At 52.9% G+C, this 112378-nt stretch carries 98 protein-coding genes and 3 pseudogenes (1 of these 101 running past the window's edge); 47 read left to right on the top strand and 54 right to left on the bottom strand.

All coding sequences use genetic code 11. The features are described 5' to 3' along the window. The 3 genes and pseudogenes from AC23NW_RS06020 to AC23NW_RS06010 all read right to left on the bottom strand — a co-directional run. A pseudogene (locus tag AC23NW_RS06020) lies at positions 1-343 on the bottom strand (transposase); the annotation flags it as partial. 112 nt (positions 344-455) lie between these two features. Then, positions 456-1661 carry a PepSY-associated TM helix domain-containing protein gene (locus AC23NW_RS06015; RefSeq protein WP_487448330.1) on the bottom strand — a complete coding sequence of 402 codons (1206 nt, stop codon included), beginning with the start codon at positions 1659-1661 and terminating at the stop codon, positions 456-458. Further along, positions 1661-3976, bottom strand: coding sequence for a TonB-dependent siderophore receptor (locus tag AC23NW_RS06010; protein WP_487448328.1), 2316 nt, complete (start codon positions 3974-3976; stop codon positions 1661-1663). The genes AC23NW_RS06015 and AC23NW_RS06010 overlap by 1 nt, the downstream gene beginning before the upstream one ends. 305 nt (positions 3977-4281) lie before the next feature. Here AC23NW_RS06010 and AC23NW_RS06005 point away from each other — a divergent pair, with 305 nt between their 5' ends. Next, positions 4282-7707: a DUF7133 domain-containing protein gene (locus AC23NW_RS06005; RefSeq protein ID WP_487448326.1), complete on the top strand. Its 3426-nt coding sequence runs from the start codon at positions 4282-4284 to the stop codon at positions 7705-7707. Between the two features lie 78 nt (positions 7708-7785). On the opposite strand, the gene deoC is transcribed toward AC23NW_RS06005, so the two are convergent. The 4 genes from deoC to AC23NW_RS05985 all read right to left on the bottom strand — a co-directional run bounded on the left by deoC (position 7786) and on the right by AC23NW_RS05985 (position 13067). Continuing rightward, entirely contained in the window at positions 7786-8499 is a 714-nt protein-coding gene (deoC, locus tag AC23NW_RS06000) for a deoxyribose-phosphate aldolase (RefSeq protein WP_487448324.1), read from the bottom strand. Continuing rightward, a complete protein-coding gene (locus tag AC23NW_RS05995) occupies positions 8496-9335 on the bottom strand; it encodes a TatD family hydrolase (RefSeq protein ID WP_487448323.1) in 840 nt (279 codons plus the stop codon). The genes deoC and AC23NW_RS05995 overlap by 4 nt, the downstream gene beginning before the upstream one ends. Before the next feature lie 33 nt (positions 9336-9368). Then, positions 9369-10427 (bottom strand): SMP-30/gluconolactonase/LRE family protein, encoded by a 1059-nt coding sequence (locus AC23NW_RS05990; protein ID WP_487448322.1) that lies wholly within the window; start codon positions 10425-10427, stop codon positions 9369-9371. A gap of 69 nt (positions 10428-10496) precedes the next feature. Beyond that, complete coding sequence (locus tag AC23NW_RS05985) at positions 10497-13067, bottom strand: M1 family metallopeptidase (RefSeq protein ID WP_487448320.1); 2571 nt, start codon at positions 13065-13067, stop codon at positions 10497-10499. 64 nt (positions 13068-13131) lie between these two features. Between AC23NW_RS05985 and AC23NW_RS05980 the strand changes: the two genes are divergently transcribed. The 3 genes from AC23NW_RS05980 (at position 13132) to AC23NW_RS05970 (ending at position 15719) form a co-directional block, all read left to right on the top strand. After that, positions 13132-14052, top strand: coding sequence for a hypothetical protein (locus tag AC23NW_RS05980; RefSeq protein WP_487448319.1), 921 nt, complete (start codon positions 13132-13134; stop codon positions 14050-14052). Between the two features lie 3 nt (positions 14053-14055). Continuing rightward, positions 14056-14985 carry a tRNA (adenosine(37)-N6)-dimethylallyltransferase MiaA gene (gene miaA, locus AC23NW_RS05975; RefSeq protein WP_487448317.1) on the top strand — a complete coding sequence of 310 codons (930 nt, stop codon included), beginning with the start codon at positions 14056-14058 and terminating at the stop codon, positions 14983-14985. A gap of 164 nt (positions 14986-15149) precedes the next feature. Then, positions 15150-15719, top strand: a complete 570-nt coding sequence (locus AC23NW_RS05970; protein ID WP_487448316.1) for a heme oxygenase-like domain-containing protein — start codon at positions 15150-15152, stop codon at positions 15717-15719. Positions 15720-15780: 61 nt separating this feature from the next. On the opposite strand, the gene AC23NW_RS05965 is transcribed toward AC23NW_RS05970, so the two are convergent. The 11 genes and pseudogenes from AC23NW_RS05965 to AC23NW_RS05915 form a co-directional block, all read right to left on the bottom strand. Continuing rightward, positions 15781-16509, bottom strand: coding sequence for a TlpA family protein disulfide reductase (locus AC23NW_RS05965; protein ID WP_487448314.1), 729 nt, complete (start codon positions 16507-16509; stop codon positions 15781-15783). A 143-nt stretch (positions 16510-16652) separates the two neighbouring features. Next, complete coding sequence (locus tag AC23NW_RS05960; RefSeq protein WP_293844913.1) at positions 16653-16928, bottom strand: type II toxin-antitoxin system RelE/ParE family toxin; 276 nt, start codon at positions 16926-16928, stop codon at positions 16653-16655. Next, positions 16928-17155 (bottom strand): hypothetical protein, encoded by a 228-nt coding sequence (locus AC23NW_RS05955; RefSeq protein ID WP_293844911.1) that lies wholly within the window; start codon positions 17153-17155, stop codon positions 16928-16930. Before AC23NW_RS05955 ends, AC23NW_RS05960 begins: the two co-directional genes overlap by 1 nt. A 65-nt stretch (positions 17156-17220) precedes the next feature. Continuing rightward, positions 17221-17964 (bottom strand): glycosyltransferase family 2 protein, encoded by a 744-nt coding sequence (locus AC23NW_RS05950; RefSeq protein ID WP_487448312.1) that lies wholly within the window; start codon positions 17962-17964, stop codon positions 17221-17223. A 50-nt stretch (positions 17965-18014) separates the two neighbouring features. Next, positions 18015-19124: a DegT/DnrJ/EryC1/StrS family aminotransferase gene (locus AC23NW_RS05945; RefSeq protein WP_293844906.1), complete on the bottom strand. Its 1110-nt coding sequence runs from the start codon at positions 19122-19124 to the stop codon at positions 18015-18017. Between the two features lie 106 nt (positions 19125-19230). Beyond that, positions 19231-19395: pseudogene (locus AC23NW_RS05940) on the bottom strand (N-acetyltransferase); the annotation flags it as partial. 78 nt (positions 19396-19473) lie between these two features. Continuing rightward, positions 19474-19710 (bottom strand): annotated as a pseudogene (locus AC23NW_RS05935) (LbetaH domain-containing protein); the annotation flags it as partial. A gap of 3 nt (positions 19711-19713) precedes the next feature. Continuing rightward, positions 19714-20721 carry a Gfo/Idh/MocA family protein gene (locus tag AC23NW_RS05930; protein WP_293846031.1) on the bottom strand — a complete coding sequence of 336 codons (1008 nt, stop codon included), beginning with the start codon at positions 20719-20721 and terminating at the stop codon, positions 19714-19716. Positions 20722-20728: 7 nt separating this feature from the next. After that, a complete protein-coding gene (locus tag AC23NW_RS05925) occupies positions 20729-21997 on the bottom strand; it encodes a hypothetical protein (protein WP_293846028.1) in 1269 nt (422 codons plus the stop codon). 186 nt (positions 21998-22183) lie between these two features. Further along, positions 22184-22900: a LytR/AlgR family response regulator transcription factor gene (locus AC23NW_RS05920; protein ID WP_487448310.1), complete on the bottom strand. Its 717-nt coding sequence runs from the start codon at positions 22898-22900 to the stop codon at positions 22184-22186. 1 nt (position 22901) lies between these two features. Beyond that, the gene (locus AC23NW_RS05915; protein WP_487448308.1) at positions 22902-24068 is read right to left on the bottom strand and encodes a sensor histidine kinase; all 1167 of its coding nucleotides are present in this window, start codon (positions 24066-24068) and stop codon (positions 22902-22904) included. Positions 24069-24318: 250 nt separating this feature from the next. On the opposite strand from AC23NW_RS05915, the gene AC23NW_RS05910 reads away from it, so the two are divergent. After that, on the top strand, positions 24319-24651 hold the full coding sequence (locus AC23NW_RS05910; RefSeq protein ID WP_487448307.1) for a hypothetical protein: 333 nt from the start codon (positions 24319-24321) through the stop codon (positions 24649-24651). A 42-nt stretch (positions 24652-24693) separates the two neighbouring features. Here AC23NW_RS05910 and AC23NW_RS05905 read toward each other — a convergent pair whose 3' ends face one another. The 4 genes from AC23NW_RS05905 to AC23NW_RS05890 all read right to left on the bottom strand — a co-directional run bounded on the left by AC23NW_RS05905 (position 24694) and on the right by AC23NW_RS05890 (position 28820). Further along, on the bottom strand, positions 24694-26052 hold the full coding sequence (locus AC23NW_RS05905) for an NAD-dependent succinate-semialdehyde dehydrogenase (protein ID WP_487448306.1): 1359 nt from the start codon (positions 26050-26052) through the stop codon (positions 24694-24696). A 69-nt stretch (positions 26053-26121) separates the two neighbouring features. Continuing rightward, entirely contained in the window at positions 26122-26535 is a 414-nt protein-coding gene (locus tag AC23NW_RS05900) for a PIN domain-containing protein (protein WP_487448305.1), read from the bottom strand. Next, entirely contained in the window at positions 26532-26768 is a 237-nt protein-coding gene (locus AC23NW_RS05895) for a hypothetical protein (RefSeq protein WP_487448304.1), read from the bottom strand. The genes AC23NW_RS05900 and AC23NW_RS05895 overlap by 4 nt, the downstream gene beginning before the upstream one ends. A gap of 99 nt (positions 26769-26867) precedes the next feature. Next, positions 26868-28820, bottom strand: coding sequence for an alpha/beta hydrolase domain-containing protein (locus AC23NW_RS05890; RefSeq protein WP_487448303.1), 1953 nt, complete (start codon positions 28818-28820; stop codon positions 26868-26870). A 247-nt stretch (positions 28821-29067) separates the two neighbouring features. Between AC23NW_RS05890 and AC23NW_RS05885 the strand changes: the two genes are divergently transcribed. Continuing rightward, the gene (locus AC23NW_RS05885; RefSeq protein ID WP_487448302.1) at positions 29068-30621 is read left to right on the top strand and encodes a sensor histidine kinase; all 1554 of its coding nucleotides are present in this window, start codon (positions 29068-29070) and stop codon (positions 30619-30621) included. Between the two features lie 187 nt (positions 30622-30808). Continuing rightward, positions 30809-30967, top strand: coding sequence for a hypothetical protein (locus AC23NW_RS05880; protein ID WP_487448301.1), 159 nt, complete (start codon positions 30809-30811; stop codon positions 30965-30967). Between the two features lie 91 nt (positions 30968-31058). Here the strand turns inward: AC23NW_RS05880 and AC23NW_RS05875 are convergent, their stop codons facing one another. After that, positions 31059-32066: an aminodeoxychorismate synthase component I gene (locus AC23NW_RS05875; RefSeq protein WP_487448300.1), complete on the bottom strand. Its 1008-nt coding sequence runs from the start codon at positions 32064-32066 to the stop codon at positions 31059-31061. A 366-nt stretch (positions 32067-32432) separates the two neighbouring features. Between AC23NW_RS05875 and AC23NW_RS05870 the strand changes: the two genes are divergently transcribed. Next, positions 32433-33143, top strand: coding sequence for a SprB repeat-containing protein (locus AC23NW_RS05870; RefSeq protein WP_487448299.1), 711 nt, complete (start codon positions 32433-32435; stop codon positions 33141-33143). Here AC23NW_RS05870 and xrtN read toward each other — a convergent pair. The 8 genes from xrtN to AC23NW_RS05830 all read right to left on the bottom strand — a co-directional run bounded on the left by xrtN (position 33124) and on the right by AC23NW_RS05830 (position 40410). Next, positions 33124-34314 (bottom strand): exosortase N, encoded by a 1191-nt coding sequence (gene xrtN, locus AC23NW_RS05865; protein ID WP_487448298.1) that lies wholly within the window; start codon positions 34312-34314, stop codon positions 33124-33126. The two genes, AC23NW_RS05870 and xrtN, sit on opposite strands and share 20 nt — an antisense overlap. Then, on the bottom strand, positions 34247-36874 hold the full coding sequence (locus tag AC23NW_RS05860; RefSeq protein WP_487448297.1) for an XrtN system VIT domain-containing protein: 2628 nt from the start codon (positions 36872-36874) through the stop codon (positions 34247-34249). Before AC23NW_RS05860 ends, xrtN begins: the two co-directional genes overlap by 68 nt. Before the next feature lie 131 nt (positions 36875-37005). Next, on the bottom strand, positions 37006-37305 hold the full coding sequence (locus AC23NW_RS05855) for a winged helix-turn-helix domain-containing protein (RefSeq protein WP_293840825.1): 300 nt from the start codon (positions 37303-37305) through the stop codon (positions 37006-37008). A 32-nt stretch (positions 37306-37337) separates the two neighbouring features. Then, complete coding sequence (locus AC23NW_RS05850) at positions 37338-38003, bottom strand: hypothetical protein (protein WP_487448296.1); 666 nt, start codon at positions 38001-38003, stop codon at positions 37338-37340. A gap of 3 nt (positions 38004-38006) precedes the next feature. After that, entirely contained in the window at positions 38007-38387 is a 381-nt protein-coding gene (locus AC23NW_RS05845; RefSeq protein ID WP_487448294.1) for a diacylglycerol kinase family protein, read from the bottom strand. A 19-nt stretch (positions 38388-38406) separates the two neighbouring features. Next, entirely contained in the window at positions 38407-39120 is a 714-nt protein-coding gene (locus tag AC23NW_RS05840) for a DUF1361 domain-containing protein (RefSeq protein ID WP_293840816.1), read from the bottom strand. 90 nt (positions 39121-39210) lie between these two features. Further along, positions 39211-39798, bottom strand: coding sequence for a hypothetical protein (locus AC23NW_RS05835; RefSeq protein ID WP_487448292.1), 588 nt, complete (start codon positions 39796-39798; stop codon positions 39211-39213). Positions 39799-39987: 189 nt separating this feature from the next. Continuing rightward, positions 39988-40410 carry a DUF2141 domain-containing protein gene (locus tag AC23NW_RS05830; RefSeq protein WP_487448290.1) on the bottom strand — a complete coding sequence of 141 codons (423 nt, stop codon included), beginning with the start codon at positions 40408-40410 and terminating at the stop codon, positions 39988-39990. Between the two features lie 227 nt (positions 40411-40637). Here AC23NW_RS05830 and recJ point away from each other — a divergent pair, with 227 nt between their 5' ends. From recJ to guaB, 7 genes are all read left to right on the top strand, one after another. Next, entirely contained in the window at positions 40638-42380 is a 1743-nt protein-coding gene (gene recJ / locus AC23NW_RS05825) for a single-stranded-DNA-specific exonuclease RecJ (protein WP_487448288.1), read from the top strand. 203 nt (positions 42381-42583) lie between these two features. After that, complete coding sequence (gene lptB, locus AC23NW_RS05820) at positions 42584-43315, top strand: LPS export ABC transporter ATP-binding protein (protein WP_293845801.1); 732 nt, start codon at positions 42584-42586, stop codon at positions 43313-43315. Between the two features lie 101 nt (positions 43316-43416). Further along, positions 43417-44097, top strand: a complete 681-nt coding sequence (locus AC23NW_RS05815) for a response regulator transcription factor (protein WP_487448286.1) — start codon at positions 43417-43419, stop codon at positions 44095-44097. Between the two features lie 2 nt (positions 44098-44099). Beyond that, on the top strand, positions 44100-45470 hold the full coding sequence (locus AC23NW_RS05810) for a sensor histidine kinase (protein ID WP_487448284.1): 1371 nt from the start codon (positions 44100-44102) through the stop codon (positions 45468-45470). Between the two features lie 88 nt (positions 45471-45558). Continuing rightward, the gene (locus AC23NW_RS05805) at positions 45559-46503 is read left to right on the top strand and encodes a hypothetical protein (RefSeq protein WP_487448283.1); all 945 of its coding nucleotides are present in this window, start codon (positions 45559-45561) and stop codon (positions 46501-46503) included. Positions 46504-46515: 12 nt separating this feature from the next. Continuing rightward, positions 46516-47676 carry an endonuclease/exonuclease/phosphatase family protein gene (locus AC23NW_RS05800; protein WP_487448282.1) on the top strand — a complete coding sequence of 387 codons (1161 nt, stop codon included), beginning with the start codon at positions 46516-46518 and terminating at the stop codon, positions 47674-47676. A 138-nt stretch (positions 47677-47814) separates the two neighbouring features. Next, the gene (gene guaB, locus AC23NW_RS05795) at positions 47815-49287 is read left to right on the top strand and encodes an IMP dehydrogenase (RefSeq protein WP_487448280.1); all 1473 of its coding nucleotides are present in this window, start codon (positions 47815-47817) and stop codon (positions 49285-49287) included. A 70-nt stretch (positions 49288-49357) separates the two neighbouring features. Here the strand turns inward: guaB and AC23NW_RS05790 are convergent, their stop codons facing one another. The 3 genes from AC23NW_RS05790 to recO all read right to left on the bottom strand — a co-directional run bounded on the left by AC23NW_RS05790 (position 49358) and on the right by recO (position 51740). Next, the gene (locus tag AC23NW_RS05790) at positions 49358-50110 is read right to left on the bottom strand and encodes a metallophosphoesterase family protein (RefSeq protein ID WP_487448278.1); all 753 of its coding nucleotides are present in this window, start codon (positions 50108-50110) and stop codon (positions 49358-49360) included. 31 nt (positions 50111-50141) lie between these two features. Further along, on the bottom strand, positions 50142-50954 hold the full coding sequence (mazG, locus tag AC23NW_RS05785; protein WP_487448276.1) for a nucleoside triphosphate pyrophosphohydrolase: 813 nt from the start codon (positions 50952-50954) through the stop codon (positions 50142-50144). A 93-nt stretch (positions 50955-51047) separates the two neighbouring features. Beyond that, entirely contained in the window at positions 51048-51740 is a 693-nt protein-coding gene (recO, locus tag AC23NW_RS05780) for a DNA repair protein RecO (protein ID WP_487448275.1), read from the bottom strand. A gap of 132 nt (positions 51741-51872) precedes the next feature. On the opposite strand from recO, the gene AC23NW_RS05775 reads away from it, so the two are divergent. After that, positions 51873-55373: a putative Ig domain-containing protein gene (locus tag AC23NW_RS05775; protein ID WP_487448274.1), complete on the top strand. Its 3501-nt coding sequence runs from the start codon at positions 51873-51875 to the stop codon at positions 55371-55373. A 55-nt stretch (positions 55374-55428) separates the two neighbouring features. Here AC23NW_RS05775 and AC23NW_RS05770 read toward each other — a convergent pair whose 3' ends face one another. The 4 genes from AC23NW_RS05770 to AC23NW_RS05755 form a co-directional block, all read right to left on the bottom strand. Continuing rightward, positions 55429-56010: an O-methyltransferase gene (locus AC23NW_RS05770; protein ID WP_487448272.1), complete on the bottom strand. Its 582-nt coding sequence runs from the start codon at positions 56008-56010 to the stop codon at positions 55429-55431. Positions 56011-56107: 97 nt separating this feature from the next. Then, on the bottom strand, positions 56108-56641 hold the full coding sequence (locus AC23NW_RS05765) for a GNAT family N-acetyltransferase (RefSeq protein ID WP_293834403.1): 534 nt from the start codon (positions 56639-56641) through the stop codon (positions 56108-56110). Positions 56642-56727: 86 nt separating this feature from the next. Then, on the bottom strand, positions 56728-58527 hold the full coding sequence (gene aspS, locus AC23NW_RS05760; RefSeq protein WP_487448271.1) for an aspartate--tRNA ligase: 1800 nt from the start codon (positions 58525-58527) through the stop codon (positions 56728-56730). 309 nt (positions 58528-58836) lie between these two features. Continuing rightward, the gene (locus AC23NW_RS05755) at positions 58837-59469 is read right to left on the bottom strand and encodes a ribonuclease H1 domain-containing protein (RefSeq protein WP_293834405.1); all 633 of its coding nucleotides are present in this window, start codon (positions 59467-59469) and stop codon (positions 58837-58839) included. 248 nt (positions 59470-59717) lie between these two features. Between AC23NW_RS05755 and AC23NW_RS05750 the strand changes: the two genes are divergently transcribed. From AC23NW_RS05750 to AC23NW_RS05740, 3 genes are all read left to right on the top strand, one after another. Next, positions 59718-60287: a DUF4136 domain-containing protein gene (locus AC23NW_RS05750; RefSeq protein ID WP_293834406.1), complete on the top strand. Its 570-nt coding sequence runs from the start codon at positions 59718-59720 to the stop codon at positions 60285-60287. Between the two features lie 102 nt (positions 60288-60389). After that, positions 60390-60668: a hypothetical protein gene (locus tag AC23NW_RS05745; RefSeq protein ID WP_487448270.1), complete on the top strand. Its 279-nt coding sequence runs from the start codon at positions 60390-60392 to the stop codon at positions 60666-60668. A 52-nt stretch (positions 60669-60720) separates the two neighbouring features. Beyond that, positions 60721-61482, top strand: coding sequence for a PP2C family protein-serine/threonine phosphatase (locus AC23NW_RS05740; RefSeq protein ID WP_487448268.1), 762 nt, complete (start codon positions 60721-60723; stop codon positions 61480-61482). Here AC23NW_RS05740 and AC23NW_RS05735 read toward each other — a convergent pair whose 3' ends face one another. Together AC23NW_RS05735 and AC23NW_RS05730 are read right to left on the bottom strand one after the other, a co-directional pair. Next, complete coding sequence (locus tag AC23NW_RS05735; protein WP_487448267.1) at positions 61483-62844, bottom strand: peptidoglycan DD-metalloendopeptidase family protein; 1362 nt, start codon at positions 62842-62844, stop codon at positions 61483-61485. It abuts the gene before it with no gap. 652 nt (positions 62845-63496) lie between these two features. Next, the gene (locus tag AC23NW_RS05730; protein WP_487448265.1) at positions 63497-64948 is read right to left on the bottom strand and encodes an APC family permease; all 1452 of its coding nucleotides are present in this window, start codon (positions 64946-64948) and stop codon (positions 63497-63499) included. A 156-nt stretch (positions 64949-65104) separates the two neighbouring features. On the opposite strand from AC23NW_RS05730, the gene AC23NW_RS05725 reads away from it, so the two are divergent. Together AC23NW_RS05725 and AC23NW_RS05720 are read left to right on the top strand one after the other, a co-directional pair. Further along, positions 65105-66262 carry a pyridoxal phosphate-dependent aminotransferase gene (locus tag AC23NW_RS05725; RefSeq protein WP_487448263.1) on the top strand — a complete coding sequence of 386 codons (1158 nt, stop codon included), beginning with the start codon at positions 65105-65107 and terminating at the stop codon, positions 66260-66262. After that, a complete protein-coding gene (locus tag AC23NW_RS05720) occupies positions 66259-67116 on the top strand; it encodes a prephenate dehydrogenase (protein WP_487448262.1) in 858 nt (285 codons plus the stop codon). The genes AC23NW_RS05725 and AC23NW_RS05720 overlap by 4 nt, the downstream gene beginning before the upstream one ends. Before the next feature lie 17 nt (positions 67117-67133). Here the strand turns inward: AC23NW_RS05720 and AC23NW_RS05715 are convergent, their stop codons facing one another. After that, entirely contained in the window at positions 67134-67661 is a 528-nt protein-coding gene (locus AC23NW_RS05715) for a helix-turn-helix domain-containing protein (RefSeq protein ID WP_487448260.1), read from the bottom strand. A 245-nt stretch (positions 67662-67906) separates the two neighbouring features. Here AC23NW_RS05715 and AC23NW_RS05710 point away from each other — a divergent pair, with 245 nt between their 5' ends. The 4 genes from AC23NW_RS05710 to AC23NW_RS05695 all read left to right on the top strand — a co-directional run bounded on the left by AC23NW_RS05710 (position 67907) and on the right by AC23NW_RS05695 (position 71971). After that, positions 67907-68380 (top strand): Dps family protein, encoded by a 474-nt coding sequence (locus AC23NW_RS05710; RefSeq protein WP_293834414.1) that lies wholly within the window; start codon positions 67907-67909, stop codon positions 68378-68380. A 218-nt stretch (positions 68381-68598) separates the two neighbouring features. Continuing rightward, positions 68599-69723 carry a 5-(carboxyamino)imidazole ribonucleotide synthase gene (locus AC23NW_RS05705; RefSeq protein WP_293834415.1) on the top strand — a complete coding sequence of 375 codons (1125 nt, stop codon included), beginning with the start codon at positions 68599-68601 and terminating at the stop codon, positions 69721-69723. Between the two features lie 90 nt (positions 69724-69813). Next, a complete protein-coding gene (locus AC23NW_RS05700) occupies positions 69814-71352 on the top strand; it encodes a DUF2271 domain-containing protein (protein ID WP_487448258.1) in 1539 nt (512 codons plus the stop codon). Then, positions 71297-71971, top strand: coding sequence for a PepSY-associated TM helix domain-containing protein (locus AC23NW_RS05695; RefSeq protein ID WP_487448256.1), 675 nt, complete (start codon positions 71297-71299; stop codon positions 71969-71971). The genes AC23NW_RS05700 and AC23NW_RS05695 overlap by 56 nt, the downstream gene beginning before the upstream one ends. Before the next feature lie 106 nt (positions 71972-72077). Here the strand turns inward: AC23NW_RS05695 and AC23NW_RS05690 are convergent, their stop codons facing one another. Continuing rightward, a complete protein-coding gene (locus tag AC23NW_RS05690) occupies positions 72078-72914 on the bottom strand; it encodes a fumarylacetoacetate hydrolase family protein (protein WP_487448255.1) in 837 nt (278 codons plus the stop codon). A 96-nt stretch (positions 72915-73010) separates the two neighbouring features. Between AC23NW_RS05690 and AC23NW_RS05685 the strand changes: the two genes are divergently transcribed. From AC23NW_RS05685 to AC23NW_RS05640, 10 genes are all read left to right on the top strand, one after another. After that, the gene (locus tag AC23NW_RS05685; protein ID WP_487448253.1) at positions 73011-73337 is read left to right on the top strand and encodes an ArsR/SmtB family transcription factor; all 327 of its coding nucleotides are present in this window, start codon (positions 73011-73013) and stop codon (positions 73335-73337) included. Between the two features lie 49 nt (positions 73338-73386). Beyond that, positions 73387-74250: an arsenite methyltransferase gene (locus AC23NW_RS05680; RefSeq protein ID WP_487448252.1), complete on the top strand. Its 864-nt coding sequence runs from the start codon at positions 73387-73389 to the stop codon at positions 74248-74250. Between the two features lie 11 nt (positions 74251-74261). Beyond that, positions 74262-74678 carry an arsenate reductase ArsC gene (locus tag AC23NW_RS05675; RefSeq protein WP_487448250.1) on the top strand — a complete coding sequence of 139 codons (417 nt, stop codon included), beginning with the start codon at positions 74262-74264 and terminating at the stop codon, positions 74676-74678. A gap of 18 nt (positions 74679-74696) precedes the next feature. Next, positions 74697-75125 (top strand): arsenic resistance N-acetyltransferase ArsN2, encoded by a 429-nt coding sequence (arsN2, locus tag AC23NW_RS05670; protein WP_487448249.1) that lies wholly within the window; start codon positions 74697-74699, stop codon positions 75123-75125. Between the two features lie 106 nt (positions 75126-75231). Next, entirely contained in the window at positions 75232-75813 is a 582-nt protein-coding gene (locus AC23NW_RS05665) for an RNA polymerase sigma factor (RefSeq protein ID WP_487448247.1), read from the top strand. A 92-nt stretch (positions 75814-75905) separates the two neighbouring features. Beyond that, entirely contained in the window at positions 75906-76922 is a 1017-nt protein-coding gene (locus tag AC23NW_RS05660; RefSeq protein ID WP_487448245.1) for a FecR family protein, read from the top strand. 43 nt (positions 76923-76965) lie between these two features. Continuing rightward, positions 76966-80532, top strand: a complete 3567-nt coding sequence (locus tag AC23NW_RS05655) for a SusC/RagA family TonB-linked outer membrane protein (RefSeq protein ID WP_487448244.1) — start codon at positions 76966-76968, stop codon at positions 80530-80532. A 21-nt stretch (positions 80533-80553) separates the two neighbouring features. Further along, on the top strand, positions 80554-82284 hold the full coding sequence (locus tag AC23NW_RS05650) for a RagB/SusD family nutrient uptake outer membrane protein (RefSeq protein ID WP_487448243.1): 1731 nt from the start codon (positions 80554-80556) through the stop codon (positions 82282-82284). 57 nt (positions 82285-82341) lie between these two features. Continuing rightward, positions 82342-83562: a purple acid phosphatase family protein gene (locus AC23NW_RS05645; RefSeq protein ID WP_487448241.1), complete on the top strand. Its 1221-nt coding sequence runs from the start codon at positions 82342-82344 to the stop codon at positions 83560-83562. 21 nt (positions 83563-83583) lie between these two features. Beyond that, the gene (locus tag AC23NW_RS05640) at positions 83584-84387 is read left to right on the top strand and encodes an endonuclease/exonuclease/phosphatase family protein (RefSeq protein ID WP_487448239.1); all 804 of its coding nucleotides are present in this window, start codon (positions 83584-83586) and stop codon (positions 84385-84387) included. Positions 84388-84445: 58 nt separating this feature from the next. Here the strand turns inward: AC23NW_RS05640 and AC23NW_RS05635 are convergent, their stop codons facing one another. Together AC23NW_RS05635 and AC23NW_RS05630 are read right to left on the bottom strand one after the other, a co-directional pair. Next, complete coding sequence (locus AC23NW_RS05635) at positions 84446-85039, bottom strand: gluconate 2-dehydrogenase subunit 3 family protein (RefSeq protein ID WP_487448238.1); 594 nt, start codon at positions 85037-85039, stop codon at positions 84446-84448. Between the two features lie 130 nt (positions 85040-85169). Continuing rightward, positions 85170-86891, bottom strand: coding sequence for a GMC oxidoreductase (locus tag AC23NW_RS05630; RefSeq protein ID WP_487448236.1), 1722 nt, complete (start codon positions 86889-86891; stop codon positions 85170-85172). A 144-nt stretch (positions 86892-87035) separates the two neighbouring features. Here AC23NW_RS05630 and AC23NW_RS05625 point away from each other — a divergent pair, with 144 nt between their 5' ends. The 5 genes from AC23NW_RS05625 (at position 87036) to AC23NW_RS05605 (ending at position 94095) form a co-directional block, all read left to right on the top strand. Continuing rightward, the gene (locus AC23NW_RS05625) at positions 87036-88685 is read left to right on the top strand and encodes a pyruvate dehydrogenase complex dihydrolipoamide acetyltransferase (protein ID WP_487448234.1); all 1650 of its coding nucleotides are present in this window, start codon (positions 87036-87038) and stop codon (positions 88683-88685) included. Positions 88686-88856: 171 nt separating this feature from the next. Further along, on the top strand, positions 88857-91409 hold the full coding sequence (locus AC23NW_RS05620; protein ID WP_487448232.1) for a TonB-dependent receptor: 2553 nt from the start codon (positions 88857-88859) through the stop codon (positions 91407-91409). Between the two features lie 142 nt (positions 91410-91551). Beyond that, on the top strand, positions 91552-92091 hold the full coding sequence (hslV, locus tag AC23NW_RS05615; RefSeq protein WP_071503650.1) for an ATP-dependent protease subunit HslV: 540 nt from the start codon (positions 91552-91554) through the stop codon (positions 92089-92091). A 92-nt stretch (positions 92092-92183) separates the two neighbouring features. Next, positions 92184-93677 (top strand): sensor histidine kinase, encoded by a 1494-nt coding sequence (locus AC23NW_RS05610; RefSeq protein WP_487448230.1) that lies wholly within the window; start codon positions 92184-92186, stop codon positions 93675-93677. Next, on the top strand, positions 93631-94095 hold the full coding sequence (locus AC23NW_RS05605; protein ID WP_487448229.1) for a response regulator: 465 nt from the start codon (positions 93631-93633) through the stop codon (positions 94093-94095). Before AC23NW_RS05610 ends, AC23NW_RS05605 begins: the two co-directional genes overlap by 47 nt. Positions 94096-94182: 87 nt before the next feature. Here the strand turns inward: AC23NW_RS05605 and AC23NW_RS05600 are convergent, their stop codons facing one another. Both AC23NW_RS05600 and rbfA read right to left on the bottom strand, forming a co-directional pair. Continuing rightward, positions 94183-95406: an ABC transporter permease gene (locus tag AC23NW_RS05600; RefSeq protein ID WP_487448228.1), complete on the bottom strand. Its 1224-nt coding sequence runs from the start codon at positions 95404-95406 to the stop codon at positions 94183-94185. Positions 95407-95474: 68 nt separating this feature from the next. Continuing rightward, complete coding sequence (gene rbfA, locus AC23NW_RS05595) at positions 95475-95858, bottom strand: 30S ribosome-binding factor RbfA (protein ID WP_487448226.1); 384 nt, start codon at positions 95856-95858, stop codon at positions 95475-95477. A gap of 228 nt (positions 95859-96086) precedes the next feature. Between rbfA and AC23NW_RS05590 the strand changes: the two genes are divergently transcribed. Continuing rightward, complete coding sequence (locus tag AC23NW_RS05590; protein WP_487448225.1) at positions 96087-97496, top strand: hypothetical protein; 1410 nt, start codon at positions 96087-96089, stop codon at positions 97494-97496. A 31-nt stretch (positions 97497-97527) separates the two neighbouring features. On the opposite strand, the gene rpiB is transcribed toward AC23NW_RS05590, so the two are convergent. Beyond that, positions 97528-97962: a ribose 5-phosphate isomerase B gene (gene rpiB, locus AC23NW_RS05585; RefSeq protein ID WP_487448224.1), complete on the bottom strand. Its 435-nt coding sequence runs from the start codon at positions 97960-97962 to the stop codon at positions 97528-97530. 163 nt (positions 97963-98125) lie between these two features. Between rpiB and AC23NW_RS05580 the strand changes: the two genes are divergently transcribed. Next, on the top strand, positions 98126-98923 hold the full coding sequence (locus tag AC23NW_RS05580; RefSeq protein WP_487448222.1) for an LOG family protein: 798 nt from the start codon (positions 98126-98128) through the stop codon (positions 98921-98923). 46 nt (positions 98924-98969) lie between these two features. On the opposite strand, the gene AC23NW_RS05575 is transcribed toward AC23NW_RS05580, so the two are convergent. The 4 genes from AC23NW_RS05575 to AC23NW_RS05560 all read right to left on the bottom strand — a co-directional run bounded on the left by AC23NW_RS05575 (position 98970) and on the right by AC23NW_RS05560 (position 104043). Further along, positions 98970-99947 (bottom strand): ComEA family DNA-binding protein, encoded by a 978-nt coding sequence (locus AC23NW_RS05575; protein ID WP_487448221.1) that lies wholly within the window; start codon positions 99945-99947, stop codon positions 98970-98972. Positions 99948-100071: 124 nt separating this feature from the next. Continuing rightward, on the bottom strand, positions 100072-102282 hold the full coding sequence (locus AC23NW_RS05570) for a transglycosylase domain-containing protein (RefSeq protein WP_487448219.1): 2211 nt from the start codon (positions 102280-102282) through the stop codon (positions 100072-100074). A 189-nt stretch (positions 102283-102471) separates the two neighbouring features. Next, positions 102472-102924, bottom strand: a complete 453-nt coding sequence (locus AC23NW_RS05565) for a GNAT family N-acetyltransferase (RefSeq protein WP_071503641.1) — start codon at positions 102922-102924, stop codon at positions 102472-102474. Between the two features lie 78 nt (positions 102925-103002). Continuing rightward, positions 103003-104043: an RluA family pseudouridine synthase gene (locus tag AC23NW_RS05560; RefSeq protein ID WP_487448218.1), complete on the bottom strand. Its 1041-nt coding sequence runs from the start codon at positions 104041-104043 to the stop codon at positions 103003-103005. Positions 104044-104132: 89 nt separating this feature from the next. Here AC23NW_RS05560 and AC23NW_RS05555 point away from each other — a divergent pair, with 89 nt between their 5' ends. Continuing rightward, positions 104133-105023, top strand: coding sequence for a 1-aminocyclopropane-1-carboxylate deaminase/D-cysteine desulfhydrase (locus AC23NW_RS05555; protein WP_487448216.1), 891 nt, complete (start codon positions 104133-104135; stop codon positions 105021-105023). A gap of 228 nt (positions 105024-105251) precedes the next feature. Further along, positions 105252-105641, top strand: coding sequence for a four helix bundle protein (locus AC23NW_RS05550; protein ID WP_487448215.1), 390 nt, complete (start codon positions 105252-105254; stop codon positions 105639-105641). A gap of 109 nt (positions 105642-105750) precedes the next feature. On the opposite strand, the gene AC23NW_RS05545 is transcribed toward AC23NW_RS05550, so the two are convergent. The 3 genes from AC23NW_RS05545 to AC23NW_RS05535 all read right to left on the bottom strand — a co-directional run bounded on the left by AC23NW_RS05545 (position 105751) and on the right by AC23NW_RS05535 (position 108838). Next, positions 105751-106722 carry an L-threonylcarbamoyladenylate synthase gene (locus AC23NW_RS05545; protein WP_487448213.1) on the bottom strand — a complete coding sequence of 324 codons (972 nt, stop codon included), beginning with the start codon at positions 106720-106722 and terminating at the stop codon, positions 105751-105753. Between the two features lie 79 nt (positions 106723-106801). Beyond that, positions 106802-107167 (bottom strand): DUF1304 domain-containing protein, encoded by a 366-nt coding sequence (locus AC23NW_RS05540; RefSeq protein ID WP_487448212.1) that lies wholly within the window; start codon positions 107165-107167, stop codon positions 106802-106804. 60 nt (positions 107168-107227) lie between these two features. Then, a complete protein-coding gene (locus tag AC23NW_RS05535; protein WP_487448210.1) occupies positions 107228-108838 on the bottom strand; it encodes a flavin monoamine oxidase family protein in 1611 nt (536 codons plus the stop codon). Between the two features lie 313 nt (positions 108839-109151). Between AC23NW_RS05535 and AC23NW_RS05530 the strand changes: the two genes are divergently transcribed. From AC23NW_RS05530 to AC23NW_RS05520, 3 genes are all read left to right on the top strand, one after another. Next, a complete protein-coding gene (locus AC23NW_RS05530) occupies positions 109152-110903 on the top strand; it encodes a GMC oxidoreductase (protein ID WP_293840916.1) in 1752 nt (583 codons plus the stop codon). 5 nt (positions 110904-110908) lie between these two features. Then, complete coding sequence (locus AC23NW_RS05525; RefSeq protein WP_487448208.1) at positions 110909-111517, top strand: gluconate 2-dehydrogenase subunit 3 family protein; 609 nt, start codon at positions 110909-110911, stop codon at positions 111515-111517. Positions 111518-111725: 208 nt separating this feature from the next. Further along, positions 111726-112378 carry the 5' portion of a YfhO family protein gene (locus tag AC23NW_RS05520; RefSeq protein ID WP_487448206.1) on the top strand. It continues 1843 nt past the right edge of the window, so 653 of the gene's 2496 nt are visible here — the first part of the coding sequence; its start codon is at positions 111726-111728; its stop codon lies off the right edge, out of view.

The raw sequence follows: 112378 nt of genomic DNA, 5'->3' as shown, positions 1-112378 counted from the left end.
CATAAAAGGCCTGTGCCTTGGCTCGAATACCTGTCTGAATAACCGTATGCTGCCAATGAGGGCATCTTAGCAGATTGAAAATTCGTTTGGTACCCGCCGGAGCTTGACGGGCAGAAAGCAGATGTTCCCCTAATTCACTCAACAGCAACCCGTTATTCCGGTGCCGGAAGCGTAATAGGGTGACCATCAGCTGGCTGAAGGTGCGCACTAGCCGCACATCGATCAAGGTAGTTAACTGATCAATAATAGGTTGTGTAAACCGGGTTAGTCGCTGTTGATAAAAAAGACCCACTGACAGGGGCCATTCTTGCTCAGGATTGGTTTGTTTTGCAGTAGTATTCATAAGAAAACCTCCTGTCTTGTAGTTTGGCGACCACAAAGTTCAGGAGGTTTTCACTTTTTTGTCAAACCCAAAATTCGGGATGACTCATGTTCCGTAATCTGTTCAGTAGTGTTTACGCCGTTACCATTCGGGCACGTGCAGGGGTTTTCGATTCTTTTTTACGACGGCCCCGCCACACCAGAAAACCGGTTACCGGCAGGCTGGCGCAAATCAGACTTACGAGAAAGGCCAGGCATTTGGTCCAGATCCCGAAAATTGATCCCACGTGGATGTCGTAATTGGCCGAAACAACTTTCTCACCAAAGTTTTTGTCGGCATGCGGCCGGTTGTGCAGGAGTTCCCCCGAGTTTTCGTCGAAAATCAGGTTATGGCTGACGTGGTACGAATAGCTCAGTTCCTTTACATACACCGAAAAATTAGGGTGTTCATGGTCGTCAATGTGCGGATGCCCAAGGTCGATGCTGTAGTGCCAGGCAGTCGGATAAAGCTCCTCTACCTTGGCCGCTACTTTGTCCAGCGTACCGGCCGAACGCACCGATGCCGGTGCTTTGGTGGTGATGTGCGAAAAGTCCGGATAGGTCGTCTCTCCGCCGGAAAACACAAAATATACCAGCGACTGCACTGTAAAAAAAGCGTAGAACAAGCCGGTAATGGCCACGATTAAGGCCACAAACGAGGCATAAAAGCCCAGAATGTTATGCAGGTCATAGTTTTTGCGCTTCCAGTTTTTCACGTTTTTCCAGTTGAACCAGAAGCGTTGCTTACGGGCACTTTTGTTTTTGGGCCACCACAGAATGATGCCGGTAATGAGCATCACCACAAAAATAAGCGTCGGAATACCAGTGAGATAAGTACCCCACTCGCTTTTGAGCAGAAAGCTCCAGTGAATGAATTTAACAATGTTGAAAAAGCCGTTTTTCTCATCAAAGACCGCCAGCACCTTCCCCGTGTACGGGTTGACATACACCGTTTTATACATCACCAGCTCATTAAAGTAATGCCAGCCTTTCGGATCACTTTCGTAATAATAGAACTGGTAGCTGCGGGTTTTGTCGAGCGGGGCATCTACCCAGTGCAGCGGGTATTTTTCGCCGGTCTGCTGATTGATGCGCTTTTCCAGTTCCCGAAGCGGCAGTATCTGTTTCTGACTGATGTCGGTTTCGCCGTGGTGCAGGTATTCCTTGCGGAGCAGAGTCTGGACCTCGTCCTTGAAGACGTACAGCGCTCCGGTGATGCTGACGATAAACACCACCAGCCCGGTACTGAGTCCGAGCCAGAGGTGTAGTTTGCCGATGAATTTTTTAACGTTCCCTTTCATTAAAATTTATACGAAATAGCCAGGCGGGCGTTGCGGTATGCCTCAGCCTGCCAATAGTAAAACTTCGTCCAGGTGTAGTACGATCCCGAATACAGGTAGTTATTGGTCAGGTTGTTGATGTTCAGAGCCACGGCAAACTTGTCGAACCGGTACGAGATGGCAGCATCCAGACGGGTGTAGTCCGGCATGTGGTAGTCAGCTTCGGTATCGTAGGCACCGTACCAGTTTGTACGGCCGTTCTGGTACTGTACGCCAACCGCTACACCCAGGCCACGCAGGGCTCCTTTCGTCAGGCGGTAGTTCAGCCACGCGTTGGCGATGTTTTTCGCCGTACCCGGAATCTGCTTGCCAACTATTTTCTCGTCGGTATCCTTCGTTACTTTCGCATCGTTCCAGGCATAGTTTGCCGTTACGTCGAGGCCGTCCAGGATTTCGCCGCGCAGGTCAAATTCAACGCCCGACGCTTTTGTCTGTCCCAGCTGAACCGAGAAGAACTGGTGCTGCGGATCGCCGGTCAGGACATTATTTTTCGTAATCTGGTATGCCGCCAGTGTAGCCATCCAGCGACCATTCAGCCATTCTTTTTTCACCCCGATTTCCTTGTTGCTGCCCGTAATCGGGTCAAACGCCTTACCGTCGAAGCTTGCACCGGCCTGCGGCACAAACGCCTGATCCAGTACGGCATAGGCGCTGGTGCTGTTGTTAAGCGAATAGCTTAGCCCAACGCGGGGGGTGAATTTCTTCGCATCGGTGCCGCCGCTGTACGGATTCTGATCACGAACGGTGGTATACCGGCCGGCCAGCGTCAGCCGTAGTTTTTCGTTCAGCAACCGGATTTCGTCCTGTACATAGACCGCGCTGTAGTTGTTGTTGTAATAAACACCGCGCTCGCGGATATCCAGCGTCCGGTCATATACCGGATAGCCTGACGCCGGCACCTGACCATAAACGGGGTGGTATACGTTAAAGCCCGCACGGCCGGTAATGGCTCCTGTCTGGCTCCAGTCATGGTAAAAATCCTTATCACCCATATCGACACCGATCAGCAGGCGGTGGCCGATTTTACCCGTTTTCACGTCGCCGTTCAGGAAAAACTGACCTACTTTCATCACGCCCAGGGCATCCCAGATCGACGCACCACGCAGCAGGGTATCGCCTTTGAAGCCGGTCGGCCACAGCGACTGACCCACCTGATTGAAGGTTACGTACGCAATCTGGCCGGTAAATTTCCAGTTGCTGTTGATCGTGTGTGCCAGCGTCAGGAAGAGGCTGTGATCGTTGATGTTCGTTGGTTTCATGTTCACCTCCGCCGTCGTAAATTCGACCGGCATATCGCCCAGGCGATTCGGCGAGAAGGCATAATTAGACCCGATGGCCGACATCTGGTTGAACTGGTAGTTGTATTCGGCCGTCAGCGAGGTCCGTGGAGTAAACTGGAATTTCAGTACCGGTGCCACCGACACACGGTTATTAAATTCAAAGTCACGGTGTGAGCCTTTCATCTGGCCCATCAGGTTCAGCCGGAACAGGACCTTTTTATCCTTGCTCAGCGCGCCGTCAAAATCCAGCGTAGTGCGGTAGGTATCAAAGCTGCCGATGGTCATTGATGCCTCGCCTTTGGTGATCCCCGTCGGTTTTTTGGTTACGATATTATAAAAACCGCTTGGTTCGCCGTTGGCCAGCATGAACCCCGCCGGACCTTTCACAAACTCAATGCTTTCGACCATGCTCATGTCTTCGGCAACCGGTCCGAAATCCGATTGCACGTTCATCCCGTTGCGGAAACCCGGAATCCGTGAGCCACGCATAAAGATGTTGGCATAAATGTCCCAGTGCTCCATTTTAGCGGCCCCGCTGACGTTGCGGGTTACGCCTTCCAGAATGTCAAATATCTGCTGGTCTTTCAGCGTCTGGGCCGTTACGACCTGAATATTCTGCGGAATTTCAATCAGCGGCGTCTTTAACCGCAGCGATACCGACGGATAATCCGTCAGGTATTTACTCGGGTTGGCCGTTACCAGTACTTCCTGTAACTGCCTGGCATTTTCCTGAAGGACAAAATCTACCGTTGCCGTTTCGTTGGCAGAAACCATAACTTTTTTTGCCGTTGCCTGAAGACCGACAAAGCTCGCTTCAATCGTATGCTCCCCTGCTTTAATGCCTTTAATCTCGTAGTTGCCGCTTGAGTCAGCCACCGTTCCCTTGCCGAGACCCTTTAGAAAAATGGTAACGTATTGAGCCGGTTTCCCGTCTGAGGTAGTTACCGAACCCTTAATCGTACCTTGCTGGGCAAACACGCTTCCACTCAGAAGCATGAACAGTAAAAGCAATCGCATCTTCTATATTTCTTTAGATCAATTCCAAACAATGGCACAAAAGTAGAACTGAAATCGATTCCTGCAAAATTTATTTAGAATTAATCAAAACAAAAATCACCGGTTTCCCAAAAAGAGGTTACTAACAAGTCTGTATGTGGCATACTATGGTGAGGCTATGCAGGCAGGTCCGATTCGTTATTTTAACGGTGTGATCGTCAGTATAAAATCAGTGGCTAATAAGTAACTTACCGGGCTTTTTTGATTTTACTACAGAGCCCATTTCCAACCTGTTTTAGTTAACAATGCTGTTTAACAAACCCTTTCGAAAACCCATACTGGGAACTGCCCTGCTGGCTATGGCGGTGGTATCCTGTATGAAAATGAACACCGGCCGATCGTCGAAAATGGACACGAAGCCGCTGGTGGTCAGAGAAGACGCGGCAACGGCCCGTGCCCGCGCGAAGGAAATCCGCGAGAAAACCGCTATCAAACTGGCCGATGGCCTTAAGCTCGACCTGTGGGCCACCGACTCACTGGCACCGGACCCGGTAGCAATGGACATTGACGTGCAGGGGCGCGTGTACATTAACCGCACCAACCGGCAGAAAAACTCGGAATTCGACATCCGCGGCCACCGCGACTGGATGACGCCGTCGATTGCGCTCCAGACGGTTGAAGACCGCCGCGCGTTTCTGCACAGCACCTTCGACCCGAAGAAAAGTAAGGAAAACGAGTGGGTTAAAGACCTGAACGAAGACGGCTCCCATGACCGGAAGGATCTGGCCGTGGAAAAGGATGAGGTCTGGCGCCTCGAAGACACCGACGGCGACGGACTGGCCGACATCTCTACGCGGATCATCAATGATTTCTTTGATGAAATCACCGACGTGGCCGGCGGGATTCTGGTTCGGGCGAAAGACATGTTCATCACCATTGCGCCGGACATCTGGCGGCTGCGTGATACCAACAACGACGGCATTCCGGATCAGAAAACGTCGATCAGCCACGGCTATGCCGTACACATCGGTTTCGGCGGTCACGGCATGTCGAACCCGATTGAAGGCCCGGACGGCAAAATTTACTGGAATATCGGCGACATCGGGGCCAACATCACCGCACCCGACGGTAAAAAGCACAACCGGTCGAACGAAGGCATCATCGCCCGCGCCAATCCGGACGGCAGTGATTTTGAAGTCTTTGCCGGTGGGCTGCGGAACACCCACGAATTTGTGTTCGACGAATACGGTAACCTGATCAGCTCGGACAACGACGGTGACCACCCGGGCGAAAGCGAACGGCTGGTACACGTGGTCGAAGGCTCCGACGCGGGCTGGCGTTCCAACTGGCAGTATGGTAAATATACCGACCCGAAAAACAACAGCTACAAGGTCTGGATGGACGAAAAGCTGTTTAAACCCCGCTGGGACGGTCAGGCGGCCTACATCATACCACCGATCATGAATTTCCATAACGGTCCAACGGGTATGGTCTACAACCCGGGCACTGCTCTGGGATCGGCCTGGAAAAACAAGTTCTTCCTCGTTGAATTTGTCGGCAACCCGGCCCGTTCGCCGATCTGGTCGTTTGGCCTGAAACCGAAAGGCGCTTCGTTTGTCCTCGACGGCGAACAAAACATCCTGAACGGTATTCTGCCGACGGGCATCCGTTTCGGTCCCGACGGTGCGCTGTACGTGGCCGACTGGATCAACGGCTGGGATACCAAAAACTACGGCCGCGTCTGGAAACTGGACGTAACCGACGACAAGAATGACCTGAAGGCGCTGCGGGCTGAAACCAAACGCCTGATGCAGCTCGACTACATGGCCCAGACCGAGGACATGCTGTATTCGCTGCTGTTTAATCCCGATATGCGCATCCGTCAGAAAGCCCAGTTCGAACTGGTTGACCGCGGAGCCAAAGGGGCGGCTACCCTGAACAAGGCCATTGCTCAGACTCAGAACCAGCTGGCCCGTATTCACGCCATCTGGGGCGTAGGCCAACTGACCCGTCAGGACAAGGTGAATGCCTCATCGCTCTTGCCGCTGCTCAAAGACAGCGATCCGGAGATTGTCGCGCAGGCGGCCAAAATGCTCGGCGATGCGGCCATTCCGGAGGCCGGCCCGCAACTGGTTCCGTTACTGGCCAGTAAAAACCCGCGTGTGCAGTTCTACGGGGCACAGGCCATCGGCCGAATCAAGTACCAGCCCGCCATCAACCCGCTGCTGGACATGGTCAAGGCTAACCATGATGAAGACGTTTACCTGCGCCATGCGGCCGTACTGGCCCTATCACGGATTGGTCAGGCAGAGCCAATGGTCGCCCTTGCCAGCAATCCGGATAAGTCGCTCCGGCTGGCGGCGGTGCTGGTGCTGCGCCGGTTAGCCAGCGACCAGATCAACATTTTCCTGCAGGATAAAGACGAATACATTGTGGCTGAAGCGGCGCGTGCGATCAACGATGACCTGTCAATTCCGGCATCGCTGCCGGCGCTGGCAGCCACGCTGAAAGAAACGCGGTTTACGTCGGAGCCGTTGCTGCGCCGCGCCATCAACGCCGCACTGCGGGTTGGCGGTGATCAGGAACTGGAAACGCTGATCGCCTTTGCCAAACGCAAAGACGTTGATAAGGCAATCCGGGCCGAAGCCCTGGCCACCCTCGGATCATGGGCCAGCCCGTCGGTACTTGACCGTGTCGATGGTCGCTACCGAGGTCCGGTTCAGCGGAATCTGGCAGCGGTGAAAGCAAAAATTCAGCCCCATGCGCTGGCGCTGTTGCAGCAATCGGAGCCGGAAACACAAATCGCGGCGGCACAGATGTTCAGTCAGCTGGGTATGAGCGAAAATAACGCGGCCCTCGCCAAACTGCTGGACGGCAACGCCGCGCCGGAAGTTCGTTCGGCTGTTCTGACCGCACTCGGCAAACTGAATTACAACGGCATGGAAGCTGCTATCCGCAAGAGCATGACCGACGAAAACGCCGATGTACGGGCAACAGCCCTCGGGCTGATGTCGGGTCAGACGTTGTCGCAGGACGCCCTGGCCGATGTATCGAAAGTGGTATTCGATAAGGGAAGCATTAAGGAGCAGCAGCAGATGTTACGCGTACTGAGCGCGCAGCCGGCCGACAAAACCGAACGGATCCTGTCGGGACTGATTGACCAGCTGGCGGCGAAAAAGCTGTCGCCCAGCCTTACGCTCGAACTGAATGAAGCGGTAGAAGCGTCCAAATCATCGGCACTGGCCGCAAAACTGGCCCCGCTGAAATCCAGCGGTGACGGGGTGGCAGCGTTTAAGGACGCGCTGTATGGTGGTGATGCCCTCTCGGGTCGCCGGATTTTCAACACCAGCACGGCGGCCGAGTGTGTACGCTGCCACGCGATTCGCGGGCAGGGCGGTGAAGTCGGCCCGTCGCTGACGTTCATCGGCGACGTACTGACCCGTGAGCAGATTCTACAGGCGCTGATTGAGCCGAGTGCCCGCATCGCGCCGGGTTTCGGTACGGTTTCGTTAACGCTGAAAGACGGTCAGAACGTTACCGGTATTCTGTCGCAGGAAAATGAGCACGAGCTTGTTCTGAAAACATCGGAGGCCGAACCGCTGAAAATACCGGTAGCCCGGATTGCGAAGCGTGAAAACTACCCGTCGAGCATGCCACCGATGGGTCTGCTGCTCTCGAAACGCGAAGTCCGGGACGTAGTTGAGTTTCTGTCGAATCTGAAGAAAAAGTAAAAAAGCGGAGAGCAGGGGGCTTGGAGCGTAGGGCTAAGAGCCCTATGCCCTATGCTCCAAGCCCTACGCCCTATGCCCCTACATTCGCCGGTAGGCTTCGTCCAGAATGGCGGCGGTTGAACTGGTGCCGATGCGCTTAACGCCCATTTGCTGAATGCGCAGCGCTTCGTCCAGTGTCCGGATACCACCCGACGCCTTTACCTCGACGTTTGGCCCGATGTTGGCCAGCATCAGCCACAGATCGTGTTCGGTAGCCCCTTTATAGTCATAACAGCCGTCAGCGCCCTTCACAAACCCGAAACCGGTTGACGTTTTTACAAACGCGACACCAATTTCCGTGCAAAGCCGGCAGAGCCTGATTTTACAGGCATCGTCAGGCAGGTAATCATTTTCGAAGATCACTTTTACGGTAGCATTCCCCCGCTGACAAGCCAGATGCACCAACCGGATTTCATAGGCGATATATTCCCAGTCGCCGCTCAGCACCTTACCAATATTAATCACCATGTCAATTTCGGTAGCTCCGTCCTGACAGGCCTGCAAGGATTCCGCCACTTTGAGATGTGCAGGCTGACTGCCGTGCGGAAACCCGACTACAGTACAGACCTTGACATCGCTGCCAGCCAGCAGTTCGGCCGCCATCGGCACCGCATAAGGCTTGATGCATACTGATGCCACATTGTATTTGAGTGCCAGTTGACACCCGGCTTTCAGCTCCGCATCCGTCAGGGTCGGGTGCAACAGCGCGTGGTCGATCATTTTCGCCACGGATTCGAGTTGCTTCAGTGTCATGCCTGCGGTAAAAGGTTAGTGTACAGCGCCGGCAGCAACGACAGTGCATTGGCCGTGGTATGGCGGGCAACATCTTCGATTGAAATACCTTTCAGGTCGGCGATGCGTTGCGCAATCTGTTGCAAATAGGCCGGTTCGTTGCGTTTGCCGCGATACGGGACCGGTGCCAGATACGGACTGTCGGTCTCCAGAACAAGGTGTTCCAGGCTAATATGGGGCAGCACCTGATCCAGCCCGCCGTTTTTAAACGTCACGACCCCGCCGATCCCCAGCTTAAAGCCCATATCCACCGCGCGGCGCGCCTCGTCGAGCGTCCCGACAAAGCAGTGAAAAATGCCGGTCAGGTTGGGTAAGGCCAGTTGTTCAATCACGTCAGCGGCTTCGGCAAGGGCATTGCGGTCGTTTCCCGAGCGCGTATGCAGCGACACAAACAGATTCTGCTGCGCCGCCCACTGCAACTGGGTACGGAACGCCTCAAACTGCCGGTCAACGTGGGTCAGGTCCCAGTAAAAATCCAGCCCGATTTCACCGACGGCAATAAACGGGTGTTTGCTCAGCTCGGCCTCGACAACCGCCAGTTCCTGCTCCACGGTTTCGTTGACATAGGTCGGGTGCAGGCCCATCATCGGCAGGCAGCGTTCGGGGTATTGGTCGGCCAGTGCCATCATGCCGGCAATGGTTTCCTGTGCACAGTTGGGCATCCAGATCTGGCTTACGGGCAACGACCAGGCCCGCGCCAGCATATCATCACGTGTACCTTCGGGCTGGCCGTTCAGGATGCGGTCGGCCTCGAATTTTTCGTCGTAAATATGCGCGTGTGTATCAATCAGATTCATGCCGCAAAGGTACGGAATTACGGGGGAAGCTGTCTACAACTTAATCCGGTACAGCCAGTATGGGTAAACCACCCGGTCGGTGCCGTCGTGGTAGCGGGGCGCGCGGTCGAGCTGCGCCATCGTAACATACAGGTAGCCGTCGGGCCCGATGGCGTAGGAGTCGGGCCAATGAATACGTTTGTCCTGCACGAGCGTTTCCAGCCTGCCCGCCGGTGTGCGCCGGCGAATGACCTGCTCCTGTGAATCGCCCATGTAGACGTTTCCGGCGGCATCGGCAATCATGCCGTGGCTGAAACCGGCTTCTCCGAGGTCTTCAACGGCCGCAGATACCTGTGCTGCGGTATAGCCCGGATCATACAGGAATTTGGTCTGAATGCGGTACAGACGCTTTTTGGTAATGGGCCGGAAGTAAAAATACTGCCCGTCGTGGGTCAGGGCAATGCCGTTTACGTTGCTTGAGAACGGCCGGCCAGCCTGATCCCGCACGTCTTTCCCGTCGATGCTCAGGACCGTATTCGGGTCAGCTTTGGTGGATACGTCGCCTTGCAGCAAAGTACGGCTTTTGCCCGTTTTCAGGTCAAGCACCACCACTGCCGACCGGCCGGGATCCGACAGGTACGCCACCTGACGGCCGGCATCGACCTGTACATCGTTCAAACCGGCACCAGGCAAGTCGTCGAACCGATAGACACGCTCAACCGTACCGTCCAGTGTTAGTTTTACCAGCTTAATGCCTGCCCGAATCGGTTTCATGCCGGTCGGGTTTGCCAGATCAAGCGCCCATACGGCATCACTCCGGTCGATAAACAGCGCCTGCACACTCAGGAAATGGTCCTGCGGCCGTGCCGTGTCCCATCTGTTCCATTCCGGATTCGGAAACGGTATCAGCTTACCGTTGGGCAATACTTCAACGACAGCATGCGCATAGTTGTCCGTCCATTTCGGGAAACTGACGAACAACCGGCCTTTTTTTGACATCGCTACCCCCACGGGCTGTAGCTTTCCGAATGATCGCACCTCCTCCAGTACCTGCGCCTTTACCGGCAACAGGGCAATGAGTGTGCAGAGCAGGAGCAAACTATAGTTTTTCATAGTTTTTTTTAGAATCGCTGTCTGGGATGTATACCACGCATGGATTGCAAATAACTGCGCACTTACCTGTCAAAACTTTTCGTACAACGATTTTAACTGCGGGTCTTCTTCTTTGTTGCGGATATCCTGCCGCAGGCCCTCCACACCATCGACATCCAGCAGCAGACCGAGCGCCTGATAGGCCCCGAACCGGACAAACCACGGCTTTTCAAAACGGGCCACATTTTCCAGCAGCGGCAGGGCTTTCCGTTGCAGATCAATGGATGAACGGAGCAGGTATTTGCCGAACACCTGGATAAAATTGTACGCCTCCTGTGGTTTCAGCTGCTTCAGATTCGTCACAAACCAATCGTAACGGGCCGGATCTGCTTTGGTTGCGTAATACTCCGCCACCGCCGTCAGAATATCTCCGTTGGCGGACTGCTCAAAGCGAGCGGCCACTTTCGCGGCATCGGCCGGTTGTTGTTGCAGGTAATTTTCGAGCGCTACCGAGGCAACCAGATACGAGCTGTCGGCTAAAGCGGCCTTCAGCAGCGGCAGGTTGGCTTTGCCGTCGATGGAATTGAGCGTCAGCAACGCTTCTGCCCGGACAGCCGGCTTTTTGTCGTGTTGTGCTTTGTCGCGCAGCAGCCGGACAACCTCCTCCCGCAGCGGCCCTTTATAGTCGGCAAACTGGTTAATGGCCGATTGCCGGACCCGCCAGAAAGGATCGTTCAGGGCTTCGACCAGCTTGCGCTGGGCCGCTATGTCGCCGAAGAACCCTTTGTCCTTATCCCCCAGCCGGAGTACCGCGTCCTGGCGTTCCTGATAAGCCAGCCGCCGGTCATACTGAAACAGCGTCATGCGCAGGTCCCGCTCCTGCTCTATCGTCCCGACCATGCGGTGATCGGCGTCAAATACCACCAGATCAGGCTCCTGTTCGGCCGGAAACGTAAATGACTGCCGCACCTGCGTCATCACAATGTCGTGCGTGGTCAGCTTGCCTTTTACCCAGACATCGACTTTCAGCGGCAACCGGTAGACCGGTGTGTACGGCCCGCTCGCCTGCTGACTGGCCACCAGCGTTACGTAACCGGGCACGTAGCTTTGTTCTACCTTGATCGTCGCGTGTCCCGGCGCCAGAAACCACTGATTGAAAAACCAGTTCAGGTCCTGACCGGTCACCTCTTCAAACGTTTCCCGCAGATCGGCCAGCTCGGCTGTTTTATACTGATAGCGGGTCAGGTATTGCTTCAGCGCGGTAAAAAAGGCCTCATCCCCTACCATCCGGCGCAGGTAATGGAGCACACGGCCGCCTTTCTGGTATGAGTGACTGTCGAACATATCCTCCCGGTCGGCGTACCCGTACCGGATCAGGGGTTCCTGTTTCTGCTCGGCTTCGTTGAGGTATTGATTCAGGTCGGCCAGCAGGTGTAGCTCGGCTTCGTCGTGGCCACGGGCGTTTTCGTACCACAAATACTCGGCATAGGTTGCAAACGCCTCATTCAGCGGCAGGTTGGCCCACGACTCGCAGGTAACGAGATCGCCGAACCAGTGGTGGGCCAGTTCGTGGGCAATCACGTCGTCCGAATCACCGTCCAGCAACTGACGCCGGTCCATGTGTACGCCTTCCTGATGCACAGTAGCCGTTGTATTTTCCATGGCCCCGCTCACAAAATCCCGTACCACAATCTGGCTGTATTTATCCCACGGAAACGGCACCCCGAAGAGTTTTTCGAATAAGCCGATCATAGCCGGTGTCCGGCCAAAAATGGCCCTTGCCTCTTTTTCGTAGGCCGGTTCCACGTAATAACTCACTTCCATGTTGCGGGGGCCGGTATCCCGCACATACGCGAAATCCCCGACGGCAATCATGGACAGGTAAGGGGCATGCGGCAGGGTCTGCTGCCAGTGATCGGTACGGCTGCCGTCGGTGTTCGGCGTTGACGATACCAGACGACCATTCGAGAGAGTCCGCTGACATTTTTCGACGGTCAGGTAAATATCCTGCGACATTTTTTCGTTGGGCGAATCAATTGTCGGAAACCAGCACGAATTGGCCTCCGTTTCGCCCTGAGTCCAGAGCTGACGCGGCTTATGCGGTTCTTTGCCATCGGGGTTGATGAAATACAGTCCCTTATCATCGGTGATGGCACCGGTAGTACGCGTGAAAATACCAGGTAGTTCATTTGGTTTGGCCGTATACACAATCCGGATGTTAAATGTATCCTTGCGGGTGTAGGTACGCGGCAGTTTCAGCTGGATGGTTTTCTGTCCCAAATACGTGTACGTCAGCGAATCGCGCACGGGACGCCGGACTGTTTTCCGGCTCAGCGAGTCATAGGCTGTCAGGGTATCCAGCAGCACAATGCTATGAATCTGAAAGCCTTTGGCGTCAATAGCAAGGGTATTCTGCGGGTAAAAATAAGGCTTGAACCGAAGCGTGGCGACACCGTTAACGTACTGCTTCGCCCAGTCGAACCGCAGGTCCAGGCGTGTATGCAGCAGATCACAGGCCAGTGTCCGGCTGGGGTTATACTGCCGGTTCCGGGTGTCAAAAAACGTCTTCCCGGTCGTATCCGATGGCGTAGGCTGTGCCACGGCTATAGTTGCTGTCGCTACCGCAATGGCTACCAGTATTTGCGTCAATCCAATCTTCATATTCAAAATTTGCCTTAATTTTACCCAAATACAATCTATTTTTCATTTGCCTGCATCAACACATATGCCCCACCCGCCTGATTGGGCATCCGGTCTGCCGGTGACTCCTTTTCCGCACCCGTCGCCGTTTCCGGTCAGCCAGCTTGCCGACACCCGAACGCTCGTTCATGCCGTTGATCTGGCCACGTATCGGGCTCTTTATCAACAAAACAGCGCTATCGCCGACGGCAGCTTTTTTCAGGACCTGTCCGTACAGTTGGCGAAGGATGGCTGGCAAACAGTTCACCTGTGGGAAGATGTCCGGCGCACAAAACCGACCATTGTCCGCTCCCGGCTACAGGCACTTACCGGCCAGTCGGAACGCATCCCGGCTCGGCTTACCAACGTGCAGCGCATTGACCGCCCGACCCTCGATCAGTTTCTGACAACCCATCACCTGCAGGTGCCAACCCAGTCGAAATACAAATACGGGCTGTTTCTGCCGAAGCGGTATTTCCGCGTGTTATCGCCGGATTTCCGCGCCCGGTATACCCGCGACACCGACGACGAGCTGTTGGTAGCGGTAGCCACGTTCAGTTTTCCGCGTTCGGTTACCCGCCATGAACAGCCCTTCCGGTCGTACGAAATGGTCCGGTTTGCCAACCATGTCTTTACAACTGTTGTCGGGGGCCTCGATAAGCTCCTGAAAGCCTTTGTCACCGACCAGTACAGCCTCCATCCGCCCGCCGAAGGCCACCCGTTCATCGATGTCATGACCTACGCCGACCGCGACTGGTCAGACGGCCGCAGTTATGAGCGCCTTAGCTTCGAAAGGGTTGGAATAACCGCCCCGCAAACCTTCTGGCTCGATCCGGCCAGCTATGTGCGCTACTATCCGCACCGGTTGCCGGAGGGTCTTTCCGAAACAGACCTCCCCGCGCGCGGTTTCCTTCCTGTAGTCAACGCCGGAAGTATCAAGTTTATTAAACCGTTTTACCCGAACTAACGCATGGCCCATACCGGTCTTCTTGTAATTCTGGGACCAACGGCCAGCGGTAAAACCAGACTGGCAGTACAGGTAGCCCGGCAGCTTCAGGGCGAAATCATCAGTGTCGACTCGCGGCAGGTGTATCGCGGCATGGACATCGGCACGGGCAAAGACCTCGCCGACTATAGCGATGGCGGGCAGCCGGTACCCTACCACCTCATCAACATCGCCGATGCCGGAGACGACTACCACATTTACCGGTTTCAGCAGGATGTACAGCAAGCACTCGACGACATCCGGCAACGCGGCAAACGCCCTATCCTGTGCGGCGGCACCGGCCTTTATCTGGAAGCCATCCTGAAAGGCCACGCCTTTACGGCCATCCCGATTGATCAGACCCTGCGCGATAGCCTGAGCCTGCTTTCTGATGATGCATTACTCGCCCGTTTTCACCAAACGCCTTCGGTTTATTCGGCCGTGGCCGACACCTCGACCCGTAAACGGCTGATCCGTGCCATCGAAATTAACCAGTATCTGGCCAGCCACCCCGACACGCCATTGCTGGCCCAAACGCCTGAGCCGGCCGAAACACCTGCCGTTTTCGGCATCGATCTACCCGTTGACGTCCGCCGCGCGCGGATTACCCGACGCCTGCACGAGCGCCTGCAAAGCGGCATGATTGACGAAGTTGAGCAGTTACTTGCCGCCGGCATTCCGGCCGAGAAGCTGATTTTTTACGGTCTGGAATACAAATTTATTACGCAATACCTGCAGGGCGAACTCAGTTACGAGGCCATGACGCTCCGGCTCGAAACAGCCATTCATCAGTTTGCCAAACGGCAGATGACCTTCTTCAGGAAGATGGAACGGGACAGCTTACCCATCCACTGGCTGAACGGTCTATTACCCGTCAACGAGCTTACGGACACGGTTACGGCGCTGGCCGGGTAGTTTTGTTTTTTTATGTACCGTACACTCATTTTACCTAATGGTATATGGTGAAAAGTTTGTAAAATAGAATGAAAAACAGAACTTTGGTATACTGAGTTGGTAGTGTTAGTGGTAAGTACACGAAGCAGCGCTAACCCGGTTATACTCAATTAATTCTTTTCGTTATGGATCTCATGGCACTTCTCAATCAGAAGCTGCAGCCGCTTTACGATCAGGTAAAAACGCTGCTCTTCCGGAACCGTGTCGACGCTGATGTGCTGACCTTAAATCAGTATCAGCAGCTACTGTACGTCAATCTGGCGTATCACCGTGCGCTGGAAGCTGCCCTTGCCCAACAAGCTTCCTATTTACCCAATTATGATCGTTTGCGTCACTGCAAAACGCCATATCTGGTCGCTGATTTACTGGCAACAGGGGCACCGCTCCCGCTTGCCTACCCGACTTTTTTTGCACATTGGAATGCCTGGCAACTTCTCGGAGCTGCCTATGTAGGGGAAGAAATTGCGTTTGATGGGCAGACCATCACCAGAGACTTACAACGCAGTCCGGTATTACCGGCCATGGCCCGCATTTCCCGTTTTTTTAATGGTCCCAAGAATGAAAACTGGGCCATTGCCTGTCAGGACAAACATGCTAAAGGCCACGAGGCCGATATTACAGAGGGAGCCGTCCGGGCGCTTGGCATTTACGAACGCCTCGCCGGTGAAAATACGCTGCCTTCGCTGGCCGCCTGAAAAGTGGTGGCCTTATAAAAAGTGGTGGCACGACCAGGCGTGCCACCACTTTCTTTTTATACTACAGTAGTTTTCTCAGCTTCTCTTCAAATTCTTTCCCATCGCCCATCCGCAACACCTTATCTTTTCCTAAAATGTAGGGAATACCGCCTTCAACACTCACCACTCTCCCGTCTTTATCCAGAAAAACAGTCGTTGGAAAATGTATCATTTTTAAGCTGTCAATCAGCTTCTTCGCCCCTGTAACATGGGTAAATCCGAATGTTTTCTGCTGTAGAAACGGCTTTACTTTTTTGGTACTTTCGTACGTTACCGCAATAAAATTAACTGAATCCGCAAAACGGCTTTGAAGCTCATTCAGGACCGGCATTTCTTCTATACAGGGTTTGCAGGCAGTAAACCAGAAGTTAATCAAGGTAGGCTTTCCTTTCAGTTTTTCCATGTCAACCGGCTCACCGTCAATGGTGCGTAGACCGTTTAACGGAAACTCACGGCCGATGTATGTCTCTGCCTGAAACCCTTTTGGCCCTTTATCATCAGCTAATTTTATAGTTAGCTTGTACGCATAAATGATACTGTCGTTGTTTTTATAAACTTCGGTGAGGTCCTCATTAATAACTGCTTCAGGAAATTTCGACTTTATTCTGGCAACGCGCTCTGCCTTTTCTTTTTTGTGACTTGAAGCATCTGCTATTTTGCCATTCTGATCTTTAAAGTACGTAGCCTGTGCGAATGCATTAGCGGTGAGGAAAAGAGTTCCAAGAAGCAATAATGTGGCTTTACAGGTCATGGTTCAAATCTGATTAACATGTGAATAATGTCATAAATATGAGCAATTATTCAGTCCAGGCAACCAGCTATATACAAAAAAGTGTTGGCACGACCGGCAGCCGTTGCTGTTTAAGTCGTGCCAACACTTTCTTTCAATTAGACTTAATTTCCTTTTCGCGTCGATGAAACTGAGACAACCTCAATTTCGTCATTCTTGATGCGATAAAATAAGACAGTATATTTGTTAATTACACACTCCCGCAAACCTTCACGTTTTAAGGACTTCCTGTATAACTCAGGCATCTGCTCGATATACCTTAATTTGTCAGACAAAGCAGCTAGAAAATCTGTTTTTACTTTAGCAGGCCAGTTCTCAGACAAAAACGTAACGATTTTATCAAGCTCTTCTTCAGCTTCAGCAGAGAAGTAAATTTCCATTATTGGTACTTTTTAAGTACTTCGGCAAAGGATGTCTTCCTACCGGCATTTAAATCGGCGATTCCTTTATCTATAGATTCTTTTTGTTCTACAGTCAGTTCATCCCAAAAATCGCTCCGCTGATTCATCTCACGGGATAACAGGATACGAATTGCCTGCAAGACCTCATTATCATCAATCTGATCAATCAATACGTGCAATGATGACCTTAATTCAAGCGTGCTCATATCATATTTTTGGTGAATTATCAGGTGAAATTAAGCATTTCACTGGCAAAACTCAATCCCCTTCTTTACCGCACTGCAACGGCCTGTTCCCGGCGTTTGCGCTTCAGCTCGACACGGAAGCGGCGAAGGACGGCCCCGAGGGTCAGCGTATCCCGCAGCGCCTGCCGGACAATGTACCACGAAGCTCCTTTGCTGACACCGGCCTCACGCGGATGGTAGCGCGATTCGACCTGCACCACCTTACGCCCCGACACCAGCAGCTTGGCACAGATCTCACTTTCGATCAGCGAGCTTTCGATCTCCAGATTCAGCGCGTGCAGGTCGGCGGTTTTATAAATCTTTACCCAGTTAACGTCTTTCAGGTCAAAGCCAAGATATAACTTATTGACCATGCGGTTGGCATACGACAACGCATTCCGCGCCATGGTGTACGTCGTATTTTCGAGCCGGAAGTACGACACAAAGGAGTTTGCCGGTATATCCAGATACGGAATCAGCTCGTCGGTGTTGAACTGCCCGTCGGCCGGTACAGCGGTCAGGTTTTCGTTCCGGGCGTTGACGTAGCCCGTGCGCAGAGCGTGACCAATGCCCCGGTTTGTTTTATGAAACACCGGCCGGACCACGTCGAAACGGGCGTCCAGCTGACGGATCACGGCATCAGAACCATCGGAGCTGCCGTCGTCGACAATGACGATTTCGTACTGTCCGGGCCGGTGCTGCTCAAACGTATTGACCAGCTTTGTAACGACCTTCTCGACCGTTCCTACTTCGTTATAACAAAAAACGACAACACTCCAGGTTTGATTCATGCTCTTGGCTGACAGCGCGGCCGCCCAGTTGAGCGGGCCGCGCTGTTCGGTTAATACTTATTGATTACGTTGATCACATGCTGCACTTCCTCATCGGTCAGCTCAGCGAACATCGGCAAGGACAGGCAATGATCGGCCAGGTATTCCGAATGCGGGAAATCGCCGCGGTGATAGCTCAGATTATGGTACGCCTTCTGCAGGTGGCACGGAACCGGATAGTGAAGCCCCGGGAAAACGTTGTTTTCGTTCAGGTACGTCATAAAATCGTCCCGGTTTTCGACCGTCACCACAAACAGGTGATAGACCGATTCCGCCCAGTCCGGCTGCTTCTGCATCTTCACCGCCGGATTAGTAATACCCTGCTGATACGCTTTGGCAATGTCCTGACGGCGGCCGTTCCATGCGTCCAGATACCGCAGTTTAATGTCCAGAATCGCACCCTGCAACCCGTCCATACGCATGTTGTAGCCTACCTCATCGTGGTAGTACCGGACCTGACAACCGTGGTTCCGCAGACTCCGCACATGGTCGTAATAGGCTTTGTCGTTGGTGGTCATGCCACCGGCCTCGCCATACGCGCCGAGGTTCTTGCCCGGGTAGAAGCTGAAACAGGCCATTTCGCCAAAACCACCGACGCGGGTTCCGTTGTACCGGGCACCATGCGCCTGAGCGGCATCTTCGATCATTTTCAGGCCGAACCTGTCGGCTATTCCTTTAACTGCCTGCACGTCGAAAGGTTGGCCGTAAAGGTGTACACCGGCAATAACTTTTGTCCGTTCGGTAATGCGGCACTCAATCTGAGCAGGGTCGATTTCCCAGGTATCGGGGTCGCAATCGACAAAAACCGGCGTTGCGCCTACGTGAGAAGCTCCCCACGCCGTGGCAATAAACGTATTGGCAGGAATGATTACCTCATCGCCCGGACCAACGCCGAGCGCCAGCATGGCCAGCTGCAGCGCCGTGGTACCGTTGTTAACGCCCATGGCATACTGTGTGCCGCAATAGTCCGCAAAATGCTGCTCGAAGGCATCGACATACGGGCCACCCGAAAACGCATTCGACTCGAACACTTCTTCGGTTACTTTCAACACCTCGTCCTTGATTTGCGCATACTGCTTTTTCAGATCGAGGCAGGGAATTTTAGCTATGGTTGATAACATGTTTCGTTTGACGTTTGCGCTTCCGGAGGCGTCCCCCGTCAGCATCGTTATATACCGGACAAACTGCGTTTGGCAGGCGGCTGCTCCGGTTTTACTTAGTTACTTCTTTTAAAAACTTAGCGGGATTACCGGCCACAATCGTGTAAGGCGCGACATTTTTGGTAACGACTGAACCGGCTCCGACAATAGCGCCTTCGCCAATGGTCACGCCACACAGAATGGTTACGCTTGAGCCAATCGACGCTCCTGTTTTTACCCACGTTTCTTCCATGGTCCAGTCGGCATCAGTCTGAACCGACCCGTCCGGATTGGTCGCACGCGGAAACCGGTCATTGATAAAGGTGACGTTGTGTCCCAGAAAGACATTGTCTTCGATATGAACGCCTTCGCAGATAAAGCTGTGGCTCGAAATTTTGCAGTTTTTACCGATTGTCGCCCCTTTCTGGATTTCGACAAACGTACCTACCTTCGACCCGTCGTCGATGGAGCAGTGGTAGGCATTCACAAAGTCATATATTTTCACCCCTTCGCCAACCTGCACATTGTTCAGCGAGCGCTTCGGGGAGTTTTCGGTTAATGTCTGCATGGGTTATAAAAAGATTTCCTTCCCGTTTTGTTTAATCGATGCCTCAGCCGCTTCCAGCACACGCACGACTTCAAGGCCTTTCCGGCCATCGACCAGCGGTTGCTTGCCATCCAGAATCGACGCCACGAAATCGGCAGCCATTTCAGCAAGCGCCTCTTTCTGAGCTACTTTCGGAATAAAGATATCACCGGTGCGGTAGTCGATCAGCATTTTGTGCTTCTCCTGCTCCGACTGGTTTACCTCGTAGCTCGTGCTGTACATTTTTACCTTTTCAGTCGGCTCAACATCATCGTATAGGACCATCCGCTTATCGCCGCCGATCAGAATCCGGCGCACTTTCAGCGGCGAAATCCACGAGCAGGTAAAGTGAGCGATAAAGTCCGATTCGTAATGCAGCGTCAGGTAAGCAATGTTCTCGATTTTGTTCAGCGCGTGGGCCTTACCGGTCGCACTCAGGCTGACCGGCCGCTCAGGATACAGGTGGAACAGGATCGAAATATCGTGCGGGGCAAGGTCCCAGATCACGTTTACGTCGGACTGGAAAAGCCCGAGGTTGATCCGCGTCGAGTCGAAATATTGTAATTTTCCGATTTCACCGGCATCGCACAAGGATTTGATTTTCTGGACCGACCCCGTGTAGAGGAAGGTATGATCGACCATGATCACCTTGTTCTGCTGTGCGGCCAGCTCAATCAGCTCTTCGGCATGGGCCACACTGGCCGTAAACGGTTTTTCAACCAGCACATGCTTACCGGCCAGCAGGGCCTGTTTTGCCAGCGGATAATGCGAGAAAACGGGCGTTGCCAGGATAACGGCGTCAATAGCCGGATCGTTGAGCAGATCGCTAAAATCGGCCGTTACACCAACCGATGGAAAATTACGCTGAGCAATTGCCTGACGCTCCGGACGTGGGTCGCAAACGGTTTTGACAGTGCAACGGGGGGTACTCATGAAGTTACGCAGCAGGTTGATGCCCCAATACCCGTAACCAACTAAACCGATTTGTAGCATTATAAATTTATTTCGTTAATACAGCTCTGAACGATCGTATCTGCGTGACAATCACCCAGATCAGGCACCCGATAATGGCAATTTCGAGCAGATACTCGGTCAGCGCCCACGGGTTCGATAAATCAGCAAAGCTTTTGAATAGTGGCATGTTCATCCCCCACCAGATGGGTGGCTGAACAACAACCGTAAAATTAAACAAAAGCAAGACAAGCAAATGGTATTTTTTATCGAACGATAAGGTGGCAAACAGCATCGGAAGGATGAAAATGTACGCGTAATTCGCCAGTGAACTTTGCTGTACAATCATCATGAAGGCATAGGTCACAATCCAGAGCGCCACGAAGCCATCGGCAAACCGGTTGCGCTGCCGATAGTAAAATCCTAAGAAACCGGCAAATCCGAGTGTCAGTACCAGGCCTACCCAGTTCAGGATTTTGGCCCCCAGCGGTACCATAGGCCCGATAGCCGTCCGGAGAATGGTCCAGATGTTCGGCGTCCTGGGGTCATTAGCCTGCTGAATCGGCTCCAGAAACTCCATCCCGACCAGCCAGTACATGATTGCCAGCGAGGGAATGCCGACGATTAACAGACCCAGAACGTACCGGATCTGGTTACGAACCAGAAAAAAGACCGGTATCAGCGTCAGGATCAGAATGGCCTTGGTAACCACCATCCCGATGCCGAGCACAATGCCCACCCACAGATCGTCTCTGCGTTCGCGCCAGACCAGCAGGCAGATAACGCCGAACAGCCACATCAGCAAATCCTCCTGACCGCTCAATACCGACAAGACAAACGGAATCGGTAAGAACAAATAAATCAGGGCCTTATGAAACGGGCTGTCACCACGGAAATGCACGCCGCCCCCGTCGCGGTACAGCCGGAACGTGAGTTGCAGCGTAATACCTTCTATCAGAATCAGCAATAGTATGATCGCTTTCGGGCTATTCCAGAAAATAAGGGGCAGAGCTGTCAGGTAGGCAAATACCGGCGAATAGGCCGAATCAAAGTCTTTATAAACCAGCTTCAGCTTGTAGGCATCCAGTGCCGAGACATAAAACATGTGGACATCCGAGCGGGCATCGTAATCAAATACCAGGTAAACAGCAATGAACGGCAGGATGCGTAACGCGATAAAGGCCAGCCAGATAACCATTGGCTGCTGTTGCGGAGCGACATTAATCCGGTCTCTGAATGCCCAGAGCGCCCAGACAAACAGCGACAATACGGCCGTAATCGCTGCTTTTTGATAAACTATTTGCGTGAAATCAGGCATTTTGCGCCAGTTAGTACCGCGCAAAATTATAGATAAAACCAATAATCCCTAGAACATATAATAAGCTTCTGTACCGGAAAAAGGGATGCTTTTTTTGTGTAAACCGACTTAAATCAGGCAATTCAGCCGTTTGCCGGCCTGTCGGAACGTTTAATAACTTTTTGTCTGTAACCAGGACACTTCCTTTTATAACTTCAGCACACGGCTGACATCCTTCTGATACAGCCGCCCGATCGGTAATTCAACGCCGGCAATATCAACATGTGCCGGCGTAAAGGCTGTAATTCTGTTCACGGCAATAATATACGACCGGTGAATGCGCAGAAAACCGGTCTCCGGCAGCATTTCCTCCACAGATGTGATGGTCTGTTTTACAAGTAACGGTTTCTGGCTTATGGTCACGATTTTGATGTAATCCTTCAGGCTTTCCACATACAGGATGTCGTGCAGGTAAATTTTAACCATCTTCCGGTCGGCGCGGAAATACAGGAATGCATCATTGACGGGCGGGACGGCTTCCCGCTCAGCCGGTATGGACGGGGCTGCTGCTTCGGTTTTCATGACCTTGGCAATCGCCCGTAAAAAGCGGTCAAACGGAATGGGCTTCAGGAGGTAATCGACAACATCGAGGTCGTAGCCGTCAAGTGCATAATCGCGGTACGCGGTAGTAAAGATCGTTTTGGGCGGGTTGCGCAGGCTGCGGAGAAAATCCGTGCCCAGCAGTTTCGGCATGTTGATATCCAGAAACAGCAGATCAACCGGCCGCTCCTGCAACACACCGAAGGCCTGTACCGCGTTCTGGCACGTCCCGACAATTTCCAGCCCGTCGACCAGCTCAACATACGACGTCAGTACCGCCAACGCCGGTGGTTCGTCGTCCACCAATAAGCAACGTGTTACCATGTTATGCAACCTCCTGTTCTCCGCTCACCACAACCAGCGGCGACGATGCCCGCAGCCGGTCGGTTAGTTCAAGCGTTAAAATGACCATAAACGTTTCTTCCTCAACGACCGTCCGCAGCTCATGCCGGCCGGGATAGAGCAGACTCAGCCGTTTCTGCACATTCTGAAGCCCGATACCACCCACTTCGGCCGGGCGTTGCTGATCCGTATCATAGCTGTTAATCAGCTTGAATTTAAGCGTACTGCCCTGCACATTCAGATCGAGGTGCATCCAGGCTTGTTCCAGTTGCTGACTCGTTCCGTGTTTGAATGCATTTTCCAGAAACGGAATCAGCAAAAGCGGGGCAATCTGTTTGCGGGGCCAGTCGCCGGTAATCGACACCGACATATCGAGACGGCTGCCGTAGCGCAGCTGCTCCAGGGCAATGTAGTTTTTCAGAAACGTAATTTCCTTGCTCAGCGGTACCTCTACCGCATTGCACTCATAGAGCATATAGCGCAGCAGTTCCGAGAGTTTCAGCACCACAGCCGGCGACTGATCGGAACGCTGGAGGGTCAGCGAATAGAGGTTATTCAGTGTGTTGAACAGAAAATGCGGATGTACCTGCGATTTCAGCAGCTGTAGCTCCGCATGAAGCTTTTCGCGTTCGATTTCCTGATAGGCTTCCTGCTTCATGTACCAGATTTTGGCAAGTTTAATGGCCGTTGCAAAACCGGCAAAGGTGGTTGCTCCCCGCAGCCCCGCCATCATGGAGTAAAAGAAAATTCCCTGCGTGCGGCCCGTTCCCATGATCAGCCGCAGCGGAGCCACAATCCACTGTACCGTGACTGTCGACAGCACCGATGTGAGCACCATCAGGATCAGGATACCAAAGACCAGATGCAGGTAACGGCTGGGATTGAGGTAACGCGGGAAAAGCACATAGATGATACCGTAGGCCAGAAACATGTGGGACGGTAAAAACAGAAAGGCTTCAATGCCCGACACTACGTAACTGCGGACCAAAGCCCGCCCGACCGGAACCCCTTTTTCCAGCCAGATACTCATGGGCAGAAACCCATACAGCACCGTACAGTATAACCACGCCATGCTCCAGAACAAGCCATGCCGTTGCAGCCGGTAACGCGGCTGGCCGGAGAAGACAAAATTGTGGTTGAAAAGTTGCATGGCGGAGTGATTTAATGCCTTAAAGGTAGCCAAACACCGACAGTTTAGCCATTAACTCAACGGATTGTAGACAAACAGCAGTTGTTCGTCGCCGAACAGCACGTACGGGCGATCAGCTGCGTTCAGCGACCATTTCCGGTTGTCGGTCGGCAGGTACCGGCAGGCGGGCGAAATTCGTGGTTTCGTAGCACAGACGTGCTGATTTTTGACCCGACAAACAACAGATACTCCTTCTTAAACAGTAAACAACATGACAACACACAATTGCTTCCGCCTGCTCTTATCCGCTCTTTGCTGCCTGACACTGGTTTCAGTATCCATAGCCCGGCCGGCCAAACCACGGGTCTATCCGGTATCCGGTTTCTGGGTGGTCGAAACATCGCCGGCCAACCGGCAGAGTCAGGTCAAATTTTATAACGATCAGACACAGCTTGTCTATCAGGAAACGCTTCCCCGCCGCCTGAATATCCGTCGAGAGCAAACGCAGGAACGGCTAAATGTCGTACTGGAGAAAGTGATGGAACAGGCCAAAGCCGGTCCGTTCAATGAGCCGAAGCTGGTGACTCTGGAATTAAAGAAGTAAGGAAAGGGGCCGGTGCTGCACAAAACACACCGGCCCCTTTTATCAGGCAATATAAATCGTTTTGGTGACGCAGAAATCCTTGATGCCGGCCTCCGACAGTTCGCGGCCGTAACCCGATTTTTTCACCCCGCCAATCGGCAGCCGCGAGTCGGATTTTACGACGGCGTTGACAAACACGCTGCCCACCTGCAAACGGCGGCTCAGTTGTTCGGCCTTCGCCAGATCGGCGGTCCAGATGGCCGCGCTGAGGCCGTACCGCGACTGGTTGGCCAGCCGGACAGCCTCCTCTACATCGGCGACCTCCGTAATGGCCGCCAGCGGCCCGAACGTTTCTTCGCGGAACACGGTCGAATCAGGGCTTACGTTGTCGAGCAGGGTCGGTTGAAAATTACACTGATCGCGTTTTCCGCCAACCAGCAGGGTGGCTCCTTCAGTCAGGGCCGCCTGAAGTTGTTTTTCCAGTGTTTCGGCCAGATCCAGCCGCGCAATGGGGCCGATCGCCGTTTCCGGCGCCATCGGATCACCTTGTACCAGTCTGGCAATGCGGGTTTTCACCAACGCCGTGAAGGCTTCCTTCACCGGCTTTTCGACCAGAAAGCGTTTAGCGGCAATACAGACCTGTCCCGCGTTGCTCATCCGCGACTGCACAGCCGCATCGGCCGCTTTTTCCAGATCGGCATCCTGCAATACAATCAGCGGGTCGCTCCCGCCCAGCTCCATCACCGACTTTTTAATGTTTTTCCCCGCCAGAGCCGCCACTGCCGAACCGGCCCGTTCGCTGCCTGTCAGGGTGACCATGCCTACACGGTCATCGGCCAGCAGGTGTTCAATAGCGTTTGTATCCGCAATTACGGACTGGAAAATACCGTCGGGAAAACCGGCAGCACGGTACGCTTCTTCAATCGCCACGGCACAGCCAAAGACATTCGGGGCGTGTTTCAGGATTGTGACATTGCCTGCCATCAGCGCCGGCACCGAATACCGGAACACCTGCCAGTACGGAAAATTCCACGGCATAATGGACAATACGACACCTACGGGCTCATACACCACCATACTTTTCTGCGCTTCCGTAGCAATCAGGTCGGGCGTCAGCAGTTGCCCGGCGTGTTCGGCATAATGGTCACACTGACCGGCGCACTTCTCAACTTCCGCCGCCGATTCACGCAGGATTTTACCCATTTCGGCCGTCATGAGTGCAGCCAGCCGATCTTTGTGGGTACGCAGGTAAACGGCGAGCGCCCGAAAGCAACGGGCGCGCTCCGAAAAGGTCAGGGCCGCCCAGGCCGGCTGCGCCGCCGCAGCTATATCGAGCCGGCGGATTACCTGTTCCGGCGTTTCTTCTGTGTATTCGTGAAGGGTTTCGAGGGTATATGGATTAATGGTCTGAAACGTTTTCATACAGTAGTGCATCAGCCTTATAGCCGACAAACTGGTAACGGCAGGCCATGCGGGTTTGTTCGATACCAGTCAGGGTGTATCAATCCAGTTTTCCAAAACGATTCCCTGCAAGTTGCTGAAATCACGGGTATTCCTGGTCACTAACGTCAGGCCATGTGCAATAGCTGTTGCACCGATCAACAAATCAAAGTCGCCGACCGGCCTGCCCATACGCTTAAGGGCAGTTTTTTGTCTCGCGTATTCGTAGAAACAAGCACCTATTAATAATGTACGATCCGAAAAAGCTCTTCTTAGCCAATTGACATTGCTGAGATTTTCGTGACGTCGGGAAAGAGAACTGTTCTCTACTCCAAATAGTAACTCCACAACCGTTATTTCAGATAGATAACAATTGTGGAGCCCTACCGAGTTGACCTTATCTGCTAATTTCTGGTCGCCTTTAAACAGGTGAATGCAGATGTTGGTATCGAGTAAATAGATCATAGTTCAATGTCCCGTCCCTTATCATTCCGGGCGCTATAAATCATGTCAACCAGTTCGTCACCGGTTTCTTCACCCTGCCAGCTGCCAATGAATTTCTCAAAAGCAACCTTCTGATCAATTTCATCTACGGCAGAACCCCTTACCTGCGTATGTAAACCCATGCGTTCGGCAAGTCCCTTTACCAGATCAAAATCCTGATCGTTTTGTGTTTCAATGGTGATAATACGTGTCATATGCCCTCCTTTCTTATGATAACGCCCGAAATCAAACCAGCGTTCTAATTTACCATTATTCTGACGGGCAAACAATGAGGTAGTCACCCGTCAGAATCCCTACTCCATATGCCATTTCCAGAAGGCTTCGCCCCGCTGGCGGATGGCCGGCAGGTCCTGCGGCAACAGGTAACCTCCCTTCACCAGGTCATTGGCGGCTTTCGTCAGTTTGTTCAGATAGTCGGCCTCATTTTTATAGCGTTCGGCAATGGATTTACGCGGATCACCGGCAACCTTCGTCGCTTTCGTTTTCGCAAACGGGAAGTAGGATCCGTAAAAATCTGTCAGCTGCCCGGGCGACCCCGTAGCCGGATTACGTTGGTTCCAGCCGGTGTATGTCCCCAGCGGAACCATGCCCTCCGGCATCCGGAGCCCGTCGAGTTCGTTGCCGTCAGCATCTACCTGCGGCACCTTCACGCCGTAGGCTTTCCCTACTTTCGGTGGCTGATTCGTGATAATCTTTCTGGCAGCATAGTCAGGACCATAGTCGACGCGGTAGGTGTACCGGATCGTTTCCGGATGCACTACATTCGGGATGGCCGGAAACCGGACAGCGCCGACCGGCACCAGTGACCCTTTATCAATTCGCGGATAACGGCTGACCGGTGGTTCGGTTCCGTCGGCTATCCAGCGCTGCATGGCCATCAGCAAGGCCCGCATGCCATAACGCAGGTCGTTAGGTGTTGCCTGATGCGTAACGGAGTTGTTGGGCAGCAAGGCCTTTTTATCCGGTAAAACCGGCGTCGGGAAATGCTGGCTTCCGGCAAAGAAATAGATCCGGACATCAGCCGGTAAGGCAGCATCCGCACTCCCGTCGGCAGTGGTGTGCAGCAGGGACGCCACACGCCCGTAGTACTCATAAGACGAGTAGGTATGAAACAGCTTCGGTACGACGTTTTCCGCCGTCGCCCGTTTCAGGAGTCCGTCGGTCTGACCGGTTTCGGCATCGGTCTGGTCAGCATCGGTAAACGGAAAAATGTCTACCGAGAAAAACAGTGAGTAAAACGGCGTACCATCCCGCGACGGCTCCGCAAACCGGTGGTTGAACGTGCCCATCCCCGCCCCGCCAACGTGGTTATTAACCCCGTCGAATACTTTCCGGCCCTGTTCATCGGCATTGAATCCTTCGTAGATAAAGTGACGCAGGTAGCGCCCCGACTGTGAAATACCGAAGCCAATGGCCTTCGCTACCGGCGCAATGGACGTGGCTTCGTTTTTGAGATACGAGACAAAATCCCGGACAGCCGCCAGCCCAAGGCCAGCCACCGCCGGATTGGCCACCGGCCAGACCACCTCGTAAATTTTGCCCGGCTCAAAACCGCTCTTCAGATAGACAGAGGTCGGATCGGGCTTAACAGTTCCGTTTTCCAGCTGCCCGAAGCCCCACTCCGACCCTGGAATGACCGTGCGCTCACCCAGCACCGTCGACCGGACGGTCAATGTCGCGTCAGGGGTGTTGCTGTCAAGAACAGGCTGTGCCAGCTGACCGCGATGGCCCAGCGTGGTGTGATAGGCTTTGGCAGACAGGACAATGTCGGTCCGGGCCAGGCCGGTGATGGTACGGCCCGCTTCGGTCGCAACGGGCGCAATCAGCTTCAGGGCATAGTCGGCATCCGGCGTGTCGTACTGCCAGCCGATCCAGACGACCGTAAACCCCTGATTCATCAGAAAGCCGTCGCCGAACTGTTCTTCCGTTTCGGGATTCCGGGAGCCCCCGCCCATGTTAAAAAAGGAAAGGGCCCCTTTGCCGCCCCGGTTTGAGATGTCAACCAGGGCAGTCCCGTTGCCTTTTGCGGGTAGCTGCGGGCGCAATACGTAAAAATTAGCCGAGAATTCAACCTCGCCGGCCGCGTTACGGGGTGCGTTGGCCAGATCAGCGATGATTTTGTTATGCGGATTACCCGGCGACACGGTAAACCAGACTTTGCCCGACAAACGCTCGTACGCTCCGGCGGTTCCGAAGGCCTTTCCGCCGAGCACCAGCGACCGGTTCTGAATATCGACTCTGGACACACGCGCCCAGGCAGTTAACGTAAAAAATAAGCACGTACAAAAGGTAACGATCCGGAAAAACATGAGGTAAGTTTTTTGGCGCAACTTACTCAATATCGCCCAATTCCGCTTACGGAAGCACTTATCAGGGTTCTATTTATAAACAAAATCAACTTTCCCGCACACTAAGATTTAGCTCATTTACGCACACAGACGAAAGCTTATCCATTAATTTTATGAATTAGCCGTACACTGATTACTAGTTCTGATGGTACATAATGACCTCTTTCAAGCCAGACCGGACGCCTTAACCGATCCTTTTCAACAAGCTATCTATGGCACAGCAACCGGAATTACGCTTTATCAGACAATCTGGCATGACAATGGTGATGTAGATGATTTCCGCATTATTCTCTGCAATCCGGCCGCTGCCCGCACGATCAACCTCACACCTGACGACATCATCGGCCAGCGCCTGCTGTCGATGCCCCTCGTAGAACGAACCGGCCAGCTTTTTATCCTTCTGAGTGAATTAGCCAAAAACCAGCAACAATCTGCTCATTTTGAATTTGTCGATCCGGGCCGGCAAAAATACTATGATGTCCGGCTCACAACGCAGGGCCCTTATATTGTCCAGACTACCACCGACATAACTGTAACACAGGCCCTGCTGCACCAGCTGGAGACCCAGAAAGCCATGCTCGACAGTGTCTTTCATTCGGCCAGAAACGGGTTGGTCATCTACGAAGCCATCAGGAACGAAGCCGGTCAGATTATTGACTTTAAGCCTGTCTTCTGGAACCGCGCCGCTGTCAGCCAGACCGAGACTGAACAGCTTCTGGACCGGACCTATACGCTGATGGAAATTAACCCGGCCATTCAGCAGACACCCATTTTCGGCAGACTCATTAATGTGGTCGAGAACAACATTACCTTTGACCTGGAATACGAATTTAACAATCATTATTTCGACATCTCCGTATCAAAACTCGGTGACGGCCTGCTTGCCTGGCTCTTAAACATTGATGATTTTAAGCAGGTGCAGCATCAGCAAACGTATCTGCTGAAGCAGTTGATGAAATCAAACGAAAACCTGCAGCAGTTTGCCTACATCGCCTCCCACGACATGCAGGAGCCGTTGCGGAAAATTCAGTCGTTCGGGGATTTACTGGTTTCGCAGTATGGTGATCAGCTCGAACCTCAGGCGCAGGATCTGCTGCAGCGCATGCAGGGAGCTGCCGGCCGGATGCAGGTATTTATCCGTGACCTGCTGGCCTATTCCCGCCTGACGACAAAACGGGAAACGGCCCAGAGCATTGATCTGATGAGCCTGCTCAATGATGTCCTGAGCGATTTTGAGACGGTTATTACCGAGAAAAAGGCAGATATCCGGATTGAGCCGCTGCCTGTCATTCAGGGCGAACGGCTGCAATGGCAGCAGCTTTTCCATAACCTGCTGTCGAATGCGCTGAAATTTACCCGCGAAACCCGTGACAGCAAGCCGGTTCCTCCGCAGATTACCATCACCTGCGGGCTGCTTACCGGCGATCAGCTTACGCATATACCGGAGCTGGCACGCGACCAGGCCTATTACGTCATTACCATTACAGACAACGGAATCGGGTTTGATGAAAAATACGGCGACCGTATTTTTGAACTCTTTCAGCGCCTCCACGGCAAGAGCCAGTATGCCGGAACAGGTATTGGCCTGGCCATTGTGAAAAAGGTTGCTGATAACCACAACGCCGTTATCACCGCCAGCGGAAAACCGGGCGAAGGCGCTACGTTCACGTTATACCTCCCGCAGACACCGGTAAATTAAGCCGGTTATATTTTTATAACTGATCGCTATGAAGCCATAACAGCTGGTTATCAGGTCCTACGGATTTTTCTGCCAACTTTGTATCAACCAAACGGCAGAAAGCGCTCCTTCGGAAACTGCTCTCACGGATGGGGCGCGGCAGCCGAAAAGCGTATCGAGTAGGCAATTAACTCAACCATTTATTGTTATGAAAACGCTGAATCTGGATCAACTCGAAGTACAGGAAATGAATAATCAGGAAATGATTAATGCACAAGGTGGCAGCTTCCTGAACCTGGCAAATGTGACTGAAATTTTTGATTTTGCCCTGATTGGCACAAGCCTGTCAATCGGCGGAAATGATTAATACCGTCGGTCCGTCAGACAGCTGGCGGATTGATTAATAAACGTGTCGGTGCCGGTGACTTTTTACAGGTTCACAGGGCACCGATTCGTGTTTAAAGGATTACCGGTTCGCGCTGCGGAATCGGCAGGTAAACCTTATCGATAAGCTCCTGGTACTCGGCATGCAGATCGCTTTGGGCCGTAATGCCCCCGCCGCTTTTAAACACCAGCCCGTTATGCTGCTGTTCGATAAACCGGATCAGGACACCGCTATCGAGGTTGCAGCCATCGAAATAACCCGCCACGCCGGTATAATAGCCCCGGTCATACCACTCGGCCGTCCGGATAATATCCAGCGTTTTCGGCTTGGGCGCGCCGCTGATTGAACCCGCCGGCAGCAGTTTCAGAAACAGATCGCCGAGCTGATCGGGCCAGTTATCGGGCAGCAGGCCGGCAATTTCCGAGCTGACCTGTAACAGACTCCCCCGCTGTGTTTTCACTTCTTCCAGATACCGGTACCGCTCCACCCATACCTTATCGGCAATCTGGCTAATGTCGTTCCGGATCAGATCCACGATGGTAGCATGTTCGGCAGCCTCTTTCGGATCGGCCAGAATACGGGTTGCGGCATCCGGCAGCGAGGCATCAATGGTGCCTTTCATCGGAAACGACGCAATCCGGTTTCCCTGAATCTGTACGAAGATTTCGGGCGAGAAACAGACAAACTCATCGCGAAACCGTAGCTTATAGCGCGCATTGCTCAGCCGGAAAATATCGTCGAGCGAGGCATTGGTTTCAATCGGGGTCGGCGCCGACAGGTTTACCAGAAATGAATTGCCCAGCCGGATCTGTCCGACGACGTACCTGAAGGCTGCTGCGTACTGCTCAAATCCGGCCGGCGAACGGCTGAAGGTAATCTCACGGCTGCTTACAGGCACGGCAGAACCGGCATTGCCGCGGCCATTGAATATAAATAAAATCTTACTTTCATTTATTTGTTCAGCCGGTACAACCAACGGTTTTTCCAACAAAAAGTCGAACAGGAAAAAGAATGGTTTCCGTTGGCTGCCATACTCATTCATCTGCGCGATGGCCTGATCAAGCAAGGTCATAAACTGCATTTCTTAGCGTATTCCTATAAGTTGTCAGGACAGCTGTTAGTTCCCCTTTTTCTCTATCCGCTTAGGTTACTAATTAATTATTTATATCATAAAAAGGTGACCGTTACACACTTATGACGTCTCTATATAGACATAGTCAATTTAATTTTTTCCAAAAGTTAACTTCTTAGGAGAGACTTTATTCTATTTTTTGGAAAAAATGTAGGCTCTGTCATTTTTGCAAGTAATTGATTTTAAGAAACTTAATAAAACACCAGTACTGTAGCACAGATTTTGGTCTACACCATCCATCAGCTCAACGATTTAAAACGAGTTAGCGGCTGTCAGGTTTGTGTTGTGTGTTTTATCTAACCCATAAAAATTAAAATGACGTTGCTCAAAACAAAAGTACCCGAAAGGTATTTTTGTCTTCTGGTATATTGGTTTTTTCCAATTACGTTACTGGCTCAGACGGAGCCGGCAGGAGGCCAGACCAACAATGACTCTTTATTTTTACTACCGGCCGAGCAGTTCGAGATTCTCTATTCATCGCAGAACATCCGGTGCAAAAATGACTCGACAGGAGCCATTTCACTATACATTCTGGGCGGTTACGAACCTTATCAATATAACTGGAATGATGGGGTTGATACACAAAACCGCACCGCCCTGCCCGCCGGTACATACAGTGTTACGGTGACGGATGCGGTAAATACCAGCCAGACATTAAGCGTAAACATTGCATCGGGGAGCAGTCCTGAACCGGCATTCCGGAGCATTGCAGCCACCTGCTCCGGCGGAACGGCCAATCAGGACGGGCAGCTGGTAGTGGCTAATTTCAGTGCCACCGACCGGTACGATTTTTCGCAGGGCACGACCTATACCGGCAGCGCTACAGAACCGGGTACCTTACCTATAATACCCGCCGATGGGGTTATTAACCGCCGGCAGCCGAATCCGGTCAGTGCTTTAGCCTATACTATTCGTGTGTTTAACGAACAGGGTTGTTTTACCGACGTTACCACCACGTTGCCGGTGACCAGTTGCCAGTGCCAGACCTCAGTCTGTGTACCCATCACTATTCGCCGGCTCCGGTAACCTGTCCGGCCAGCGCTACCTGCCGGCCCGATTCATCCATCGTCACATTGACCAGGACGTAATCAGGCCCTCCTAAAAGCATTTTCCACCGGAAGGCCAGCTGACTAACTGTCTGTTCGCGGCCATCGGAAAACCACCAGTAGGTATACAGCGGGCTGTCTGCCGATGACTGCATACCGGTACCGGATTTCCGCAGCTCTGCCCGGTAACATGGCTGCCCACGCCACCGGGTTTCTTCAATATGCTGTAAGACATAACCGCTCCCCCGCCAGCAAACCGCCGGACTATGCTCAGCACTCCACCAGTTCGACACGGGTTTGAGGTAGACTAAATAGCCCGGTTTCTCTAGTTTCACGAACTGATTTGGTAAGTTAACGCCGGTAAATCCCTGCCGCTGCCATTCTTCCGCTACCCGTTTCAGCTGCCCTTGATCTACGGTTTCCGGCAAGCCGGTCAGCCATTTGATGCCAATACCCAGCACTAACAAAGCAATCGCCCATCCGGGTCGGGTAGCCTGCGCCTGTTTCGCGTCATGGCCAAACCGATGGACAGCCCGGTAGGCCAGCCACCAAGCAGGCAACCATGTATAGGCCATAATACACAGCAGGCCAACCAGATCATGCAGCCACGTATCAGGGCCAAGGCCGAACAGTACCAGCACCAGAATACGCAGCAGGTTACTCACCAGCGTCAATCCTAATATAGCAATACCCAGAACGACGGTCCACAGGCTGCTTAAACGGCGGCGAAGGCGTGTTTCGTAGTGCATCAGCCACCAGGCACCCGCCAGTACCGACACACCGGTCATGTGCAGGCCCGCACAGGCCGGATCAACCGACATTTCTACGGGATGCCCCGACCCTGCCCCGCGGATCAGTACATTGCCCGCCACCTGCACATCAAACCCGCCCCATTGCAGTAAGCCGCCTGCCCAATGGCTCAACTGCAACCGGATTGCGAATCCGAAAACCGTCAGTACATACAGCAACGCGGGCGATAACAATAAGAGCGTCAGCAACCTCGGCCACCAGTGCGTCCGTAACCCCAAAACGAACAGCACCAGGGCGAGGATAGTCGTCAGATCAACGTGTATCATAGCTGCATCAGGAAACGGACCAGCGACGGATAATAAACACAAACAGAAGAGCGGCAACCAGCAAGGCCCATTCATGCGGCTCGGGCACAGCTCCTTCGTTTTTCAGGGTAGCATTTTCCAGCCCTTTCTGATCCCGTTTGATGCCAAACCGGTTATAGTCCTGCTCCGTTTCCAGCACAATCAGACTGGATACCGGCGACAGGATATTAGCCCGCTCTGCCTCACCCACCAGTACGTTATCGGATCGAAATGACTGATCGAAAAAGCGGGGCCCAACCCGCCGCATAATGTCGTTATAAATAAAGAGCCGCGCCAGATGGTCAGGGACCAATGCTGCCTGCTGCACACGTACAGGGTGTTGCTGAATGGTTACGCCCGCTATCGGCAAAGCCACTTCATCCGGTTTTATCACCGGTTCCAGGCGGGTTGGCCGGAAGCGGATCATTTCTTCCAGCGCATCCATTCCCCCGGACTGTACCTGAATCAGTTGCAGCTCAGACAGACCTTTGAGGTAAGCCGACAGCGGGGCGTCCGGCAGAGTGAATACCGCAACCGGCGTTTTCCGGGTCGCCAGTGATTGCGTTCCGGCCGCAAACGGGCTGCCATCCAGCTCTTTCAGTACCGGCCCAATACCGGTACTTTTGGTCACCAGCAATGCCGTCTCGGGGTGCGCAATCCGGTAGATAGGGAACAGCGAAAAAGACTGCCCCGACAGCTTATCGAAATACGCACCGGCAGATGCATCAGTTACCGTTTTCAGGCCATCGTCGAATACCCACAGTGTCCGGTTCGCCTGCCGCGCCCAGTCAACCACCTTATCGAATTCAATACGTGTCCAGGCAGCGTTAATATCCAGATAGACATCTGTCAGGGCGAAGGCTTCTTTTTCGGGAACATACGGCGCGAGCGTCCATGCCTTGCCATCCATCACAAAGGGGGCTGTTGAAAGTGCCGGTGCTTTAAACGAAAAAGTCCAGTCGGCATGGTAGTCTCCTTCGTAGGTAATCGTCCGGTTCAGATCCATAGCCAGCCAGGACGGGATTTCGGCCGCTTCGGGCGCCTGCATACACTCAATCCGCACCTGCTCGCGGGTATTGCGCGTATCCGGCCCCTCGAAAAACGGATTTTCATACACCAGCCGGTGTGCCGTTGTGAGCCGCAGCGGCGAGGTGATGCCGATCCGGAATTGCCGGTCCTCGCTGGCCGGGCAAGGAAACACCCGCACTGTCACCTGATTTCCCTCCTGCCACAAAGCCACCGCCGGATCACGCGGCATGGGTCGTGACTCCACATTGACTACCTGCCGGTACGCTGAATCAGCTTTGGCCAAGGTAGTCAGCCGGGCCTTTTCTTCCCTTCCGTTGATCCAGAACGACAACGACGATACAACCGAACCTTCCGGCAGGTGGAAGGTATACAATGCCTCGCGGGTTGTCTGCTGCGCCGTATTACGGATCTGTATTGTTTTCTCGGTATACGCCAGCCGGAACTGCGGCCAGATGCGCGCCAGTGTCACAACGTGCTGCGTAATCAGGTTGCGGCCAAGCCAGAACTTCTCCGAACTTCCATGCCGGTTGCCCTCCACAAGGCGCAACAGCTTAAGCCGGTCGGCTTCCGGAACAACCCTTTGTGATGCATACCGGCTGGCCATCAGTACCAGCGGATCATGCTCCCGGCGGTCATCAATGGCTGTCAGTTTATCAAGCCGGCTTTCACCGGTAAACGGTCCCTGGTCATAGAAACTCCCGACGCGCAGCATCCGGCTTACCAGCCAGTCCGGCTGCAGTTGCTGCGCCAGCAAAATCCATTCCGGCAAATCGTCGGTCTGCCGCATAACCGCTGCCGTTTTCGCCCTTTCAAGCCGGTCAATTTGTTTGCCCCACAGGGTTAAAAAGCCCCATACGACCAGAACCGGCACGACCAGCCCGATCAGGATGGCCGGCCGTAAATGCTCCTGTGTGCTATAGTCAACCCACAACCGCTTCCCGATTACCCAGGCAAGCAGTAACGGGACAAACGTGTGAAAGGTCAGCCCGAAAACCAGCAAGCCGGGGAGGCTTACCAGATACAATTCGATCAGGTAAAAGGCGGCATAGAGAAACAGCCACCAGCAGACGGCTAGCAGCAGATACACCCCTTGCTGCATCCGGACAGACATCTGCGCCAGCCACGTATGGGCCAGCATGGCCGCACCGGATACCACAAGCAGTATCTGTAGCCAAAGCGTAGAATCCTGAAATACGGCCATCAGCCGGTTCAGGGCAAAGGCGCTGACCAGCCAGAGCAAGAGGCCAATCCAGCGGACAGACCGGCTTTCGGCCGGAAGCTCCCGCAGGTTAACGTGCCGTTGCCAAAGCAGGTGCAGGCTGAATATGAGCGTCAACGCATACTGTACCATAAAGGCGATTTGCCTGAAACTCTGGTCGGCCCGCTCTTCCTGCCCGTTCATCACCAATGTAATCAGCAACGAGGTGATCAGCAGGGTTATCCCACCGCTGAATGACGGTTGTTCAAACGGACGCAGCCAGGCAGCCCGTTTCCCGAAAATAGCCGGTTGTGGAGCATCCGGAAGAATTTGTCCGCTATCGCCCGGACGAATGTCCTGCTCATCGGTTTGCGCAATACTTAATTTCATAAAGTACTTTGTTTTTCAAAGTTAAATGAGAAAAAATTTTGCCGCAACGGTGCTGTTACCCCAAGCGGCATCCTGTATAAGCATTGATCCATTGGCAATCAAAAGGCTACGGTTTCTCCGGCGATCAACCGCTACCCCAATCCTTTAATAAATGACTCCAGGCTGGTAAGGTGATCAGCAAACGCCTGGCGGCCGGCTTCTGTAGCGGTATAGGTTGTATTCGGCTTCCGGCCGACAAACTGCTTGGAAATCAGAAGATAGCCTGCTTCCTCGAGCGCCCGCAAATGGGTAGCAAGGTTGCCGTCTGTCAGTTGCAGCAGTTCCTTGAGCGCATTGAAACTCAGCGACTCATTCACCAGCAACACCGACATGATACTCAACCGTGCTTTGCTCTCAAAGGCTTTGTTGAACTGTGCAAGCAAATCTTTCATCTGTCAAAAGTACAAAAAACCGGCGTTCTGAATCAAATTGAGCCGGTTCCTTTCGCTGGTTTAGCATCGTATTTAAAGTACATAACCATTCCGTAAACAATATGCAGAACCCCGAATCCGAAGGCCCAGGTCAGCAGGCTATACCCCGTCAAAAATAAACTCAGTAAGCCCAGTACGATTTCGCAAATCCCGAGATAATGCAAATCCCGTACGGTGTTGCGGGCTACATTTAATAACGCAAGCCCGTAGAACACCAGCGTAGCCGGAAATACCAGCCAGATCAGGTGATGATGAATCAGACCCAGGCAGAAAATACCTCCTGCCAGCAGCGGTGTAAACAACGCCTGTAACAACCGTTTCGAGGTTGTGTTCCAGATGCTCAACCCTTGTTTACGTGCCTTCCGGATCGTAAATAACGAGCCGCCCACGAGTGCAACCAGTAGTACGGCAATACCGTCCAGCATCAGAAAACCGACAATATCCTGTTTCGCATCGGAAAACAGAACCTGCGTCCCGTCGTAGGATGTATAGGCCGTATAATGCAAATCCAGCCGCCAATACACGGCAGCCGCACCGATCAGGGCGACTACGCCGGCAAAAACACCGGATAAACCACTCAGCGACAGGAATTTCGATGAGCGCTCCATCAGGCTGCGGATTTCAGTTAATGTCTGTAGATGTTCGCGGGTCTCGTACATGATTTAAGAAAAAAATAGCAGGAAACGGGTATAGAGTTTTGTACCGATCAGTAAGCTGCCCACCACCACAGCCACCAGTACCACCAGCAGCACGGCTCCGGCAGACAGATCCTTAATGGCCTTAACCTGAGGGTGATAACCGGGCGACACCAGATCACATAGCTTTTCGATGGCGGTATTGAATCCTTCGGCCGCCCAGACCAGTCCGATCTGCGTCAGGACGATTGCCCATTCCGTTTGATTCAGGTTCAGCCAGAAACATACGCCGATCACCCCGATTGCTGCCAGCAGGTGTACCCTGGCATTGTTCTCGTAGCGGAACAGGTCAGCAATGCCCTGTCCGGCAAACCGGAAACTACGTACTACTTTCAGGGGGTTGATCATAGGGCAGGTTTGGGCAGCGTCAGGTAAGCTTAAATTTTTTGGCGGTATCGTCTTCGCTGAACACATAAAACGCCACATATAGACCAGCCAGTACCAGCCCGTATGTAATTGTCAGCTTCAGGCTCAGTGTGTTATGCAAGGCATCGTAAACCGCACGGGCCAGCACACCGGGCGTGGTCAGCAGATCCCAGCTGTTCAGCCGGATCCAGCGCCCCAGATAAATTCCGAAGCCCGACAAAACCTGACAACCCAGCATACAAACCCACGTCAGCAGTGTGCCTGCACGCTGCACGACCAGCCGGTGTACCAGCAAGGTCGAATACAATCCCGTCAGCAGGCCCGTCAACGCAAACAGAAAAATGGTCATGGTATCGAACCAGAGCAGCGGCGACTGAATATGCTGAATATGAAACAAATCGGTGATGATATACGGAGCATTCGGCAGAAAGACCAGCCACAGCAGCAGAAACGGAACCGCTGTCCCCGGGCGCAGTGCTCTGGATAACAGCAAGTCGCGCATTACCAGCACTACCCCCAGCGGAAACCATGCCAGCGCACCGTTCCAGCACAGCATGTAGAAAAACCACCAGTTCTGCGTTAACAGGCCCCGCATGGTCACCATACAAAGCCCGATAACGGTCAGGATCAGGAGCGCGCGCAGGCCCCTGCCCGATACAGGCGTAATAACGATTGGTCTCAGGATGCGCGGGGGAAGTAGTGTGAGTATCTGCATAAACGCAAAAGTACTTTGATATGCAAAGTAAGCTATAGTTTGGTAATCCTGTCAAGTAAATACCGGAAAAAATAGTCAGCGGAGGCTGTATTATTCTGAAATACGGATGCGCATATCGTGCGGGGCGACTTCCTGTCCCCCGAAATAGACGCCGGTCCGCATCACGATTGACTTGTCGTGCTCATACGGAATTTCTTCAATGTCCATTACAGTATAGACCTTCCGCTTGTAATCGACTTTGATACTCACATCGATCGGCTCGTTGATTTTGACGTCTTTCAGCATTTTGGCTTGCAGCACGCCGGCTTTATACACATACGAGCCAAGCTCAATCCGTTGCGAGGCCGGATTCCAGCGCCAGCCAATCCGCACGCCGTCGACGCGGTGAGGCGGTGTATAAATATTCTGGTTTTTCGACCCGACAAAGCCAAACCCGATCAGTTTGTTCCAGTCCTGCTGGTTGCCGCCATCTAGGGTGTAAATGCAGGAGCTATCGAAGGTGACCGTGGCAAACAGCAACCGCGGTTTGATCAGCGTTCCCTCTTTGCGGCGCGGGAAAGGCTCATGAGCACCTTGTTTGAGTACCACCCAGTCAGGATCACGAAAAATAAAATCAGGCACGCAGGCTGCCGCTATCCCCGTTAACACCAATCCCAATAGCCAACGTTTCGTTTTCATGTACTGCTGAATTTATACGCTCACAAGCCTGTTTTTTCCCGTAACCGGCTGGCAAGGTAGCTAATTCCTGACGGATTTGCGGGACAACAGCCGGTCAACTTAGGCAATGGAAGTAATCTGTCCCCGCTATAAAGGCATGCCTGCCACGGGTCAGCCGCCGCGGTCTGCCGTATGCCGGACAAAAATAGTTTACAGCAATTTGATCGAAACCGAGGTCTCGCCCGTCCCAACCGAAACCCGGCAGTCTTTAAAGGAAGGCGCCGACACCACCGGCCGGTAATTATTACTGAAGCCGTACGGTTCTTTAGGAATACCGAACAGTTTTTTGTCTAACTTCCCATTGTCGTTAACATCATGATAGACAGCAACGGCATACTCGCCGGGATCAACATCAAATGAAACCTGTATGCGATTTTTTTTAACGTCAATGCGTTTTCCTTCTACAGGCTTACAGTCGGGGAATTTTTCACAGGGCTTAAAAATGGCAACACTGATATTGCCGGTGAGTTCCCTGATGTTGTGAACATCAACGGTTAAGCTACTTTTAACAGGTGCCTGAGCCGGTGTTCCGGAAAGACTGACACAACATACTAGCAAATGAAGAAAAAACATACAAGTAAAAATTTGTTCCGTAGAGACGCAACATCTTGCGTCTCATACCATTAAATACCCGAAACGCAACATCTTGCGTCTCATACCATTAAATATCCGAAATGTTCATTATACATCTCAGATCATCATAAATCCGGGATGCACAATGTTCCATCGTACAACAAGTTAAGCAGTTACAGAGACGCAAAATATTGCGTCTGTACAAGAAACGATATTAATTTACATTTATGATTGCACAGCCGGAACCTAAGCGTAAACGTTGGATAAAACGTCAGCTCCCTGACACGCCGGAACAACAGGCGTTTATTCAGCACCTTGTGCAGACGCTCGGTATCAGTCCGGTTCTGGCCGGACTGCTGGTACAGCGCGGCGTTTATTCGTTCGACGAAGCCCGGCTATTTTTCAGGCCCGACATCAGCCACCTCCACGATCCGTTTCTGATGAAAGACATGGACCGCGCGGTGCAGCGGCTGACCATGGCCATTGTGCGGCAGGAAAAAATCCTCGTCTACGGTGACTACGACGTTGACGGCACCACCTCCGTGGCCCTGTTTTACGGTTTTCTCCGCACGTTTTACGCCAATACCGACTTCTACATTCCGGACCGCTACAAAGAAGGCTACGGCATCTCACAGGCCGGTGTACAATGGGCGGCCGAAAACGACTTTTCCCTGATTGTTGCCCTTGACTGCGGCATCAAGTCGGTCGATCGGGTGGCCGAAGCCAAAGCCCTTGGCATCGACTTTATTATTTGCGACCACCACCGGCCCGGCAATGAGTTGCCGGATGCGGCAGCAGTGCTTGACCCCAAACGTGAGGATTGCTCCTATCCGTACAGCGAACTGACCGGCTGCGGCGTAGGCTTTAAACTCTTACAAGCTTACTGCATTTTTAAAGATATTCCGGCGGAGAAGTTATATAATTTTTTGGACCTGCTGGCGGTCAGCATCGCCGCTGATATTGTACCGATTACGGGTGAAAACCGCGTGCTGGCTTATTACGGGCTTAAAGTGCTGAATAAAACCAGCCGACCTGGTCTGAAGGCGCTGATCAAAATTGCCGGTCTGAGCCGCGAACTCGACATCAACAGTGTGGTCTTTGGTATCGGTCCGCGGATTAATGCGGCCGGACGGATTAAACACGCCAAAGCCGCCGTGCAATTGCTACTGGCCGAAACCGACGAAGCAGCTGAACAGGCCGCTTTTGAGATTAACGAAAACAACAACAGCCGCCGGCAATACGATAGCAGCATGACCGAACAGGCCCTGGCCATGATCCGCGGTAATGAACAGCTGGTCCATGCCAAAAGTACAGTCCTGTATGATGCTACCTGGCACAAAGGCGTTATCGGTATCGTAGCCTCACGGTGTATTGAGCATTTCCACCGCCCGACCGTTATCCTTACGCAGTCGCACAACAAGCTGGCGGGATCGGCGCGGTCGGTGCCGGGTTTTGATGTGTACGAAGCCATTGAAGAGTGTGCGGATTTACTCGAACAGTTTGGCGGCCACACCTTTGCGGCCGGCCTGACGCTGTCGGAAGAAAACCTGCCTGCTTTTCAGAAGCGGTTTGAAGAAGTGGTATCCCAACGCATTGACGAGGAGATGCTGACGCCGATGATCAACATTGATCTGACCATTGATCTGGACCAGATTGACGGCAAGTTCTACCGGATTCTGAAGCAGATGGCTCCCTTCGGGCCGCAGAACCTGCAACCGGTTTTTACGACCGAAACGGTGTATCTGGCCCAACAGCCGATTATCATGAAGGAAAAGCACCTGAAACTGATGCTGCGTCAGCAGGGTTCTGACAATACTTACACGGCAGTAGGATTCGGGATGGCCCATTACGCGCCGCAGCTGTCCTCACAGCAACCGTTTTCAATCTGTTATCAGCTCGATGAGAACACTTACAACGGCAATACCACGTTGCAACTGATGCTGAAAGACATACGGGTCGCGGAGTCGTAATGACATTCATTCCGGACAGTAATACGGTAATTTGGCAATAAAATGTCTGCCTGACTCCGTGAAAGAGTGCATCTTTGCAGGAATAAAACGTTTATCGTTAAAAAAGATTAAGAAACGATTGTGTACGAGGTCTGTATCAATTGATATGGTAATTTGCCCAACCCAATGAATACGATAAGCTTCGTGATAACAACAAAAGCTGAATGATACTACGAACCGAAAATCTGATCAAAAAATACGGCGCCCGCCTCGTCAATAACAACGTTTCCTACCAGGTCGGACAGGGCGAAATCGTCGGGCTGTTAGGCCCGAACGGAGCCGGCAAAACCACATCATTTTACATGGCCACGGGCCTGATCAAACCCAATAGCGGCAAAGTTTACATTGATGATCAGGATATTACCTCCCTGCCCATGTATAAGCGCGCCCGGCTGGGTGTCGGCTATCTGGCGCAGGAAGCGTCTGTTTTCCGGGATTTATCGGTAGAGGAAAACATCCTTGCCGTACTCGAAATGACTAACTCGCCCAAAGCAGAACGCAAGGTCAAAGTGCAGGAACTGCTCGATGAATTCAGCCTGAATCACGTCCGGAAAAGCAAAGGAAAAGTACTGTCAGGCGGGGAACGCCGGCGGACGGAAATTGCGCGCGCGCTGGCCGTTGATCCGAAATTTATCCTGCTCGATGAGCCGTTTGCCGGGGTTGACCCGATTGCGGTTGAAGATATACAGAGTATTGTGGCGAAGCTGAAACACCGGAACATCGGTATCCTGATCACCGACCACAACGTAAACGAAACCCTGTCGATTACCGACCGTGCCTACCTCCTGTTTGAGGGCCGGATTCTGAAACAGGGCTCCGCCGAAGAACTGGCAAGCGACCCCGAAGTACGCCGCCTGTATCTGGGCCAGCACTTTGAGTTGAAACGTAAAATTTAAGCGCTTAATCCCCGACGATTAAGCCGGACCTGCACTGCCCAACCCACCGGCCTCATTCTGGTACAGTTAACCGGTTGGCAGTGCATAAATTGCCGTTGCAGATGAAAATACTGGTCATTGAGGATGAAGTGCGCATGGTGCAGCTTATCCGGCAGGGTCTGGAAGAGCATCAGTGGGAGGTCGACATTGCGTATGACGGCACTATGGGTTTTCAACTGGCCACCCGATCGCCCTACGCCCTGATTATCTCCGACATCATCCTGCCGGGCATCAACGGGCTGGAGCTCTGCCGCAAACTCCGCGAAGCCAACCTTGATACACCTATCCTGCTGCTGACGGCCCTGGGTACTACCGACGACAAAATCACCGGGCTGGATGCAGGAGCCGACGATTACCTGGTCAAACCTTTTGAGTTCAGGGAACTCATGGCCCGCGTCCGCGCGCTGACGCGGCGAACCGGCGGACTCGTTCAACAGGCCAATACGCTTCGTTTTGCCGATCTGGAACTGAATTTAGACACCAAAACCGTTGTGCGGGCCGGCAAGGACATTACCCTGACGGCCAAGGAGTTTTCGCTGCTGGAGTATTTCATGCGCCATCAGGGCCGCGTTATCTCAAAAGTCGAGCTGGCCGAAAAACTCTGGGATCTGACCTTTGACACAGGCACCAACGTGATTGAGGTATACATCAATTTCCTGCGTAAAAAAATCGACAAAGACTTCGACACCAAACTTCTACACACCCAGATTGGCATGGGGTACGTCTTAAAACTTAACGCATAGCCATGATTAATATCCGCGCTCGTCTCACTTATCAGTTCGTGGTTCTGGTAACGGGTATACTGCTGTTTTTCTCACTGGGGGTCTATTTTTTCAGTAAGCTTTACCTGCAGAAACGCTTTTTTAAACGGTTGCAGGACCGTGCCATTACCACCACCACCCTCCTGTTTGACCTGCAGACGGCCGACTCCACGGTCATGCGCCTCGTTGACCTGTCGAACAAGGAGCCGCTCATCAACGAAAACATTTCGGTCTACAGCGAGCAGCTGAATAAAGTGGTCTTTACGACAAATCCGGCCAATGCCACGTTTCACGAACAGTTTATGCCGCAACTCCGGAAAGCCGCCCAAACCGCTTACATCCACTTCGGTGATTATCAGGTTCTGGGCCTTTACCTGACCAATGACAAAGGCAATAACTGGGTAATTGTCAGCGGTATTGACCAGAACGGACGCGAGGCGCTCGAAGATCTGCGGAAAATTCTGATCGTTATGGTACTGGCCGGTATCCTGCTATTGAGCGTATCCGGTTGGTTTTTCGCTGACCGTGCGCTGGCTCCTATGTCAGGCATTGTGCAGCAGGTGAAGACCATTTTTCCGGCGAATGTCGAGAAGCGCGTCGAACATCCCAACAAATCCGACGAAATCGGGGTACTGGTCGCTACCTTTAACCAGTTGCTCGACCGCATCGAACAGGCACTGCTGACCCAGAAAATGTTTATCGCCAATGTGTCGCACGAACTGAAAAACCCGCTGGCAAGATTGTATGCGCAGATCGACGTGACACTAATGCAGCCACGCACAGCAGACGTCTACGAAAACAGCCTGCGCCTGCTACAGGACGACACACGTTCCCTGACCGAGCTGACTAATACCCTGCTGGCGCTGGCCAATACCGTGGCCGACGGCAAACAACTGCCCTTCGCCCCGATCCGGCTCGATGAGCTGCTGTGGGAGGCTAAGGCACAGGTTCAGAAATGGCGCAGTGAGTATCAGATTGCCTTACATTTTGATGAATTCCCTGAGGATGAAGATGACCTGCTGATCAACGGCAACGAGGCGGCACTTAAGGTTCTTTTCATGAACCTGCTGGATAATGCCTGTAAGTTTTCAACCGATAAAACGGCCAGCATGCACTTCTCGGCCAATGCCGGCGGGCTCACGGTTTCTGTGTTCAACCACGGCAATCCGATTCCGCAAACAGACCTGCCTCACATATTCCAGCCCTTTTACCGGAGCGATGCAACCGCCAGAGCCGCCAAAGGGCATGGTGTCGGACTGGCTATCGTCGCTCAGATTGTTGACCTCCATAATGGCACAATTTCGGTAACGTCTACCGAAGAAGGGACCCGTTTTTCACTTGTTTTCCGCCATTAAGGGCCATTTTAAGGTAAATTTAAAGTCAGTTTAAGTCGTGCTTAAGTTTCTGCCTGTTCATTTGTAACCCAATAGGCGAAACAAAAACATGCAGGCGACAACTAACCACCAGATTATCTTTAAAATAACCATCGGCGTGCTGATCGGCATATTTACACTGATGGGTTATCTGTATCTGGGTGCTCAGAATGAAACACTTGAGCTCCAGAAGTCGCTCACGAACAAAGTAGAGCAGCTCGCCGAAACCGAAGCCAAACTCGATTCGATTGCCCGGCAGCTGGACACGCAGATTACGCAGATCCGGCAGCTGGGAGGCAATGTCTCTGAACTGCGTAAAATTCGCCAGCAGCTCGAAAACGACAAGAAGAAATTAAAATACGATTTCAGTTTTTCCGCTCAGAAGTATCAGTTCAAAATCAGGGAATACGAAAACTACCTGACGACCAAAGACGATGATATCCGACAGCTCCGGGCCGAAAACGGAACGCTGTTGAGCCGCGCGAAAGAATTAGAAGCCGAAAAGCAAAGCGTCATTAACGAGAACGCCGGCCTTAAGACAGAGAAGGAAGCACTGAGCCAGACCGTTGCAAGCTACTCGGCCCAAAACGATGACCTGAAGCGTAAGGTTAATCTGGGTTCAGCTCTGAAAGCGGTTGATGTACAGGTGGCTGCGGTTTCGTCCGGTGGCCGCGAACGAAGCGGTGGCAGCTACAAAGCCTCCCGCATCGACCGGCTTAAAATTGCCTTCACCCTACCCGCCAACCCCCTGACAGCCCAGAATACCAAAGATATTTTTGTCCGGATCATGGACAGTAACGGCGCGGTGCTGAGTGAAAACGGCGTCGGTGGTATGCTCTATTACGAAGGCCGGGAGATTGGCTACAGCATCCGTCAGGCCGTATTCTACGAAAACAACGACCAGAAGATTGACATTCTGTACCGGAAGGATACGAACTATAAATCAGGCAGATACACTATCGAACTGTATGCCGAGGGCTTCAGAATCGGCAACGGTAGTTTCGAGGTTAAATAAATATCCACGGCTATGAACGTATTCTCAATATATCGTACCGCAATCAGGAAAGCATATCCGGAAACGGTCAGCTACGCCAGCCGGGCGGCCCGGCTCCTGATGGCGCAATACCGGCAATTTCCGAAAGCCTACGCCATGCTGGGGTATCTGTTTCTGACAATGGCCTTCTGCTACTACCCCATTTTCGGGCACTGGTTAACGGGCTTTATCATGATGACGCTGCCCGTGGCCATTGTTTCGGGGTTTATTACCTGCATTTATTTATGGCGCAAAGGCCAGCACATCATCGCCACGGCAGGTTTGTGCTGGGTTTTGTTCAGCCTGCCGGTGGTCAAACGCCTGACCGGTGGACTGGGGACACCGGCGCAGGAACTGAGGTCGGCCAAAAAGCTGAATGTACTCAGTTTCAACAGCGAATCCTTCGGCGATGATCACACATCGGCGGCGACGCTCAAGGCCCTGAAAGCCGATATCGCCTGTTTTCAGGAATACACCCCGAACCGCCGGATCGAACAGCAATATGCCGATCAGATGGCTAAACTCACCTGCTTTGATAATAACCGTGAGGTCGGGCTGGCACTGCTCTCGCAATACCCGATTGTGAACCAGTACGGCCGCATCTGGCACCGGACCGGTGGCCCGAACATCAACGGCTACCTCTGCGCCGACATTGCCTACGGCCACGATACGGTCCGTGTCGTCAACGTACACCTCTGGTCGATGGGCGTCCGCGTGAATACCGTTTTTGACGCCATCAGGGACGGCGATCTGCTACAGGCCGGTTCTGCGCTTTACGATACATTTGACCGGCTCCGGGAAGGTTTCGAAAAGCGCGATGAACAGATTCAGGAGGTTGAAGCGTTCGTTGCCGGCAGCCGGTATCCGGTCATCATTTGCGGCGATTTCAACGAAACGCCTTTCAGTTACTCTTACGGGCAACTCAGTAAACGGTTCAGCAACGCCTTTGAGGTCGCCGGTAAAGGCATGGGCTTCACCCTCAACCGGCACCCCTACTGTGTCCGGATTGATCAGCAGTTTTTCAGTGCCGACTGGTACGTCACCTCCTGCCAGACCATTTCGGACATTACCGTATCCGATCACTTCCCGGTTATGGCGCAGTATGTGCTTAAAAAATCGGTAACACAACCGTCAGCCTACGTAGCCAGCCGCTGAAAAACCGGTTTAAAGAACGGTTTTGTTGGACTTAATCACGTTTTTAAGGCTTATTTTTATTAATATTTTGTGAACTGCGCCGGGATTCCCGGATTTTCCGTAGCTTTGCCTGGCAAATAAGACAACCAGTTATTTGCCATGAGCTTAGACTCTTCCAAGTTTCTCTACGAGGCTCTCACCTACGACGACGTACTGCTCCTGCCTGCCTATTCGGAGGTTCTTCCCCGCGATACGAAAACCGACACGCAACTTACCCGTCACATCCGGCTGAATGTTCCGCTTATTTCGGCGGCCATGGATACTGTGACTGAGTATGAGCTGGCCATTGCGATGGCGCAAACGGGCGGTATCGGGATTATCCACAAGAATATGTCGGTGGAGGCCCAGGCCGAACAAGTCCGTAAGGTGAAGCGGTACGAGAGTGGGATGATTATTGATCCCGTTACACTTACCGAGGGAGCCACGCTGGCCGATGCACACCGCATCATGCGTGACTTTAAAATCGGCGGCATTCCGGTTGTAGACGCTTCCAATAAACTGATCGGTATTCTCACCAACCGTGACCTCCGTTTCCAGACGGAACTGTCGCGGCCGGTTACGGATATCATGACCAGCCAGAACCTCATCACAGCCCGCATCGGCCTGACGCTGGACGAGGCAGAAAGTATTCTGCAACAGTTTAAAATTGAAAAACTGCCTATCGTTGACGACCAGAATCACCTGGTCGGACTGATTACGTACAAGGATATTCTGAAGAAGAAAAACTTCCCGAACGCCTGCAAGGACGAACTCGGCCGGTTACGGGCAGGAGCCGCTGTAGGGGTTACGCACGACTACATCCAACGGATTGAAGCGTTGGTTAAAGCGGGCGTTGACGTGATCAGCGTTGATACCGCCCACGGACACCACGTTGGCGTTTTAAATGCGGTTCGTGCGATCAAGGAACGTTTCCCTAAACTTCAGGTCATTGCCGGTAATGTGGCAACGGGCGAAGGTGCGAAAGCCCTGGCCGATGCCGGTGCCGATGCGGTGAAAGTTGGTGTTGGTCCGGGCAGTATCTGTACCACGCGGATCATCGCCGGTATCGGGATGCCGCAGCTAACGGCCGTTTATGAAGCAGCGAAGGCTCTTGAAGGAACAGGTGTTCCGGTGATTGCTGACGGTGGTATCCGGTTCTCGGGCGACATTACCAAAGCCATCGCCGGTGGTGCCAGTACGGTCATGGTAGGCTCCCTGCTTGCCGGCACGGAAGAGGCGCCGGGCGAAGTGGTCCTGTATGAAGGTCGCCGCTTTAAAACCTACCGCGGTATGGGCTCGGTTGAAGCCATGGAAGAAGGTTCGAAAGACCGCTACTTCCAGGATGCCGAAGACGATATTAAGAAGCTGGTGCCGGAAGGTATCGTAGGCCGTGTACCATTCAAAGGCCGCGTTTCCGAAATCATCTATCAACTGGTAGGTGGTCTGAAAGCCGGTATGGGCTACTGCGGTGCGGCATCTGTTCCTGCGCTGCAACAGGCTAAATTTGTGAAGATTACGTCGGCCGGTGTGCGCGAAAGCCACCCGCACGACATCCAGATTCAGAAAGAAGCGCCGAACTATTCGGCACGGTAATTTCCGGATATAAAAAAACGCCGGCAGGTCCTGAGATCTGCCGGCGTTTTTTTATGTATTGCGTTCCGGATCAGGCATCCTGTCTTTCGGCTTCGAGATAATGTACCGTGCTGTATAACCCGTCAGAATCAAAAATAAACTCACGGACAGCGGGCCGGTAATGGTCAATCACCACTTCTTCGGTCTGATGTTTCATCTGGAAATACAATGACGGTGTCACCAGCACCGTCAGGTTACCCCGCTGCACCCATTTCTCAACATGATAATGCCCGCATATTGCCGTTACGTGACAGGGTAAGTTCTTAACCAGCTCCAGAAAGCGCTCTGATTGCCGGAACGGGTAGTTTGCGTCCATAAAGGCTACGTGCGCTTTTACCGGCGGGTGGTGCATGAACACCAGCACATTGTTATCCCTCAGTGCCTGTAAATGTTCGGTAAACCATGTCCACTGAGCTTCCGACATTTCGCCTTTCGACGTATCCAGAAAAAGGGCAGGATAGCCTTCAAGCGGAAGAGCGTAATACAGCTCGCCGTTTTGTAAATGGTGGTTGAACCGCAGGTGCTCGCACAGCATCACCGTGTCATCGTGATTGCCGGAGATCACATATACGGGAAACGGCATGTCCGTAATCTGCTCGTTTACCCATTGATAAATGGCTTCATCACCGACGTTGTAGCAAATATCGCCGCCCAGCACCAGGACGTTCGGATGAAGGTCTTTGGCGTAGGCCAACGCATTCAGAAAATTTTGGCGCACATCGACGCCGTAGGGCATTTCGCCGGCACCGGCAATGTGCAGATCAGTTATAAACGCAATTCGCATGGCAGAATAGTGAGGTAATTTCGGGCAGTTTTTAGTTCCGTTTGGCTTCTTCCCAGTACACGTCCATTTCGGCCAGCGTCATGTCTTTCAGCGCCTTTCCGGCCAGTTTTGCCTGCTCTTCCAGATACTGAAACCGGCGGATAAACTTTTTATTTGTCTGTTCCAAAGCCGTTTCCGGATTGATATCAATAAAGCGGGCATAGTTGACAAGGGAGAACAACAAATCCCCGAACTCCCCTTCTGCCTTTTGTTTGTCGATGGGTTGTTCGCCCGACACATTAAACTCCGCCTTAAATTCCTGCAGTTCCTCTTCGACTTTTTCCCAGACCTGCTCCTTTTCTTCCCAGTCGAAACCGGCACCGCGCGCTTTTTCCTGAATCCGCATGGCTTTCACCAGCGCGGGCAGCGAGCCCGGCACACCCGACAGCACCGACTTATTCCCTTCTTTCAGCTTCAGCTGTTCCCAGTTCTGTTTCACCTGCTCTTCCGTATCGGCCTTTACATCGCCGTAAATATGCGGGTGCCGCGAGATGAGCTTTTCGCAGATCCCGTTCAGTACATCGACAATGTCAAACGTGCTGGTCTCCGAAGCGATACGGGCGTAAAATACGATATGTAACAGGATGTCCCCCAACTCCTTACGGATCTCAGGCAGGTCATTATCCAGAATGGCATCTGATAACTCGTACGTTTCTTCGATAGTCAGGTGGCGAAGACTGGCCATGGTCTGCTTTTTATCCCAGGGACATTGTTCCCGCAATTCATCCATGATCGTCAGCAAACGGTCAAAGGCCAGGAGCTGTTCCTGACGGCGGGCGGGCATAGCCTCAAAAGGAGCGTTCATCTTCAGGTTGTTTCGTATGAAATAAGGGTTGCAAAATTAGCCAAAAGCTGTCGCGAACAGCGATTTTATGGCAATATCTTACTAAAATCTCCGTCAGCTCATCACTTCATGCAGTACGGCCAGCGACTTAATCTCGCCCATGGCGTCAACATGGATCCGGTAATAGGCCACCAGTGCTTCCAGCAGGTTGAGGCGGTCGGTCCGCGATAGTCTGACAGCAGTGCCAAGCGGCCGGCGAAGCAAGGTATTGAGAGCCAGTTCGGTTTCGGTATTAGGTAAAAACGGATAAGAACGCTCACGGAGTTGTTGTTCAAACTCCCGCGCATTTTCCGGGCCAAAGCCCAGATAGGCGGACAGCTTCGCCAGAAAGGCCAGGTGAAAGTTTTCGTAGCCCGTCTCCATGTGCTCCAGCAGCAGAATCGATTCCAGCAGAAACTGAAAGAGCATCGGATTACCGGATTCTTCTTTCAGGCTTTTCGTCAGCATTTCGGTAAGAAAGAGCGCAATCCCGGATTTTGCGACTTCAAACGGGATACTTTGCAGCGGATGCAGCGTCTTAACTTCAGAAAGCCGGTTCAGGTCACGGTCGTCTTTATAGTATACCACCATGTCCAGCAGCGTCATCGGCTGAAAGAGGGCAATCTTATTGGTTTTGCTTTTGGCCGAGCGGACGTTATTGACAACATAACTCTGAATACCAAACGCCTCGGTATATACTCTGGCAATGATTGATGTTTCCCGGTAACGTATATAACTTAAAGCAATTCCCCGTGTTTTATGTAGCATAATCCAACATGCGTATACAGATGAAAAACGAATATATTCATCTGTTACCAGTAAGCAGTTCCTTTTCTTATTTAACACAAAAGCCTAAAAAAAAAGGCGTATTTTCGTAGATATTTTTGTTGACTGAGGTGCATGATTAATCGACTACGCAATTATTTATTACTGATTATCACAGCGTTGCTGGTATTACCCGCCAGCCTCAACGCTCAGGTATTAACCCGTCGCTCAACCGCCGGCATTCCCGTTGATAAGTCAGGAGCCGGTCAGGGAAGCCCGAGGCTGGTACTGCCGGCCGTTGCTGTGGATCAGCTTATGGCCGAAGACGATGCCGCGGCTAAACTGGGCGTCCCGTTCCGCTTTGGTACCAAACGGGATGCTGATGTAAGCATTACCGGCGAAGGTCTGCGTTCTGAAAGCGGCGGATACCGGCTTTATCATTATCAGATTTATTCAGAAGGAGCCTATTCGCTCAATCTGCTCTTCGATCGGTTCCGGCTGATTGATGGGGCTAGTCTGTATATCTATAATCCCGGGCAAACGATGGTAATCGGGCCGATCACCAGTGCTCAGAATCCGGCCAACAACCAGTACTGGACAGATATTATTGCGGGTTCGCAGTTAACGATTGAGTTACGGGAGCCCCTGTCGGCCACCGAAAGCAGCGACCTGCACCTGTCCGGCGTTGTCCACGGCTACCGGAATCTGTTTCCTGACAAAAATCAGGATAAAGTATTCGGCAGTTCATCGTCCTGCGAGCTGAATGTAACCTGTTATCCGAACCTGCAGAACGAAGCAGACGGCGTGGTAATGATTCTGATTGATCAGGCAACCCGTCTTTGTACGGGCTCTATGGTCAATACAACGCGCCAGAGTTTCCGGTCGTTTTTACTGACGGCTTTCCACTGTATCGATATCGGAACGTATGTCAACGGCGTACGGACAGGATACAACGACGGCGTACTGAATAGTGCCGAAATCGGGCAGGCGCAGAACTGGCTCATCCGGTTCAACTACCAAAGCCCCACCTGTAATCCTTCACAGGAAGACAATGAAGTTGTTACCCTGAACGGAAGCGTCTTACGGGCAGCTTACAACCAGTCGGACTTTGCCCTGATGGAAATTTATCAGCAGGTTCCGGCCGACGTCAATACGACCTACCTCGGCTGGAATAAGGCCAATGCCAACGCCAGCAATGCCCTGACGATCCATCACCCCCAGGGAGACGTAAAAAAAATATCTTTTTCGAACGCTGACACCCAGATTTCAGGGTACGGGAATTCTTCCGGCAATGACCACCTGACCGTGTCGTGGGGAAGCCTGGGAGTGACTGAGGGTGGCTCGTCCGGCGCTCCACTCCTTGATGCCAACCGGCGTATTGTCGGGCAACTCCACGGTGGTCCCTCATACTGTGGGGCTCCCTCCTCGCTGCTTGCCGATTACTATGGGCGGTTCTACACGTCATGGGCTGGCGGAGGTGCCACGGAGTCACGTCTGTCCGATTGGCTTGACCCGATCGGTAGCGGTGCCCAGACAACGAACAGCGTTAAAGCTACGGTCAGCGGCCCATCGGCTTTCACCGGAACCGGCATCTTCTCCCTGAATGTCAGCGACGGCAGTAGTGTATCCTGGGTAATATCACCATCAAACTCCGTTTCTGTAAGCTCAGGCACCGGCAATACAGCAAGCCTGGTGGCCACCGGAGTAGCTACTTCACTCACAATCACCTTTACCGTCAATGTCGGACAGCCATATCCAATCAAATTCACAAAGGTGTTTGCCGCCTCAATTCCGTCCCCGACCGCGCCGGCCGGCGGTATCAGCAGTCAGACGCTTACGGTAGGCTTTCCGTTTTCGAAAACCATTCCTGCTTTTACCGATACCAATCCGTTGACGTATACCATCGCCGGACTACCGGCAGGACTGTCATTTAATGCCGTAACCCGGGTCATTTCAGGTACGCCAACAACTGTCGGTACTTCTTCGGTTAAGATCACTGCTACTAATAGTGGCAACCTGTCTACCAGTGTTGATTTCACATTAGCCGTTGTTCCCCAAGGCCCGTTAGTCTTACTGGATCCATCGTATAATTGCATCACCCGACAGTTTGTTTTTCAGTACACAGGTGGTAGCACTGAACCGGTTCAGTTTATGTCGGTAGGTATTACGAACTGGACAACCGCAACGACATTTACCCTTGATGCCGGTCTGGTCAATGATCCTAATCTTGCCCCACTGACTATCTTTGCCCGTCAGGGTACGACTAACCTGAGCCGGACTTTTGATATCCGGACGTATTGTAAGGACAAAACGCCTAATTCTGGTCCTGTTGCTCCGACACTTACAAACCAAAGTGGTACAATCGGGCAGTTTTTCACGTACCTGTTTCCGGAATTTACCGATTCACAACCGGTTTCCTATCAGGCGCTTGGCCTTCCGGGCGGGCTTTCTCTCAATACACGGTTGATTAGTGGTGTTCCATCTGCAACAGGTGTATCTTCTGTTACCATTGTTGCGACAGACTCAGACGGATTAAGCGCACGGGCTACCTTTACATTAAGTGTGTTTGCCTATACACCACCCTCGCTTTCCCTGGTTGCTCCCACCTATAATTGTCAGACTGGTGCGATTAAATTCAATACGGCCGGTGGCGACGGAACCACCATTGAGTATATGGCAATCGGCGTAACCGGATGGACCACAAACCCGAATCAGATAGTAGAAGCCGGTGTCCGTAATGACCCGAACTCAAATACTATCCTCATGAGAGCGCGTCAGAGTAATATGGTCGTGACAGCCGAATTCAACATCCGCCAGTATTGTATCAACAATGGTCAGAATCAGATTCCGGTTGCCCCGACGGTGCCGAATATGACCGCCCTGGTCGGTCAGCCATTCAGTTATACCGTTCCGGCGTTTATTGATGATCAGTCACTATACTATGTGGTCATTGGTATGCCCTACGGCCTCTCCTTCAACTTCCAGACGCGGGTGATCAGCGGGACTCCTCAGTACGCAGCCAATTATAACCTGAGTATTACGGCCTATGATCCATACGGATTATCCGCAAATATCTCGTTTGTAATCTCGGTAGTCTCTGCCGTTCCGTCGGCATTTGCCCTTATCGAGCCGCTGTATAACTGTAGTACCCGGCAGCTGACCTTCCGGACAACCGGAGGTACCGGAACAACGATTAAGTACATGGCCGTTGGCGTTACCGGCTGGACAACTAATCCGGTTCAAATTATTGAAGCAGCCGTCGTTGCTGATCCTAATAACAGCTTCGTTACGTTAAATGCCCAGCAGGACGGCAATTTCGTTAGCCGTACGTTCAACTTCCGGCAGGCCTGCGGTTCGGCAAGAGAGGCGATCCGCGCAGCCGCGCTGGACATACGCATACTGGACAACCCGACAACCCAACCAACCGTCTCGGCCCGCATTTCGGGATCGGCCGGCCTGCCGTTAACCGTCGAGCTGATTGATTTGCAGGGGCAGGTACTGGCAACCGAACAGATCGGGACCCCGTCGGATGATGAACCGGTTACCCTGCTGTTAACGAAGCCTGCCGGTTTATATCTGCTCCGCGCCCGTAATCAGCAGCAGGTCAAAACCGTAAAAATCATCAAAGGGCAATAGTTTCAGACCAAAAAAGCCCGGCCGTCGGCCGGGCTTTTTTGGTTATCTGTTTCTGCTATACGACCCGGACCAGTATGATGATACCGGAGGCCCAGTTCATTTTCAGCCGCTTGAACCGCTGATCCTGTTCGAGGGTTTCAATCAGATGCTGCACTTTCAGGTCGTGCCCCTCAGGCCAGTTCGGCTGCGGCAGCATATCGTCAATTACATAAAATCCGCCGGGCTTTACCAACTGCAGGGCCTCTTCCAGGTGGTTATATTTTCCCGGCCATGTATCGGCAAAAACCATGTCAAATGCCGACGGCTCGAGACGGACAAGCACCGCTTCTCCCCGCTCTTCCAGTAACGTCAGCCGTGGGTCATGCCCTAACAATGTCCGGGCGATCCCGATCAGCTGCGCATCAGACTCCACCGACATGAGGTGTGCACCGGCACTCATACCCTGCAGCAGCCAGGCCGTTGCCCGGCCAGCTCCCGTACCTAGTTCCAGAAACCGCCCGCCCGGCTTACAGGCAGCCAGTAGCTGTAGCAGTGCCCCCGATAAATCGTCTGACTTCTGATTAAAGCCTATGGCCTGCGATTGCGCATCAATCGCGGCGATAATCGCCGGGACATCCCGGATGTCGGTTTCGTTCATTCCTGACATACTGATAAACTAAATACGTTAACGGATGTGAAGTCATCACACCACCGTCAAATGTAGCGTTAAAAATCGCCTGTTAACACAGTTCCGTTTAAAATGCCGGTTTTCCAGGCAGCGAAGTTATATCATCCCAATAGCAGCGCATTGCCGGACTTACCGTACCGTCGAGGTTTTCATGCATCACCTGTTCTACTTCCTGCCCGCCCAGATGCCGGTATACCTCCCGCGCCCGCCGGTTATCGGCATACACCCAGAGATACATATTTTTTGTTCCGTACGTTTCCTGGATCCATCGGGCAGCGCGCTGAATTAACGCGCTGCCAAGCCCTGTCCCGCGCGCTTCTTCACGCACATGCAGATTGTCGATCAGACTGCCATACACCGGATCATCCTGGCCATATACACAGATAAATCCCAACAGTCGGGTATCGTCTTCGGCCAGCAGCACCCATTGGTTATCCTGCGGATTAACCAGCCGGCTTGTCCAGACAGCCAGGCGGTCGGCCAGCACACGGTTGTCCAGAAAATCGTCGGAGAAAATGCCCCGGTAGGTTTGCTGCCAGCTCCGGCTATGTAATCCGGCAATGGCATCAACATCAGTTTTATCAGCGTTTCGGAAGGTCATGGTTTCAGTAGCGTTTAGCTGCGAAGTAAACAAAAACGGCCCACCATCCGGTGAGCCGTCCTGTATTTTTTTACAGCTGTAGCGGCTTAAGCCACGGTCTTGATTTTCAGTTCATCCAGCTGCTTGTCAGCAATTGTTGACGGCGAATCGATCATCACATCGCGGCCCGAGTTGTTTTTCGGGAAGGCAATGAAGTCACGGATCGAATCGGCTCCGCCAAAGATCGAACATAGCCGGTCGAAGCCGAAAGCGATCCCGCCGTGCGGTGGTGCACCGAATTCAAAGGCATCCATCAGGAAGCCGAACTGTGCTTTTGCCTCTTCCGGCGAGAAGCCCAGCAGGTCGAACATCCGCGCCTGCAGGTCGCGCTGGAAAATCCGGATGGAACCGCCACCGACTTCGGTACCGTTGATAACCATATCGTAGGCATTGGCCCGTACCTGACCCGGATCGGTATCGATCAGGGCGATATCTTCCGGCTTCGGCGAAGTGAACGGGTGGTGCATGGCAAACCAGCGGCCTTCGTCTTCGCCCCACTCCAACAGCGGGAAGTCGAGTACCCAAAGTGCCTTGAACTCATCTGCCTTGCGCAGGCCGAGGCGGCTGCCCATTTCCAGACGCAGCTCGTTCAGCTGTTTGCGGGCCTTACCGGCGTCGCCGGAAATAATGAGCATCAGGTCACCAGGTTCGAAGTTTTCGCCTTCGCTTTTGAAGCGGGCTACCCAGTGTTTCAGGTCTTCTTCAGAATAGAATTTATCAACCGACGATTTCAGGCTGCCATCTTCGTTGTAGCGGACATAAATCAACCCTTTGGCTCCAATCTGCGGACGTTTTACCCATTCCGTCAGTTCGTCCACCTGTTTCCGGGTGTAGCCGGCGCAGCCTTTTGCATTGATACCAACCACCAGTTCGGCGCTGTCGAATACGGCAAAGTTTTTACCCGATGTCAGGTCAACCGTGTCGAATGTACCTTTCAGTTCCACAAAACGCATTCCGAAACGGGTATCCGGTTTGTCGGAGCCGTAGAACCGCATCGCGTCGGCATAGGTCATGCGGGGCACTTCGGCCATGTCGATGCCTTTTACCGTTTTGAACAGGTGACGTACCAGCCCTTCGAACATGTTCAGAATATCTTCCTGCTCAATGAACGACATTTCGCAGTCGATCTGCGTAAATTCCGGCTGACGGTCGGCCCGCAAATCTTCATCGCGGAAACATTTCACAATCTGATAATAGCGGTCAAAACCCGACACCATCAACAGCTGCTTAAAGGTTTGCGGCGATTGCGGCAGGGCATAAAACTCACCCGGGTTCATGCGGCTGGGCACCACAAAGTCACGGGCACCTTCCGGCGTTGATTTGATCAATACCGGCGTTTCTACCTCAATAAAGCCCTGTCCGTCCATATATGTCCGGGTCTGCTGCGCCATTCTGTGGCGAAGTTCCAGGTTTTTACGAACGCTGTTCCGGCGCAGGTCAAGGTAACGGTATTTCATCCGCAGGTCGTCGCCGCCGTCGGTTTCGTCTTCGATCAGGAACGGCGGTAATTTTGCCGCGTTCAGAATTTCCAGATTACCGAGCCGGATTTCAATTTCGCCGGTCGGGATATTCGGGTTCTTGGATTTACGCTCGATGACCGTTCCGGTAGCTTTTACCACATATTCACGTCCTAGTGAACGGGCTACCGAAAACAAATCTGCCGAAGGAATCGCGGTTGTATTGGCCACACCCTCGTCGAGGATAAGCTGCGTAATGCCATAACGGTCGCGGAGGTCAATCCAGAGAACGCCTCCTTTATCACGGATGGTTTGCACCCAACCCGTCAAAATTACATCGGTATTTACGTGTTCAAGGCGTAGTTCGCCACAGGTATGTGTACGGAGCATTGCGAAGTATGATTGGGTGACCGTTATATGAGCCACTAACTGACTTAGGCACAGTATACTGGCTCATGTATTGGCGCACTCAGTTAATTAGGGCGCAAAAGTACAAAAAAAGCAAACGCAAGTTGTAGACCTTTCCTGCGATAATGCCAAATATGTCGTTGTTTTTTACCGTTTTTGCTTGATTTAGTTCAAAAACTGCAAAAAATTAATACAGAAACATCATAATCGCATTGCAGGGCCGGAAAGAGCAGAGCAGGCTAACGGAACTACCGGCAGGGCTTGTCTTTTACCGCGTTGCCGGTAACGAATTTATTTCCGCCCGAAATCAGCCGGATTCTCGCCCCAGTAATCCGTTTCCCATTTCAGCACCGGATTGGCATAGGCATGGGTTGCCAGCCAGCGTTCGGCCCGTTCGATGAGCTCAAACAAGACAGCATTATGGGGTGTCGGGTCAAGTTTGGTATTTGCCTTCTTTTTCCTGACCCAGCTGATGGCCGTTCTTGAGTCAGAATAGACCGGAATATTGCTTTTTTTCTGGTGCAGCAGCGCCAGCGCATGGACAATGGCCAGAAACTCGCCGATGTTGTTGGTCCCGTCGGCATAAGGTCCCATCCGGAAAATATACTGTTTGGTCGCCAGATAAATGCCCTGATATTCCATGTCGCCCGATGCCGTATTCCAGGCCGCATCGACAACCATACTATCTTCGACAGGCTTACCGATCAGGGCTGATGATTTGGGGGCCGTAGCAGCCCCTTTCGGGTTACCGATATGCACGTGCGGCTTATCGGAAAAGGCTTTCTGCGCCAGGGCTTTCGAGTCAAAAGATTTATACAGCGCCCCGTCGAATCCTTCTACCTGCTGTTTGCAGTCGTCCCAGCTATCATATACGCCATTTTGCCGGCCCCGCCAGACAACGTAAAATTTGGGCTTTTTGGCCATAACTTGTCACTTGGTATCCTGCAAAGATACAGCCTCTGAAGAATCGAATAAAAATTATTCACAATACACTGATTTACAGATTATTAAAAATACATTAATCCATTGGATTCACCCTGTTGATGCCGTATTTTTGAGGAACCAAACCCACCCCGCAAAGGTTATTTATATAGCTTATACGATGAGTTGGGGTTTAAGCGTTAATTGATTGATTTAACCACTAGATACTGTCGCTTCTGCGATCCGATAAAATGAAAGTCAAAGCCATAATTTCCAGTTTATTCCTTGCGGGCATGATGGCGGCTTGTTCTCCAGCCATCACCGTGCAATACGATTACGATTCGAAGGTTAATGTACGTCAGTTCACGACCTATCGCATCGAAGCCGACCGCCAACGTAATGCCGATCCGATTGTAGGCAGTAACCTGAACCAGCGCCGGATTGCCGACGCACTCGACCAGTCACTGAAGGGGCGCGGTTACAAGCCGGTGCAGGATGGTGAAGCGGATCTGGTTGTCCGGTTCTTTACTGATTCGCGGGACCGGCAGCAGGTGCAGTCCAACAATACCATGAGCCCGTATTGGGGTTGGGGTTGGGGGATGCCGAATAACCAGGTATATACCCGCAACTACGAAGAGAACCGTGTCGTGATTAATGTGTATGATGCACGTACCAATGATATCATCTGGCAGGGCTGGGCAAAAGGCCAGCTGAATACCAAAAAAGAACGCGAACGCGATACGGCTTTCCGGGAAACCGTAGCCAGTATCATGAAAAATTTCCCTGAAAGCGCAGGGCAGGACTACGGAGCTGCTCGCTAACTTTTAAGCCGGAAAATTGATAAAAACCCCGACTCTGGCGAGCCGGGGTTTTTATTTCGTCTCAGGTTTCGTTTTTTTGAAGCTGATTATCAATAACAATTCATGGCAGTATCAACTAAACGCCCCTTCATATACTCGCTCCTTGCAGCATTGGTTTTGCTGTTGCTGGGGCTGGCGGGGTTGCTGTGGATTAGTTATTTACGCGAACAACGCTACCAGGACGAAGTGAAAAGCCTCCAGTTTGAGCTGTCCCGCAAGCAGGACAGTCTGCAACATTTACAGGAACAGTTATTATTCCCCGTCCCCAAACAACCCGCCCGCGATACTTCCGATGGGTGGAGCATCGCACCGAAATCGGATAAGCTTTCTGCTGATAAATGAGCAGAATCATTTGTTTTTCGGCTGACAGTTGTATTTTAGACCCTGAATCCAAATGGATTCATTTGCTAATCTGACCATGTTCAGCTACCAGTTTGCGGCACAAACCAATATCGGCGGCCGTCGGGAAAATCAGGACAGTTATGGTTCCGGCATGACGCCTTATGGCTTTGTAGTTACCGTATGCGATGGCATGGGTGGTGCTGCCGGAGGTAAACGAGCCGCTGAGACCGCCGTGAACCTGATTATCCGTCACCTAAAAACCAGTCCTCACCCCACCCCACGCCTCGCTATTATCGCTGCTATCGAAGCTGCAAATGAGGCTATTTTTCAAATTAGCCGGTTAAAAACCCACCTACATGGCATGGGTACAACGGCCACGGTATTGCTGATTAACAAGGACCTGGTATATATGGCCCACGTAGGCGACAGCCGGATTTACCACCTCCGCAACCAACAGATTCTATTCCGGACATTCGATCACTCAGCGGTCTTTGAACGGGTACTGATGGGGCAGATGACCGAAGAAGAGGCAAGGCTCTCCCCCGAATCAAATATAATACTACGGGCGTTGGGTGTTGAAGCAGCGGTGGATATTGATTTACATGAATCAACCTGGCAATCCGGCGACCGCTTTGTCCTGTGTACCGACGGTGTATCCGGCATTATGCCGGAGTCTGAGCTACTGGCACAGCTCACCCAGCCGAAGATTCCGGCCCGTCTGGCGGATGATCTTACGGAATACATCAATCACATTGGTTTTGCGCAGGGAAGCCGCCACGATAACCTCACCGTTGCCGTTGTCGATGTAGGCTAGTCAGAGGCGTATCCAGCCAACCAACCGGTTCCGCTGCCGGATAAGCTGGTATCCGTTGAAAACACCCAGCAACTCAACCAGTGCTCCGGCCGGCAGGGTCTCAATCACCGCCGCAGAAGGCACGGCCGCCTCTATCAGATTTGTCGGTTTGTTCAGGGTCAGCTGCCGTATACTGCGGCTCACCGGTACAACACTACTATTGGTCAGATAGCCGCTGATACCGTCCGGCAGTTCTACGCGGAGCCAGTCGGCGGTACCGCCGAGAATGGTCAGCGCCGCTGATCCGGGCAGCCTGCGGACAATCGGGCTATCGCCGTCCGGTGCACTCCGCAGCAACGCCTGACTAGCCGCTACCCTGACCGAATCGCCCAGGCGGCTGGCAGCCAGTAACGGTTGCCGCGCCGGACCGGACCCCAGCCGGATAAACGGCAGCGGATCAACGGCGCCTTCTCCGTTCAGGTAGATACCGAAATGCAGGTGCGGCCCCGTAGTACGGGCATTTCCGGTATTACCGACAAATCCGACGGTATCACCCGCCGATACCCGCTGTCCGTCGGTAACATTCCAGCGATCAAGATGCGCGTAATATAAGCGCTGACTGCGGGAATCGTCTGACAGAAATACGATATTACCGCCCAGCTCGTTGACACCAACCCGCGAAATTACGCCGTCGGTGCAGGCCAGGGCCGGTGTCCCGCGCGGCGCAAAAATATCGACCCCTTCGTGCCGGCGCTGCCCCCCGTCCCGTGCGGCCCCGAAAAAGCTGCTGATCTGCCGGCTTGTACGCCCCTGCACCGGAAAACCAAGCATCGGCTCACGGCTGACGGCGATTGTATACCGGCCACTGCGCAGCAGCTCCGGCTGAACCCGGATCAGGTACGTTCTGGTCCGGCGTACATCCCATTCAAGCTGATTGGTATCGGCTTTCGAGGAAGCAACCAGATTCGGCCGGTTAGCCGGCGCGCGGTCGTCGAGCTCGAACACATCAATAAACACCTGCCCTTCTTTCTGTCCCTGTATATCAACGCGGATAACGAGTTTATCGCCCCGCTGTGCGTTTACGCGGTACCCGACCGCAAAGGGCCGGCCGGCAGCAAAATAACCCGATTCGCGGTAAGGTATTGAAATCTGTAATGAATCACGAAGCGCCCGTTGTGCCACATCAAGCCAGTCGGTACCAAGAGCAGTCTGGTCGAGCTTAGCAGATTTGAGCGACTGTTCATACTGTACATGTGGGGAGGTACTGCGGAATAAACCCGCGGCTGGTCCGGTTCCATTACAGGCTTGTAACCAGAAGGTACCGGTAATTAAAAGTAAAGCGATCAGCTTATAACTGGTAATGTATCTGCTTCTGCGTTTCATAAATCATTGAGTAGCTCTTAAACCGAAACCAAAACAGATGCACATGGTTAAGAGAAAGTGTTGAAATCACCTGTGTAGTACAGGATTAGCGTAAAGTGTGGAAAGAAGTACACAGTGAATACGGTACACATATGTTGTCTGGTACCTTTTAATTATGTATGCACATTTTAAACTTTTATTGACACTATTTTCGTCTTTCGGGCCCGGAAGATCCTATCATTATTTAACCGGCCCATTCGACAAGGCATTGATTTACAGCACAATAACAAATAATTACTATTTTTTTTTGAAAAATAGTAACACAGGCTATTATAATTCCTATTAGTTGTGTAGATTTGTACACATAATTCTACAATGTGGGGAAAAAAATCCCCAATCCGACTTTTTTTATCTGCCGTATTTGATTTTTATCCATCGTAACCATATACAGAAAGCCGTCTCTTGGAGACGGCTTTTCTTATTTAGACCTATTCCATAAACCATTGATAAACAATGATTTATGGTACATAAATTAACCCACTACCGACAAAAAAGGGCAAAAAAATAAGCTGGTCAATGTGCCAGCTCTTTTTTTACCCACCGTAACTTGTACTATTGTATTATTTAGAGTCGCAAACCCCGTGCCAGTCACATCACGGGGTTATTTTTATTTTTACGCATTACTACGTTTAGTCCAGAAGTATACCGGAATTCCTAATCCGGCTATTAACAGTCCCATACCGGTATTAAATGTTTTGGTCCATAACAGAATGCCGCAAATCGTTAAACCAGCGACAACATACAAAGCCGGCACCAGTGGATACCCAACGGCTTTGTAGGGGCGCTCGGCATTTGGTTCTTTCCGGCGCAGCACAAATATCCCCGTGATCGTCACAATATAAAAGACCAGGGAGGCAAAGGTGCAGTAATCCAGCAGATCTCCGTAAGTGCCCGACAGACAAAGCAGCGAGGCCCAGAGGCATTGCAGCCACAAAGCGCGGCCAGGCACGGCGTTCCGGTTCAGGTGCGAGGCCTGCTTCAGAAACAGACCATCCTGCGCCATGGCATAATACAACCGCGCGCCTGCCAGAATCAATCCATTGTTACAGCCAAAGGTAGAGACCATGATCAGGGCGGCCATGATCCCTACGGCCACATTCCCGAAAATAGTCTGGGCAGCCGCCGTAGCAACACGGTCGAACTCCGCAAACTGAATTCCGCGGCCGATAACATCCGTAGCGACCGGCGAACCTTTCAGCGGCAGAATCGACAGGTAGGATACGTTGGCCAGGGTATAAATCACCGTGACCATCAGGGTACCGAAAAACAGGGCCAGCGGGATATTTTTACGCGGATTCTTAATTTCACCGGCAATGAACGTCACGTTATTCCAGGCATCTGCCGAGAACAGCGACCCGACCATCGACGTACCGAACGCCAGCACCAGCGCCATACCAGCCAGCGGCATTACCGACCCGTCGGCCGATGTCGTGGTGGCTTCCCAGGCGTTCTGTAAGTTAGCACTCAGGGTATCCTTGCCCAACCCTACGCCGATGCCCAGCAGGATAATCCCGAAGAGCGCAACCAGTTTGGCGGAGGTAAACACGTTCTGAATGATTTTCCCACTTTGAATCCCCCGGCTGTTGATCCAGGTCAGCAAGACAAGGCTACTGATGGCAAACAACTGACCCAGCGACACCTTAATGGTACCAAGGGTGAAAAGCACATTCTGCGGGTTAAAGGCCGGAATAAAGACCGCCGTATACCGCGCAAAGGCTACCGCAACCGCCGCAATCGTCCCGGTCTGAATAACCATAAACACGGTCCAGCCATAGACAAAGCCCCACAAAGGCCCGAACGCCCGCTGGATGTATACGTACTGCCCGCCGGCCTTGGGCATCATCCCCGCCAGCTCACCGTAGCTGAGAGCCGCCGTAACGGTAATGATACCGGTTAAGACCCACAGCAGCAGCAGCCACCCGGACGCGCCAAGGTTACGCGCCATATCGGCCGAGACAATAAAAATACCGGACCCAATCATGGAGCCGGAGACAATCAGGGTTGAGTCGAGCAGACCCAGTGAGCGTTTAAAATCGGTCTTTTCGTCGGTAGAGGCCGGGGTCATAATGGATTGAGCTAATAGGAGATGTTTGTTGAACGGAATGATTATGGGTACTAATCCGTGCAAGAAACAACAAAAGTGGTACTTTTGCCAATTCGTTATACGTCATCAACGCGGAAATTTTACGTGTAATTTGCTTAATTTGATTCATTCGTTTTCATGATTATCCCTCTTGCCCATCGCGCAGGACAAACGCAGGAATACTACTTCTCGGTCAAACTGGCCGAAGTCCGCAAACTCCTGGCCGCCGGCCACGATGTGATTAATATCGGCATTGGAAATCCTGACATGATGCCGTCAGTGCAAACCCTTCAGACGCTGGCCGATGCGGCCTATCGTCCGGACTCACATGGCTATCAATCGTATAAAGGAACGCCCGCTTTACGGCAGGCCATTGCCCGTTTTTATGCACATACGTATGGCGTTAACCTGGAGACGGAAACGGAAATCCTGCCCCTGATCGGCTCCAAAGAAGGGATTACGCACATTTCCATGACGTTTCTCAACGACGGCGATGAAGTGCTGGTACCCGAACTGGGCTATCCCGCCTACCGCGCCGTGAGCCGCATGGTTGGTGCTGTTGTAAACGAATACCCGCTGGACGAACAACGCGGCTGGCAACCGGACTGGGACCTGCTGGCGGAACGCGTTTCGGACAAAACAAAAATCATCTGGCTCAACTACCCGCACATGCCGACGGGCGCTCCTGCCTCGCGGGAACTGTTCGAACGGTTTGTCCGCTTTGCCCACGACCACAAGGTATTGCTTTGCCACGACAACCCGTATAGCCTGGTGCTGAACCAGAAAGCGCCAATCAGTATGCTGTCTGTGGACGGGGCGCGGGACGTAACGATTGAGCTTAACTCCATGAGTAAGTCGTTTAACATGGCGGGCTGGCGGATCGGCTGGTTAGCGGCCGCGAAACCGTACATTGATGCGGTGCTGACCATCAAGAGCAACGTCGATTCGGGCATGTTTAAACCAATGATGGACGCCGCCGCCGTAGCCCTCGGCAACTCCGACGAATGGCACGCCGAACGGAATGCGGTATATGCCGGCCGGCTGGAAGCTGTCCATGCGTTTCTGGATGCCCTCAACTGTACCTATACCACCGATCAGGAAGGCATGTTTATCTGGGCTAAACTGCCGGAATCAGTTGCATCAGCCGAGAAGCTGGTGGATGAGCTGTTGTATCAGAAACACATTTTTATTGCACCCGGCTTTATTTTCGGGCCGAAAGGCGGGCGGTACATCCGCATTTCGCTCTGCATGCCGAAAGAACGCATCTGGGAAGCTGTTAACCGTCTGAAAGCATGAACGTTTCGATTATAGGTATCGGCCTGCTGGGCGGCTCATTTGCCCTGGCCGTCCGCGAAAAATACCCGAAAATGCACTTTATCGGCGTCGATACGTCGCCGGTACATGGCCAGCTGGCCATTGCCAAAGGCATCGTTGATGAATGCCTGCCGCTGGAAGAAGCCGTCGCCAAGTCAACGCTGGTGTTGCTGGCGACGCCGGTGAACATCATCACCGACATGCTGCCTAAGCTGCTTGATTTGCTGCCGGAAGGCGCCACACTAACCGATCTGGGTTCGACCAAAGAGCTGATCTGCGAAGCGGCCGACCAGCACCCGAAGCGGGCGCAGTACGTGGCTGCTCACCCGATGGCCGGGACCGAAAATTCGGGACCGGGTGCGGCATTCCGCGACCTGCTGCCAGGCAAAAACCTGATCATCTGCGACCGCGAAAAAAGCGCTCCCGACAGCCTTAAGCTGGTCGAAGCGTTGTTCCGCGACATCGGCATGAAGATTTTTTACATGACCCCGAAAGAACACGACCTGCACCTGGCCTACGTATCGCACCTGAGCCACGTCAGTGCCTTTGCGCTGGGGCTAACGGTACTGGAAAAGGAAAAAGACGAAAACACGATCTTTGAGATGGCCAGTACGGGTTTTGGTTCTACGGTTCGTCTGGCGAAGAGTTCGCCCCAGATGTGGGCCCCGATCTTCGACCAGAACCGGCAAAACGTATCCAAAGCGCTGGGCGACTACATTGATTTTCTGCAGCAGTATAAAGCTATTATCGACAATCAGGATATTACCGGTTCGCTGGAATATATGCAGCGGGCCAACGTGATCCGGCGGGTCCTGGAAGGGATTGAGAAGAAATAAAAGACGTACCGCTGTTTTTATACCATGAGAGCCTTGCCCGAACCGGCGAGGCTTTCTTTATAGTCGTCAACTGTCTGGCCGGTGTACTCAAAAAACGCTTTTTTAAAGGCTTTCCGGCTTGAAAAACCACACTCATGCGCCAGCAGGAACAGGTTCATCTCCGCCATTTTCGGATTCTTCAGCAAAACCTTCATTGCTTCGATCCGGTATTCGGCCATAAGCCGGTCAAAGGATTTCATAAGACCACGCCTCAGCACTTCAGAAAGCTGACAAACCGACATCCGGGCATGGACCGCCAAACACGCCGGTGTAAGCTCAGGGTTCAGATACAGCATTTCGCGGTCCAGCACATCCTGTAGCTGACCGGACAGCACAATAAGATCGACCTCCGTTAAGCAATTCGTCACGGGCAGCTCATGTGTCAGGGCAGCCGGCTGCGACAGTCCCTGCAACAGGGTAACTGCGTAATTCCGAACGGAAAGCACTGTTTTGTAAATAGTGGTACCAAAAAGCGACTCGGTCATGACGGGAGCTGGAACGTGCATATATCTGATGCTTAACGGGCTGTAAAGGTTGTAAGCTACATGACAAATTTCATACCAGCAAGCCAATACACTGATTATCAATAATATAACTCAAATAAAAGGCATTTAATATGTTCGGTTCCGAACAAAAGTGTACGAAATCGAACACCTTTCCCCAAAAAACCGTTGGCCTCAGTAACAGGCGCGGGCTTTCATACCCTCGTTTACCATGATCTTTACCAAAAAAATACTCAATTCACTATATCATGAAAGTTAATATTGGCATCAACGACAGCAACCGTCAGGAAGTTGCTCATGCACTGGCTAAACTTCTGGCCGACGAGTACGTACTTTATACCAAGACCCGTCATGCCCACTGGAACGTTGAAGGGCCTGATTTTTACGACAAACACAAGTTTTTCGAAAGCCAGTATGAACAGCTGGATACGTTCATTGATGACATTGCCGAGCGTATCCGTGCGCTCGGGCACTATGCTCCGGCCTCACTGAGCAACTTTCTGAAAATGACGCACCTGACGGAAGAAATCCGCAGCGAAAACAGCAGCAAGGGCTTTATTACCGAACTGCTGACCGATCACGAAAGCATCATCATGAACCTGCGCGGACTGGCTAATACCTTTGCCAACGACTACGGCGATCTCGGCACCAGCGATTTCGTTACAGGCCTGATGGAAGAGCACGAAAAAATGGCTTGGTTTCTACGCGCTCACCTGCGCTAGACCACAAAATTCTCACTGAGTATTACAGCACTAGTCCTTATTTTACCACATAGTCACATCAGAACACAAAGAATAAAAATCTGTGTTTTCTGATGTGGCTATGTGGTAAATCTATTTTTACAACCAGTATTCCTTTTTTGCCCGCCTCTTCTGCGCCATAACAATAAAGCGGCTTGTCCTGCGTATTTTTGCGGTACATATCAATTTTCATTAAGCCAGTGACTCCAACAATCGGCATCTTAGGCGGCGGCCAGCTCGGCCTCATGCTCCTGCAAGCGTCTATCGACTGGAACCTACGCGTTCATATCCTCGACCCTGATCCGGAAGCCCCCTGCCGCCACCTTGCTACCCAATTTGAGACCGGTTCGCTGCTCGATTACGACACCGTATACCGCTTCGGTCAGTCGGTCGATGTATTGACCATTGAAATTGAAAAAGTAAACGTTGAGGCCCTGGAAGCCCTCGAACGCGAAGGCAAAAAGGTGTATCCGCAACCGGCTGTCATCCGGACCATTCAGGACAAACGGCTCCAGAAAGCATTTTACCGCCAGCACGGCCTGCCAACCGCCGATTTTATCCTGACCGACAACCGCGCTGATGTTGCCCGGTATACTGATTTTCTGCCGGCGTTCCATAAACTCGGCCGTGATGGCTACGACGGACGCGGGGTGCAGCGCATCGCCTCAGCCGCCGACCTCGACAAAGCCTTTGACGCGCCGGGCGTACTCGAAAAAGCCGTTGATTTTGAGAAGGAACTGGCAGTGATTGTGGCCCGTAATGCCGATGGCGCCATGCAGACATTCCCGACCGTTGAGATGGTCTTCCATCCGGAGCTGAACCTTGTTGAATACCTCTTTGCGCCAGCAGAAATTACGGCGGAAGTGAACGAACAGGCCCAGCAGATCGCCCGCCAGACCGCCGAAGCATTCGGTATTGTCGGGTTGCTGGCCGTTGAGCTTTTCCTCGATAAAGACGGGCAGGTGCTGATTAACGAAGTAGCTCCCCGCCCCCACAACAGCGGTCACCATACGATCCGGGCCAACGTTACGTCACAGTTTGAGCAGCATTGGCGGGCCATTCTGAACCTGCCACTCGGTGATACGGATTTCTACCAGCCCTCAGCCATGCTGAACCTGCTGGGCGAAGACGGTTTTACCGGCCCCGCCAAATATGAAGGACTGGAGACACTACTCGGCATGTCGGGGGTTTTTCCGTTTTTCTACGGCAAGGCCATCACAAAGCCCTTCCGGAAGATGGGGCACGTAACGGTTATGGATGCCGACATAGACCGGCTCCGCGAAAAAGTAGCCGTCGTCCGCGACAGCATCCGCGTAATCGCCTGATAATTTTGTAAAAAATCGGGGATCTGCCGCAAGTTTCAGCCAATAACCGGGCCTAACAAGCTGTTAGAAGTATAAAAACCTGAAACTATCATGAAACCAACCACTCCCGTGCTGGCTGGCTGCGCCGTATTGTCAATTGGCAGTATGGCACAGGCGGCAACACCGGGCATGTACATCTCACATGCCGATCATGTACTGGGCACGTCACTTGATGTACGAATTATTGCCGGATCGGAAGCCAGCGCCCGGCTGGCCGAGCAAAAAGCCCTTCAGGAAATTACGCGGCTGACTAAGGTGCTGAGCGGCTATGATGCCCAAAGCGAATTCAGCCGCTGGGTAGCAACCCGGCACGAAGCGGTCCGGGTCTCCGATGATCTTTTTTCCGTTCTGCAGTTATTTGAGCAGTGGCACAACCAGACAAACGGTGCCCTGAGCGCATCGGCCGAAACCATCGGTCAGTTGTGGCAGCAAGGGGCTATTGACGGGCAACTACCCTCAGTAGCAGCCAAAGCAGAAGCCGTTGACCTGGCCAATCAGACCCACTGGCAGCTCGACGCTGACAACCAATCGGCTACCCGCCTCAGCGAAGCGCCGCTGCGGCTGAATACCTTCACCAAAAGCTATATCATCGACAAAGCCTGCGAGGCCGCACTGGCCGTTGACGGTATTGAGGCACTGGTCGTTAATGCCGGTGGCGACATTATTGTCCGCGGCAATTTACCGGCGCCGGTGGCGGTGGTGAACCCGCGCGCCAGTGCCGAAAATGATGCCCCGATGGCCCGCCTGTCGGTACAGAATCAGGCAGTGGCCACGAGCGGGGATTACCGCCGCGGTGTCCGGATCGACGGTACCTGGCACTCCCACGTTGTCGACCCGCGTACGGGCGAACCGGCATCGGAAATTATCAGCGCCACGGTGGTCCATCCGGATGCGGTGGTTGCCGGAGCCTTATCGACTGCCTTCAATATCACCACTGCCGGTGAGCGCGAACAGCTGGCCGCAGCCTATCCCGAGGCCGCTTATCTGCTTGTGACAAAAGACGGCAAGCAGCTGAGCAACGCTAAATGGAGCGATCTGGCGGTAACCATGCCGGAGTCGACAGCAGTCCTGGTTGCCGATGCCTCGGACCGGCTGATGTCGGCCAAAGTACTGGGCATCACCGCCGCCAAACCCTGGAATCCTGACTACGAACTGGCGATCAACCTCGAACTGGCGAAGTTTGAAGGGCGCTTCCGCCGTCCGTTTGTGGCCGTATGGGTAGAAGATGAAGACCGGAATCCGGTCCGGAATATTTCACTCTGGTATAACAAACCCCGCTGGCTGCACGAACTGAAAAGCTGGTACAACAACACCCGGCAAATAGAAGGCTTTGATCCGGCCTCCATTGCCAGCGCGACGCGCTCGCCGGGAGCCTATACCCTCACCTGGGACGGCAAAGACGATAAAGGCCAGTTCGTGAAAGCGGGCAAATACACCGTGGTGATCGAAGTCGCCCGTGAGCATGGCACGTATCAGATCATGCGCAAGGAAATGAATTTCAACGCGAAAGCAAAACAGGAAAAATTAGAGGGTAATGTCGAAATTTCAGCCGCGTCCCTGGACTACCACAAAAAGACAGGCAATCCATAAGGAAGGCGTGAAGGCCGTGCACCAGCCTGCCTGGAAACGGCAGCTGGCCTCCGCAGCCCGCTGGCTGCACATCTACCTGTCGATGATCAGCTTTGCCATTCTGCTGTTCTTTGCGGTAACGGGACTTACGCTGAACCATACCGAGTGGTTCGGAGAACATGTAACAACGGTTGAGCACAAGGGAAAACTGGACGTTAAATGGGTTAGTTCGCCGGATACCAATAAAATCGGCAAGCTCGAAATCGTTGAGTTTTTACGGAATGCGCACGGCATAAAAGGATCTCTCGGCGATTTCCGGATCGATGATCAGGAGATTTCCCTGTCATTTCGCGGCCCGGGCTACACGGCCGATTCGTTTATCGACCGTGAATCGGGCGAGTATGAGCTGACCGAATCGCGGATGGGCTTTGTGGCCGTGATCAACGACCTGCACAAAGGCCGCGACACGGGCGGTGCCTGGTCACTGGTGATTGATATTTCCGCCATACTGATGACGGTTGTCTCGCTGACGGGTCTTGTGCTGATGGTATTTCTGAAGAAAAAGCGCCTTGCCGGTCTGCTCATCGCCGCCATCGGTACACTCATCAGCTACCTGATCTACGTACTGCTGGTTCCTTGAAAAAGAATGAATAATGTAAAATGGATAATGAATAATGGCTACGCAGCGCTCATTGTACATTATCCATTTTACATTGTTCATTCTACATTACCCATTATCCATTTAATTAAGCTACCGTATTTTCCAGTGTTCCGATGCCCTCGATCGAAATCCGGACCACGTCGCCGGAGGCAAGGGTGAAACTGTCGGGCGGTACGATGCCGGTGCCGGTCATCAGGTAACAGCCGTTCGGGAACGAGCATTCGCGGAACAGGAAGCCCGCCAGCTCATCATGTTTACGCTTCATCTGATCAATGGCAATCTGATTTTCAAAGGCCACTTCACCAGCGCGGCTGATTTCCAGCCGGATGAGGGTTGACGGAGCGATCGGTTCGGCCGGTACATAGAGGCAAGGCCCTAACGCGGCGCTGCCATCATAGGTCTTGGCCTGTGGCAGATACAAAGGGTTTTCGCCTTCGATACTCCGTGAGCTCATGTCATTGCCACAGGTATACCCCACAATTTTACCCGAGCTGGTGATAAACAGCGTCAGTTCCGGCTCAGGCACATCCCACTGCGAATCTTTCCGGATACGCACCTGCCCTTTCGGGCCAACCACCCGCGAGGCCGTCGATTTAAAAAACAATTCGGGGCGCTCCGCATCGTAGACACGGTCGTAGAAATTACCGCCACCGGCTTTTTTCGATTCTTCCATCCGGGCGTCACGGCTCCGCAGGTAGGTTACCCCCGAGGCCCATACTTCCTGCTGACCAATGGGGGCCAGCACTTCTTCAGTAGCCCAGACCGCATATTCATCCGACGCCGCTGACGACGGAATGGCCTGTAACAGAAACGAATGCAGATCATCCTGATTGACCAGATAATCCCAGTCATCGGAAGGGGCACGGTGAAACTGGCCGTCGTGCTCGACTACCAGTCCCTGGCGGGTTTTGTATAGCTTCATGATAATTGTACGGAATTTATTTTGAAAGGACTATTGACGCCTATTTTACTTTTATCGTAATATTGCGATCATAATCATTAATCGTTTTCATTCAGCATGGGCGTCACCAAAACAGAAGTCTTTACCGATGAGCACAACCGGATCGCGGAACTGGCCAAGGCCTTTGCGCATCCGGCGCGGGTAGCCATTCTACAATTGCTAGCACAGAAAAAAGCGTGCGTCTGCGGTGATCTGGTCGATGAGCTACCGCTGGCCCAGGCAACCGTTTCGCAGCATCTGAAAGAGCTGAAACGCATCGGCATTATCAAGGGCGAAATCAATCCCCCACGGGTGTGCTATTGCATCAACGAAGTTGTCTGGCAGGAAGTCCGGGAACTCTTCGGGTCTGTGCTCGACACATTTATTCCTAATACCTGCTGTTAAATTTTTTTATCCATATTTATCGTATTATTACAATAAACCGATTAAAACAATGCAAACCGACGAACAACTCAAAGCCATTGTGCGGGAAAAGTATACCGCCATTGCCGGCCAGTCAGCAGAACAAAATGCGGCATCCTGCTGCGGATCAGGACCGGTAAGCTGCTGCTCACCGGCAGATGTCCCGATTATGGCCGACGATTACACCCAGCTGGACGGCTACGTTGCTGACGCCGACCTGGCCCTCGGCTGCGGACTGCCCACCAAATTTGCCCTGATTAAGCAAGGCGACACCGTGATTGACCTGGGCTCCGGTGCGGGTAACGACTGCTTTGTTGCCCGCCACGAAACCGGCCCGACCGGCAAAGTAATTGGCATTGACTTCACCGAAGCCATGATTCAGCGGGCACGCACAAACGCCGAAACACGCGGGTTTAACAACGTCGAATTCCGTCAGGGCGATATTGAACGAATGCCGGTAAGCGACAACGTAGCCGATGTTATTGTCAGTAACTGCGTACTGAACCTGGTACCGAATAAGAAAAATGTCTTCGGTGAAATCTTCCGCGTGCTGAAACCAGGCGGCCATTTCAGTATTTCGGATATTGTCCTGCTCGGCGATCTGCCGGCCAATCTGCAACAGGCCGCCGAAATGTATGCCGGTTGTGTCTCGGGAGCTATTCAGAAAACGGATTACCTGCGCCTGATCGGCGAAGCCGGTTTTACGGCCGTTTCCCTGCAAAAAGAAAAGGCGATTGACTTGCCGGATGACATCCTTCAGCATTATCTTTCGGTGGAGGAGATCGCAGCATTCCGGAACTCCGGCACTGGTATCCAGAGCGTTACTGTTTATGCCGAAAAACCGGGTAACGCGCCCGCTGAAGCTTGTTGTACACCAGGTAGCGGCTGCTGTTAATTCGCATGACCTTGAAACGAATTCTGGTTCTTTGTACAGGAAATTCCTGCCGCAGCCAGCTGATGCATGGCTTTTTGCAGCAACTGGCCGGTGAGCGGGCTGAGGTTTACAGCGCAGGGGTTGAAACGCACGGCGTAAACCCCAAAGCCATTACCGTTATGGCCGAAGCCGGTATTGATATTTCCGGCCATACATCCAATCATGTTGATGAATACCAGCACATTCCGTTCGATTATGTGATTACGGTTTGTGATCATGCCAAAGAGCGTTGTCCGTGGTTTCCGGCAACGGCGGAGCGGTTCCACCATAATTTTCCGGACCCGGCCAAAGCAAGCGGCACGCCCGAAGCGGTGATGAATACCTTTCGCGAAGTACGGGACATGATCCGGGCTTACGCGCAGAATTTTGTAAACGAAAAGATTGCCTGACGCCAGAACCAAATGTATATGCTACGATCTGCCCGGTTTTCGGACCGGGCTTCACTCTGCCAGTTTTTGCAGGCCGTTGACCTGCCGGTTGAGGACTTACCGGAGAGCCTCGACCATTTTTTTGTCATGACGAACGAGACGATACTAATCGGCTCTGCCGGTGTGGAGCCCTATGGCTCCGTGGGGTTATTACGGTCGGTGGCCATTGCACCCGATTACCGGAAATCGCAGCTTGGCAAGCGCCTGATCGATGCCATTGACGTGCATGCCCGCCTGAACGGCATTCAACAGCTCTACCTGATCACAACGACAGCCGACGGCTATTTCGGTAAACTGGGTTATTCGACTGTCGAACGTACGGTTGTACCACCGGCCATTGCCGCGACACAGCAGTTTAGTGGCATTTGCCCGTCGAGTGCGCGGGTGATGGTGAAGATGTTGAAATAAGTAGTATTTATCGTTAATTTTCTTCTACACAATATCTCTTTTATTTACAAAAAGATAACTTTCGTTCACTTGCCGCGTGCGCTGACAATACCAACTTTGTATCGTTATGGCCGATCAGCAAATACTTGATAGCGAACTGATAGCCCGGCTTCGTCAGGACGACGATCAGGCTTTCCGGGTGTTGTATGAACGATACTGGTACCATTTTTTTCTCATTGCCAAACGCAAACTCCGCGACGAGGCACTTGCCGCCGATCTGACGCAGGAGGTCTTTCTGAAGCTATGGCAAAAGCGGAATACGCTGCTTGTCAGTAACCTTTGTGCTTATCTGACCACCTCCCTGAAAAACAGCATCATTGACCATGTCCGGACTGCACTCCTGAATGAGCAATATGCCAGTCATTATATTCAGGCGGCGCAACATCAAAGCTTCAATACGCTGGACGCCGTTCAGTATGAACAACTTACCGATTCACTGCATCAGGCGTTACAACACCTGCCCGACAAAACACGGGAAGTATTTGTCATGAGCCGTTTTGAGCAACTCTCCATCCGCGAGATTGCCCAGCGGCTTGGTGTGTCCGAAAAAGCCATCGAATACCACCTGACCCGTTCCCTGACCTATCTCCGCTCCCACCTGCACGACTACGCCACCGCCGTTGTGGTCGCCACGATTTTCAGCCGTTAACAAATTCTTAATAAACGGTCTTAGGGTATTTACTGAGTTGTCCGTCTGGCCATCAGCAGCAGGTATAAACCGCTGGCTGCGACCCGATAAGCATGGACCCTCATCTACTCCGGACCCTTTTGACCAAATACCGCGACGGTACCGCAACCGACGAAGAAAAGCAGTTCATTGACGCCTGGTACGACGCACTGGACCAGCAGGCCGACAATGCTCCTGCCCTGTCGGCGGCCGAACAAACCGCGTTCGTTGACCTCCACTGGCAACAGATGGCCGGCCAGGTTTCTGCCACACAACCGGTCCGCCGCCTGACGGGCCGCTACTACCGCATGGCGGCCGCCGCCGCCGTGATTCTGCTGCTCGGTATGGGCTGGTATAGCTACCGGCAGCTTGCCCAACCGGCGGGCAAATCGGCCGTAATCAGCCAGGCAGAACCCGCTGCGCTCATCGACCGCACCAATCCGGGTACGAAACCGCTAACCCTTTCCCTCAGTGATGGCAGCCGGATTACCCTCCAGCCCGGCGGCCGCGTGCAGTATCCGGCCCGGTTTGCCGCCGGCCAGCGGATTGTCCGGCTGGAAGGGATTGCCTTTTTCGACGTACAGAAAGATCCTGACCGGCCGTTTATGGTATTTGCCAATGGCATGGTGACCAAAGTATTAGGCACGAGCTTTACCATCACGGCAAAAGCCGGCAAACCCACAGCCGAGGTAGTCGTCCGGACCGGCCGCGTGGCCGTTTTCCGCCAGACCGACGACCATACGGCAACCACAAACCTGGTGCTGAAACCCAACGAAAAAGCAACGTTCTACCGCACCGATAACCGGATTGTAAAAGCCCTGGCCGACCAGCCGGTAGTGCTGCGGCCGGAAGCCATTAAAACGCATTTTGTCTACAGCGATACCCCGGTTGCTGACGTATTCCGGGAGTTGCAGGAGGTCTACGGCATTACGATTGCCTTCGATCAGGAGGCATTTGCCAACTGCACGCTCACGGCCAATCTTGCCAACCTGTCCCTGAACGCACAACTCAACATGATCTGCCTCTCAATTGGTGCGCGGCACCAGACGCAGGGTACCCAGGTCTACATCGGCGGCCCCGGCTGTCCTTAATCACGCACAACTTAATCCTCTATCTATTAATTACTTAAACAACATGAAAAACTTTTTTTTACTCCTGCTCAGCCTCTTGCTGAGTACCGGCCTGACACGGGCGCTGCCGGCTACGGCCCAGGAACTCCTTAACCGGCCGGTGTCCATTTCGGCCGAGGGCGAACCCCTCCGCAATGTGTTACAGGAACTGGAAAAAGCGGCTAACGTGCAGTTTGTGTATAGCCCCCGCATCATCGGTGCCGACAAACACATTTCGATCAGTGCCCGAAACGAGCGGCTGTCGAGTGTGCTGCAACGGCTGTTCGGATCAATGGATGTGTCGTGGGAAGTGGTAAACGGGCAGATCGTGCTCCGGAAGGTGAACGCCCACAGCAGCCTGCTGTCGTTTCCGTCGCTGCAACTCAACACACGGATTATGGCTCCGCAACAGCCACAGCGTACGGTGACGGGTGTGGTCCGCGACAATACCAGCAACCAGCCCCTGCCCGGCGTCAGTATCGTGATCAAAGGCACAACGCGCGGCACCACTACAGGCGCCGACGGCAGTTTTTCAATCAACATTCCGGAAGGCGGGGCCGTAACCCTCACGTTTTCATTCATCGGTTACGAGCCAATGGAAATGCCGGTGAGCAGCAGCCAGAGCACGATCACCGTCGCGATGAAGGAATCGAGCAGCGCCCTGAGCGAGGTGGTTGTAGTCGGCTATGGTACGCAGAAAAAAGTAAACCTGACAGGGGCCGTTTCGCAGGTACAGGCGAAAGATCTTGAAAACCGGCCGGTCAACAACATGTCTCAGATTCTGCAAGGCATGGTCCCGAACCTGAACATTACGTTCAGCACCGGTCAGCCGGGGCAGGGCGGCAGCCTGAACGTGCGGGGCGAAACCTCGATCAACGGCGGCGGCCCGCTCGTGCTGATCGACGGGGTGCCGGGCGACATTAACCGCATCAACCCGGCCGACGTTGAAACCGTATCGGTCCTGAAAGACGCCGCCGCTTCGGCTATTTACGGAGCACGGGGCGCCTTCGGGGTCATTCTGGTTACGACCAAAACGGCGAAAAACGGCAAGACGAGCGTGACGTACACCAACAACTTCGGCTGGTCGACACCGACCGTCAGCACGAAGTTTATGACCAACGGGTATGAATCGGTCCGCCTCAACGACGAAGCCTTTATCCGCGCAACCGGCAACAGCTACACCCGCTATTCGGAAGAAGACTACAAGGAACTGGAAGCCCGCCGCTACGACAAAACTGAAAATCCGGCACGGCCGTGGGTGGTCGTTAAAAATGTGAACGGCAAGGATATCTACAACTACTACGGCAACTACGACTGGTGGAACACGATTTTCAACATGTCGCAGCCATCGCAGCAGCACAACCTGAACATGTCGGGCGGCACTGATAAAGTCAACTACTTTTTGTCGGGCTCCTACTTCGGTAAAGACGGCATCATGCGCACCAACACCGATAAATTCCAGTCGTATACCCTGCGCAGCAAGATCAATGCCCAGCTGACGCCGTGGCTGAAGGTGAGCAACAACACCCAGTATTTCGATTCGAAATATGCTTATCCGGGACTGGAAGGCGGCGCCAATGCCAACTTCGTCGCCATTACGGTGCACGCCTTACCGGCCTATGCCCCGCTGAACCCTGACGGTACGGCCACTTACAACACGCTGAAAAACAACTACTCCATCGGCGACGGTCTGTTTGCCAACCTGCTCAAAGGCGTAGCCGGCGGCGAAAAGAAAGTGCATGAGCTGACAACCATCAACTCGGTTACGATTGATTTCATGAAGAACTGGAACCTGGTGGCCAATCACTCGTACTCGTTCTACATCGCCGATGACTGGTACCGCTCGGCAGTAGCCCAGTACTCGGTGCAGCCGGGTATTCTGGCGACGGTGCCGAACTACAACGTCGATCAGTTGAAGAAAACCATGTGGTTCGACCCGACCATGTCGACCAACGTGTTTACGTCGTACAACCATACCTTTGGCAAACACTATGTCGCTGCGACGGCCGGTATTAACTACGAGACCAAGAAGCACCAGCGCCTGTTCGGAGCCCGTAAAAACCTGCTTTCGGAAAGCCTGAATGACCTGAACCTGGGCACCGGCGAGCAGCTTTCGGGCGGTGATTCGTACCAGTATTCGCTGTTCGGGGCCTTTTTCCGAGTCAACTACGATTACCTCGGCAAGTACCTGCTGGAAGTCAACGGCCGCTACGATGGTACGTCACGCTTCGGCGAGGGCCGCCGCTACGGGTTTTTCCCATCGGTGTCGGCGGGCTGGCGGATCAGCGACGAGGCGTTCTTCTCGCCGTTACGGAACGTGGTTAATAACCTGAAATTACGGGCATCGTATGGTACGCTGGGCAATCAGTTGCCGTCGAATACCAACTCATCGAGCTTTTACCCGTATATCGCCACCATTCCGACGGCCCAGTCGAGCTGGATCAACGGTGGTCAGAAACAGTTCTACGTGAACAGCCCGAACCCGATTTCGCCGGGTCTGACGTGGGAAAAAGCCACCACCACCAACTTCGGTCTGGACGCCGTTTTCCTGACAAACCGGCTGAACCTGTCCGTCGATGCCTATATCCGCAACACAACCAATATGCTGGTGCCGGGTCAGGTACTGCCGTCGGTCTACGGCGCATCGGTACCGACCCAGAACGCGGGTGATCTGCAAACCAAAGGCTTTGAGCTGGCCCTGTCGTGGCGCGATCAGTTTAAACTGGCTAACAAGCCGTTCCAGTACAATGCCGCGCTGGTGGTATCAGATTCTAAGTCGGTGATCACCAAATTTGATAACCCGAACAAGATCCTGTCCAACCGCTATGTGGGTCAGGTAATCGGCGAAATCTGGGGGTATACCATCGACGGCTATTTCAAGACCAACGAGGAAGCCCAAAGTTATCCTGTTGACCAGACGCTGGTTAACAAACAACGGCTGAGCGCCCCCGGCGACTGGAGCAAAATCCAGGCCGGTGACCTGAAATTCGTTGATCTGGACGGTAACGGCAAAATTGACCAGGGCGCCAATACGCTCGACGACCACGGCGACCTCCGCATTATCGGCAACAGCCGCGCCCGCTACCGCTACGGCATCAGCCTCGGCGGTTCGTGGAATGGGTTCGACCTGTCGTTGCTGGCACAGGGTATTCTGAAAAAGAGCTGGTACCCGGGCAACAACGCCGACAAATTCTGGGGGCCGTATTCACGCCCGTACTACTCGTTTGTTCCGGAGAAATTCGCGGATGATGTCTGGACGCCCGAAAACCCGGATGCGTATTTCCCGATCCTGCGCGGCTACACGGCCCTCAATGGCGGCGGCGACCTGAACGCGGTCAACAACCGGTACATGCAGAACGTCGGCTACCTGCGCCTGAAAAACGTGGTTATCGGCTACACCCTGCCGGAACGACTCTCGAAGACGATACGGATTCCGCGCCTCCGGGTATATGTCAGCGGCGAAAACCTGCTCACCTACACGCCGCTGCGTACCAAATACATTGATCCTGAACAAATCGACGGCGACGGGACCAACGGCCGGACCTATCCCTTCTCAAAAACGTTCTCGGCCGGCCTGAACCTGACTTTCTAACCTTCCTGCAACGTTACGACCATGAAAAAAATAATCAGTCTTTTCGTCCTCACGCTCTGCCTGGCATCGTGTAATCTGGACTTGCTGCCACAGGACGCCATTTCGCCGGAAACGTTTTTCAAAACCGAAAACGACCTGCTGTTATACACCAATTCGTTTTACAATGCCCTGCCGTCGGCCGAAGATGTCTATAACGAAGATGTGGACAATGTGGTGAAAAACAGCCTGCGCGATGAGCTTCAGGGTACCCGCGTGGTGCCAACCAGCGGCGGCGGCTGGAGCTGGGGAACACTCCGGAACATCAACTACTTTCTCGAAAACTCAAAGAAATGCCCTGACCCAAAGGCCGTAGCAAAATACAACGGGCTGGCGCGCTTTTTCCGGGCCTATTTCTACTTCGGGATGGTGAAGCGGTTCGGCGATGTGCCCTGGTACTCGCGCCCTATCGAAACCAACGACCAGGATTTGCTGACCAAAGCCCGCGACCCGCGCGCGATGGTAATGGACTCGATTATGGCGGACATCAACTATGCTATCGCAAACCTCGACGCGTCCCGCCAGCTGAATACGGTGACGAAGTGGACGGCCCTGGCGCTGAAATCACGCATTGCGCTGTTTGAAGGTACGTTCCGGAAATACCATCCCGAATTCAGCCTGCCAAACGCCGATAAGTTTCTGGATGATGCCATCGCGGCTTCCGATGAACTGATGAAAAGCAGCGGTTATACCATTTACAAGGCAACGCCGGCAACGGCTTACCTGAAGCTGTTTTCGTCGGACAACGCCATCCCCGATGAGATTATCCTGGCCCGCGATTTCAGCGATGAACTCCAGACCTATCACAACCTGAATTACTACACCATGACCGCCTCCTATGGCAAGCCGGGTCTGGAAAAGAAACTGGTAAACAGCTACCTTATGGCCGATGGCTCGCGGTTTACCGACATCAAGGGCTATGAAACCATGCAGTTTTACGACGAAGTGCAGAACCGTGACCCGCGTCTGACCCAGACCATCCGCACGCCGGGCTACACGCGGATCGGCGAGACAACGCCACTGGTACCCGAGTTCGGCGCGACCGTAACCGGCTATCAGCTGATTAAGTTTGTCTCAACGCCGAAGTGGGATACCTTCAATAAGGACATCACCGACATGCCGATCTTCCGGTATGCGGAGGTGCTGCTCAACTTTGCCGAAGCCAAAGCCGAACGGGGGACGCTTACCCAAGCCGACCTCGACCGCTCCATCAAACCAATCCGCGACCGGGTGGGCATGCCGAACATGGATCTGGCCAAAGCCAATGCCCAGCCCGATCCGTATCTGGTGGCCCAGTATACGCAGGTCAAAGGCAGCAATCAGGGCGTAATTCTGGAAATCCGCCGGGAGCGCCGGATCGAACTGGTTATGGAAAACTTTTTCCGCTGGGACGACCTTATCCGCTGGAAAGAAGGCCAGCTGCTGACGAAGCAGTTTAAGGGTATGTACTTCCCGGGTCCTGGCAGCTACGACCTCGACAAAAACGGCAAGATCGATCTGGTGATTTACGAAGGCACCAAACCAACGGTTCCGGGAGCGCAGTTGCTGAAACTAGGCAGCGAAATTCAGCTCGAAAACGGCAATAAAGGTGGCAACATCGTGGTAAATGGCCATATTACGAAGAAATTCAACGAGGCCCGCGACTACCTGTATCCGATCCCGAAACAGGAACGCCTGCTTAACCCGAACCTGACCCAAAACCCGAACTGGGAGTAAGGGCGACCCCACGTGGTCGCCCAATTCAAAAGACCCCACGGGGTCGCCCATACAGTTATGCATTCAGACAGACGCGCTTTTTTACAGAAAATGTCACAGGTGGGGGCGCTGAGCCTCTTGCCTGTGACCGGCACGCTGGCCGGTGAGGCGGCGGTCGCCGACGAAAAAAACAGGTTTGTGGTGGGGCCTTACCTCCAGCACATTGGCCCCAATGAGGCCACCATCATGTGGATTACCGGCAAAAACTGCTTTAGCTGGGTCGAATACGGGGCCGGGACCTATACCTCTAAACGCGAGTTCGGGTATGTGAACGGGTTGATTGAGGCCAATAACCGCATTAACAAAATCACCCTGACCGACCTCAAGCCCGGCACGGAGCACAAATACAGGATTGTCTCGACCGAGGTTCTGGGCTACAAAGGATCAAAGGTGGAGTTCGGCGAAAGCATCAGTAGCCCGATGTATGGCTTTAAAACCCCGTCGGAAAATCAGGAGGAGGTAAAGCTGGTGATCATGAACGACATTCATGACCGGCCGCAGACGATTCCGCAGCTACTCTACCGCCACGGCTATACCGGCAACAAACGCGACTTCGACTTTGTGGTTTTCAACGGTGACTGCTTCGACTGGATTGCAAGCGAGGAGCAACTGATTGACCACCTGTTGCAACCGGCAGTTGAGGTGTTTGCCAGCGAAGTGCCGTTCCTGCTCACCCAGGGCAACCACGAGTGTCGTGGCAGCTTTTCGCGCCAGTTACCGGCCTACTTCGGGTACCCTGACAACAAATATTACTATGCCTTTACGCAGGGGCCGGTGCGGTTTGTCGTCATTGACTCGGGCGAAGATAAGGCCGACAGCAGTGTCGAATACGGTGGATTATCGGCATTTGACCGCTACCGCGAAACCCAGAAAAAATGGCTTGAACAGGAGATTGACAGTCCGGCGTTCAAAAAAGCGGCGTTCCGCGTGGTGCTGATTCACATTCCGCATTACCATTCCGGCGACTGGCACGGGCCAATGCATTGCCGCGAGGTGTTTGGTCCGCTGCTGAACAAGGCGAATATTGACCTCCAGCTTTCGGGTCATACACACAAGTACGGCACCCACGATCCCGACAGCAACCACAATTTTCCGATTGTGATTGGCGGGGGACCACTGGAAGGCAACCGGACCCTGATCAAGCTGCACGCGACGACCAAAAACCTGACCATGACCATGATCCGCGACGACGGCGAGGTGGTTGGCAAGTACAACCTTCCGCGAAAAACCCGTAATTAACGTCTCAGAACCGAAACCAATATGCTCAACCGTATTTCGTATTTTCTTTTCCTGATTGCCTTACTGCCCTCACTGGCAGCCGCCTGCACGATTGATGCGCCCGCCAAGGCAAAACGCATTACCGTGATGACCTACAACATCCACCACTGCAATCCGCCGTCGGCAGGGGCCAAAATCGACATGGAAGCCATTGCGCGGGTGATTAACAAGGAAAAGCCAGATCTGGTGGCGTTGCAGGAGGTTGATGTCAACACCGAACGGTCGGGCAAGGGCTTACATCAGGCGCGGGAACTAGCACGGCTGACGGGGATGCACGCTTATTTTTCGAAAGCCATTGACCACCAGGGCGGCGATTATGGGGTAGCGGTGCTGTCGAAATTCCCGATTGTGGATTCGTCGCGGATTATCCTGCCCATCGACCCGGCCATCGGGGGCGAAGTCCGAACACTGGCGACCATTACGGTCGATGCCGGACGCGGGCAAAAGCTCATCTTTGCCTGCACCCACCTCGACCTGAAAGAAGCCAACCGGTTGACGCAGGCCGACCTGATTCTGAAACATCTGGAGGGGTCTACCCTGCCGGTTATCCTCGGCGGCGATTTCAACGCCCTGGCCGACAGCAAAGTGCTCCGGCAGCTGGAGCAGCGGTTTACCCGCACTTGTCAGGACTGCCAGCCGACGATTCCGGTCGAAAAGCCGAACCGCGCGATTGACTTTATCCTGTACAGCAACGGTGGTCGTGTAAAGCCCCTTTCGACCCGCGTCATCGACGAGCAATACGCCTCCGACCACCTGCCGGTCGTCGCGGAATTGACGGTGAAGTAGTTCATATTGGTGGCACGACCGCCAGGCGGCCCTGTCAAAGTCGTGCCACCACTCTTTTCTATTCATTCCACGCGTGGCCGACCTCAGCCAGCGGCATGCAGGCGGTAAAACCGCCCGGCAGCGGATCGAAACTCAGAATTTCCTTACCGACTTTTTGTGAGGTGTAATACCCCAGTAAGGTCAGCTCCTTCAGCCGGCGGAAAAAAGCAGTCGGCGACGGTGGCGCCAGCCGGATACCCCATACCGACGGCGGCAGTTTAGCCGCTTCCCTATCCAGCTTAAGCAGCAGTTCTTCCCGTTGCTGTGTTGTCAATTCTGTGAACGCCTTTCCGTATACGCCCTTGCTGGTATCATCTACTTTTTCCAGGCCTGCCACGAAATCCTGCTGCTCTTCTTTCGAGAGCAGGTCTTTTACCATTTTGTCTACAAACTGTGGTACGCCCAGTTCTTTTGCGCCCGGTGTCTTCGTTTTCGGCAAAATGGTCTCCGCCATTTCGGCCACCGTATTTGCCTGATTAGCCGACAGAAACTCCGGTTTCCAGTCGAGTTTGGCCTCCCGCGAACAGGCCACAAAGGTTTCGGTCAAGGCCGCCGTCGATACGGCATAGCCAAAAAATAACGCGGTATGTTTGAGTGCTTCTCTTCGTTGCATGGCTTTTTAAAGAGTGAATGAGCGAAAGACAGAAAGAGTGAAAGAGCGGTGATTACTTAAGGTTCGCTTTATATCCGGCAGGATTTCACCGCGCGGCGACCGCTCTTTCTGTCTTTCGCACTTTAGATAATTAAATATTCCCCTTTTTGCTTTCGTTGACGGCAAAATCCACGGCGCGGGCGGTCAGGGCCATGTACGTGATCGACGGGTTCACACACGACGACGAGGTCATACAGGCGCCATCGGTGACGAATACGTTTGGTACCGCATGAATCTGGTTGTTGCCGTTCAGGACCGATGTTTTCGGATCGCGTCCCATACGGGCCGTGCCCATTTCGTGCACCCCTACCCCGATGCCGCCGGAGTAATCAAACGGCGTTACATTTTTCAGCCCCGCCGCTTCGAGCATCTCAACGGCATCGGCCTTGATCTGCTCCCGCATTTTCATTTCGTTATCCTTAAACTCCGCGTCGATGGTCAGTGTCGGCAGGCCCCACTTATCTTTCTTGTCCTGATTCAGCGTCACGTGATTTTCGTGGTAAGGCAGGCACTCGCCGAAACCCACCAGTGACATGCCCCAGCCACCCGGATCGAGCAGCGAGTCTTTAAACGCACCGCCAATGCCTTCGGTATTCACCCCACGGCCCCAGTTACCGCGACCGGCAGCGCCCTGGTAGTCGTAGCCCCGCAAAAATTTATCGGTACGGGTGGCGGCATCCAGGTTGCGGAAACGCGGGATAAAAATGCCGTTCGGCCGGCGTCCCTTATAGTATTGGTCTTCGAAGCCTTCGTAGCCACCCATCGCGCCGAGGCGGTAGTGGTGGTCCATCAGGTTATGGCCCAGCTCGCCGCTGTCGTTACCCATCCCGTTCGGGAAGCGGGTTGACGTCGAATTCAGCAAAATACTGGTTGTTCCGAGGGTCGATGCATTACAGAAGATGATTTTCGCGTAGAATTCAACCATCTCCTTCGTTTCGGTATCGACAATCCGGACGCCGGTAGCGCGCTGCGTTTTATCGTCGAAAATGATGGAATGCACTGCCGAGCCCGGCCGGACCGTCAGATTTTTCGTCAGGTTGGCGGCCGGCAGCGTCGCGGCATTGCTGCTGAAGTAGGCCCCGTACGGGCATCCCCGTGAGCAGCGGTTGCGGTACTGACACTGCGCCCGGCCCAGTTCGAGGTGCCACGGCTGGGGTTCGGTCAGGTGAGCTACGCGGCCAACGGTCATGTGGCGGCCCTTGAATCTGCTTTCAATTTGCTTACGAACGTGCTTTTCGAGGCAGTTCATTTCCATCGGCGGCAGAAAATAGCCGTCGGGCAGGTGCGAGAGGCCCAGTTTTTCGCCGCTGATACCGACAAATTTCTCGGCGTAGGTATACCAGGGTTCGATGTCCTTGTACCGGATCGGCCAGTCAATGGCGATGCCCTCTTTGGCATTCGCCTCAAAGTCAAGGTCACTCCAGCGGTAACACTGTTTGCCCCACATCAGCGACCGCCCCCCTACCTGATTGCCCCGTATCCAGTCGAAGCGTTTGGTTTCGGTGTAAGGTGCATCCAGATCGTTATTGAAAAAATGCTTGTTCGTTTCGTTGACAAAACCGCTTCGTGTCTGAATATGATAAGCCTGTTTGTCTTCGTCGGTAAGCGCGCCGCGGTGCGGAAATTCCCAGTGTTCAAGGTTGGCAGTCGGGTAGTCTTCCACGTGGTTTACCATGCGTCCCCGCTCAAGTACCAGTGTCTTTAAGCCCTTTTCACAAAGCTCTTTAGCCGCCCATCCGCCACTGATGCCGGAGCCGATTACAATGGCATCATAGGTATGTGTTTTATTGACGGTGGTATTTAAATTAGACATTATAGGAATTGGTTTAGAAACATATCCCGAATATAGGAGAAATACTCAATCGAATCTTTACAGAGGTTAGCAAAGATTCCGGGCTTTCCGCTAATTTTGAACGTTTATTGAAGCCTAACTGACCAATCCGATACACATCCTACTATGGCTGAACTAATCCGGATGCCCAAAATGAGCGACACCATGACCGAAGGTGTCATTGCCGAATGGCATAAAAAAGTGGGCGACAAAGTAAAATCAGGCGATATTCTGGCCGAGGTTGAGACCGACAAAGCCACAATGGACCTTGAGTCGTACGAAGAAGGTACGTTATTATACATTGGCGTTGAAAAAGGACAGGCCGTGCCTATCGACGCTGTAATTGCGGTAATCGGTGCCGAAGGCGAAGATTACAAAGCGCTGCTGAACGGTGAATCAGGGGGCAGCCAGGCACCAGCCGCTGAACCGGCTCCGGCTCCGGCTGCCGAGGCCCCGAAAGCAGAAGCCGCTCCGGCTCCCGCCGCCCCTGCGGCTCCGGCCGAAGACGTGAATGCAACGGTTATCCGGATGCCGAAAATGAGCGATACGATGACCGAAGGAACCATCGTGGCGTGGCACAAAAAAGAAGGCGATACCGTAAAATCAGGTGATATCCTGGCCGAAGTTGAAACCGATAAGGCAACGATGGACCTGGAAGCCTACGAAGAAGGTACCCTGTTGTATGTCGGGGTGAAAGAAGGCGAATCTGTAGCCGTTGACGCTGTAATCGCCGTGATCGGCGAAAAAGGCGCCAACTTCCAGGCCTTACTGAACGGTGGCAGCGCACCGGCACCGGCCGCTGCTGAAGCGCCGAAAGCCGAAGCGGCTCCGGCAGCTGCGGCTCCGGCAACCTCAGACAACGGCGACGGCCGTGTAAAAGCGTCTCCGCTGGCAAAAGCTATCGCCGACCAGAAAGGCATTGACCTGAAACAGGTAAAAGGATCAGGTCCGGAAGGCCGCATCGTGAAAGCCGACGTAGAAGGCTTCTCGCCATCGGCAGCGCCGGCACCGGCCGCTGCAAAACCAGCGCCTGCTGCTGCTCCGGCTCCTGCCGCAGCGCCTGCACCTGCGCCGGTTGCAGCTCCTGTCCCTGCGGGCGAGTACGAAGACCTGCCGGTTACGCAGATGCGGAAAACGATTGCCCGCCGTCTGAGCGAAAGCCTGTTTACCGCTCCGCATTTCTACCTGACCATGGAAATCAACATGGACAAGGCCATCGATCTGCGCGGCAAAGTAAATCAGGTAGCCCCGGCCAAGGTATCGTTCAACGACTTTGTGATCAAAGCCGCTGCACTGGCCCTGAAACAACATCCTGCGATCAACTCCTCATGGCTGGGCGACAAAATCCGTCGCTACAAGTACGTGAACATCGGCGTGGCAGTAGCCGTCGACGAAGGATTGCTCGTACCGGTTGTGCGGAACGCCGACCAAAAAACACTGTCGACCATTGCCGGTGAGGTGAAAGACCTGGCGGGCAAGGCCAAAGAACGTAAGCTTCAGCCGAAAGACTGGGAAGGCAGCACCTTCTCGATCTCAAACCTGGGTATGTTCGGCATCGACGAGTTTACGGCCATCATCAACCCGCCGGATGCCTGCATCATGGCCATCGGTGGTATCAAGCAAACCGTTATTTTCGACGGTGATACCCCGAAACCAACCAACGTCATGAAAGTAACGCTGTCATGCGACCACCGCGTGGTAGACGGTGCTTCGGGCGCGGCCTTCCTGCAAACGTTCAAGCAGTTGCTGGAAGATCCGATGCGCATGCTGGTGTAACCCAACTAACTGATTTTGACTATCAAAAGCCGGACCTTAAGCAGGTCCGGCTTTTTTTATTACACATACAAATGAATCTTGTATCAATTATTGATAAAAGAAAATTTATTCCTTTTATTACGACACAATTGAATTAAATGCATTATCAGTTTAGCCCACAATGTACTCTATATGAAAAAGTATTTATTACTATTATTCTTTACCTTGTATGAGGTTACTTTATTTGCGCAAATGCCTGCTATCCGTGGTAAAGTAACGGACCAATTTGGTAGCCCGCTTCCGGGAGCTAGTGTCATTGAAAAATTTACGACGAACCGGGTTTTTACCAATTCAGAGGGCGAGTTCGTGCTGCGGCCAACAATTGCTCATACTACGTTTGTATTCAGTTTTATGGGTTACAATTCCGTTCAGGCCCTGGCGCAACCCGGCATGGTTATCCAGCTATCCGGTACGTCAACCAGCCTGGCGACAATCCAGATTGTCGGCACCCGCAGTCTGAACCGGACATCAACCGAAACACCTGTTCCGGTTGATTTACTGCCAATACCGCAGCTTACCCGCTCGGTAGCACAGACCGACCTCAGCCAGACACTCCAATACATTGCCCCGTCGTTTAACGCCAATAAACAGTCCGGGGCCGACGGGGCCGACCACATTGATCCTGCGGCCCTGCGCGGGCTTGGCCCCGATCAGACGCTGGTCCTGATCAACGGCAAACGGCGCCATCAGTCGTCGCTCATCAACCTGTTCGGAAGCCGTGGCAGGGGCAATACCGGTACCGACCTGAATACTATTCCGATAGCAGCGATTGAGCGGATCGAAATCCTCCGCGACGGAGCTGCCGCCCAATACGGCTCAGATGCGATTGCCGGGGTTATTAACATCGTCCTCAAATCGACCGTCAACGAAAGCATGACGAACCTCAATACCGGTATCTATAGCAAAGGCGATGGCCAGCTGCTCAATGCAAATACGTATTATGGCTTCCGGCTGGGTAAGTCAGGCTTCCTCAGCCTCACGGCTGACTACACCAGTCGCGACAAAACATACCGGCCGGTCGACCGGTCAGCCTTTCCCGATGCAGCCCCCCGGAATAAATTCGGCGAGGCGTCGGCCCGCAACCTGAATCTGCTGCTGAATGCATCACTCCCCCTGGGCGAAAAAGCGGAATTTTATGCATTCAGTATTTTTAATCAGCGGCAGACGGATGCCTATGCCTGGACCCGTACGGCCGAAAGTATCCGTAACGTTCCCGCGATTTATCCAAACGGTTTCGACCCCCGCATTCAGTCAGCAATCGGCGATATTTCGCTGGCGACAGGTGTAAAAATGCAGTTTGGTGAGTGGAAAGCTGACCTCAGTAACACGTTCGGCCACAATCAGTTCCGCTATACGGTTGCGGGTTCATTGAACGCCTCCCTGGGCAGTAATTCACCCACCAGCTTCGATGCCGGCGGGTTTTCGCTAAGCCAGAACGTCACGAACGTTACACTGGACCGCACGTTCCGGTCAGTAGCAAAGGGTCTGCACCTCGCTACCGGTGCCGAGTACCGGATTGACAGCTACCAGATTACGGCGGGTGACGAAGCGAGTTGGAAATATTACCCGAACGCCGAAAACCGGCCGGGTGGTGCACAGGGTTTCCCGGGCTTCCAGCCGGCGAATGAACTGCGCAAATCCCGAACCAATGCAGGGCTGTTTGCCGATGCCGACCTGGATATAACTAACTCCATTCTGGTTTCCGGTGCCTTGCGTTTTGAACACTATAGTGATTTTGGCAGTACACTGAACGGCAAGCTGGCGACCCGGCTTGAGCTGACGCCGGCCATTACCTTCCGGGCATCGGCCAGTACCGGTTTCCGCGCTCCGTCGCTGCCGCAAATCTACTTTAACAGTACCGTTACCAACTTTATCGCCGGTAAGGCCGTGGATCAGGTTATTGCCGGCAGTACGAGCTCCCTGGCGAAAGCCGCCGGTATCCCGCCGCTCAAGCAGGAAACCTCCCGGAATTTCAGCGCCGGTTTCAGTATCCGGCCAGGCCGAACGTTTACGCTGACCCTCGACGGATACCGGATTACAACCCGCGACCGCATCGTACTGACCGGTCCGTTCAGCGACCAGGACGATGTGATCGGAGCGTCATTACGAAACCTCCGTGTCGGGCTTGCTCAGTTCTTTACCAATGCGCTCACCACCAATACACTTGGTGCCGATCTTGTTTTGACCAATACCCGGCAGCTCGGCGGCGGCGTACTGACAACCTCCCTGGCCACCAATGTTAACCACATGACTGTTGAGCGGGTTAGTACCACCACACAGCTCCAGAGTAAGCAGTCTATTTATTTCGATGAGCGGGAAAAGGCGTTTCTGCTGGCCTCTGCGCCGAAAAGCAAATCCAACCTCACCTTTGATTACCAGGTTAGCAACCTGCGGTTTAACCTGCGCTTTGTGCATTATTCGGCCATTGACCTGATTAACTTTCACTACTACGATACGAACCCTAAAGATTACACTGACCACTTCAAAGCACGCGTAACCACCGATCTGTCAGCCGGTTATTCATTCCGGCGGTATGTCAGTCTGACACTGGGGGCATCTAATCTTTTCAATGCCTATCCTTCCCGTCATGATCCGAACTATACCGAAACGGGGGGCATGTATGATGCCGTACAGATGGGTTTCGGTGGCTGTTTTTTATTTAGCAGGCTACAGATTAAATTATAATTACATCATATAAAAAACGGTATTTATCCGTTATTTAGGTGACCTGCCGGCAGGTCACCTTTTTATTTTGCTCCGGTAAGTCAGGCCGGGTTCAGCTTATCTGACGCAACTTATTAAGCGCTTCTTCCGTTGTCTCTCTACCATGACAACAATTCACGCAACTACCGTAGTCGGTATCCGGCACAACGGCCAGATCGCTCTTGGGGCCGATGGGCAAGCCACCATGGGCAATACAATTGCTAAAAGCAACGTTCGTAAAGTAAGAAGTCTGTTAAATGGTAAGGTGCTGGCCGGCTTTGCCGGCTCTACAGCCGATGCCTTTACACTGATTGAACGGTTTGAAGAAAAACTTAATGCCTTTGGCGGTAACCTGAAACGTGCTGCCATTGAGTTAGCCAAAGACTGGCGGACGGATCGTTACCTGCGCCGCCTCGAAGCTATGATGATCGTTGCCTCTAAAGATGACTTACTGATCATTTCGGGTACGGGCGATGTGCTCGAACCGGATCACGATGTTGCCGCTATCGGTTCCGGCGGTACCTACGCCCAATCGGCAGCCCTTGCGCTCAAAAAACATGCGACGCATTTAACGGCGGAAGAAATGGTACGCGAAAGCCTGCACATTGCCGCCGATATTTGTATCTATACAAACCATAACCTGGTTCTTGAGACCATAAAGTAATTTCAGCATTTTTGTTTACCGTAAATTACATTAATTAAACAAAATTTGTTGATTGCCGCTACGGTTTTACCAGCAATATACTCACTAACGCTATGAAGGCTCTAACACGCTACCTGCCGGGTCAGGCCAGGCAACGTATTGCGATTGGCTTTATTACGGCCATGCTGCTCATAGCGGTTGGGTTCGGGCTTTCGTTTTATAGCTATAACCGCCATAGTGAAGATAATTCGCTGAGTCGCCGGACTGACGTTGTGATTAATGATCTTAACGAACTCATCTCGCAACTGAAAGATGTGGAAACAGGAGCCCGTGGCTTTGTGCTCACACAGGATTCAATCTACCTCGAACCACGCAATGCGGCTTTGCCCCAGTTACCTAAACGACTGAAACACCTCAATGAGCTGATAGTTGATGATCCGGCGCAGAAACAGCGGGTTGACTCGTTAGGCAAGCTGGTTCAGGCAAACATCTACCGCACCGATCAGTTGATCGGCCTGTCGCCCACCCGTGGTAACTGGACGCAGGTTAAAAGCTATCTCCTGCTGGGGAAAATGCGGATGGATGATGCCCGGCGTCTGGTAGCCACCATGATCAGTGCGGAGCGGGCCTTAACCCAAACCCATGACCAACAGGCCAGTAAATCGTTCAACACGACCATTATTATTATTCTCCTGCTATCCGTACTGACGTTTATCGTGCTGATTGTGTCTTATAATGTGCTGGAGGCCGAACTAACACACCGCCAGCGGGTTGAAGACCAGTTGCGGGGTTATGAAGCCGAGCTGAAAGCCAAAATCCAGCAGTTGGAGACCTCCAACGAAGAGCTGGAACGGTTTGCGTTTGTGGCTTCCCATGACTTACAGGAGCCGCTCCGGAAAATTCAGTCGTTTGGCAGTATCCTGCAACAGCGCAGTCAGCAGTCAGCGGATGCGGAGACGGGTGAATACATGAGTAAGATCATGCAGTCGGCCGAACGGATGTCGAAGATGATCAAGGACTTACTGCATTTCTCACGGTTATCGGCCGGCTTAGGTAGTGAACAGAAAACCATCCGTCTGAATGACCTCGTCCGCCGGATTCTGGCCGATAAAGAACTACAGATTAAAGGCCTGAATGCCAAAGTCGATGTCGGCGACCTGCCGGTAATCAAGGGAATTCCGTTCCAGATTGAACAGCTATTTACCAATCTGATCACCAACGCGCTCAAATTTATCCGGCCGGGCGTGGCTCCCCGCATTCAGATCAAGGCAGAAACGATCGACGGGAATCTGTATCCCGAGCTGGTTTCCGGACAAGCCTACACACGGATTATGGTCTCGGATAACGGCATCGGTTTCGATGAAAAATACTTAACCCACATCTTTCAGATATTTCAGCGGCTGCACAGCAAGACCACGTATGAGGGTACCGGTATCGGGCTGGCTATCTGCAAACGGGTGATTCAAACCCACAAAGGACACATTACGGCGATCAGCCAGCCCGGTCAGGGGGCTGTTTTTATTATTATTTTACCCGAATATCAACAATCATTACAAGCGTATGATAACCCCATTCCAAACGAGGTTTATTCATATCCTGTTAGCTGACGACGATGAAGACGACCGGTTTCTGATCAAGGAAGCCTTTCAGCGTCAGTTTACAAATTGCCAGGTATCAACTGTCGACAATGGCGAAGAACTACTGGATTTTTTAAACGACTATGACCAGGACGAAGCCTTTAACCGGCAGCTGCCGGACCTGATCCTGCTGGACTTAAACATGCCGCGGCTCGATGGCCGTAATGCATTGAAAGTAATCAAGCAGAATCCGGCATGGCGGCACATTCCGATCATTATCATGACCACTTCCGATGCGTCACCTGATATTGAACTGTCGTATCTCAACGGCGCCAACAGCTTTATTACAAAGCCAGCCACGTTCCAGCAGCTGACCCACGTTGCGGCTGTCATCGGCCAATACTGGTTCGACATCGTCACGACCTGCAATCATACGGTAGAAAAGTAAAGAGTGAAAGATAGAAAGAGCGAAAGAGCGGCTGCCGCCTATAGACAGGCGTAAGCACACTCTTTCACTCTTTACCTCTTTCGCTCTTTATCTGAACTTGATATTAGCCGCGCGCTGGGCGGGAAACCAGGAGGTCAGAATAGTGAAGATCGTGACGACGATGCCGGTTACCGCCAGGTCGCCCCATTCGATTTTGACCGGATAGGCGTCAATGACCGTTTGCTGGGTACCAAACTTAACGAAGCCATACTGCTCCTGAAGATAGCAAACCAGCAACCCAAGCAGCAGGCCGGTTATGGCACCGGTCATGGCAACAATCACGCCTTCGGCCATAAAAATACGGCGCACCAGCTGACGTGTAGCCCCCATCGCAAAAAGGGTTTTGATATTTTCCTGCTTCTCAATAACCAGCATCGACAGCGAGAAAAAGATGTTGACCGAGGCAATCAGGATGATAAAGGCAAGCGTGAGGGTGACAAACAGCTTTTCGATCCGGATGGCCCGGAAAAGGTCTTTGTTCAGGTCATCACGGGTTTGTACCAGAAAGGTACTGCCCAGTACATCCTGAAGCGTGGTTTTCGCCTCTTCCTCATCAACGGTATTCTTAAGCTGAATCTCAACGCGGCTGATTTCGTCGGGGCCATACCCGACCAGTTCGCGGATGACACCAATCGGCGCAATAACGTAGTTATCGTACTGGGCCTCAATAAAGAATACGCCCGATACGTTCAGGTATTGCTGATTAAACGCGTTTTCAGACATCAGATTCAGCGTCTTTTGTCCCGGCTTTGCATTGGGATACCACAGCTCCAGCGGCGTCAGAATGTCTTCCGGAGAGACCCCCAGACTCCGCCGCACGCCATCCCCGACAATGGCATAGTTCACCCCGTTGCGCAACAGATAAAAACGCCCCTCAACCAGTACCGAATCCAGCTGACGACGCTTCAGGTACGAATTATCGACACCTTTTACCTTTACGACCGTCTGCCGACCTGAATAACGGGCCAGTGCATTGTCCTGAATAACGGGTGTAATCAGTTCCATTCCCGGTGTTTTCTGCATGGTGGCCCACAGCGCCGGAGAAGCGGTAAAGCGTTTACCGGTTGTCGGCGTGATGGTCAGGTCTGCCTCAAACGTCTTGAAAATAGACCGGTTCAGTTCCTCCATCCCGTTAAAGACCGATAACACAATGACCAGCGCCATGGTACCGACCCCAACGCCCAGCATCGACAGTACTGATAACCAGCTGATAAAACTCCGTTTTTTCCGCGTAAAGAAATAACGTTTGGCAATCCAGAAAGGAAGACTCATGGTTTGTGGGTGATTGTCACCGGAGCCGCTGCATACCGTTTTGGCGCAGCAACTCCGGTGCGACAGGCTTATTCTTCGTCATCATCATCCGGATCAGCCGGCGGGATGTCGAGGCCGGCAAACAGCTTCTCCATCTTTTCGGCATACTCCGCCGTATCGTCGATGAAAAAGGTCAGCTCAGGCACAATCCGCAACTGATGACGAACGCGCTCGCCCAGATGCTGGCGGACGGTTTTACTCTTTTCCCGGATCATGTCCAGCAAACCTTCCTTGTCTTTTACGGCCAGAAAACTCAGGTATACGCGGGCTACACCCAGGTCCGGCGATACACTGACATTAGTCACGGTAATAAAGGCCCCCGAGGTAAACATATGCGACAGATCACGCTGAAAGATCTCACTCAGGTCTTTCTGTAATTGCCGTGCTACTTTTTGTTGTCGTTTCGATTCCATTTTCAATTCATTCACCAGGGTTTGTTGTATAACCCGCTGCCCTGACAATAGTTCCGGCGCGGCCGGCCAACAATTCAGGGCCGGTTCTTTACCTAATGATACTGCAAATATCCGTACCTTTTTTTATTCTGCCGTAAACTAGCGTAAATTCGCATGACAGTCGGGGCCAAACCACAGGAAATATACGGTCTGTACTCCCGGCGTTTCACGCATAACTGCTAACTGGCTTTGCTTAGCTTTTTTCGTTCGTACGCTCCTTATCAATACGTTAGCCTGCTGGTGTTATTGTTTGCCATGCGGTTACCGTTTGTATTAAAGCCTTTGCCGCTACTCATTCCGGAATTAAACTGGATGCTCGTCGGGGAACAGATGAGTCAGGGGTATTTGCTATACCGCGACATCTGGGACAGTGTCAGTCCGCTTTCGGCCCTGATTTACTGGCTCATTGATGCTATTTTCGGCCGCTCACAGGGGGCTTATCACGTAGCAGCCACGCTGATCGCTATTTTCCAGATCGGCTATTTCAACTACGTCATGAACAGCCGTGATGTGTTTCCGGACCGCAGCTTCTGGCCGGGGCTCATTTATGCCCTGTTTCTGCACCTCTCCTTCGACTGTCTGACCCTGTCACCCGTACTGCTGTCGACCAGCTTTCTGCTGCTGGCTTTCGGTACGCTGATCAAACAGATGGACCGGCAAGGGGCTACCGATGAAGTGTTTGAAGTCGGAATTTACATCGGACTGGCCGCGCTTTGTTACCTGCCCTCAACCGTTTTTGTCTTCTGGGCTGCGCTTTCGCTTCTTTTTTTTACCGGCGCTACCTTCCGGCAGCACTCTCTGCTGCTGTTCGGTTTTGCGTTTCCGGTCGCCGCCACTGTCTTCTTTTATTACCTTACCGACAGCCTCGACGACTTTAACCGAAACCTGCTTTCATCGGTATTCCGGGTGCGGCAGTATGATCTATCCGACTTTCAATCCTTGCTGGCATCCTTGTTTTTGCCGCTGACGATGGGGGTTCTGGGCTTCTTCAGTCTGTTCAATACCAATAACCGGTACGTCAATTTTCAGCAGCGCTGCCAGCAGATCATGCTGTTGTGGTTCTTCGGTGCGGTGCTCACCATTATTCTGATGCCGTATCTGGCCCCAATGATGTTTCTGAGCTTTGTGCCGCCGATGGCATTTTTTGCAGTCCTTTACTTTCAGAACATGCGGAAAGCCTGGCTGGCCGAAATACTCTTCACCGCCGTTTTCGGAGCCATGATGTTTGTGTTTTATCAGGGTGGTCTGCAACTGTTGCCGGGTATTGACACCGGTCGTTTAACCAGCCTGCAGGTAAAACCTTCTGCGTTGCCGGGCGGCATCAAAAACCAGAAAATACTGGTGATCGGCGATGATATGAGTGCGTATTACGACAATCGGCCCGCCACTCCTTATCTGAACTGGAATCTGGCCCAGTATGACCTTAAAAACCTCGACAATTACGACGCGGTGATTAACGTCTACAATCATTTCCGGCAGGACCCGCCGGCTTACATCATTGACCGCGCCGATGTTGTCGGGAAGCTGTTTCAGCGCGCGCCCGCCCTCGGTGCACGGTATAAAAAAACCGGCATGGCCGGTGTGTATCAACGGAAATAAAATGAGGATGGTTGTACCATCCTCATTTTATTTAACAGCTCATTTTCGCGACGCGGCGTTCGTGGCGACCACCTTCAAATTCAGTAGCCAGGAACAGACGGACACTTTCAATCGCCGTTTCGAGCGAAACAAACCGCTCCGGCAGGCAGATGACGTTGGCATTGTTATGCTGGCGGCTCAGCGGAGCCAGCTCCGGACTCCATACCAGCGCCGCCCGGATGCCCTGATGCTTATTTGCGGTCATAGCCACTCCCTGACCGCTGCCACATACCAGAACACCCCACTGTGCACTTCCCGACTCAACCGCATTGGCCACCGGATGGGCAAAATCAGCGTAATCGGCCGAATCAGCGGAATAGGTGCCGAAATCCTCTACCTGATACCCCTGTTCCTGTAACCAGTTTTTAATAGACTCTTTGTATACAAACCCTGCATGGTCTGAGCCAATGGCAATCCGTATATCCATATTATCGGTATTTCTATTGTTTGACGAACAAATTTCCGATAAAAATACGTTATTACGTTCCCCTCTTTCCTAAAAGTATCCGGAGGGGGGCTTAAACAATCATACAAAGAGCAGAAGGATGACCAGCTTTGGGCAGAACTTCGCTACACTAAATCCAACAACTATGGAATCTAAAGAAAATGTCTACCGCTCTGAAACCCAGAGCACAAAAGAAATTTCACAACAACTTCCGGAACGTGATGAACTGCTGCTTACTCCCGATGAACAGCGGATTAAGGAAGCTTTTCAGGATCGTAACTGGAATGAGATAAAAAGTGCCGATTCGTGGGTAATTTTCAAGGTAATGGCCGAATTCGTGGAAGGATTCGACAAACTGGCGAAGATTGGCCCATGCGTATCGATTTTCGGGTCGGCCCGCACCAAAGCCGAGAATCCGTATTACAAAATGGCGGAAGAAATCGCAGCCAAACTCGTGCGGCATGGCTATGGGGTAATCACAGGCGGTGGCCCCGGCATCATGGAGGCGGGGAATAAAGGTGCCTTCGAACAAGGCGGTAAATCCGTTGGTCTGAACATCAAACTGCCGTTTGAGCAATTCAGCAATATTTACATTGATCCGGATAAAAGCATCAACTTCGATTTCTTCTTCGTCCGCAAGGTTATGTTCGTAAAATATGCCCAGGGCTTTATCGTGATGCCGGGTGGTATGGGAACGCTTGATGAGTTGTTTGAAGCGATTACGCTGATTCAGACCAAGAAAATTGCCCGTTTCCCGATTGTGCTGGTAGGTCGCTCGTACTGGCAGGGTCTCATTGACTGGATTGAAACCGTCATGCTGGGTCAGGAACACAACATCAACCCGGAAGATATGAAGCTGATCAATCTGGTGGACACCCCTACCGAGGCGGTTAAAGTCATCGACGATTTCTACCATAAGTATTTGCTGAAACCAAACTTCTGAGCACAGAACGGCGCTTTTGACCTTTGTCAGAGCGCCGTTTTTGTGATCAGAACGCCAGATAGGGTGTCAGCCGCTCAATGGTTTTTGCATCCAGAATACGAATCGGCTTCAACGCTTCGGGGGACGCAAACGCACCATGCTGCTCCCGGTATTTCACAATGATCTCCGCCTGCCGCCGCGACAGATACACATGCCGGTCAAGCTCTTCGGCCGATGCGGTATTAATATTTACCTTTTTCGGCGCCGACCGGATATGGCCAAAGCTCCTGAGTTCTGCCAGTGCCAGTGAATCCAGTCCGTAGATATCGCCGAATTGTTCGGTTGACACAAACCCGCCCAACGCATCCCTGAATTTCACAATCCGGTTCGCGAGTTTATTGCCGATGCCTTTCAAACTGGCCAACTGGAGCGTGTCTGCGGTATTAATGTCGAATGCCTGTACCGGCAAAGGTTTTGCCCGCTCAGGCCGGTTAGCAGCCTCTGTCCGCTTACCGGCATCATCAGTAAACGGGCGGCTGGCAGCATAATGATCCGTGGAATTAGTCCGTTCGGGGAGGGTAATGTAGGGCGCCAGTTCCTGATAAAGCGCCGGCGGAAAATCGTATATCTTCTGCACGTCTTCCTTTTTCCGGAACTGCCCGCCACGGCTCCGGTATTTCTCAATCCGCTCGGCCAGCCAGCGGGGAGCACCCAGGGCCTGCCATTCCGTTACACTGATCTGATTCGGGTCAAAGGCATGGAGCGGCATCCGGCGGACGGCCGGATCACTGTGCATCTGGTTTCCGTTGTCATGGTCGCGATACCGCCTGGAAGCCGATGCCTGTTTATCGTCGTGTTCCATCAGCGCCACCAGGCTATCCAGTTTACGCTGGTCGGCAGCCGTGGTGTCGGGCAGCGGGTCAGGCTCCCTGAAACGGTACAGAAAGGTAATGAGCAGAAATAAAACAGCCAGCAGAATCAATACGAATGCGCCGCGTGCCTGCCGGTTCGAAAGTCCGAAATAATCCCTGAATCCCGACCACATAGTTGTTTTTATGGTAGGACGAGGGAAAACCGGTTTGGTAATGGTGCAAACAAAACATCCGGGAAGTGCAAAGCTTCCCGGATGTTGATACCGGCGATCGTCAAAACGTTCGGGGAGTTGGTAATCAGTTCAGTATTCCTGACGTCGGGTCGGCGTTTTTACGTTCGTCCCGTTCGCGGCGTTTTCGTTCCCGGCGTTCCTGCCGCAGCTGCCGGCGCGTTTTAACCGTATCGGCGGCCGGTGAAAGCGGTACGTTGGCTTCTTCCTGCGCCTGCTGAACCGTTTCTTTCGGTTTGGCACTTTCTTCGTTATTGTCCTTGTCACGGTCTCCGTTGAAGAGCCGTTTGAAGAAACCGTCGAGCCCGCCGCCTTCATCCGTCGGATCGGTCATCAGGCTATCGAGACCCGCACTGTCGGCCGGCATAATCTGACGGCGCAGGCTTTCACGCAGCCGTACACTGTAGAATCCGTACGCCCCGCTGTCGGGCTCTGTCAGGCCGCGACGGGCCATAATCTTACCGATGATCCGGAAGTAGCCACGAACATTGCGTACCTGTAAAGAGCCGTCCGGCTGGAACCAGTTCAGCGCCTTTTTCGGACTCGGAATCACAAAGGCAAGGAAAATACTTTCGCCCAGATCCAGCTCCGACGGGTGTTTACCGAAATAGTAGCGGGCGGCTTCACCGATGCCGTAAATATTTTTCCCCCACTCAATGAAGTTCAGATACACCTCATACATCCGCTCCTTCGACACCAGCCGCTGGTTTTCGATCAGCCACACAATCAGAATTTCTTCTACTTTGCGCGACAGGGTTTTGTTCCGGTTCAGGAAGGCGTTTTTTACCAGCTGCATCGAAATGGTACTGGCACCGCGCTTGAATTTCTTCGTTTTAAAGTTGGTGGCAATCGACACACGGAAGGCCTTTTCATTAAAGCCTTTGTGGGTGAAGAAGTTAAAATCTTCAGACGTCAGTACCGCATTTTTCAGATTATCGGAGATACCCGTCAGCGGCACAAAATCAGGGTTTTCCGGCCCGATGATAATGTCCCGTACCGGTTTATCCTTCTCATAGGGCGTATAGACAAACGAGTTGTTGATCCGGCGGAAATCTACCGCGCCCATTTGCAGAATCTTAAAATCAACCGGTGTCAGACCGGCATCGAATTTTACCGAATCCGGCTCGCCGGCATCGAGGTGCAGGGCCAGATCATACTTCAGTTTACCCGACACCCGCATGCCTTCCAGGGATTCGAATAGTCCCTGCGGAAAGGAGTTGAACAGCGACTGCGCATCTACCTCATCCGTATGCAGCTGTAAGTCATACACTTTCGTCGGGTAGATGGTGTATTTTACAAACGGCCGCGCACTGACTTCGCCCAGGTAAATCACCGACGAGCTGTCAACGCCGACGTAGTTTTCTCCGACAAAGACATTGGCATCCATGGCCGCAGTCGCTACCAGCACGTCCGTACGGGCAATGGCAGGGTGGTTAATGCGCAGGTTACGCACCGACCCCTTGCCTTCCATGTGAAATTCGCCCCCCGACCGGTCAACGTCGTTTAACGCCGCCCGCACCGTATCGGCCTGTACTTTCAGGTTGAATTTCTCCTCAAGGTATTTCAGTTCCAGCGGTTTACCATCTGCATACAAGGCGAGGTCATATTCACGGCTGCCGGGGTCGGCGGTACCGGTTATGTGCCATGTCGCCTCATTGCCGTTCAGCCGCAACGTCGATGTAACATCTTCGTTATCAATTACGGCCGTTTCGGTCAGCAGCGAAACGCGCTTTTCGTTATCAGTCAGGCGGAAAGCCAGATTCCGGACGTTCATATCGCTCGGAATTTTCGATAATACCTGATCAATCAGGTTCTCAGCCACATCCGACAGATCGGCGCGGCGGTCGCTGCTGGTTTCGGTGGAATCCCGTTTGCGGCGGTGGAGAATGAAATCAATGTTGGTGAGCGAATCCCGGCGAATGACCTGGACCATGCCGTTTTCGAGATCGAGGTGCGACAAGGCAACCTTGCCGAATAACAGCGGCCACAGGCTCAGGCCGACTTCTACAGTATTGATCCGGGCAAGGCTGTCCCGCTCTGCCGGTACGACAGAGATGCCCGTAAAGGCAACGGACGATAAACCGGTAAACCGTGCCGATCCGATTTTCACGTCCAGATCATAATCCCGTTTTGCTTTTTTGACGGCTCTTTCTAAAACCACCTGCAACAGACTTTCCCGCTTAGAATAGGCAATACCGACGCCCACACTTCCTAACAAAAACAGTCCCAACAGGGTCCAGCCGACAATGCGTAGTACTTTTCGTTGACGATCCGTCATTCTATGGCTTACAATTGCGATGGTGCAAAGATAGGGAACAAAGAGCGAAAGAGCGGCCGCTCAAGCGGCTAATGAGCGAAAGAGCGAAAGAAGTCCGGACGCTGCGGCAAATAACGCGTTCCCCAACTCATCTACGCTTTCGCTACGCAGCATTCACTCTTTCGCTCAATCGCTCTTTCACTCTTTGATTTAAAAATCCAGATGGCAGTTGGTCCAGCCGTCGTCGAAGCGGGTACCGAATTGTTTGTAAAAACCGATGGCCGGCTCATTCCAGTCAAGGACCTGCCACATCATACCGGTACAGTTCAGTTCACGTGCTTTTTTGATGGTGGCATCGAGCAGCATCTTACCGATACCATATCCCCGATGGCTCTCGGTAACAATGATATCCTCCAGGTATAACCGCTTGCCTTTCCAGGTCGAATACCGGAAGTAATACAGGGCAATGCCCACAATTTTATTGGCTTCGGAATCTTCAGCGACCAGTAGCTGGAACAACGGCTGAGGCCCGAAACCATCTAATACCATCTGCTCCAGCGAGTTCGACACCTGATCGGCAGCAAGCTCGTAAACGGCAAGCTCCATCACCAGCTCAAATACCTGAGGCATATCCTCTATCACACCGGGACGAATTGAAATCATACGCTAAAAGGCTGTTTTTTAGGGTTAGTGACTTTTGTGAAAGTTGTAAAAATAACGCAATCCAGCGAGCAGACCGCATTAATGTTGGGCCGAAGCGTACAGTTTACGCCATTTTTCGAGGGCCGCCGTGAAATCGGCCGGCAAATCCGAATCGAACTGCATCCACTCACGCGTTTGCGGGTGAATGAAGCCCAGCGACTTCGCATGCAGCGCCTGACGCGGCACCAGCGCAAAGGCATTTTCCACAAATGCTTTGAACGATCCGTTGACGCTGCCCCGCAGAATCCGGTCACCGCCATACATGGCATCATTGAACAGCGGATGGCCGATATGGCGCATATGCGCCCGGATCTGATGCGTCCGGCCGGTCTCCAGATTACACTGGATCAACGACACAAACTGGAGCATTTCCAGCAGCTTATAGTGCGTTACCGACCACTTACCCTTGGTTTCGTCGTCGTAAATGGTCTGCACTTTCCGGTCTTTTACACTCCGGCCAATGTAGCCCGTTACTGTCCCGTCAGCCTCTTTCGGTACGCCCCATACCAGTGCCTGATACGTCCGTTCGATGGTGTGCTCATAAAACTGTTTGGCGAGGTAAGTCATGGCAAACTCGGTTTTGGCAATTACCATCAGGCCGGACGTGTCTTTGTCAATCCGGTGTACCAGTCCGGGACGGATTACCCCGTTCCGTGTCGTTGGCAGATTCTGAAAGTGATACACAAGCGCATTGACCAGCGTACCACTCCAGTTACCGTGTGCCGGGTGCACAACCATACCGGCCGGTTTGTTCAGCACCAGCAAATCATCATCCTCAAAGACAATATTAATCGGAATATTCTCCGGCAACACTTCGGTATCCCGCGGCGGATGCGGCAACGATATCGTAATGATATCTTCCGGTTTGATCTTGTAACTGGCCTTGGTAAGCTTCCCGTTAACCCGTACCGACTCGGCATCAATGGCCGCCTGAATTTTGGTACGGGTAGCATTCGGCAACCGGTCCATCAGAAACCGGTCGATCCGGATCAATGCCTGCCCTTTGTCTACGACAACCCGGTGATGTTCGTATAATTCGTCTTCTTCCTCTTCTGAGAAATCGTCAATATGTTCTGTCATAAAATTCGGTCGGACGGAATGAGATTCCGTCTCACGCATGCAGCCGAAGCCACACATTGATTGTTAATTAGCAGCAAAATTACGGTTTTATGGACGAACTCAGGCAGTTGCCCGACCTTTTTAGCAACTACTCCCCGCTCAGACGGCTCCATGACCCGTTTCCGGAGCCCGTACCTATCCGGCTCTACCTCAAGCGCGATGACCTGATTCACCCGCAGGTGTCGGGCAACAAATGGCGGAAACTGAAGTACAATCTGGCCGAAGCGAAGCAACAGGGACATACCACACTGCTCACGTTTGGCGGCGCCTTTTCGAACCATCTGGCGGCTACGGCGGCGGCCGGTAAACTGGCAGGCTTCCGGACCATCGGCATCGTCAGGGGCGATGAGCTCCGGCCCGATCAGAACCCGACCCTCCGCTTTTGCCAGGCATGCGGCATGATGCTGCATTTTGTCAGCCGGGAGGCGTACCGCCAAAAAGAAGAGCCTGATTTTATGGCCGGCCTGAGGCAGCTGTTCGGGGGTTTCTATGCCGTTCCGGAAGGCGGTACCAATGAGCTGGCGATTCGGGGTACGGCCGAACTTGTGCCCGAAATTACAGCGCAGCTGGGGTTCGCCCCTGATGCGATTGCCTGTGCGGTCGGCACGGGCGGTACGGTCACCGGCATAGCACTGGCCGCCCCGCCGCAAACGCGTGTGCTGGGCATAGTGGCCCTCAAATCGGCCACTGCGTTTACTATGCCCGTGGCCTCCCCCGCCGAACTGCTATACGAGTATCATTTCGGTGGCTATGCCCGGACCACGCCGGAGCTGCTGGATTTTATCCGCACCGTTGAATCGCGGACCGGCATTCTGTTTGAACAGGTCTATACCGGCAAGATGCTGTATGCGCTCTACGACCTGGCCCGCAACGGCTTTTTCCCGCCCGACGCCACCGTCGTTGCGGTACATACCGGCGGGTTGCAGGGAAGGAGTTTTTAGTTTTTGGTTACTGTTTTTTTTCTGGTGGTTGCTGATGGTTCTGGTGGTTACTGGTTGTTCTGAGTTACTGGTGGTTTTGTTCTGATGGTTCTGGTGGTTCTGGTGGTTACTTGAGTTACTGATTGTTTTGTTCTGTTTGTTCTGGTGGTTCTGGTGGTTGCTGAGTTTGTGTTACCAGCAGGGCGTTGTGACGTCAAAGACAAGCTGATTATACATCATACATCAACTATGGCAACTATCAACCGCTTCCAGGACCTTACTTGCTGGCAAGCTGCCCGGCAACTCGAGAATGAAGTCTTTGCATGCACCCGGAATAGCGAATTAGGAAAAGACTTTGGACTCAAAGATCAAATTAATCGGGCAACAGGGTCGGTCATGGACAATATTGCGGAAGGATTTGGGCGGGGTGGCAACAAAGAATTTGTTAATTTTCTGACAATCTCCCGAGGATCTTGCCTTGAGGTTCAGTCTCAATTGCATCGCGCTTCAGACCGCCGTTATCTAGATGAAACAACCTTTACACATTTATTTCAGCTTTCTGAACTTGTCGTCACCCGCATAACCAATCTCATTAATTACCTCAGGCAAAATCCCAACAAAGGCCCTCGCTTTCGCTAAAACAGCAACAACAACAATTAGCAACCACCAGAACAACCAGCAACTCAGAACAAAAACAACAACCAGCAACCACCAGTAACTCAGAACAAAAACAACCAGTAATTAACCCTTACCGCGCGGCGGCGCGGCTCAGCCGGTCGTTGATGGCGCGGCCAAGACCGTCGTCGGGCAACACCTCGGCATAAATCATTTCGATGTTGAGCCCGTCCAGCTCGCGCAAGTAGGCAAACAGGTTTTTAGCCGCTTCGGCCATCGAGCCGGACGGCGACAGAATCCGCTGATTTTCGGGTAGAATGCCCGGCAACGGCTGTTTAAACGCCAGCGCTCCGACATCGCGGAGGCCCTCCAGCGACAACCGGGAACCATCACTGGTGTAGTGCGTCGGCAATAAAATCAGGGGTTTACGCGGGGCGTAGTGACTGCTCAGCATCCCCGGCGCTTTCGGATTCGATGATGAATGACTGCGAACCGCCGCCTTACCGACGACGTTTTCAATCTGTTCGACAGACATCCCACCCAACCGGTAAATCACCGGTTCGTCGTTTTCAAACCCTACAATCGTCGATTCCAGCCCAATACCACAGGCGCCTCCGTCAAGAATGTACGGAATCTGGTCGCCCAGCTGATCGGCAACGTGCTGAGCAGTCGTCGGGCTGATATAGCCGAACGGGTTGGCGCTTGGCGCGGCCAGCGGGAAATCCAGTTTTTCCAGCAAACGCAAAGTCAGCGGATGGTTCGGCATCCGCACTCCCACCGTCGGCAGGCCCGACGTAACGAGGTCCGAGATAATTTTCTTTTTGGGCAATAAGATGGTAAGCGGTCCCGGCCAGAAGGCTTCTGCCAGGCGGCGGGCCGGCTCCGGAATCGTGTCAACGTATGCAGACAGTTGCTCAAGCGACGCAACGTGAATAATCAGGGGATCAAACGCAGGACGTTTTTTTACCTCAAAGATGGAGAGAACGGCATCTTCATGTAAGGCATTGCCAGCCAGACCGTATACCGTCTCAGTTGGTATTGCAACTACCTCTCCTTTTTCCAGCAGCTCCTTAGCGAGCTCAATATCAGTACCAATTCGGGCCATGGCGCAAAGATACGCACCGCAGCCGTCTCCACGTATGATTCCGGCGATATGCCCGCGCAATTCTGTATGATTGATTTTCTTACCGGGCTACCCACACCGCCAGTAATGCCAGTATGGCCGGTAGTGCCTGAACGAAAAAGATGGATTTCTGCGCCGTCAATGCCCCGTATATACCAGCGACAATCACACAGCCCAGAAAAAAGTACGCGACATGCACCGACCAGACCGGATCGCTGATGAGGAGCGACCAGATCAGACCGGCCGACAGAAAACCGTTGTATAACCCCTGATTGGCTGCCAGTGCCTTAGTGGGTTCAAACAGGTGTTTGGGCAGTGAACGAAACGTCTTCGGCCCGCGCGTGGTCCAGGCAAACATTTCGAGCCACAAAATATAGAGGTGTTCAACGGCAACTAACCCGACAAGGATTTTTGCGAGGTACAGCATACAGATAAGCGTTAAAGGTTGGCTGCAAGTTACACCTTTCCTGCAACCAACCAACTTGCTTCAGGCTCTGATTAATTGCCAGATGGCACGGGCTGCTTTCCGGCCGGTTTCGGCCCCGCCATTCATGTAGCCCTGGTAATCGGCGCTGCAATGCTCACCGGCAAAAAACAGCTGACCGGCAGGTTCCGTTTCGGCCCCGCCAATGCTGGTCCACTGACCGGTTTTGTAGCAGGCATAGCTGCCGAGCGTGTACGGATGAGTCGGCCAGTGGAACCGTTCCACATTGCCGTTGTAGCGCTGTGAGGCGCCGGGAAAAATCTGGTTCAGCAACGGCAGATACTGCATCACTTTCGCCTGTTCGGAACCGGTACCCAGCTGGACACCGCGTGAACCACCCAGATATACCGTATACCCACCGTTCGGACCGCCCTGTAACTGGCTGTTGTCCCAACCGGATTGCAGGCCGTTATCCGAAAACACATACCCCGAATACCCCAGGCTACGCCACGGACGGCCCGAAAAGCCCATCATCAGCTTGGCGTTGGTACCATAGCCCAGCGTATTGATTGAATTCTTTTTCACTACCGGCAGTGATACATTGATATCTACCTGCCGGAGTTTGGTAAACGGCAAGGTTAGCAGCACAAAATCAGCGCGGACAGCCGGCGAATTGGCAAACCGCAGCTCAATTTTACTGCCCGACTGGTTGATGGCCTGTAGCGTACGCCCCGTCTCAATCGAATCCTGATAGAGGTTTGTAAGGCGATCGGTAATTTGCTGGTTCCCCCCCGCAATTTTATACCGCTCGTCGCTGTCGCCGAATATATCAAACTTCCCGCCGCGTGTATCGGTTGAAATCAGAAACAGCAGGTTAATGCACGACTGCTGATCCGGTGCCAGTCCGTATTCCGTTTCGTAGGCGACTTCCAGCAGCTCCCGGATCAGGCCTCCGGCACCAATGCGCGATAAATAAGCTGAAATAGACAACTGGTCGAGCTGACGGGCAACCCCTGTTGTGGTGTAGTCAATGGTATCAGGCAGGCTGTTAATGTCTGCTTCCATGCGCGGAGCAATGGTCCGGAATGCGGCTACCACTTCGGCCAGCGAATACTGACGGCCGTTGAAATAGTAGGCGTCCTTGATCAGCGCCAGCTCAGACGGAGCCTGCGTATCGAGCAGGGTCAGGCCGAATTCCTGCGCCAGATTGAGCATATCCTGATGCCCGCTGTCAATAAACTCCCCGCCAAGTTCGGTTGTCAGGCCGGGAGCCATAACGTTTTTAGCAGTATATATCCGGCCACCGGTCCGGGTAGATGCCTCGTAGATGGTAAAGTTGGTAAATCCTTTTTTGGTAAAAGTATGCGCGGCCATCAAGCCGGCTATACCCCCACCGACAATAGCTACGCTGGGGGTATTGGTCCCGATCCGGCCGGCACCCGTCTGCGCAGGTGTTACCGGTTCAAGCGGTGTACGGCAGGCATTCAGCGCACTGATACCACCGGCCATCAGCACCATCTGACCCGACGAACGCAGAAACTGACGCCGGTTACGAACGTCTTTCAGCTGATCAATCAGCTCATCGGCCGGAGCGGTATGGGGTTTATTTGCAGCAAGAGCCAAACGCCAGGCTTGCCGTAAAAAGAGCATTAAGGGGGTTTTAGAGGTAGGCATAAGGTTACAGATTTAGACAAACCAAATCTAAAGCAATTGTTTAAATTAACATAGTCGTATTTATAGTATCCTGATTATTTTATTTTTTCAGTATTTTTTATTCTTTTTCCCGGTAATAAATCAACAGAATTTTTAGCGCTCCGGACGGGTATTTTCAATAGTCTTTTTCATCCTTTCCAACGTAACCGTTAAAAAGCGTATAATTTTTGCTTTATAGATAGTATAAGCTATGTTCGCAACGTTTTTTCGATGTGCGTACACTTATTGGTTCTATCCAACAAGCTGATAATTCGTTTACTCAAACCTTTCATTAATGAATACGTTCCAGATCAAAGAAGCGCCCACGGTATACGATGTTGCCATCGTAGGGTCGGGTGCCGGTGGCGGTATGGCCGCTTACCAGCTCACCAAAGCGGGCGCTAAAGTAGTTTTGCTGGAAGCAGGCGGTTATTTCGACCCTGCTGACCCTAAGTATATTACCCAGCTGAAGTGGCCGTATGAATCGCCGCGGCGCGGTGCGGGCACCACACGGCCGTTCGGTGATTTCGATGCTGCCTGGGGGGGCTGGGATATTGACGGCGAACCATACACCGCAGCAAAAGGTACCGAATTCTTCTGGTTCCGGTCACGGATGCTGGGCGGCCGGACCAACCACTGGGGCCGGATTTCGCTCCGTTTCGGGCCCGACGATTTTAAGCGCCGCAGCCTGACGGGTGTTGGTGAAGACTGGCCGATCAGCTACGAAGACATCAGCCCGTACTATGATGCGGTTGACAAACTTGTTGGTATTTTCGGTTCAAAAGAAGGGATCCGCAACGAACCGGACGGCTTCTTCCTGCCGCCTCCGAAGCCGCGTCTGCACGAGCTGATGCTCAAGAAAGCCGCCACCAGCATTGGTATTCCGGTAATTCCGTCGCGTTTGTCGATCCTGACGAAGCCGATCAACAAAGACCGTGGCCAGTGCTTCTACTGCGCCCAGTGCGGCCGTGCCTGCCAGGCATATGCCGACTTCTCCTCATCGTCGGTTTTGTGTATTCCTGCGATGAAAACCGGCAACCTGTCGCTGATTAACCATGCGATGGTACGCGAAGTACTGACCGACCCGAACACCGGCCTGGCTACGGGTGTCAGCTACGTGGATACCATCTCGATGCAGGAAAAAACAGTACGCGCGAAAACCGTGATGCTGGCAGCCAGTACGTGCGAAACGGCCCGTCTGCTCCTGAACTCAAAATCATCACGCTTCCCGAACGGGCTTGCCAACAGCAGCGGCGTAATCGGAAAATACCTGAATGACTCAACCGGTGCGTCACGCTCGGCCTTCATTCCGGCCCTGATGGACCGTAAGCGCTACAACGAAGACGGTGTGGGCGGTATGCACGTCTTTACGCCATGGTGGCTCGACAATAAGAAACTGGACTTCCCGCGCGGTTACCACATCGAGTACGGTGGTGGTATGGGTATGCCGGGCTACGGTTTCGGCGGTGGCATCGAAGGCCTGAACGGTCGTATTCCGGGTCGTAACGGCCAGAAAAAATCGGCTGGTGGCTACGGTGCCGGTCTGAAAGACGACTACCGCCGTTTCTACGGTGCCTACATCGGTATGGCCGGTCGCGGTGAGCCTGTCCCGCTCGAAAGCAACTATTGCGAAATCGACCCGAACAACGTCGACAAATACGGTATCCCGACGCTGCGCTTTAACTACAAGTGGTCTGACTACGAAGTGAAGCAGGCGAAACACATGCAGGATACCTTTGAAGAGATTATCCATGCGCTGGGTGGTATTGCCCTTGGCTCGAAACCAGGTCCGGAAAGCAACCACGGCTATGGCCTCGAAGCACCGGGTAAGATTATCCACGAGGTTGGTACCGTACGGATGGGTAACGATCCGAAAACATCGGCCCTGAACAAGTACCAGCAGACGCACGATGTGAAAAACCTGTTTGTGGTTGACGCCGCTGCCTTCCCGTCGCAGGGTGACAAAAACGTTACCTGGACGATTCTGGCCTCGTCATGGCGGACATCGGATTACCTGTTTGATCAAGTGAAAAAGAAAAACCTGTAAGCAGCATGAAACGCAGAGACACCCTTAAAGCAATATCCCTCGCGGGTTTTGGCCTGGCGGTCGAACCCGTAGAAGCCGCTGTTCCCGCGCCACCGGAGAAAAAACCCGTGGTGCCGGGTGGCCGTCAGCCGTTCGAAGCCGAGCGCGACACGAAACTGAAGGCTGAGAAGTTTTTCACGCCGCACGAATTACAGACCGTAACCGTGCTGTGCGACATCATTATTCCGGCCGATGAGCGTTCGGGCAGTGCCTCACAGGCAGGCGTACCGGCGTTCATCGAGTTTATGATGAAGGATCAGCCCCGCAACCAGACCCCGATGCGCGGTGGTATCCGGTGGCTGGACAACAAGTGCGTGGCTATGTTCGGCAAGCAGTTTGCCCAGTGCACAAAAGCGCAGCAGATTCAGATCGTTGATAAAATCGCGTATCCGGAACAGGCATCCAAGGACATGACGCAGGGCGTTTCGTTCTTCAACATGATGCGCAACTTTACGGCTGCCGGTTTCTTCACCAGTCAGATGGGTATCAAAGACCTCGGCTACGTCGGCAACACGCCGAACGACTGGCAGGGTGTTCCCGATGACGTTCTGAAACAATACGGCCTGAGCTACTAAATTTAAAAGAGTGAACGAGTGAGAGAGTGAAAGAGCGGCACCATCCGGTTGCTTACCGCTTTTTCACTCTTTCTCTTTTTAGAGCGTGGCAGCTATTCCACTCGTCAAAACGCCATGTGCCCTACTGTTACCGCACGCTTTCGCTCTTTACCTCTTTCGCTCTTTCACTCTTTAAATCCTATCTTTGCTGTAACTGCTAAATTCTTCTATGAACCAACCCTCGTTTTTTCAGCGTATCCGCCCGCATCTGATCGTGGTGCTGGGCTTTTTGCTATTGACCTCCATTTACTTTTTACCGGCATGGCAGGGTAAAGAACTACAGATGAACGATGTCCGGCAAGGTAGTGCGGCAACTATGGAGCTGCGCAATTTTAAAGCCCAGACCGGAGAATTCCCCCTGTGGACCGATGCCGTTTTCAGCGGTATGCCCGCCTACATGCTTGCTTTTGATTATCCGAACACATTTGTCGGCAATACAGTCAGTGCGGTATTAAGCGTTTTACCCAGCTCGGTAGCGCTTATTTTCGTCTGTATGCTGGTCACCTATATTCTGCTTCAGGTAATGGGCATCAACCGCTGGGCGTCTGCTCTGGGCGGGGCGGCTTATGCCATGGGCTCCTATATCTTCATCAGCCTTGACGCCGGCCACGTCTCGAAAGTAATGGCCCTGGCCTACGCGCCTGGTATTCTGGCCGGTATCATACTTACCATGCGCGGCAAATACGTTGTCGGCGGTGCCCTGACAGCCTTGTTTATGTGTCTGGAGATTGGGGCAAACCACGTTCAGATTACGTATTACCTCTTCATGACCATCGGCATTTACGTGCTGCTCGAAGGTATTCACCTGATCCGCAGCGGTAA

The sequence above is a fragment of the Arsenicibacter sp. R0_47 genome (genome assembly GCF_057652235.1).
This window is presented reverse-complemented; position numbering and strand designations above follow the sequence as displayed.

Bases quoted from the DNA above. Each gene is read 5' to 3' on its own strand.
- AC23NW_RS06015 (WP_487448330.1), bottom strand. From the start codon at position 1,661: ATGAAAGGGAACGTTAAAAAATTCATCGGCAAACTACACCTCTGGCTC.
- AC23NW_RS06010 (WP_487448328.1), bottom strand. From the start codon at position 3,976: ATGCTTCTGAGTGGAAGCGTGTTTGCCCAGCAAGGTACGATTAAGGGT.
- AC23NW_RS06005 (WP_487448326.1), top strand. From the start codon at position 4,282: ATGCTGTTTAACAAACCCTTTCGAAAACCCATACTGGGAACTGCCCTG.
- deoC (WP_487448324.1), bottom strand. From the start codon at position 8,499: ATGACACTGAAGCAACTCGAATCCGTGGCGAAAATGATCGACCACGCG.
- AC23NW_RS05995 (WP_487448323.1), bottom strand. From the start codon at position 9,335: ATGAATCTGATTGATACACACGCGCATATTTACGACGAAAAATTCGAG.
- AC23NW_RS05990 (WP_487448322.1), bottom strand. From the start codon at position 10,427: ATGAAAAACTATAGTTTGCTCCTGCTCTGCACACTCATTGCCCTGTTG.
- AC23NW_RS05985 (WP_487448320.1), bottom strand. From the start codon at position 13,067: ATGAAGATTGGATTGACGCAAATACTGGTAGCCATTGCGGTAGCGACA.
- AC23NW_RS05980 (WP_487448319.1), top strand. From the start codon at position 13,132: ATGCCCCACCCGCCTGATTGGGCATCCGGTCTGCCGGTGACTCCTTTT.
- miaA (WP_487448317.1), top strand. From the start codon at position 14,056: ATGGCCCATACCGGTCTTCTTGTAATTCTGGGACCAACGGCCAGCGGT.
- AC23NW_RS05970 (WP_487448316.1), top strand. From the start codon at position 15,150: ATGGATCTCATGGCACTTCTCAATCAGAAGCTGCAGCCGCTTTACGAT.
- AC23NW_RS05965 (WP_487448314.1), bottom strand. From the start codon at position 16,509: ATGACCTGTAAAGCCACATTATTGCTTCTTGGAACTCTTTTCCTCACC.
- AC23NW_RS05960 (WP_293844913.1), bottom strand. From the start codon at position 16,928: ATGGAAATTTACTTCTCTGCTGAAGCTGAAGAAGAGCTTGATAAAATC.
- AC23NW_RS05955 (WP_293844911.1), bottom strand. From the start codon at position 17,155: ATGAGCACGCTTGAATTAAGGTCATCATTGCACGTATTGATTGATCAG.
- AC23NW_RS05950 (WP_487448312.1), bottom strand. From the start codon at position 17,964: ATGAATCAAACCTGGAGTGTTGTCGTTTTTTGTTATAACGAAGTAGGA.
- AC23NW_RS05945 (WP_293844906.1), bottom strand. From the start codon at position 19,124: ATGTTATCAACCATAGCTAAAATTCCCTGCCTCGATCTGAAAAAGCAG.
- AC23NW_RS05930 (WP_293846031.1), bottom strand. From the start codon at position 20,721: ATGCTACAAATCGGTTTAGTTGGTTACGGGTATTGGGGCATCAACCTG.
- AC23NW_RS05925 (WP_293846028.1), bottom strand. From the start codon at position 21,997: ATGCCTGATTTCACGCAAATAGTTTATCAAAAAGCAGCGATTACGGCC.
- AC23NW_RS05920 (WP_487448310.1), bottom strand. From the start codon at position 22,900: ATGGTAACACGTTGCTTATTGGTGGACGACGAACCACCGGCGTTGGCG.
- AC23NW_RS05915 (WP_487448308.1), bottom strand. From the start codon at position 24,068: ATGCAACTTTTCAACCACAATTTTGTCTTCTCCGGCCAGCCGCGTTAC.
- AC23NW_RS05910 (WP_487448307.1), top strand. From the start codon at position 24,319: ATGACAACACACAATTGCTTCCGCCTGCTCTTATCCGCTCTTTGCTGC.
- AC23NW_RS05905 (WP_487448306.1), bottom strand. From the start codon at position 26,052: ATGAAAACGTTTCAGACCATTAATCCATATACCCTCGAAACCCTTCAC.
- AC23NW_RS05900 (WP_487448305.1), bottom strand. From the start codon at position 26,535: ATGATCTATTTACTCGATACCAACATCTGCATTCACCTGTTTAAAGGC.
- AC23NW_RS05895 (WP_487448304.1), bottom strand. From the start codon at position 26,768: ATGACACGTATTATCACCATTGAAACACAAAACGATCAGGATTTTGAT.
- AC23NW_RS05885 (WP_487448302.1), top strand. From the start codon at position 29,068: ATGGTACATAATGACCTCTTTCAAGCCAGACCGGACGCCTTAACCGAT.
- AC23NW_RS05880 (WP_487448301.1), top strand. From the start codon at position 30,809: ATGAAAACGCTGAATCTGGATCAACTCGAAGTACAGGAAATGAATAAT.
- AC23NW_RS05875 (WP_487448300.1), bottom strand. From the start codon at position 32,066: ATGCAGTTTATGACCTTGCTTGATCAGGCCATCGCGCAGATGAATGAG.
- AC23NW_RS05870 (WP_487448299.1), top strand. From the start codon at position 32,433: ATGACGTTGCTCAAAACAAAAGTACCCGAAAGGTATTTTTGTCTTCTG.
- xrtN (WP_487448298.1), bottom strand. From the start codon at position 34,314: ATGAATGGGCCTTGCTGGTTGCCGCTCTTCTGTTTGTGTTTATTATCC.
- AC23NW_RS05860 (WP_487448297.1), bottom strand. From the start codon at position 36,874: ATGAAATTAAGTATTGCGCAAACCGATGAGCAGGACATTCGTCCGGGC.
- AC23NW_RS05855 (WP_293840825.1), bottom strand. From the start codon at position 37,305: ATGAAAGATTTGCTTGCACAGTTCAACAAAGCCTTTGAGAGCAAAGCA.
- AC23NW_RS05850 (WP_487448296.1), bottom strand. From the start codon at position 38,003: ATGTACGAGACCCGCGAACATCTACAGACATTAACTGAAATCCGCAGC.
- AC23NW_RS05845 (WP_487448294.1), bottom strand. From the start codon at position 38,387: ATGATCAACCCCCTGAAAGTAGTACGTAGTTTCCGGTTTGCCGGACAG.
- AC23NW_RS05840 (WP_293840816.1), bottom strand. From the start codon at position 39,120: ATGCAGATACTCACACTACTTCCCCCGCGCATCCTGAGACCAATCGTT.
- AC23NW_RS05835 (WP_487448292.1), bottom strand. From the start codon at position 39,798: ATGAAAACGAAACGTTGGCTATTGGGATTGGTGTTAACGGGGATAGCG.
- AC23NW_RS05830 (WP_487448290.1), bottom strand. From the start codon at position 40,410: ATGTTTTTTCTTCATTTGCTAGTATGTTGTGTCAGTCTTTCCGGAACA.
- recJ (WP_487448288.1), top strand. From the start codon at position 40,638: ATGATTGCACAGCCGGAACCTAAGCGTAAACGTTGGATAAAACGTCAG.
- lptB (WP_293845801.1), top strand. From the start codon at position 42,584: ATGATACTACGAACCGAAAATCTGATCAAAAAATACGGCGCCCGCCTC.
- AC23NW_RS05815 (WP_487448286.1), top strand. From the start codon at position 43,417: ATGAAAATACTGGTCATTGAGGATGAAGTGCGCATGGTGCAGCTTATC.
- AC23NW_RS05810 (WP_487448284.1), top strand. From the start codon at position 44,100: ATGATTAATATCCGCGCTCGTCTCACTTATCAGTTCGTGGTTCTGGTA.
- AC23NW_RS05805 (WP_487448283.1), top strand. From the start codon at position 45,559: ATGCAGGCGACAACTAACCACCAGATTATCTTTAAAATAACCATCGGC.
- AC23NW_RS05800 (WP_487448282.1), top strand. From the start codon at position 46,516: ATGAACGTATTCTCAATATATCGTACCGCAATCAGGAAAGCATATCCG.
- guaB (WP_487448280.1), top strand. From the start codon at position 47,815: ATGAGCTTAGACTCTTCCAAGTTTCTCTACGAGGCTCTCACCTACGAC.
- AC23NW_RS05790 (WP_487448278.1), bottom strand. From the start codon at position 50,110: ATGCGAATTGCGTTTATAACTGATCTGCACATTGCCGGTGCCGGCGAA.
- mazG (WP_487448276.1), bottom strand. From the start codon at position 50,954: ATGAACGCTCCTTTTGAGGCTATGCCCGCCCGCCGTCAGGAACAGCTC.
- recO (WP_487448275.1), bottom strand. From the start codon at position 51,740: ATGCTACATAAAACACGGGGAATTGCTTTAAGTTATATACGTTACCGG.
- AC23NW_RS05775 (WP_487448274.1), top strand. From the start codon at position 51,873: ATGATTAATCGACTACGCAATTATTTATTACTGATTATCACAGCGTTG.
- AC23NW_RS05770 (WP_487448272.1), bottom strand. From the start codon at position 56,010: ATGAACGAAACCGACATCCGGGATGTCCCGGCGATTATCGCCGCGATT.
- AC23NW_RS05765 (WP_293834403.1), bottom strand. From the start codon at position 56,641: ATGACCTTCCGAAACGCTGATAAAACTGATGTTGATGCCATTGCCGGA.
- aspS (WP_487448271.1), bottom strand. From the start codon at position 58,527: ATGCTCCGTACACATACCTGTGGCGAACTACGCCTTGAACACGTAAAT.
- AC23NW_RS05755 (WP_293834405.1), bottom strand. From the start codon at position 59,469: ATGGCCAAAAAGCCCAAATTTTACGTTGTCTGGCGGGGCCGGCAAAAT.
- AC23NW_RS05750 (WP_293834406.1), top strand. From the start codon at position 59,718: ATGAAAGTCAAAGCCATAATTTCCAGTTTATTCCTTGCGGGCATGATG.
- AC23NW_RS05745 (WP_487448270.1), top strand. From the start codon at position 60,390: ATGGCAGTATCAACTAAACGCCCCTTCATATACTCGCTCCTTGCAGCA.
- AC23NW_RS05740 (WP_487448268.1), top strand. From the start codon at position 60,721: ATGGATTCATTTGCTAATCTGACCATGTTCAGCTACCAGTTTGCGGCA.
- AC23NW_RS05735 (WP_487448267.1), bottom strand. From the start codon at position 62,844: ATGAAACGCAGAAGCAGATACATTACCAGTTATAAGCTGATCGCTTTA.
- AC23NW_RS05730 (WP_487448265.1), bottom strand. From the start codon at position 64,948: ATGACCCCGGCCTCTACCGACGAAAAGACCGATTTTAAACGCTCACTG.
- AC23NW_RS05725 (WP_487448263.1), top strand. From the start codon at position 65,105: ATGATTATCCCTCTTGCCCATCGCGCAGGACAAACGCAGGAATACTAC.
- AC23NW_RS05720 (WP_487448262.1), top strand. From the start codon at position 66,259: ATGAACGTTTCGATTATAGGTATCGGCCTGCTGGGCGGCTCATTTGCC.
- AC23NW_RS05715 (WP_487448260.1), bottom strand. From the start codon at position 67,661: ATGCACGTTCCAGCTCCCGTCATGACCGAGTCGCTTTTTGGTACCACT.
- AC23NW_RS05710 (WP_293834414.1), top strand. From the start codon at position 67,907: ATGAAAGTTAATATTGGCATCAACGACAGCAACCGTCAGGAAGTTGCT.
- AC23NW_RS05700 (WP_487448258.1), top strand. From the start codon at position 69,814: ATGAAACCAACCACTCCCGTGCTGGCTGGCTGCGCCGTATTGTCAATT.
- AC23NW_RS05695 (WP_487448256.1), top strand. From the start codon at position 71,297: ATGTCGAAATTTCAGCCGCGTCCCTGGACTACCACAAAAAGACAGGCA.
- AC23NW_RS05690 (WP_487448255.1), bottom strand. From the start codon at position 72,914: ATGAAGCTATACAAAACCCGCCAGGGACTGGTAGTCGAGCACGACGGC.
- AC23NW_RS05685 (WP_487448253.1), top strand. From the start codon at position 73,011: ATGGGCGTCACCAAAACAGAAGTCTTTACCGATGAGCACAACCGGATC.
- AC23NW_RS05680 (WP_487448252.1), top strand. From the start codon at position 73,387: ATGCAAACCGACGAACAACTCAAAGCCATTGTGCGGGAAAAGTATACC.
- arsN2 (WP_487448249.1), top strand. From the start codon at position 74,697: ATGCTACGATCTGCCCGGTTTTCGGACCGGGCTTCACTCTGCCAGTTT.
- AC23NW_RS05665 (WP_487448247.1), top strand. From the start codon at position 75,232: ATGGCCGATCAGCAAATACTTGATAGCGAACTGATAGCCCGGCTTCGT.
- AC23NW_RS05660 (WP_487448245.1), top strand. From the start codon at position 75,906: ATGGACCCTCATCTACTCCGGACCCTTTTGACCAAATACCGCGACGGT.
- AC23NW_RS05655 (WP_487448244.1), top strand. From the start codon at position 76,966: ATGAAAAACTTTTTTTTACTCCTGCTCAGCCTCTTGCTGAGTACCGGC.
- AC23NW_RS05650 (WP_487448243.1), top strand. From the start codon at position 80,554: ATGAAAAAAATAATCAGTCTTTTCGTCCTCACGCTCTGCCTGGCATCG.
- AC23NW_RS05645 (WP_487448241.1), top strand. From the start codon at position 82,342: ATGCATTCAGACAGACGCGCTTTTTTACAGAAAATGTCACAGGTGGGG.
- AC23NW_RS05640 (WP_487448239.1), top strand. From the start codon at position 83,584: ATGCTCAACCGTATTTCGTATTTTCTTTTCCTGATTGCCTTACTGCCC.
- AC23NW_RS05635 (WP_487448238.1), bottom strand. From the start codon at position 85,039: ATGCAACGAAGAGAAGCACTCAAACATACCGCGTTATTTTTTGGCTAT.
- AC23NW_RS05630 (WP_487448236.1), bottom strand. From the start codon at position 86,891: ATGTCTAATTTAAATACCACCGTCAATAAAACACATACCTATGATGCC.
- AC23NW_RS05625 (WP_487448234.1), top strand. From the start codon at position 87,036: ATGGCTGAACTAATCCGGATGCCCAAAATGAGCGACACCATGACCGAA.
- AC23NW_RS05620 (WP_487448232.1), top strand. From the start codon at position 88,857: ATGAAAAAGTATTTATTACTATTATTCTTTACCTTGTATGAGGTTACT.
- hslV (WP_071503650.1), top strand. From the start codon at position 91,552: ATGACAACAATTCACGCAACTACCGTAGTCGGTATCCGGCACAACGGC.
- AC23NW_RS05610 (WP_487448230.1), top strand. From the start codon at position 92,184: ATGAAGGCTCTAACACGCTACCTGCCGGGTCAGGCCAGGCAACGTATT.
- AC23NW_RS05605 (WP_487448229.1), top strand. From the start codon at position 93,631: ATGATAACCCCATTCCAAACGAGGTTTATTCATATCCTGTTAGCTGAC.
- AC23NW_RS05600 (WP_487448228.1), bottom strand. From the start codon at position 95,406: ATGAGTCTTCCTTTCTGGATTGCCAAACGTTATTTCTTTACGCGGAAA.
- rbfA (WP_487448226.1), bottom strand. From the start codon at position 95,858: ATGGAATCGAAACGACAACAAAAAGTAGCACGGCAATTACAGAAAGAC.
- rpiB (WP_487448224.1), bottom strand. From the start codon at position 97,962: ATGGATATACGGATTGCCATTGGCTCAGACCATGCAGGGTTTGTATAC.
- AC23NW_RS05580 (WP_487448222.1), top strand. From the start codon at position 98,126: ATGGAATCTAAAGAAAATGTCTACCGCTCTGAAACCCAGAGCACAAAA.
- AC23NW_RS05575 (WP_487448221.1), bottom strand. From the start codon at position 99,947: ATGTGGTCGGGATTCAGGGATTATTTCGGACTTTCGAACCGGCAGGCA.
- AC23NW_RS05570 (WP_487448219.1), bottom strand. From the start codon at position 102,282: ATGACGGATCGTCAACGAAAAGTACTACGCATTGTCGGCTGGACCCTG.
- AC23NW_RS05565 (WP_071503641.1), bottom strand. From the start codon at position 102,924: ATGATTTCAATTCGTCCCGGTGTGATAGAGGATATGCCTCAGGTATTT.
- AC23NW_RS05560 (WP_487448218.1), bottom strand. From the start codon at position 104,043: ATGACAGAACATATTGACGATTTCTCAGAAGAGGAAGAAGACGAATTA.
- AC23NW_RS05555 (WP_487448216.1), top strand. From the start codon at position 104,133: ATGGACGAACTCAGGCAGTTGCCCGACCTTTTTAGCAACTACTCCCCG.
- AC23NW_RS05550 (WP_487448215.1), top strand. From the start codon at position 105,252: ATGGCAACTATCAACCGCTTCCAGGACCTTACTTGCTGGCAAGCTGCC.
- AC23NW_RS05545 (WP_487448213.1), bottom strand. From the start codon at position 106,722: ATGGCCCGAATTGGTACTGATATTGAGCTCGCTAAGGAGCTGCTGGAA.
- AC23NW_RS05540 (WP_487448212.1), bottom strand. From the start codon at position 107,167: ATGCTGTACCTCGCAAAAATCCTTGTCGGGTTAGTTGCCGTTGAACAC.
- AC23NW_RS05535 (WP_487448210.1), bottom strand. From the start codon at position 108,838: ATGCCTACCTCTAAAACCCCCTTAATGCTCTTTTTACGGCAAGCCTGG.
- AC23NW_RS05530 (WP_293840916.1), top strand. From the start codon at position 109,152: ATGAATACGTTCCAGATCAAAGAAGCGCCCACGGTATACGATGTTGCC.
- AC23NW_RS05525 (WP_487448208.1), top strand. From the start codon at position 110,909: ATGAAACGCAGAGACACCCTTAAAGCAATATCCCTCGCGGGTTTTGGC.